The organism is Microbacterium oleivorans (genome assembly GCF_001644225.1).
Taxonomy (GTDB): domain Bacteria; phylum Actinomycetota; class Actinomycetes; order Actinomycetales; family Microbacteriaceae; genus Microbacterium; species Microbacterium gawkjiense.
Genome location: NZ_LSTV01000005.1, coordinates 1 through 113,625, shown reverse-complemented (window position 1 = coordinate 113,625; position 113,625 = coordinate 1). Strand labels below are relative to the sequence as shown.

Sequence of the window (113,625 nt, the reverse complement as noted above, 5' to 3'; positions counted from 1 at the left end):
GTCGTTCTGCAGCACGTCGACTGCGACAGTCCTGCTCGGTCGCATCGTGATGGTGTCGCGCACGGCGTACGGCGCCTGATTGGTCGACTCCGCCGGGGCGATGCCGACCTCGACGAGTCCCGTCGCCTCCTTGCCGAGGTTGTCGCGGACGCGGTAGCGGAAGCGGTCGACGCCGACCGAGTCCTCGAAGGCGGTGTAAGTGAACGAATCCGCCTCGATGGCCGTGACCGTCCCCTTCGCCGGGGCGGACGCGAGCCCCACCAGCTCGACGGAGTCGCCGTCTGCGTCGATTCCGTTGAGATCGATCGGCACCTGGACACCAGAGCCGCTTAGGGCTCGAATCGTGACATCGCGCGGCCGGGGTGCCGCGTTGGCCTCGTCGTCGCGAGGCAGGATGCGGATGGTGACGTAACCGGCATCCCGCTGTCCGGTCGAGTCCTCGACCTCGTAGGTCGCGTTGACCGTCTTGGGCTCGGTGCCGGCGCGGAAGCGCAGGGTGTCCTCGGACACGAACAGGTCGCCGTCAGCCTCGTCGACCAGGGGCGGTACCAGCTCGGGCGAGATGTGGATCTCGTCGCCGTTGGGGTGGTAGTCGTTGTCCATCACGGGGATGGTGACGACGTCGCCGACCCGCACGACGGCCTCGTCGTCGAGTGCGGTCGGGGGCTTGAGCTTCTCGGGTGCCGGGACGGGGATGACGATGATCTCGCCGTCGACCGACTGCGAGCCGTTGGAGATCCGGTACTGGATTCGGACCTGCTGGTCGAGCGCGGACTGGTCGCTGACCCGGATCGTCTCGTGACCGAGGACGGCGGCGGTGAGGCCGCTGTCGGCCCCGACCGTCACGGACTGGACGACCAGGATGCCGCCAGCCGGGTCCGTGTCGTTGCCCAGCACGTTGACCAGCACGTCCCCGCCGGTCGGGAGCAGCGCGACGTCGCGCACCGCGATGGGTGCGACGTCGGCATCCTCTTCGGGGAGGACGTCGATGCGCACGATGCCCGGAGCCGAGTTCGCACCGGCGGAGGCGAGGTACGTCGCGTAGTAGGTCCCGGTCGTGCCGGACTGGAACGTGAACGACTTGTCGGGGTAGTCCCGCGAGACGGTTCCGCCCTCGACGTCGTCCACGCGCGTGAGTCGGAGCTGTTCGCTGCCGGTGCTGGTGTCGTTGCTGAGGGGCCGCACGGTGACGGGGCGATCGGGGCGGGTCACGACGTGGTCGGCGTTCGTGACCGGCAGCGTCGTCCCGAGCGGACGGATGTCGTACCGTGCGACGCCGGCGCCGTCTTCGTTGCCGTCCGAAACCGCGATGGGAACGTCCTTGCGGCCCTGCAACCCGCCGATCGCGCGGTAGGTGATCTGACCGTCCGAGGTGAATTCGGCCTCGTCCCCGCCGTCGGGGGTGACCGACGACAAGAAGATGTCGTCGCCGTCCGGGTCGATCCAGTCGCTCAGAACGTTGTACGAGACGACACCACCGGTCTCGACGGTGATCGCCGTCTTGCGTTTCTGGACTGGCGGCGAGTTCTCGCTGAGCGGGCGGACGGTGAGGCTCACACGGGCGGTGTCCGTGCCTGTCCGGCCGTCGTCGACCTCGTAGGTGAACGATGTCGTCCCGCTCGCATCCTCCGGCAACTCGATCTGCAGGGCGGTGCCGTTGTAGATCGGCGTGACCTCGCCGATCGAGGGCTTGTTCACGACGCTCGCGACGAGCACATCGCCGTCCGCGTCGAGGTCGTTCTCCAGCACGGGGAGAACCGTCGTGCGGCCCGGGCGCACGCCGTAGCTGTCGTTCTCCGCCACGGGCGGGGTGTTGTCCTCGGTCCGCTCGGGGAGCGTCGACTGGATCGTCTCCTCCGTCGTCTCCTCCTCTTCCTCACCCTCGCCCTCGGGGGGCGTGAGGTCCTCCCAGTTGTCGACCTGCTGGAGGGCGTCGCTGGCCATCCAGGCGGACCCGCCGAAGATGTCGTTGAGGACCACGACGTCGCGGTTCACGCGGAAGCGGAGCTGGCTCGAGCGGTCGATCCCCTCGACCGTCTTGGTCAGGTCGTCCTCGTCGCCGACGCAGTCGCGGACGAAGGAGCCGGAGCCCGACCAGGCCCCGTACGCGCACCCCGCGACGTAAACCGGCTGCGCGGGGGCGCCGCCGTCACCGGCATCCGTCGTGACCGGGTCGCCGCCCGCGAGCGGGACGCGCACCAGCTGGGACGAAGTGGCGAGCGTGACGGTGTCGGTCACGTTCGAGGGCTGCTGCAGGATCGCCTCGTCGGGCACCTGGGTGACGAGGCCGTCGCTCGTGTACAGCGTCGAGGACGTGCGGTCGAGGACGACGCTCACGCCGCCGACGGACGTGATCGCCAGCTCGTCGTTCTTCTCGATGCCCTCGAGTTCGCGCTCGGCGGTCTGGACGAACACGCCCTGCGCGTCGGGCGCATAGGCGTACAGCGCGCCCTTCTCGGCGGAGACGGCGTAGACGAGGCCCGCCGTGCTGACCGTGACGGCGGCGCCCCGGCCGAGCTCGGCGATCGGATCGCCGGCTTCCTTGCCGACGGCGGCGAGCGAGGTGAAGGGCGCGGCACGCAGCGCTCCACCCTCGTCCATCGTCGCGACGGTCGGGCCGCCCAGCACGACCTGGGCGTTCGAGGGCAGATCGGCCTTGTCGGAGAGCACGACACGAGCCGGGTCGATCGCCGTGGCGGTGTTCTCCGCCTGGTCCGTGACCAGGACGCGGTTGCCCGCCTGCTGGATGTCGTACTCCTGCGACAGCGTGCGGAGGCCGCCGTCGAGGAGGCGCGACTCGTTGTTGAAGTGCCCGACCAGCAGGCTCGTCTGCTTCGTCAGCCAGACGCCGCCGTCGTTCAGTTCGACCTCGGTCGTCGGCTCGCCGTCGTAGGTGAGCGCGAGCACACCGACGGCGACCACGGCGGCGGTCACGGCGCCGATCGACGCCATCGTGCGGGGCCGCGAACGGAGCCAGGCGAAGGACTTCATGATCGTTCTGACTCCCCCCGGGCAGACGAGTTCGCAGGACCGACGGCCTCCGATCGATCGACCGGAAGGCACGGCGTGTGGACGGCATAAAGCCTAAGCGAGGGACCAATTTCGGGCGAGCGCGTGACGTGGGGAGTTCTCCCCACTTATGCTCTTCGGTTCGGTCGACTCAGACCGCGCCGACGTAGCGGGCGAGGTGCTCGCCCGTCAGCGTGCTGCGGTCGGCGACCAGTGCCGCCGGTGTCCCCTCGAACACGATGCGACCGCCGTCGCGACCGGCGCCCGGGCCCAGGTCGATGATGTGGTCGGCGTGCGCCATGACGGCCTGATGGTGCTCGATGACGATGACGGAGTTGCCGGCATCCACCAATCGGTCGAGCAGGGCGAGCAGGTTGTCGACATCGGCGAGGTGAAGTCCCGTCGTGGGCTCGTCGAGGACGTAGACCGCCCCCTTCTTCGCCATGGCGATCGCGAGCTTCAACCGCTGCCGCTCGCCACCCGAGAGCGTGTTGAGTGCCTGGCCGAGGGTGATGTACCCCAGCCCCACGTCGATCATGCGAGCCAGCGTCGTCTTCGCGGGGCCGGAGGTGAAACCGTGCGCCTCCTCGGCCGACATCGCCAAGACCTCCGCGATGTTGCGGCCGTCGAGCGTGTACTCGAGCACCGCGTCACTGAAGCCGGAACCCTCGCAGACCTCGCACCGCGTCTCGACGCTCTGCGAGTAACCGAGGTTCGTGATGATGACCCCGAGCCCCTTGCAGGCCGGGCACGCACCCTCGGAGTTCGCGCTGAACAGCGAGGCCTTTACCCCGTTCGCCTTCGCGAACGCCGTGCGGATCGCATCGAGCACCCCCGTGTAGGTCGCGGGGCTTGAGCGGCGCGACCCCTTGATCGGCGACTGGTCGACGACCACGACGTCCTCGAACGCCGGGACGTTGCCGTGGATGAGGGAGGACTTGCCCGAGCCGGCCACGCCGGTCACGACCGTCAGCACGCCCAGCGGGATGTCCACGTCGACGCCGGTGAGGTTGTGCTGCGTGGCGCCGCGGATCTGCAGCGCGCCGGTCGCCGGGCGGGTCGAGGTCTTCAGCGCTGCCCGGTGATCGAGGTGTCGTCCCGTGAGGGTGTCGGATGCCCGGAGGCCGGCGACATCCCCCTCGTACATGATCCGCCCGCCGCGCGATCCCGCGTGCGGGCCGAGGTCGACGACGTGGTCGGCGATCGCGATGACCTCGGGCTTGTGCTCGACGACGAGGACGGTGTTGCCCTTGTCGCGCAGCAGCAGGAGCAGGTCGTTCATGCGCTGGATGTCGTGGGGATGGAGTCCTGCGGTGGGCTCATCGAACACGTAGGTGACATCGGTCAGCGCGGAGCCGAGGTGACGGATCATCTTCGTCCGCTGCGCTTCGCCGCCCGACAGGGTCCCCGAGGAGCGGTCGAGCGACAGGTACCCGAGCCCGATGTCGACGAACGACGCGATGACCTTGCGCAGCCCGGACAGGAGCGGCCCGACGGTCGTCGCGTCGATCGTGTCGAGCCACGCGGCGAGGTCGGTGATCTGCATCGCGGCGGCGTCGGCGATGTTCACGCCGTCGATCCGGCAGGAGCGGGCGCCTTCGTTCAGTCGGCTGCCGCCGCACTGGGGGCACGGGAGGAACTTGACGGCGCGATCCACGAACGCACGGATGTGAGGCTGGAGCGCCTCCCGATCCTTCTGCAGGAACGACTTCGTGATCTTCGGGACCAGACCCTCGTAGGTCATGTTCATGTTCTGGAGCTTGACTTTGGTCGGCTCCTTGTAGAGGAAGTCGGCGCGTTCCTGCTCGGTGTACTGCGCGATGGGCTTGGCCGCGTCGAGGAACCCCGACTCGGTGAAGATCCGCACCATCCAGCCGTCCACGTTGTAGCCGGGGACGGTGATCGCGCCCTCGGCGAGCGACTTCGAGCTGTCGAAGAGCTCGTCGAGGTCGACGTCGCTCACCTCGCCGAGCCCCTCGCAGCGGGGGCACATGCCGCCGGTGACGATGTCGGACCCGGGCACGGTCGGGATGTTGAACGAGAACGCCTGCGGCGACGCCACCCGCGGCTCGCCGAGGCGGCTGAAGAGCAGCCGGAGCATCGCGTACGCGTCGGTTGCGGTGCCGACGGTCGAGCGCGCGTTGGCCCCCATCCGCTCCTGGTCGACGATGATCGCGGGGCTGATGTTCTCGAGGCCGTCGACCTCGGGACGGGACAGCTGCGCCATGAACTGCTGGACGAACGTCGGGTATGTCTCGTTGATGAGGCGCTGCGACTCGGTCGCGATGGTGCCGAACACGAGCGAGGACTTGCCCGACCCGCTCACCCCCGTGAAGACGGTGAGGCGACGCTTGGGGATCTCGACGTCGACGCCCTTGAGGTTGTTCTCCCGCGCCCCGATGACGCGGATGACGTCGTGCGCGTCGGCGACGGGAGGATCGGATGCCGGCCCGTCGACGTCGGTGATCTCGTGCTTCGCCATGTCCGCCTCTCCGCCCGCCGTCCCCACATGATCCTCGCGCACACCCCCGGGGGCAAGCGGTCAGCCGCGGGCCCGGTGACACCCGTTCACGTGGTCGTCGACCATGCCCGTCGACTGCATGAGGGCGTACATCGTCGTCGACCCCACGAAGCGGAACCCGCGCCCCCGCAGCGCTTTCGACATCGCATCCGACTCCGTCGTCGTCGCCGGGACCTCCGCGAACGAGGCCGGCCGACGATGGGATGCCGGGGCGAACGACCACATGAACGCGTCGAGCTCGCCCGGGGCCATCTCTGTGACGAGTCGCGCGTTGCCGATCGTCGCAAGGATCTTCGCGCGATTGCGGATGATGCCCGCGTCGGCCATGAGCCGGTCGACGTCGGCCTCGTCGAACGCGGCGACGGTCACCGGGTCGAACTCCGCGAACACCTCACGGAACCTCGGGCGCTTGCGGAGGATCGTGATCCACGAGAGGCCCGCCTGGAACCCCTCGAGGCTCATCTTCTCGAACAGCGCCCGGTCGCCGTGCAGCGGACGCCCCCACTCCTCGTCGTGGTAGCGGCGGTACTCGGCGTCGTCGCCGACCCAGCCGCAACGAAGGAGGCCGTCGGGCCCGACACGCAGTTCCACGCGTGTCAGGCTACCGACGGCCCCCGACGCTCACTTCTTCTTGAGCGACTTCTCCGGCACGGGAGCCTCACCACGAGCCGCGAGGTCCGCGTAGTGCGCCCGCGCCTCGTCCTGCCGCTGCCGCTCGATGCCGGAGGCGATCGGTGCGCGCACGTGCTCGGGCGCGAATCCGAACGCGTCGACGAGGTCCTGCGCGTGCGGACGCAGCCGCGCGCAGAGGCGGTCGATGTACTTCGACACCGCGGCGGCGCGCTGCGTCGACAGACGTCCGTTGATGAGGTGCCAGGCCAGGTGCTTCTCGATGAGGTGCAGACCGAAGAGGTCGCGCAACCAGGTGAGGACCTGGCGCGTGCCGTCATCCTCGGTGGCCTTCACCGCATCCGAGAACGCCTCCCACTGCAGCAGCTCGCCGTGCGCCCGCGCGGCCTCGATGAGTTCGGCCTGGTGCGTGTTGAACAGCGCCGCCGCCTCGGCCGCGGGGAGCTTGGATGCTGGGCGCAGCGCGCCGGCGATGTCGGCGACCATCTGCTCGACGCGTCCCGCGAGCAGTTCGTGCTGCTGCTCGGCCCGGAGTCCCAGCTCGACCGAGCGTGCGGTCGAGCCGAAGTCGGCCACCGTCTGCCCGAGGCTGCGGAGCCCTGCGCCGTGGAAGACCTTGCCCGCCGTCTGGCCGACGGCGAACTTCGCGAGGGTCGCGGCATCCGCCCCCTTGAACTGCTTCGCGAAGTCGGCGAGCAGGCGCTTGCCGACGAGCTGGAGCAGCACGTTGTTGTCACCCTCGAAGGTCACGTAGACGTCGAGGTCGGAGCGCAGCCCCACGAGACGGTTCTCGGCCATGAAGCCCGACCCGCCGCAGGCCTCGCGCGCCTCCTGGATGGTCTGCAGCGCGTTCCAGGTGCTGAGCGGCTTGAGCGCGGCCGCCAGGGTCTCGAGGTTCTCGCGCTCGGCGGGGGTGTCGGACGTGCCGCCGAAGACGCCGTCGAAGGTGCGCAGCAGTTCGTCGTGCGCGAAGTACTGGGCGACGTTCTGCGCGAGGAGCGGGAGGAGGCGGCGCTGGTGCTTGCCGTAGTCGAGGAGGACGACCTCGTCGGTGCCGGCGCCGGAGTCGAACTGCCGGCGCTGGTTGCCGTAGGTGACGGCGATGTAGAGCGCGAGCGACGAGGCGATCGTGGCGGCGCCGTCGAGGGAGACGCGCCCCTGGACGAGGGCGCCGAGCATCGTGAAGAAGCGGCGACCGGTGCTCTCGATGGGGCTCGAGTAGGTGCCGTCGGGAGCGACGTCGCCGTAGCGGTTGAGGAGGTTCGTCCGCGGCACGCGGACGTGGTCGAACGCGAGCCGGCCGTTGTCGATGCCGTTGAGCCCGCCCTTGACCCCGTCGTCCTCGCTCTGCACACCGGGCAGCAGTTCGCCGTCGGGCGTGCGGATCGGGACGAAGAAGCAGTGCACGCCGTGGTTCACGCCCTTCGTGATGAGCTGCGCGAAGACGGTCGCCGCCTGTCCGTGCTTCGCGGCGTTACCCAGGTAGTCCTTCCACGCCGCGCGGAACGGCGTGTGGATGACGAACTCCTCGGTCTCGGGGTCGTAGGTCGCCGTCGTTCCGATCGCGGCGACATCCGATCCGTGGCCGATCTCGGTCATGGCGAAGGCGCCGGGGAGCTCCGCGTCGCGGATCGCCGGAATCCACTTGTCGTGGTGCTCCTTCGTGCCGAGCTGCAGCACGGCCGAACCGAACAGCCCCCACTGCACGCCGGACTTGATCTGCATGCTCGGGTCCGCGAGCACAAGCTCCTCGAACCCGGCGAGGTTGGCCCCGTTGTCCTCCTCGCCGCCGTACTCCTTGGGCAGGGCGCGCGTCGAGCCGCCGTTCTTCGCGAGCAGACGCACCTGCCCCATGACGCGCTCACGGTGCTCGGCGACGCTCTGGCCGTCGATGCGCCAGTAGGCCGGGTCCTTGATGAGCTCGCGAACGGTGAGGCGCGTCTGGCCCCACGTGCCGCGGAGCATCGCGCCGACGGCGTCGATGTCGATGCGGGGCTCGTGCGCTTCGTCGGCAGTGTGGGGCGCGGTGGGGGCGCCGCCGGCGGGGGTGCGCTTGTCGGCGGCGGGGGTGGAGGAGCGGACGACGGTGTCAGTCATCACTGGCCTTTCTGAGGACGCCGGATCGGCGACGGGACAGGGAAGTTCGACCACAACGGTAGGAGTCCTCCAACTTTGGACCAACTGCGTTGTCCCTCTCGCACAACGCCGTCGGCGGACGTGATGACGCGCCGTTGTGCCGCGCCTACATCGGGCTATGTCGGCGCCCCGCGGCAGCCCACCGTCGCGTCAGGTCGAGGGCAGCGCGGGGGGATCCGGGAAGGCGCCGCGGAGAGGAACGTCTGTGCACGTTCCCAGGGCCTGCCAGACTGGGAACATGCGCGTCATCCCCGCCGACGAGACCGTCCTCCACCTCCGCTCCGGCGGCACCAGCGTCGTCCTCGACCTGCAGCCCGGGGCGATCCCCGCGATCGTCCACTGGGGGGACGATCTCGGCGACGCACCCCACGCGACGCTCGTCTCACTCGCGACGGCGTCACGGCTGCAGCGCATCTCGGGCGGGCTCGACCACACGGTGCGGCTCGGTGTCGTCGCGACCGCGGCCTCCGGGTGGGCGGGCACGCCGACGCTCGAGGGACATCGCGACGGCGAGGGCGTGAGCACGGTCTTCACCGTGGTCGGTACCCGCGCCTCGGACGATGCACTCGAGCTGGATCTCGCCGACGCCGAGGCGGGCCTGTCGGCGCGGTACGAGCTGCGGGTGACGGCATCCGGTCTGGTGCGGGCGCGGACGTCGGTGCGTAACGACGGGGAGGGGGTGTACACGGTGCAGGCTCTGCACGTGACGCTCCCCCTGCCGTGGGAGGCGACGGAGCTCCTCGACACGACGGGACGTCACTTGCGGGAGCGCTCGGCGCAGCGTCACGAGCTCACCTTCGGGACGCACCTGCGGGAGTCGCGGCGCGGCCGCCCGGGTGCCGACGCCACCTTGCTGTTCGCGGCCGGCGTCCCCGGGTTCGGGTTCGAGCGGGGTCGGGTGCACGGGGTGCACCTGGCGTGGAGCGGCAACTCGCGGATCTTCGCGGAGCGGGTCCCGACGGGCGAATCGTTCCTGGGTGCCGGTGAGCTGTATCTGCCGGGTGAGATCCGTCTCGCGCCGGGTGAGGAGATCTCCTCGCCCGAACTGCTGGGTTCGTGGGGCGACGGCCTCGACGAGCTCGCGGCACGGTTCCATGATGAGTGGCGTGCGCGTCCGCAGCATCCGACCCGTCCTCGGCCGATCACGCTCAACACGTGGGAGGCGGTGTACTTCGACCACCGGCTGCCGAAGCTGATCGCCCTCGCCGACGCGGCGGCGGAGCTGGGGGTGGAGCGGTACGTGCTCGACGACGGCTGGTTCCGGCACCGCCGTGACGACACCGCGGGGCTCGGCGACTGGTACGTGGACGAGACGGTGTGGCCGAACGGGCTGCACCCGATCGCCGATCACGTGGTCGCGAAGGGGATGGAGTTCGGGCTGTGGTTCGAACCCGAGATGGTCAACCCGAACAGCGACCTCGCCCGCTCCCACCCCGACTGGATCCTCCGCGGCCGCACCGACCTGCCCCCGTCGGCCCGGCAGCAGCAGGTGCTGAACCTGGCCCACCCCGACGCGTACGCGTACATGTTCCAGGTGATCGACGACATCCTCACCGCGTACCCGATCGCGTACGTGAAATGGGATCACAACCGCGACCTCGTCGACGCAGCCGCCGGTCCCGGCGGCGCGGCCCTCGTGCACACCCAGACCCTCGCCGTGTACCGCCTGATCGACGACCTCAAGGCCGCGCACCCGGGCCTGGAAATCGAGAGCTGCGCCTCCGGCGGCGCCCGGGTGGACCTCGGCATCCTGGACCGCACCGACCGGATCTGGACCAGCGACTGCCTCGACCCGATCGAACGCCTCGAGAACCAGCGGTACACCGCCCTCGCCGTGCCGCCCGAGATGATGGGCATGCACCTGACCACCCCGCACGTGCACTCCACCGGCCGCACCGTCTCCCTCACCCTCAGCGGAGCAGTCGCCCTGTTCGGTCACTTCGGGATCGAATGGGACGTCACGACCCTGTCCGAGACGGATGCCGCGGCCGTCGGCGCGTGGGTGACGCTCGCCAAACGGGTCCGCCCCCTCGTCGCGACCGGCCGCCTCGTCAACGCGGACGTCGCCGACCCCGGACTCGACGTCCGCGGCGTCGTCGCCGACGACCAGGCATCCGCCTTCTTCACCATCACCCAGACCCAGACCCTCATCTCCTCGCCGGCGGGGCGCGTACGCTTCCCGGGGCTGGATGCCGACCGCACCTACCGGATCGAGATCGTCACCCCCGGCGGGATCGTGCAGACCCCCGCACAGTCCCCGCTCGAATGGGCCCACCACGACACCGTGCTGACGGGGCGTCAGCTCGCCGTCGTCGGTCTGCGACCGCCGGTGCAGAACCCGCAGCAGGCCGTCGTCGTCGAGGTCACCGCGGTCTGAGGTCCGTCAGATCCGTTCGAGCTGGTCGAGGAACTCGTCGGCCATCTCGACCTGCCGACGGAGCTTCTCGCGACGCGCGGCGGCCTCGGCGCGCACGGCGTCGAGGCGCGCACGCACGTTCGGGTCGTCGGCATCCCCCGCCATCGCATCGACCACGTCGAGCAGCTCCCGCATCTCGTCGAGCGTGAAGCCCAGCGGCTTCATCCGGCGGATGAGGAGGATGCGGGCGACGTCGCCCTCGGTGTAGAGCCGGAAGCCGCCGTCGGTGCGCGCCGACGGGGTCACGAGACCGATCTCGTCGTAGTGACGGAGGGTGCGGAACGACAGCTCGGTCCGCTCGGCGACCTCGCCGATGCGCATCGTGCCGTCTGTCACTGGTTTCCTCCCGAATGGACGCAAACCTCCCGTTACGTTAGGTTTGCTCGTGCGCGTCCGCGCGCCCCCATTCTTCCGCGTCGCCGATGAGAGCGCGCACTCCCCCGATCACCGGAGTCTCCATGACGACCCCCACCCCTGCGCGCCCGCGCACGTCACCCACCGTGCTGCAGGCCCTCCGCAGCCCGCGCCTGCTCACCCGGGAGGCGCTCGCCGGGTTGGTCGTCGCGGTCGCCCTCATCCCCGAGGCGATCGCGTTCTCGATCATCGCGGGCGTCGACCCGCGGCTCGGACTGTTCTCGTCGTTCATCATGGCGGTCGCGATCGCGTTCCTCGGCGGACGCCCGGCCATGATCACGGCCGCGACGGGAGCGGTCGCCCTCGTCATCGCCCCGGTCGCCCGCGAGCACGGGATGGACTACTTCATCGCGACCGTCCTGCTCGGCGGTGCCATCCAGGTCGCGCTCGGCGCCCTCGGCGTCGCGAAGCTCATGCGGTTCATCCCGCGCAGCGTCATGGTCGGCTTCGTGAACGCGCTCGCGATCCTCATCTTCCTCGCCCAGCTGCCTCAGCTGATCGGCGACGGCATCCCCTGGCTCGTGTGGCCGCTCGTGGCCGCGGGTCTCGTGATCCTGTACGCCTTCCCGCGAGTGACGAAGGCCGTGCCCGCGCCCCTCGTGACCATCGTCGTGCTCACCGCGGCCGTCGTGGCGTTCGCGTGGAACGTCCCGACCGTGGGCGACCAGGGCGAGCTGCCGGAGAGCCTCCCGACGCTGTTCGTACCGAACGTGCCGCTGAGCCTCGAGACCCTGCAGATCATCGGCCCGTTCGCCCTGGCCATGGCCGTCGTCGGGCTGCTCGAATCGCTCATGACCGCCAAGCTCGTCGACGACATCACCGACACGCCCTCCTCCAAGACCCGCGAGGCGCTCGGACAGGGAGCCGCGAACATCCTCTCCGGAGCCTTCGGCGGCATGGGCGGGTGCGCGATGATCGGCCAGACGATGATCAACGTGAAAGCGTCGGGTGCGCGCACGCGCATCTCGACGTTCCTCGCCGGCGTGTTCCTGCTGGTCCTCGTCCTCGCGCTCGGCGACGTCGTCGCGATCATCCCCATGGCCGCCCTCGTCGCCGTCATGATCGTCGTCTGCATCGGCACGTTCGACTGGCACTGCGTGCGCCCCGCGACGCTGCGACGGATGCCGAAGAGCGAGACGCTCGTCATGCTCATCACCGTCGTCGCCACCGTCTGGACCCACAACCTCGCGATCGGCGTGATCCTCGGCGTCTTCGCGGCGATGGTCATGTTCGCACGCCGGGTCGCGCACCTGGTGACCGTCACCCGGACCGTCGACGACGCGGCATCCGCGGCGCACTACACGGTCGACGGCGAACTGTTCTTCGCCTCGAGCAACGATCTCACGAGACAGTTCGCGTACACCGACGACCCCGCGACGGTCGTGATCGACATGTCGCGTTCGCACGTGTGGGATGCCTCGACCGTCGCCGCCCTGGACGCGATCGTCGACAAGTACGAGCGACTTGGGAAGACCGTCACGATCGAGGGTCTCAACGACGCGGCATCCGCTTTCCACGGCCGACTCAGCGGACAGCTCGGCGCCGAGCACTGACGCGAGAGGGTTGACCCCGCCTGCGGCGGCCTGGAGGATGCCGGGGGCGACCGCATCGGGACGCCGCGACGAAGGGGTCTCATGACGCAGCCGGCACGATTCGCAATCATCGGCACGGGCTGGCGGGCGGAGTTCTTCCTGCGCCTCGCCGCGGCGGCACCGGACCGCCTCCAGGTGACGGGGGTGCTCGCCCGATCGGACGCGTCGGCGGCGCGCATCGCCACCTGGGGCGCGCCGGTGCACCGGTCGATGGACGACCTGCTTGCAGCGCGGCCCGACGTCGTGATCGCGTCGGTGTCGTGGGACGCCATGCCCGGCGTCATCACGGAGCTCGTCGACCGCGGGGTGCGCGTGCTCGCCGAGACGCCGCCCGCACCCGATGCCGACGGCCTGCGGAAGCTGTGGCACGACGTCGGCGCGAGCGGCCTCGTGCAGGTGGCCGAGCAGTACATGCTCATGCCGGGCCACGCCGCCCGGCTCGAGGTCGTGCGCTCGGGCGCCCTCGGCACGATCGGCGGCGTGCAGGTGTCGTCGACCCACCTGTACCACGCGACCTCGATGATCCGGACGTTCCTGGATGCCGGGATGGCCGAGGCCACGGTGTCGGCACGGACCTTCACCGCGCCGCTCGTCGACCCGCTCTCGCCCGCAGGCTGGTCGGACGACGTCTCGCCGCAGCAGCGCACGACGACCATCGCGACACTCGACTTCGGCGACGGCCGCATGGGCCTCTACGACTTCGTCGACAACCAGTGGTGGAACCCGATCCTGTCGCGACGGATCGTCCTCCGCGGCTCGCACGGCGAACTCGAGGGCGACACCGTGCGGCGGTTCGAGGGTTCCGAGGTGGTCGTCTCGCCGATCACCTACCGCCGCACGGGCGTCGACCTGAACCTCGAGGGGAACGACGTCGTGTCGGCCTCCTTCGAGGGGCGGATCGTCTACCGCAACCCGTGGGCCGGCACGCGGCTGTCGGAGGACGACATCGCCGTCGCGTCGCTACTCGAGACCACCGGACGGTGGGCCCGGGGCGACGGCCCCGAGCCCTATCCGCTCGCCGAGGCGTGCCAGGACCACCTGCTCGGTCTCGCGATCGGCGAATCCGCGCGGACGGGCGCCGACGTCCGGGTCACGCGTCAGCCCTGGGCCTGACGGTCAGCGGGCCGCCGGCACCTCCGGTTCGCCGAGGGACAGCATGAGGCGGTTGGCCCAGTTGAAGAACGCCGCTCCCCCGATAACGTCGACGATCGACGCGTCGTCGAGCCCGGCATCCCGCAGCCGGTCGACGTCGTCGGGACCGAAACCCAGCGGTGTCGCGGTGAGCGAGACGGATGCCGCGACGACGGCGTTCCAGCGCTCGTCACCGAGGTCGACGTCGGTGCCCTCGTCGAGCAGCCTCTGCACGTCGTCGCGCCGGCCCGACTCCCGCGTGGCGGCGGCCGAGTGCACGGAGGCGCAGAAGACGCAGCCGTTCACCCGGCTGGCCGCGGTCGCCGCGAGCTCCCGCTCCGCGCGGCCGATGCCGCCGTCGACGTTGAAGAAGATGTCGAGGTCGGTGAGCGTCCGCGCCTCGAGGGCGTCGGGGTCGCGGGCCAGCAGTCGGAAGTAGGGCATCTTCGTGCGGGCCGGCTCGACGAGGGCCTCGCGCTGACGCTCGGTGAGCTCGGCCTCGGGGACGGGCGCGAGCCAGGGCACCCATCCGAGACCCAGCTGCGTGAAGCGGTCGGGGCGGGCGAGGTCGGGGTACTCGGTGACGGTCATCGCGCGGCTCCTTCGAGGGTCTGGGCGGTGGTGTGAGCGGATGCGGACGCGCCGAGCACGCGCAGGCCCCACGCCAGCCGCAGCTGGAACGCGAGGAAGGCGACGAGCTGCGACAGGCTCACGATCGCGTCGGCGGACCACCCGGCATCCGTCAGCGCGCGCAGCGCCTGCGGCGACGCCTCGCGCGGACGGAACACCAGCAGGTGCGTGTGGGCGAGGGCCGCGGCGAGCCGGCCGCCGACGGCGGCGGATGCCGGGTGCCAGGCGACGGCCGGGGTGCTCTCGCCGGCGAGTCCGGGCTCGCGGTAGGCGCCGACGGGTCCGCGCTGCGCGGCGTCGGCGGCGAGGTCCGCGATGGCGTCGGCGAGGGCGACATCCTCCTCGCGGAGCAGATCGTCGTAGAACGCCGTCGCCGCGTCGAACCGGTGGATTCGCGCGGTGAAGGCGGCGATCGCGTAGCGCTCGACGAGGGGGAAGTCCCCCGGCTGCGCGGGCTCGAGGAGCGCCTCGAAACTCCGCTGCGCGTTCGCGCGCGCCTGCGGTCGCAGCGCGCGGGTCTCGGCGAGCGCGCTGCCGGGCGTGATGCCGGCGAGCAGGTCGATGATGTCGGCGGTCATGCGTACTCCTTCCGGGCCGCGGCCCGATGGTGGTCTCGGAGGTCGTCGGCGGCGTCGGGGCCCGTCGCCCAGCCGAGCCGGGGGGCCACCTGCGTGCCCAGAAGCTCGATGGAGCGGAGGGTGAGCTCGTGGGTCGCGGCGACCGAGTGCACCTGGAAGGTGACGTCGGTCGCCTGCGCGATGATCGGGTCGGCGGCGAGCGAGGCGACGACCTCGTCGACGGTGCCGACGTGGGTGTCGGAGAGCCGGATCAGCTCGGCGAGCGGCAGGTCGGCCGCGTACGCACCGATCAACTGCGCGGCGACGGCGCGGAGCCCGCGCTCGGCCAGCGCGAAGGCCTCGTCGCGACGGTCGGGGTCTACGACGAACGCGGTGCGGGAGGCGAGGATGCGGGGCGCCGCCCCCTCGGGCAGCGCGTCGAGGTAGGCGTCGACGATGCGCTGCTGGATGTCGCCGAGCGTCGCGTCGGGCGCCTCGGGCGTCCGCGGCTGCGTGCGCGAGAGCAGGAGCCCGTCGCCCGCGGCGCCCGCCCGGGCACCCCCGGCGGGCGAGAATGTCGCCTGCCAGATGCGGTCGGCGAGATCGCCGGCGGGCGGGTAGGCGACCGACTCCGTGCCGCGGACGCCGTCACCGCGCAGCGTCGAGCGGAACACGTCGAGGTGTTCCGCGTGCAGGGCGGCGCGGTCGGCGGCATCCTTCCCGAAAGCGGCGAACGAGCCGGGCGTCCCCCCGGAGGCGACGCCGAGCTGCAGGCGACCGCCGCTCAGGGCGTCGAGCACGGCGGCGTCCTCGGCCGCGCGGACCGGGTCCTCGATGGGGAGGGTCAGCACCGCGGTGCCGAGGCCGATGCGGCTCGTGCGCTCGGCCGCCGCGGCGAGGAAGACGATCGGCGAGGGCAACCCGCCCTCGTGCGCGCCGAAGTGGTGCTGGGCCACCCAGGCCGAGGCGAAGCCGGACCGCTCGGCGTGCTGGATCTGCTCCAGCCCGAACCGGTACCGGTCGGCGGCGGAAGCGTCCTCGAGCAGGCGGCTGAAGAAGCCCAAGCGGGGCGTCGTCATGTGGTGTCCTTCCGGAGGGCGGAGCCGGGAACGGCGTCGAGCAGCCCCCGGGTGTACTCGTGGCGGGGAGCGCCGAAGACGTCGTCGACGGTGCCGTGCTCGACCTGGACGCCGCGGCGGAGGACCGAGACGGTGTCGGAGATCTGCCGGACGACGGCGAGGTCGTGCGAGATGAAGACGTAGGTGAGACCGAGCTCCTCCTGCAGGCTCGCGAGGAGACGGAGGATCTGCGCCTGCACCGTGACGTCGAGGGCCGAGACCGCCTCGTCGAGGACGACCAGCCGCGGCTCGAGGATGAGCGCCCGCGCGATCGCGACGCGCTGGCGCTGACCGCCCGACAGTTCCCGGGGCCGGCGGGCGGCGATCTCGGGCGCAAGGGCGACCTGTGCGAGGGCGTGCGCGGCGCGGCTGCGGTGCTCGGCGGCCGAGCCCAGGCCGAAGTTCCGCAGCGGCTCCTCGAGGATCGTGCCGATGCGCTGGCGCGGATCGAGCGACGCGTACGGGTTCTGGTACACGAGCTGCGCGGTGCGGCGGTACCCCCGGCGGTGCCGCCCGGGGCGGAGCGCGGTCACCTCGACGCCGTCGACCGTGATCGTGCCGCGCTGCGGCGCACCGAACCCGGCGAGCGCGCGACCGATCGTGGTCTTGCCCGACCCCGACTCCCCGACGATCGCGTGGGTGGTCCCCGGCGCGACCGTGAACGAGACGTCGTCGACGGCGACGAGCGGCGGCTGCCCGGCACCGCGGCCGAACTCCTGCCGCAGTCCCGAGACGGTCACGAGCGGCGCGGCGGAGACGGATGCCGGGGCCCGGCGCTCGACGACGTGTCCGAGGGACGGGGCGTCGGCCAGCAGGCGACGCGTGTAGTCGGACTCCGGCGCCGCGAGGACGGAGCGTGCGGGCCCGGATTCCTGCACGGCGCCGTCCTTCATGACGACGATCGTGTCGGCGCGGTCCGCCGCGACGGCGAGGTCGTGCGTGATGAAGAGCACCCCGGTGCCGGTGTCGGCGCGCAGCCGGTCGAGCAGGTCGAGGACCGTGCGCTGGACGGTGACGTCGAGCGCGCTCGTCGGCTCGTCGGCGATGATCAGCTCGGGATCGAGGGCGAGCGCCGCGGCGATGAGCACTCGCTGGCGCATGCCGCCGGAGAGCTCGTGCGGGTACTGGCGGTACCGCGTCGCGGGGTCGTCGATCTCGACGCGCTCGAGCAGGTCGATGACGCGCGTACGGATCTTCGCGGCATCCCGCCAGCCGTGGATGCGCAGTACCTCCCCGATGCTCGCGCCGATCGTGGCGACGGGGTTGAGCGAGTTGCCGGGGTCCTGCGGGACGAGCGCCACGCGCGTGCCGCGGAGGGCGCGCCAGCGGCGGTCGGAGAGGCCGACGAGTTCGGTGTCGCCCTCGGCGCCGTGGAGCGTGATCGTCCCGCCGTCGATGCGTCCGTTGCCGGCGAGCAGCCCGATCGCCGCCTGCGCGACGGTCGACTTGCCCGAGCCGGACTCGCCGACGAGCGCGGTGACCTGTCCGCGGGCCACGTCGAGCGAGACGCCGCGGACGGCGTCGACGTCGCCCCGCTCGGTGCGGTAGCGGACGACGAGATCGCGGATGCCGAGCAGTGCACCGGTCATGGGCGTTCCCCTCCCCGGAGGGTCTGACTGAGACGGTTGGTGGCGAGGACGACGGCCACGACGACGAGGCCCGGCAGCACGGTGAGCCACCACGCGGTGGCGACGTAGTTGCGCCCCTCGGAGATGAGCAGCCCCCATTCCGGGGTGGGCGGAGGCGCCCCGTAGCCGAGGAACCCGAGGGTCGAGATCTGCAGGATCGCCGACCCCAGCTGCAGGGCGGCGAGCGCGAGGACGGGCGTGAGCGAGTTCGGCAGGATGTGACGCCAGAGGACGGATGCCGCGGTTCCCCCCGACCCGTACGCCGCTTCGACGAAGTCCGCCACCCGCACACTGACGACCTGCGCGCGGGCGAGCCGGGCGAACACGGCGACGGAGGTGACCCCGACCGCGAACGCCGCGTTGGTGGTGCCGAACCCGAGGAGGATGACGACGCTGAGCGACAGCAGGAGCGCGGGGATCGCGAGCAGCACGTCGACGACCCGCATGAGCACCTCGTCCACGGCGCCGCCCGCCGCGCCCGCCGTGACCCCGATCGCCGTCCCGGCGACGAGTCCGACGAGGACGGCGACGAGGGCGCCCGTGACCGAGTGAGAGGCGCCGTGGATGACACGGGCGAAGACATCACGGCCCGTGGCATCCGTCCCGAACCAGTGGGCGGGGCTCGGGCCCTGCAACGCCGCCGCCACCGTCTCGGTCGGGCTCGCGGCGGTGAAAAGTCCCGGGGCGAGCGCCCACGCGACCGCGACGAGGAGGACGAGGGCGGGGACCACGGAGCCGGGGCGGAGCACGCGGCGCGGGGCCGACGTGCGGGTGCCGGGCCGGGCGAGCGTGAGGGTCATCGCGCGATCCCTTCGGTGAGCGGGGCGGACGTCGGGACGGCCCCGGCGACGCGGCTGCGCGAGACGGCGAGCGGGCGTCCGCCGCGGCGCAGACGCGGGTCGAGCAGGGGGTACAGGAGGTCGACGACGAGGTTGATGACAACGAAGGCGACGGACGAGATGACGACGATCGCGAGCAGGACGGGGGTGTCGCGGTTCGCGACCGCCTGCGCCGTGAGCTGACCGATACCCGGCCGGCCGAAGACCGCCTCGGTGACGACGGCGCCGCCGACGAGCTCGCCGAAGAGGACACCCGCCATCGTGAGGGCCGGGAGGAGGGCGTTGCGCGCCACGTTGCGCCACAGCAGCCACGACGTGCTCGCGCCGCGCGAGCGCACGACCGCGACGAACGGCTGCTCGGACACCTCGTCGATGCTGCGGGTCAGCACCTGCGCGAGCGGCGCCGCGATGGGTACGGCGAGGGTGAGCACCGGCAGGATGAGCGCCTCGACCGGGTCGGCACCGATGAGCGGCACCCAGCCGAGCTGGAAGGAGAAGACCTGGATGAGGATGATGCCGATCCAGAAGACGGGCATCGAGACGAACAGCGGCGGCAGCTGGCGGAAGACCGCGCGCAGCGGCCGGAACGCGCCGTAGGTGGCGGTGAACGCGATGACGACCGCGAGGAACACGGCGACCGCGAGTCCCAGCACGGCGAGGGTCAGGGTGGACGGCAGCGCGACGGCGACGAGGTCGGCGACGGCCGCACCGCTCTGGACCGAGTAGCCGAGGTCGCCGCGCAGGAAGGAAGCGACGGTGTCGCCGTACCGCTCGAACAGGGGCCGGTCGGCGCCGTAGGCGGCCCGGATCTCGTCGAGCTGCGCGGGTGTGAGGCCGAGCTCGGGGCTGCCGTACCGCGCGAGCACACCGTCGCCCGGGAGGGCCGCGAGCAGCAGGTACGCGGCGGTGAACGCGAGCAGCAGAACCAGGAGGGCGCCGCCGGCGCGTCGCAGGGCGAAGAGCATGGTCACCTCTCGAGTCGGAACGGGATGGATGCGGGGAGGGGTCGCCTCCCCGCATCCGGGTCGGTCGTACTTCTTACTGGGCGAGCCAGGTGTTGTAGAACGACGGGCGACCGATCGACTCGGTCGCGAAGCCGTGGACGGCGTCGACGTAGCCGTAGACCTGCGGTTCCTCGAAGAAGGGGAGGATGTAGGCCTGCTCGGCGAGGCGCTGCTGGGCCGCGGCGGATGCCTCCTGGCGGCCCTCCTCGGTGGGGCTCGAAGCGATCGCCAGCAGCAGCGCGTCGAGCTCCTCGTCGGCGACGGTTCCGTCGGGGTACCCGTTCAGCAGCGCGTTGCGGTTGCCGGAGTAGTACTGCGACTTCAGGACGTCGTAGTCCGCGCGGCCGACCATGGAGTGGTACACCTGCAGCTCGCCGGGGACTCCGCGCGCGGCATCCTGCGCCGCCTGGTCACCGGGAAGCAGGGTGATCTCGACGCCGATGTCCTTGAGCTGGTCCTGGATGAGGGTGATCACCTCGCGGGAGCGCGGCTGCGGCAGCGCCTCGTTGACCGTGAGGGAGAGGCGGGTGCCGTCCTTCTCGCGGATCCCGTCGGAGCCGGGTACCCAGCCCGCGTCGTCGAGGAGCTTCGTCGCCTGGTCGGGGTCGTACACGTAGAACTCCGACGTGTCGGTGTACCCGCGCGCCGTGGTCGCGAGGGCGCCGGTGGCGAGGGGGTAGCTGTCGCTGAAGAGGGTGTCGACGATCGCCTGACGATCGATGCCGGCGATGAGCGCCTGGCGCACGGCGAGCTCGGAGGTGATCGGGTCGCGCAGGCGGAAGCTCAGCCCGTTGTTGACGCCGTTCGTCGCCGAGGCGAGCAGGTGCAGGCCGTCGGCGGAGAACTGCGCCTCGTCGGGCGCTTCGATGCCGCGGGCGATGTGCGCCTGACGCGAGACGACGGTGCCGACCCGCACGCTGTCCTCGGCGGCCACGACGTAGTCGATGCCATCGAGGTAGGCGCGTCCCTGGTGCTCGAGGGAGGGGGGTGCCCAGTCGTAGTCCTCGCGCGCCGTCAGGCTGATCTTCGTGCCGATCTCCTCGGACGCGACGACGAAGGGGCCGCTGCCGATGATCTCTGTCGCGTTGCCCGGGCCGAACTCCTCGCTCGTGCGGTCGAGCGTCTCGTCGGAGAGCAGGCCGGCGTTGATCGCCGAGGTCGCCTGCGCGAAACCGGGTGCGGGTGCGCTGAAGTGAAAGCGCACCGTGTGCTCGTCGAGGACCTCGCTGCTCTCGTAGTTGGTCACCTGCTCCGAGACGGTGAACTTCCGGTCGGGGTCGCCCAGGCCGAGCAGGTCGAAGTTCTTCGCGACGTTCTCGGCATCGAGCGGCGTGCCGTCGGAGTAGGTGACGTCATCGCGGAGCGTGAACGTGTACTCGGTGGCATCCGCGTTCACCTCGGGCAGCTCGGCGGCGATCCACGGCTCGAGCTCGAGGGTCTCGGGATCCTGGTAGAGCAGGCGGTCGGTGATGTTGTTGATGACACCGCCGTTCGGGTAGAAACCGCCCGACCCCGGGTACAGGGTGTTCCAGGTCTGCGGTTCGAGGTAGGTCAGGGTGCCACCGGTCTGCGGTTCGCCCGCTCCGGCGTTAGAGGTGGGTGCGGTGGCGGCGCCGGCGCAGCCGGCGAGCGCCGCGACGAGCGCGGCGCCGACTGCGGCGGCGAGGGTGGCGCGGAAGGGACGGGTCATGAGGACTCCAGGACGGATGAGGACGGGTGCAGGCCTCATCCGAGCACGCCCGCTCCGCGGCCGCACGCCGCGTGGTCACGGGAGGTAAGAGTGTTACGTCACATGAGGATCACGCCTTGTCGTGGAGGGTGATTCGGTAGCCGTCCGGGTCGGCGAAGGTGAACGTGCGGCCGAACGGGCCGTCGATCGGCGCGGCGACGATCGTGTGGCCGTCGGCGACGAGGGTGTCGTGGATCGCCTGCACGTCGGTGGCTCGCATCCAGATGGCAGCTCCGACTCCGGGATGGTCGGTCGCCGCAAGGTCGGTTCCGGGCACGAGGTCGCGGAGGGCGAAGGCGATCGGGGCGGTGTCGAACACCACTGCGTGCGGGGGTCCGGCGGGTGAGCGCACGAGTCCGAGGTACTGCTCGTAGAACCGCTGGGAGGCGTCGAGGTCGGTGACCTGCAGGGAGACGAAATCGGGTCCGATGGTGGGCATGAGGCATCCTTTCTTTGTGTCAGTTTTCTGACACCGATCACTGTATGTCAGACTTCTGACATGGTCCAGTTGGAAGAGATCGACCTCCCCACATCGCTCGGCTATCTGCTCAAGGAGGCCTCGAGCGCGCTGCGGATCGCGATGGAGGACGTGCTTCGGCCGCTCGGGATGACCGTCACGTCGTACTCCTGCCTGGAGCTGCTGGCGCAGCGACCCGGTCTCTCGAACTCCGCGCTCGCACGGGGAGCCTTCGTCACGCGGCAGAGCATGAACGTGCTGCTGCAGTCCCTCGAGCGCGAAGGCTGGGTGACCCGCGCGACGACCGCGTCCGAGGGGCGGGCGCTGCCGGTGACGTTGACGGATGCCGGGCGGCGGCAGCGCGCGCAGGCGAGTGCCGCGGTCAAGACGGTCGAGGACCGGATGCTCGCCGAGCTGTCCGCGCCGGAGCGTCGCCAGGCGTTCGAGTTGCTGACGCGGATGACGCGCGCCCTCCGCGACGGCTGATCAGGCGTTCGCGGCTCAGGCGTTCGCGGCGATGACGGCGACGACGGCCTCGCCGTAGGCCTCGCGCTTCTTGGCGCCGATGCCGGTGATGCCGTCGAGGTCGCCGACCGAGCGCGGGCGGTGTTCGGCGAGGGCGCGGAGCGTCGCGTCGCCGAACACGATGTACGCGGGGACGCCCTGCTCGCGGGCCTGCTCGGCCCGCCATGCCCGGAGCGCCTCGAACAGGTCGCGGTCGCCCTCGGGCAACGAGTCGGCCGTCGACGACTTCTTCGCGCGGGTCCCTCCCCCACCGGTGCGGCCGAGGACGTCGCGCCGCAACGGCACCGGCTCCTCACCGCGCAGCACGGCGGCCCCCGTCTCGCCGACCGTCAGCACCCCGTACTCACCCTGCGCGACGAGGATGCCGCGGGCCAGCAGCTGGCGGACGACGGAGCGCCAGTCCTGCTCGGACAGATCGTCCCCGATCCCGTACGTCGAGAGCTTGTCGTGGCCCTGCTGGCGGATGCGCTCGGTCGAGGCGCCGCGGAGGATGTCGATGAGGTGCCCGGCGCCGAACGCCTGGTTGCGCTCCCGCTGCAGGCGGATGATCGTCGACAGGAGCTTCTGCGCCGCGATGAGGCCGTCCCACGTATCGGGCTGGGTGAGGCAGGTGTCGCAGTTGCCACAGGCATCCGATGACTGGCCGAAGTAACCGAGCAGGTTCTGGCGCCGGCACGAGACCGTCTCGCAGAGGGCGAGCATCGCGTCGAGGTGCTGACCCATGCGCATCTTGTAGGTGCGGTCGCCGGGCGACTGGTCGATGAGACGGCGCTGCTGCACGACGTCGCCGAGGCCGTACGCCATCCACGCGACCGCGGGCTCGCCGTCGCGGCCGGCGCGGCCGGTCTCCTGGTAGTAGCCCTCGACGGACTTCGGCAGATCGATGTGGGCGACGAAGCGGACGTCGGGCTTGTCGATGCCCATCCCGAACGCGATCGTGGCGACCATGACGACGCCGTCTTCGCGCAGGAACCGCGACTGGTGCCGGGCGCGGATCGAGGCATCCAATCCTGCGTGGTACGCGAGGGCGTCGACGCCCTGCGTGCGCAGGTACTCGGCCGTCTGCTCGACCGACTTGCGGCTGAGCGCGTAGACGATGCCGGCGGCGCCCTCGGGCTGCGAGCGCACGAACTGCACGAGCTGGCGACGCATGTCGACCTTGGGCTCGATGCGGTACTGGATGTTCGGGCGGTCGAAGCTCGCGACGAAATGCCGTGCGCCCTGCAGGTGCAGTCGCTCGGTGAGCTCGGTGTGCGTCGCGCGGGTCGCGGTCGCGGTGAGCGCCATGCGCGGAACGCCGGGGAACCGCTCGGCCAGGTCGCCGAGCGCGAGGTAGTCGGGGCGGAAGTCGTGGCCCCACTGCGACACGCAGTGGGCCTCGTCGATCGCGATGACGCTGAGCTGCGCGCGCTGCAGGAGCGCGGTCGTCGCGGGGACCGACAGCCGCTCGGGTGCGACGTAGATGAGGTCGAGTTCGCCGTCGAGGAGCGCCTGCTCGACGCCCGCGCGCTCGGCCGGGGTCTGGGTGGAGTTCAGGAACGCGGCGCGCACGCCGTTGGCGATGAGCGCGTCGACCTGGTCGTGCATGAGCGCGATCAGCGGGCTGACGACGAGTCCCGTGCCGGGGCGGACGAGCGCGGGCACCTGGTAGGTGATCGACTTGCCGCCGCCGGTCGGCATGAGGACGACCGCGTCGCCCCCCGCGATGACGTGCGAGACGATGTCGCCCTGGTCGCCGCGGAACGCCGTGTAGCCGAAGACCTCGGTGAGGACCTTGACCGGATCGTCGCCGACGTGGTCACGCCGCTCGAGACGCAGGACGGATGCCGGGGGTGCGGCCGGGCGTGCGGGCTGGGTTCGCGCGGGCTGGGGGCGTGCCGGTTCGGCGCGCGTCCCGCGGGCGACGGACGCGGCGTAGTCGTCGAATCGCGGGTCAGGCGGAGGCGGCGAGTCGAAGTCGTCCGGCGGCGGAACGTCGTCGGGATCCCACACGAGATCGGCGTAGGGGTCGTTCTGCCATCCGCCGTCACTCACCCGGTCAACCCTAGCCGCGGCATCCGACACGGTCTGCGGATGTGGACGACGCCCGCGCCCTTGCGAGGATGGGGAGGAGGGGCGGCACGTTCCGCGAGACTGCACCGGCGCGACGAGGATGCGGCGCGCGAACGTCGTCTCGACGCGCGCGTGCAGTCTCGGCGTGAAGGGTGCGAGATGGGGAGGAGGGGCGGTCATGGAACTGATCAGGTGCACGGCGGCGGATGCCGGTGAGGTCGAGGCCTTCCTGCGCGAGGTCGACCTGACCGTCACGGGACTCGACGCGCCGTCGACCCGGCTGTGGGTCGAGCGCGACGAGTCGGGGCGGATCGTCGGGAGCACCGGGTACGAGTTGAGCGGCGACGGCACGCACGCGCTGATCCGGAGCGTCGCCGTCGCGTCGGCGTCGCGCACCCGCGGGCGCGGGAGGGAAATGGCCGGTTTCGCGCTCGAACGCGCTGCGGACGAGCGGGCGACGACGGCGTGGCTGTTCAGCCGCCGGTCGGGCGCGTTCTGGCAGTCGCTGGGCTTCGTCGCTGCGGACCTGTCGGAGCTCGCGCGCGTCCTGGCCGACACGCATCAGGTGCGGGCGTTCGTCGCGACCGGGCAGATCACGCGAGAGGTCGCGTGGACGCGGGTGCTCGGCGGGGCGTGAGGCCGGCGGGTGCTGCGCCGAGGCGTCTCAGATGGTCGGCCGGCGGCATCAAAGGTGACCATCTGCGACGCCTCGACGAACGGCGGGACGGATGCCGGGCGGCAGCCGAAAGCGATGTCGGAACTCCCTCCTAGTCTGGGACTATGTCCAGTTCAGCCGATCGACGCGATGAGGTCCCGGAGGGGATCCCGTCGACGCTGGACTGGGTGGTGCTNNCGCCGCCGGGAGGAACCGGTCGCGTTCGTGGAACGGTCGGTGCGGCTCGAGGTCGCCGCCGCGTTGCGCATCACCGAGCACGCCGCGGGACGGTTGATGGGTGTCGGGCACGCGCTGCTGCGTCGGTACCCGCAGGTGTGGGAGGCGATGAGCCGCGCGGACATCACCGACACCCACGCGACGATCATCGTCGACGGGCTCGACCAGGTCGAGACCGTGACCACCGGACTCGTCCACGAGGTGCTGAGCCTCGCGGAGGAGTTGCCGACTGGGCCGTTCCGGCGCGCGATGAAACGCATCGTCGACCGGGAGCAGGAAGCCAGCCTCGCCGAACAGCACACCGCCGCTCTCGCGCACCGGCACGTGCGTGTCGATGCGGGCGTGGATGGGATGGCGTGGCTGACCGCGCACCTGCCCGCAGTCGAAGCGCACGCGATCGCCGGACGTCTCACCGCGATCGCGAAAACCCTCGACTCCGCCGACGACGAGCGCACCCTGGATCAGAAGCTGGCCGATGTGTTCGGGGATCTGCTCCTCGACGGCGAAACCGACGCGCTGCCAGAGAACGCGCGTGGGATCCGTCCCACCGTCGCGATCACCGTTCCCGCCCTGACCCTCCTCACCGGTGACGGCCTGGCCGCGCAGGTCGACGGCGTCGGCCCGATCCCCCTCGACCGTGCCCGGGAACTGTGCGGGGCGGCATCGGGGTGGATGCGGGTGCTCACCCACCCCGAGACCGGCGTCGTCCTCTCCGTCGGACGGGAGCAGTACCGGCCACCCGCCGACCTCCGCCGGCTCGTCACCTGGCGGGCAGCCCGGTGCATGGCACCCGGATGCGGCATCCCCGCGGACAGGTGCGACCTCGACCACACGATCGACTGGCACCACGGCGGAGACACCGCCTCCGACAACCTCGCGCCACTGTGCCGCGGGCATCACACCCTCAAACACCAATCCGACTGGCAGGTCAGAGCCAGACCCGGCGGCGCGCTCGAATGGACCTCACCCGCCGGGCGGGTCTACCTCGTCCACCCCGAACGCCGCATCCCGACCTTCACCGTCGACCCACCCGGACCGCCACCGTTCTAGGCGGTGTCGCCGAAGGCCGAGTCGGGTTGCGACCCGACGGCTGAGGCAGGATTGGGGCGTGAGTGTCACGCTTCGCCCGTGGGATACCGGTGATGCCTCCGCGCTGAGCGAGGCATCACGCAGCGCCTCTGATCTGGCGACGCAGTTCGGAGGCGTCGACCTGCCGAGCCGGGCAGCTGCTGAGGCGTTCATCGACCGATCCCTACGCTTCGACGAGTACGTGAAGAACTGGGCCGTCGTCGAGGACGGCAACGTCGGAGCGGCTGCGATCGAGTTCCGGCACGAGACGGCGTGGATGTCCTACTGGCTCGCACCCGCTGCGCGCGGCAAGGGCTACGCGGCGGGCGCGCTCATCGCGGTGAGCGAGTGGGCCTTCGCGAACGGGCTGTACCGGCTCGATCTCGGACATCGGGTGAACAACCCTGCGTCATGCCGAGTGGCGACGGCGGCGGGATTCCTCGCCGAGGGGATCGAGCGGGAGAAGCTCCGCTACGGCGAGGTTCGCTATGACGTCGAGACCCACGCGCGACTCGTCACCGACCCCGCTCCTGCAGCGAGACTCGTGCTGCCGATCGCGCACTGATCGCAATCCCGCGTTCTCACCGCACCATCCGCGCTTCCACGATTCCCGCCGTTCCCGAGTCGCTCTGCTCGGCGCCGTCGAAAGCGAAGCCGTTGCGGCGGTAGAACGCGATGGCCCGAGGATTCTCTTTCGCGACCCACAGCACCGCCGGACCCGGCGGGAGCACTCCGTCGAACAGCCTCTGCCCGATCCCCGCGCCGTGCTGCGCCGCCAGGACGTAGAGCATGTACAGCTGCGGGATTCCCTCATCGGAGATGCCCGACATCGCGAAACCGATCAGCTCGCCGCCGGCCTCCGCCACCCGTACGACATGCTCCGGGCGCGAATCGGTGAGGATCCGCGTCCACATGCGACGCCGCCGGTCCAGGAGCTCTCCAGTGAAGAAATCGTCGGGGAGCAGATGCCCATACGTCTCACGCCACGTCGTGACGTGCAACGCGGCGATCGTCTCGGCATCCGTCAGCCGAGGCTCGCGAATCACCGCATCCACGCGCTGCACCACTTCTCGGCCAGAGCCAGGACCACACTCGCGTTCCGGTTCGTCGCGGCGCCCAGCCGCGACGCCGCCCCGAGTGGGTCGACGGTGCCGTCCTGATACCCCGGCTCGAGCAACGCGTGCGCCGCCCTGCCGCGAACGACCATCCGACCCTTGTCGGACGCTCTCGCCTCGACGTCGGCGACCTGCGAGGTCGTCAACTCGTCCTTCAGCAGGTAGACGTAATGACGCGCGAGCCCGGGGTTCTCCTCGTCCAGCTGCCGCGTCTCCGCAGCGAGCGCCGCGAACTCCTTCGCCCCGTAGACGATGGTCGGCACCTCGAACCCGCGATCCGCGGCGAACGCGGTCTCCAGCGTGCGCTCGATCCGCTCACGCGAGCGCATCCGCGACTCGAAACGGACGTTGCCCGTGTTGATGTGGGTGACGACCTCCTCGAACCCGACACTCTCGACGACGCGCCGGATGTCGTCCTTCGGGAACACCCGCTTCGCCCCCAGGTTGATCGCACGCAGGAATGCCAGGTAGGTCGCCACGACGTCAGTCTGCCCGCCCGCACCGACATCGTGACACCTCGGACAGGATGGGAGCATGAACGAGCTCACCCGGTGGCTCCGCGCCCAGCCGTCCCTCACCGGATCTCCGCCGCCGCTCAACCCCTCGGACCTCCCGGCCGACCCCATCACCTTTTTCGAGACGTGGATCCGCCACGCCGCCCACGCCGGAGTCGCCGAACCGCGCGCGATGACCCTCGCCACAGCGGATGCCGGTGGTCGCCCCGACGCGCGCACCCTCATCCTCAAGGGGGTCGATGCGGACGGCTGGCAGTTCGCCGGTCCGCGCTCGTCGGCCAAAGGCGCGCAGCTCGCCGAGAACCCCGCCGCCGCTCTGAGCTTCTGGTGGCAGCCCGTCACGCGCGCCGTGCGCGTCCGCGGCGCCGTGCGCGAGGCCGCACCCGACGAGAGCGCGGCCGACATCGCCGGCAGTCCGGCCGGTGCGCTCCTCGCGCCCGGCGACTGGGTGCTCTGGCGCCTCGTCCCCGAGCGCATCGAGTTCTGGCAGGGCTCCCCCGACCGCCGCCACACCCGCATCGTCTTCACACGCGACGGCGAGGATTGGACCCGCGAGCTCTAGAGCCGCACGACCTCGGTCACCCGCACGACCGCAGCGCCTTCTTCGACGGATGCCTCGAGGTCGACCTCCGCGCGGCCAAGCGCATCGGGCCTCATCGCCATCGAACGACCAACAGAAACGTCAACGCCAAGACGCGGCGCGGCCCACCGGCCGAGCGGGGTTGCCCGCGACGATCGCTCCCGGCTCGACATCACGGGTCACGACGGCACCGGCTGCGATGATCGCGCCATCACCGATTGTGACGCCCTTCAGGATGACGGCACGGGCTCCGACGAGTACGTGCCGGCCGATGCTGATGGGCGCGGACCGCACATGGCGCCGTCCGTCCTCGTACTCGATGTCGTGGAAGTCGGTATCCATGATCTCGACGTCCCACGACAGTTCGGCGCCCTCGTGGAGAGTGAGGCCGGCCTCGACATTGATCGTGTTTCGCGTGCCGACGGCCGCTCCTCGCATGACCGTGAGCCGCGCACCGGACCCGACGTGGATTCGCGCCTGTCTGCGGATGATCGCACCTCGGTGCAGGTCGTATGTCCCGACGCCCCTCATCGTGACGCCTGGTTGCAGCTTGGCACCATGGTGCCCGCGCGCCGAAGCACGCAGCCGGTTCATGATCTTCCTGAGTACGCGCATGATGTCCCCTCGATCGCGCGGCATCGCCCCCTCGTGATTATGACGCGACGGGGGTAGTCGCGCGAGCACACGCGACGGCGAGGATTGGACCCGCGAGCTCTAGAGCCGCACGACCTCGGTCACCCGCACGACCGCAGCGCCCTCTTCGACGGATGCCTCGAGGTCGACCTCCGCGCGGATCCGCCAATCGTGGTCGCCCGCCGGGTCGTCGATGATCTGCTCCACCCGCCACACCCCGTCGGACGCCGACGACTCGTCGATGACGCACAACGCGGGGCTGCGGGCCGCCCCGCCGGTGAGGATCTCGTCGTGATCGTCGAAGTACCGGTCGAGGACGTCGGGCCAGGCGGCATCCGGATCCAATTCGACCAGCGCGTCGTCGTCCTGCAGCGCGGCCAACTGCACCCGGCGGAACATCTCGTTGCGCACCAGCACGACGAACGCGCGCCGGTTCGTGAGCACCGACGGCGGCGCGGGCGGCACGACGGGAGCCTCGGGGTCGTCCGCCGGGTTCGCCAGTGCGTTCCACTCGTCGACGAGGCTCGAATCGACCTGTCGCACCAGCTCGCCGAGCCACTCGATCAGGTCGAGCAGCTCGTCGGTGCGCGCCTCGGCCGGCACCGTCTGCCGGATCGCCCGGTACGCATCGGACAGGTACCGCAGCACCAGCCCCTCGCTGCGCCCCAGTTGGTAGAACGAGACGAACTCGCCGAATGACATCGCCCGCTCGAACATGTCGCGCACGACGGACTTCGGCGACAGCTCGAAGTCCCGCACCCACGGCTGACTCGACGCGAACGTCTCGTACGCCTGCGCCAGCAGCTCCGCGAGCGGCTTCGGCCACGTCACCGCCTCGAGCAGCTCCATGCGCTCGTCGTACTCGATGCCGTCGCGCTTCATCGCCGCGACCGCCTCGCCGCGCGCCTTGTACTCCTGCTGCGACAGGATCGCGCGCGGGTCGTCGAGCGTCGCCTCGATGATGCTCACCACGTCGAGCGCGTAGTGACCGCTGCCGGTCTCGCTGTCGTCCGGCGACAGCAGGTCGATCGCGGCGAGCGCGAACGGCGACAGCGGCTGGTTGAGCGCGAAGTTCGGCTGCAGATCGACGGTGAGACGGATGCCGTCGCCATCCGCCACGACGATGTCCGCCGCCACGAGGGTCCGGAACAACGCGATCGCCCGGCGGGCCAGCTCGTAGGTCCGCGCGCGCGGCTCGTGGTTGTCGAAGACGAGCGACCGCACGTTCGTGAACACGTCGCCGCCGCGGCCGATCACGTTGATGAGCATCGCCGACGTCAGCTTCAACTGCGGCGACAGCGGCTCGGGCTCGGCCGCCACCAGACGCTCGAACGACCCCTCGCCCCAGTTGACGACCCCCGTCGGCGCCTTCTTGCGCACGATCTTCCTGCGCTTCGCCGCATCGTCGCCCGCCTTCGCGAGCGCGACGGCGTTCTCGATCTCCCACTCGGGCGCCATCACGACGACGCTGCCGTGGGTGTCGAAGCCCGCACGCCCCGCGCGCCCGGCGATCTGATGGAACTCGCGCGCCGACAGCTGCCGCATCTTCGTGCCGTCATACTTCGACAGCGCCGTGATCATCACCGTCCGGATCGGCACGTTGATGCCGACACCGAGCGTGTCGGTGCCGCAGATGACGCGGAGCAGCCCGCGCTGCGCGAGCGTCTCGACGAGCCGCCGGTAGCGCGGCAGCATCCCGGCGTGATGCACCCCGATGCCCGCGCGGACGAGCCGCGACAGCGTCTTGCCGAACCCGGTCGTGAAGCGGAAGCCGCCGATCGTCTCGGCGATCGCGTCGCGCTGCTCGCGCGTCGTGATCTTCACGCTCGACAGTGCCTGCGCGCGCTCGAGGGCGGCGGCCTGCGAGAAGTGCACGATGTAGACCGGCGCCTCGCCGTTCTCGAGCAGCCCCTCGAGCACCTCGTGCACGGGGCGGCGCGCGTACGAGAAGTCGAGCGGCACCGGGCGCTCCGCGCCGGCGATGTGCGCGACCGGTCGACCCGTGCGCCGTTCGAGGTCGGCCGAGATCGCCGACACGTCGCCGAGCGTCGCCGACATCAGCAGGAACTGCGCCGTCGGCAGGAGCAGCAGCGGCACCTGCCACGCCCAGCCCCGGTCGGGATCGCCGTAGTAGTGGAACTCGTCCATCACGACCTGGTCGATCTCTGCCTCGGGGCCGAGGCGCAGCGCGCTGTTCGCCAGGATCTCGGCCGTGCAGCAGATGATCGGCGCGTCGGGGTTCACCGACGAATCGCCCGTGACCATGCCCACGGCATCCGGTCCGAAGATGTCGACGAGGGCGAAGAACTTCTCGCTGACGAGGGCTTTGATTGGAGCCGTGTAGTACGTGCGGCCGCCGCGGGCGAGGGATGCCGCGTGTGCCGCGACCGCGACGAGCGACTTGCCCGTGCCGGTCGGCGTCGCGAGGATCACGTGCGACCCGGACGCGAGTTCGAGGACCGCCTCGTCCTGTGCGGGGTACAGCTCGATGCCGCGCTGAAGCGTCCATTCGAGGAAACCCTCGTACACCGCGTCGGGGGTCGACCCGACGGGGATGCGGTCCCGGAGCGTCGAGGTCATCCCTCGAGTCTGCCTCACGGGCGGCGGGACGGTGTGCCCGGTGCAGGTCGGATCGACTCCGCCGGCCGCCGATCGGGCGCGACCGGGCGCTTCACCCTGCATCCGGCACGCGACGGGTCAGGGGATGTCGGCCTTCGCGGCGAGCACCCGCGCGGCCGCGGCATCCACCTGCGCCGCGAACTGCGGGTCGCTCTGCACCTTCGCCAGCACGGCGTCGTACATGGCGGGGAAGACCGACGGCTTCGCCGACACGAGCACCACGTCGACACCCGCCGAGATCGCGTCGACGGCGCGCTCGACCGGCGACCACGCCGACACCGCCACGGCGCCCGAAAGGTCGTCCGAGAACAGCACACCGTCGAACCCCACCTCGTCGCGCAGGACGCTCACCACCGTGGGCGAGAAGACCGCCGGCCTCGATCCGTCGATGCGGTCGTAGATCGCCGACGACACCATGACGGCGCTCGGCCCCGCCTCGGTCAGCGACCGGTACACGTCGACGTCGGGACCGTCCGGGGTCACCGTCGTGTCGACGACATCCGCCGCCGTGTCGGTGTTCGCCGTGACGTGCCCGAGGCCCGGGAAGTGCTTGAAGGTGGGCAGGATGCCGGCATCCCGCATCCCCTCGGCGAACGCACCCGCCTTCGCCGCCACCGTTTCGACGTCGTAGCCGTACTGCCGGCCGTACCCGCCGATGGGCGGGTTGTCGAAGCGGGTCGCCTTGCTCGTGACGATGTCGGCGACGGGGGCGAGATCGAGGTTGACGCCCGCGTCGGCGAGCTCGTGGCCCCATTCCTGGGCGGACGCGCGCAGCTGCGCGTCGCTGAGGTCTGCCTGACGGATGCCGTAGGGCATCGCGTCGAACCCGGGACCCTGCAGCACCTGCACCTCGCCGCCCTCCTGATCCGTCGCGACCCAGAGCGGCGCGCCGTCAGGATGGTCGAGCGCGGTGAACCTCGCGACGACGTCCGCGGTGGCGGCGACTCCGGCGCGGGACCGGCCGCTGAGGAAGATCCCACCCGCGTGGCGGTCGGCGACGGCGGCGAGGGTCGCCGGGGACGCCTGCGTCGCCTTCGTGCCCACCATGAAGAGCTGGCCGACGCGCTGTTCGAGGGTGAGGGCGGCGACCGGGTCGGGGGACGGGGTCGGCGTCGAGGGCGTTGGGGTCGGTGTCGATGTCGATGTCGATGACGGCGTCGGAGCGGATGCCGAGGCTGACGGCGACGGGGACGGGGAGGCCGCGGGCGGCGCGGCACAGCCGCCGAGCAGCGACGCCGAGACGACCACGCCGAGGGCGGACCACCTCAGAGACCGACGCATGCGCACATTCTGCCCCTCTCGACACAGGCCACAGCCGGCCACGGCGGTGTTCCGTATTCAGTCTCCAAGAGAGACGTGAGCCGGCACGACCTCGGTTTTATGCGGGTTCCCGGGGCCGGCAACCGACGGGGAGACTGAATTCGGAACGGACCCCTTCGAAACGCGGACCACCGCGGCCCGCCTCAGCCGCGGCCGGGGGTGTGCAGCCGGGCGAGGTAGGCGCCCGCCCGCACGGGCGCGCCGGCGCGGTCGGTGAGCGACACGACGATGGTGACGGCCGTCGCGAGGGGGATGGTCCAGGCCGCCGGTTGCGCGAGCAGCGGCGCCGCGAGCCCGATCCCGCCGACCGCCGCGTGCACGGCGAACGCGACGGCGCACGCGACGCCGCCGGTCACCATGCCCGCCACGGCGCCGCGCACCGTCAACCGCGACCACCAGATCGACAGCAGCAGCACGGGAGACAGAGCGGATGCCGCGAACACGAAGACGACCCCGACCGAGGCGACCAGCCCCGCCGGCGCCGTGAGCAGGGCAATCGCGAGCGGTACGACGGCGACGACGACGGCCGACAGGCGGAACGAGCGGACCGAGCCCGAGAACACGTCCTGGCTGATGACCCCCGCGAGCGAGACGGTGAGCCCGGCCGAGGTCGCGAGGAACGCGGCGAACGCGCCGGCGACGACGAGCGCCGTCAGCAGCTCCCCCACCACGCCCGGGAACACCCGCGCGGGCAGCACGAGCGCGACCGTGTCGGCCACACCCGGCTGCGCGAGCTCGGGCGCCACCACCCGCGCGAGCAGCCCGATGACGCTCGAGACGGCGTAGAAGACGCTGACCATGACGATGACGAGGACGGTCGTCCGCCGCGCCGACCCACCCGTCGGGCTCGTGTAGAACCGCACCAGCACGTGCGGCAGGCCCATCGTGCCGAGCAGGAGCGCGAGCAGGAGCGATCCGGCCGCGTAGGCGTCGATGCCCGCGGGTCCCGCCTCGGCCGGGAAGACCACGAGCGGGTCGATCTCGCGCGCCCCGCCGTTCACGGCGAAGACGATGAGCACGGCCGGCACGAGCAGCGCGGTCAGCTTCAGCCAGTACTGGAACGCCTGCACGTAGGTGATCGCCCGCATCCCCCCGGCCGCCGCCGCGGCGGCGACGAGCACCGCGACGAGCACGGCGCCGACCCACGGTGGGATGTCGGCGACGACCTGCAGCGTGATCCCCGCCCCGTGCAGCTGCGGCACGATGTACAGCCACCCGATGAGCAGGCACGCGGCGCTCGTCACCCGCCGCGCGAGGCGCGAGTCCAGCCGCGCCTCGATGAAGTCGGGGATCGTGTACGCCCCGCTCCGCCGCAGCGGGGCCGCCACGAACAGCAGCACGAGCAGGTACCCCGCCGCGTACCCGATCGGGAACCAGAACCCCTCCGCCCCGCTCAGCAGCACGAGCCCCGAGAGCCCGAGGAACGTCCCCGCCGAGAGGTACTCGCCGCTGATCGCCGACGCGTTCCACACGGGCCGGACGGTGCGGGATGCCACGAAGAAGTCGCTCGTCGTGCGCGAGACCCGCAGCCCGTAGGCCCCGATCAGGACGGTCCCGCCCACGACCGCCGCGACCGCGAGCAGGTCGAGCACCGCGTTCATGCGCCCTCGTCGCGGAGCGCGCGCCAACGGCGCTCGTTGCGGTTCGCCCCGCGCAGGTAGAGGACTGCGAACCCCGCGATCACGGGGTAGAACCCGAAGGCGTGCAGCAGCCACGACAGCGGCACCCCCAGCACGACGATCTCGTCCAGTTCGGGGATGAGGGTGATGGCCAGCAGCAGCGCGACGGTCACCGTGACGAACCCGAGCAGCGTCCCAAGCGCGAGCCGCAGCTGCGAGCGCCGCAGGGCGCGCGCGTACGCCGCCTCGGCGTCGTCGACGGGCGCGCCCGGCAGCGCGATGCCGCGCGTGGGCGCACCGGGCCGCCCCGACCCCGCGGTGACGCGCACCCGCTCGCGGGTCACGACCCCGCCCGCCCGACGAGCGCCTCGCGGACGGCGGGCAGCAGCCGCCGGCTCACCGGCAGCGCGGTCCCGTCGATCCAGACCGTCGGTTCGGCCCCCGCGAGCCGGACCTCGGTGACGGATGCCGCCCGCACGAGGAACGAGCGATGGATGCGGACGAAGCCGGCATCCGCCCACCTCGTCTCGAGCTCGGAGATCGGGATGCGGACGAGGTGCCCGGAGGCGGCGGCGGTGTGCAGGCGCGTGTAGTCGCCCTCGGCCCGCACCCAGCGGACGTCGCGGCGGTGCACGAACCGCACCGCCGGCCCGACGGTCACGGGCAGCACCTCGTCGCTCTCGGCGGGGCGGTCGCTCTCGGTGATGCGGTCGACGGCGCGACGCAGCCGCTCGACCCGGACGGGCTTGAGCAGATAGTCGAGCGCCTGCAGTTCGAACGCGTCGACGGCGTGCGCGTCGTCGGCGGTGACGAACACGACCGCCGGCGGCGACGCGAGCCCGCGGAGGGCGGTCGCGAGCTCGAGTCCCGACAGCCCGGGCATGTGGATGTCGAGGAACGCGGCGGCGACCGGCCGCTCGGTGAGCAGTCGCAGCGCCTCAGCGCCCGACGACGCGGTCAGCACCTCGCCGATCCGGTCGTCGGCGCGCAGCAGGAAGGCCAGTTCGTCGAGCGCCGGCTTCTCGTCGTCGGCGACGAGGACGTCGATCACGGCGCTCATGCCTCTTCCCGGGTGAGGTGGTGCGGCTGCGACTTCGGGATCCGCATGCGCACGAGGGTACCCGCGCCCGGCGCCGTCTCGACGACGAGTCCGCCCTCGGCGCCGTACAGCTGGCGCAGCCGCGTGTCGACGTTGCGCAGTCCCACGTTGCGGCCGTCGGCGGCGCTCGTCAGCAGCGCGTGCAGCTCGTCGGGATCCATGCCCGCACCGTCGTCCTCGACGGTGATCTCGGTGTGCGTCGCGGCGTCCTCCGACGCGATCAGGATCGTGCCGCCGCCCTCGCCCGGCTCGAGCCCGTGCCGCACGGCGTTCTCGACGAGGGGTTGCACCGACAGGAACGGGATGACGGTGGCGAGCGTCTCGGGCGAGATCCGCAGCGTCACCGACAGCCGTCCGCCGAAGCGCGCGTGCTCGAGTTCGAGGTAGGAGTGGATGCTGCGCAGTTCCTCGGCGAGCGTCGTGAACTCCCCCTGGCGCCGGAACGAGTACCGCGTGAAGTCGGCGAACTCGAGCACCAGTTCGCGGGCGCGCGGCGGGTCGGTGGAGATGAACGAGGCGATCGCGGTCAGCGCGTTGTAGATGAAGTGCGGCGAGATCTGCGCGCGGAGCGAGCGCAGCTCGGCCTCGGCGAGCGCCGCCCGCGAGGCGTCGAGCTCACCGAGCGTCGCCTGCGCCGCGCACCAATCCGCCACCTCCCCCGCCGCGCGCACGAGCGCCGCCCGGACGGGCGCGGCGAAGGCGACGAGCACGCCCGAGACGGCACCGTCCACGCGGATCGGCGCGCCGACCGCCTCGAGCCCGTCGCCGCCGTCGGCGCGGGGGAAGATGCGGCGCTTGCCCGTGTCGGTCACCTGCGCGGCGATGCGGCGGGCCGCGGCATCCAATCCTTCGGTCTGACCGTCGCGCGCGACGATCACGTCGCCGACGACGAGCACGACGGCGCGGCTGCCGAGTACGGCCCGCAGGTGCTTCGCGGCGCGGGCGACGTCGGGGGTGTCGAGCCCGCCGCGCAGGTAGGGCGCGGCGAGGCTCGCCTGGTGCAGCGCGCGGTAGGTGGCCTCCTCCGCCTCGCTGCCGAGCCCGCCCGCGCCGCGCGCGTAGCGTCGCGCGAGCAGCAGTACGGCCGACAGGACGATGCCGCCGACCACGCCGAGCAGGGCGGCGAGGACGACGGCATCGGTCATGCGACGAGCCTAGATCGCGGGCGTCAGCAGCAGCGGGCGCCCGGGTTGCGGTCCTGGTCGTCCATCTTCTGACGCCAGAACTGCCGCTCGGTCATCGGCTCCTCCCCGGGGTGCGCGCGCCGGTGGTGCGCGACGTAGGTCGCGTAGGCCGTGTCGCCCATGAGGGTGGTCATGTACCAGCGGATGCCGCGGCCCGCCCGCACCACGAGATCGAGCATCGCCCTCATCGGCGAGACCGCGGCATCCGTCCGAGTACTCATGTCAGTGCCGGTTCGCCGCGCGCTCGTCGGCGAGGATCGGCTCCCACTGCTTGTCGAGCTCGCGCTCGGACGGAGTGGCGATGAAGCCGGCGGGGGCGAAGCGGCGCGAGGGCACCGGCTCGTCCTCGTGGTTCTCGCCGCCGCCGCGGCGGATCGCGGTGATCGTGACCGCCACCGCGGCGATGATCACGATGATCGCGAGCGTCACGAACACGATCGACAGGGTGCCCTGCACGAAGGTGTTGCGGATGACGGCGCCCATGACCTCGGGGGTGCCGAGGGTCGTGTCGCCGGCGGCCAGCGCGTCGCGGTAGCGGAAGTGGTTCGACCAGTATCCGATCGCCGGGTTCGGCGAGAAGATCTTGTAGGCCGACGCGGTGATCGTCACGACCGCAGCGAACGCGAGCGGCAGAGCGACGATCCACAGCCACTTCACGAACGACGGGCCGCGCTTGGCGATGATCGCGAGGACCACGGCGAGGGCGATCGCGGCGAGCAGCTGGTTGGCGATGCCGAACAGCGGGAAGAACGTGTTGATGCCGCCGAGCGGGTCGGTGACGCCGAGGATGAGGATCGCCCCCCAGCCGGCGACCATGATCGCCGTCGTGATCCACACGCCCGGACGCCACGAGACGTCGCGGAACTTGGGGACCCAGTGGCCGATCGAGTCCTGCAGCATGAAGCGCGCGACGCGGGTACCGGCATCCACCGCCGTGAGGATGAACAGCGCCTCGAACATGATGGCGAAGTGGTACCAGAACGCCATCATCGCGGGGCCGCCGAGGGCCTGCTGCATGATGTGCGCGAGGCCGAGCGCGAGGGTCGGCGCACCACCGGTGCGCGAGACGATCGACTCCTCGCCGACAGCCGCCGCCGTGCTCGTGAGCATCTCGGGCGTGAGGTTCACCCCGGTGATGCCGAGCGAGTTCACGAAGGCGACCGCGCCTTCGACGGTGCCCTGCGTGGCCGCGGCCGACGCGTTCATCGCGTAATAGATGCCCTGGTCGATCGAGATCGCGGCGACGAGGGCCATGATCGCGACGAAGGACTCCATGATCATGCCGCCGTAGCCGATGAAGCGCGTCTGGCGCTCCTTCTCGACGAGCTTCGGCGTCGTCCCCGACGAGATGAGCGCATGGAAGCCCGAGAGGGCACCGCACGCGATCGTCACGAAGAGGAAGGGGAAGAGGGGTCCGGCGAACACCGGCCCGGTGCCTTCGAGCGCGAAGTCGGTGACCGCCGGCACGGTGATCTCGGGGCGCACGAGCACGATGGCGCCGGCGAGCATCACGATGACGCCGATCTTCATGAAGGTCGACAGGTAGTCGCGCGGGGCGAGCAGCAGCCACACCGGGAGGACCGCGGCGATGAAGCCGTAGATGATGATGCCCCAGGCGATGACGGTGCGGTCGAGGTGCAGGAACTCCTGACCCCACGCTGTCTCGGCGACCCAGCCGCCGGCGACGATCGCGGCGATCAGGAGGACGAAGCCGATGATCGAGACCTCGGTGACCTTGCCGGGGCGGAGGTACCGCAGGTACAGACCCATGAACAGGGCGATCGGGATCGTCATCGAGACCGAGAAGACACCCCACGGGCTCTCGCCGAGCGCGTTGACGACGACGAGGGCGAGGATCGCGACGATGATCAGCATGATCAGCAGCGACGCGATGATCGCGGCGGTGCCGCCGATGCGGCCGAGCTCCTGACGGGCCATCTGGCCGATCGTGCGACCGCCGCGGCGCATCGAGAAGAAGAGCACGGTGTAGTCCTGCACGGCGCCGGCGAGGACGACACCCACGATGATCCAGATCGTGCCGGGGAGGAAGCCCATCTGCGCCGCGAGGACGGGACCGACGAGCGGGCCCGCGCCGGCGATGGCGGCGAAGTGGTGGCCGTACAGCACCCGGCGGTCGGTCGGGACGTAGTCCTTGCCGTCCTGCTTGACCTCGGCGGGCGTGGCCCGGCGGTCGTCGGGCCGCAGCAGGTGCTTCTCGATGACCTTCGAGTAGAAGCGGTAGCCGATGAGATACGTGGCGACGGCCGCGAACACGAACCAGATCGCGTTGACGGTCTCACCGCGGACGATGGCGAGCATCGTCCAGCCGAGACCGCCGGCGAGGGCGATGAGCGCCCAGACGACGATCTTCAGCGGCGTCCAGCGGCCGTCCTTGGTCTTCTGCTCCTCGGTGAGGGCGACGGGGGGAAGCGAGGGATCGGGTTCGAGCGTGGCGGCCTTGCCACGGCGCGACGGTGCAGACATGGGCGACTCCTTCAGGGCGCGTCTTTGCGTACACGACAGGGTAAGAAGAGGGATGCCGCGCCTCCCCGCTCGGACGGGTGCCGCTGCGACGAGCGGCGCGACCGGCGCGACGAACGGCACGGGCGGAGGCGCGGGGTCCTGGCGGGAAGACGCACGGGCCGCATACGGTTGACCCACACGACAGAGGGGGTCCCCGTGGCACACGACGCCGCACCGACGGTCACGCGCAACGACGAGAAGAACCGCTACGAGATCCACGTCGACGGCGCGGTCGCCGGGTACACGCTCATCACGACCGACGACGCCCGTCGCACGGTCATGCCCCACACCAAGGTCGACCCCGCCTACAAGGGCCAGGGTCTCGGCAAGATCCTCGTCTCCGAGGCGCTCGCCGACCTCGCGCGACGCGACGCCGAGGTCGTCCCGACGTGCCCGTTCGTCGCCGGGTACCTCGAGAGCAACGACGTTCCCGGCCTCACCGTCGTCTCACCCGACGCGGAGTGACCCGATGACCCGCCTCGACGCCGATCCCACCGAGACCGTCGACGCCCCGGCATCCTGCGACGGCCCGCGTTCCGTCCTGCTGACCTCGCGCGAGGTGCCCCTCGGCGGGGTGCGGGGCATGCAGGTGCACCGCGCGCTGCCGCAGCGCGAGCTGCCGATGGTGGGGGCCTGGTGCTTCCTCGACCGGTTCGGGCCGCAGGTCACGACGATGCGTGTCGAGCCGCACCCGCACATCGGACTGCAGACGGTGACGTGGCCCTTCGCGGGCGAGACGCGGCACCGCGACACGATCGGCTCCGACGTCGTCATCAAGCGCGGACAGCTGAACATCATGACGAGCGGCGCCGGCATCGCGCACTCCGAGTACTCGATGGGCGACGAGCCGTCCGTCACCGACGCGCTCCAGCTCTGGGTGGCCCTGCCCGAGTCGCGCCGGCACGGCGGGCCGGACTTCGAGCGCCACACCGATCTGCCGATCGTCGAGCTCGGCGAAGGCGCGGCGGCCGTCGTCGTGGTCGGCGAGCTCGCCGGCATCCGCTCCCCCGCCACCATGTACACGCCCATCGTCGGCGCCGAGGTCTTCATCCCGGCCGGTGCCCGCATCCGGATCCCGCTGAACCCCGCGTGGGAGCACGCGATCGTCGGGGTCGACGGTGCGCCGCTCGTGCACTCCGCTGACGAGCCCGTCGCCCTCGGCGACAACGACCTGCTCTACCTCGGCGTCGGGCGCGAGCGGATCGAGATCGGCGCGCCCACCGACGTCACGGTGTTCCTGCTCGGTGGCGAGCCGTTCGAGAGCGACATCGTCATGTGGTGGAACTTCGTCGGGCGCAGCCACGAGGAGATCGTCGCCGCGCGCGACGAGTGGGAGGCGGACACCCCCCGCTTCGGGCACGTCGTCACCCACGGCGACGAGCGCATCCCGGCCCCGCCGCTACCCACCGTCCGACTGACGAAGCGGCGTCGTCGCGCCTGATTTTGCACGGCCGGGGCCCTCTCGGGCGCGGATAGCCTTGAATCCGTGACCCGCACACTCCTCTCGACGCGCGTGCTGCTCGTCTGCGCCGCGGTCGGAGTGGCGACGGGCCTGCTCGGCGGCGTCGCCGGAGCCATCACCCCGGTCGTCATCGCCGCAGCCCCCTGGGCCTACGGCCTCGTACTCGGGTCGCACGTGCTGCCGGGGATCATCGCGCAGCAAGTGTTCCGTCTGCCGCTGGTCGCCCTGACGACGCACGTGCTCGCCGCGCTCGTCGCGAGCGCCGTCAACCCGGCGTGGATCTGGCGGTTCCTCGGCACGGCACTGCTGTTCGGCGCGATCCAGGAGGGCGTCGCCGCGCTGACGCGGTACCGCTCGTGGGGGGCGTGGCGCTTCTTCGCCGCCGCTCTCGTCATCGGGGTCATCGTCGCGGGCTTCGTGTTCTTCGCGGCGAACCTCGGAAAGCTGCCGTCGTGGGCGCAGATCGCCTACCTCGTCATCGCACTCGCCGGTCCGGTCGTGTGGACGGCGGCCGGCCTCGGCGTGGGCGAGAGCCTGCGCCGCGCGGGCGTGGCGCGAGGAGTTAGGGCAGGCTAAGCTAAGGCCGACCCGCCCCCTCGTCTGGACCGTCCGTGAGCCCTGCCGCCTCCGACCCCACCACGGCGCAGGCGCCCCGCGACGACCGGCCGCCCACGCCGCTGCTGCGTGTGCGCGGCGTCGCGATCACTCACGAGGGAGCGGATGCCGCCATCCCGGCATCCGTCACGTTCGACATCGCCCCCGGCGAGGTCGTCCTGCTGCTGGGACCCAGCGGTTCGGGCAAGTCCACCCTCGCCCTCGCGACCAACGGCCTGATCCCGCAGGCGGTGCCGGCGACCCTCACCGGCGAGGTCGCCGTGCGCGGATTCGCCGCGGCCACGACGCCCGTCGCACAGCTCGCGGCGCACGTCGGCATGGTGTTCCAGGACCCCGACGCGCAGCTGATCACCGGCACGGTCTTCGACGACGTCGCCTTCGGCCCCGAGAACCTGCGGATGCCGGTGGCCGACGTCCTCGCGCGCACCGAACGCGCGCTGCGCCAGGTCGGCCTGTGGGAGCGCCGTGGCGAGAATCCGGACCGGCTGTCCGGCGGCGGCAAGCAGCGCTTGGCGATCGCGTGCGCGCTGGCGATGGGGTCGGAGCTGCTGGTCCTCGACGAACCCACCGCGAACCTCGACCCGGCCGGCATCGAGGACGTCTACGACGCGCTGCGCGCGGTCGCCGCCGAGGGTCGCTCGATCCTGCTGGTCGAACACAACCTCGACGCCGCCATCGGCCTCACCGACCGCGTCGTCGTGCTCGATGCGGAGGGCCGCACGGTCGCCGACGGCACCGTCGACACGGTGCTGCGGGGCCGCGCCGAGGAGCTCGAGGCGATCGGCGTCTGGCTCCCGTACTCGACGATGGCCGCCCTGGCCCTGCGGCGGGACGGGTGGGACCTCCCCCGCACGCCGCTGACCCCGGCGGAACTCACCGAGGCGCTCGAGTCGGCCGCGGCACCGGTGCCGTACTCAGTCTCGACTGATGCGCGCACGGTGCCGGGGGCCGCATCTCCGCAGCATCTCGCCGCGGAGGCGCGCACGTCGACCGCGCAGAGACTGAATGCGGAACACGGCGTGACGAAACGCGCGGCGGTCGAGGTGCGCGGGCTCACCCTTCGGCGCGGGCGGCGCACCGTGCTGCACGACGTCGATCTGACGGTGCGGGCGGGCGAGTTCGTCGCCGTCGTGGGAGCGAACGGCGCCGGCAAGACGACGCTCGTACAGGCGATGGCGGGGGTCATCCCGCCGCCGCGCGGCACGGTGCGGGTCGACGGGGTCGACGCGGCGCGCACCGGCCTGCGCGAGTTGTCGCGCCGGATCGGCTTCGTCTTCCAGAACCCCGAGCACCAGTTCATCGCGCACACGGTCTTCGACGAGCTCGCGCACGGCCTGCGCGGACGCGGCCTCGGCGACGACGAGATCCACGCGCGCACCACCGCGATGCTCGAGCGCTTCGGCCTCGAGGGCAAGGCCGACGTGCACCCGTTCCTGCTGTCGGGCGGCCAGAAGCGGCGCCTCTCGGTCGGGACGGCGCTCATCGCGGGAGCCCCGATCCTCGCCCTCGACGAGCCGACGTTCGGGCAGGACCGCGCCCGCGCCGACGAGCTGCTGCGGCTGCTGCGCGACCTCAACGAGGCGGGCACGACGATCGTCGTCGTCACGCACGACATGCAGTTGGTTGCCGAGTACGCGCATCGCACGGTCGTCGTCCACGACGGTCGGATCCGAGCGGATGCCGCCACCGCCGACGTGTTCGCCGACGAGACGCTCCTGCGCGAGAGCGGTCTGCGCCGCCCGGCGCTGCAGGAGGCGCTGCGGGGCGTGACGCGGCATCCCGCACTCGCCGGCGTGACCTCACTGCGCGACCTGGGCGGAGGCGCGTCGTGACCGCCGTCGCCGATCCCTACACCGGCGCCCCCGCCCGGGGCCTGCTCGGCCGCATCGGCCCGCTCGCCAAGCTCGCGGCTCCCCTGCCGGCGATGGTGGCCCTCGTCTTCTCGCGCGATCTGGTCACCCCGCTCGTCTTCCTCGCGATCGCGTACCTCGTGATCCTCATCGGCACCCGCGTGTCGGTGCGGGTCGCGGCGCTGCTGCTTCTCGGCATCCCGATCGGAGCGTCCGTGATCGGTCTGTCGCTGGGACTGTGGGTCGACCGGGATCTCGTCGACGGCACCGCGCCGATCCTCTCGGTCGGATCCTGGACCCTGTACTCCGGCGCCGTCGAGGTCGGGCTCGCGACGGGGGCGCGCCTCGCGGCGATCCTCGCGCTCGGGCTCATCGCGGGGCTCACGACCACGGGCCCCGACCTCGTCCGCGCGACCGTGCAGCAGCTGCGTGTGCCCTACCGCATCGGTTACGCCGCGCTCGCGGCGATCCGGTTCGTGCCGCGGTTCGGGTACGAGCTCGAGGTGATCCGGCAGGCGCACCGTGTGCGCGGCGCGCACGGCGGGCGCGGACCGTTCGCCGCGATCGCCCGCTGGGCGGGTTACGTCGTGCCGCTGCTGGCCGGCGCGATCCGGCACGCCGAGCGGGTGGCGCTCGCGATGGACGCCCGAGCGTTCGGCGCCCACCGCGACCGCACCGAGCGGTACCTGCTGCCGTGGCGGGCGCGCGACACCGTGTTCGTCCTCGTCTTCTGGGTCGCGTCCGCCGCGATCCTGACCGCACTGTTCCCCTGGGGCATGTGACCTACCCCTCGGAGGCCGTCCCCGCGGCCTGACACCGGGTCTCGTGCGGCGTGGAACGCCGGTGCTAGGGTGAGGCCACTTCCCGCTCAGGACGGCGACGGTGCCGCCCGGGTACCCGGCCGCGGGAAGGCGGATCGCTTTCCCTGAGGAGGTCGGCGTGACCACGACGCCTGTGCATCTGACCCGTCCGGACGGCAAGGGCCTCGCGCGCGGCACCCTGGGTCTGTGGGGCTCGACCGTCATCGGCCTCGCCTCGACCGCACCGGTGTATTCGCTCGTCGCGACGCTCGGCTACGTCGTCCTCGCCGTCGGGGGGCAGGCGCCGATCGCGTTCGTGATCGCCTTCATCCCGATGCTGCTCATCGCCTTCGCCTACCGCGAGCTCAACAACGACGTGCCAGACTGCGGCACGACGTTCACGTGGGGGACGAAGGCGTTCGGCCCATGGGTGGGCTGGATGGGCGGGTGGGGCGTCGCGATCGCGGGCATGATCGTGCTCGCGAACCTCGCGCAGGTCGCCTCGATCTATTTCTGGGCCCTCCTCGGTCAGGAGTTCGAGGAACCGAACGACTGGCGGATCGTCCTCGTCGCGGTCGCCTTCATCGCCGCGATGACGTACGTGTCGTGGCGCGGTGTCGAGATCGGCGAGCGCATCCAGAACGTGCTGCTCGGCATCCAGTACCTCGCCCTCATCGTCTTCGTGATCGCGGCGCTCACCCAGTTCTTCTCGGGCTCGGCTCCGAACCCGACTCCGTTCGACTGGCAGTGGCTGAACCCGTTCGCCTTCGGCGAGTGGGGCGGGTTCATCGAGGCGATCCTGCTCGCGATCTTCATCTACTGGGGGTGGGACACCTGCCTCGCCCTCAACGAGGAGACGAAGGACCCCAAGCGCATCCCGGGCCTCGCCGCCCTCCTGACCTGCGTGCTGCTGCTGGTCACCTACGTCTCGGTCACGATCGCGGCGATGATGTACGCCGGCATCGGCGAGGACGGCACGGGCCTCGGCAACGTCGACAACGCCGACGACTTCTTCCTCGCGATCAAGGACGGCCTGCTCGGCCCGTGGGGCTGGCTGCTGGTGGTCGCCGTTCTCATCTCGGCGGTCTCGTCGACGCAGACGACGATCCTCCCGACGGCGCGCGGCACGCTCGCGATGGGCGTGTACCGCGCCCTACCGGCGAAGTTCAAGGACGTCCACCCGCGCTACAAGACGCCGTCGTTCTCGACCCTCGTCATGGGCATCGTGGCGAGCGTCTATTACGTCGTCATGACCTCGCTCAGCGACGCGATCCTGCAGGACACGATCCTCTCGCTCGGCCTCGCGATCGCGTTCTACTACGCCATCACCGGGTACGCCTGCGTCTGGTATTTCCGCAAGGACCTGTTCCGCTCCGCGCGCGACACCTGGTTCAAGGGCGTGTTCCCGCTCGGCGGCGCGCTCATGCTGACCTACGCCTTCATCCAGTCGGCGATCGACATGCTCAGCCCCGACTACGGCTACTCGGGCACGCTGCTCGGCGTCGGGTCGACGTTCGTCGTCGGCATCGGCGCGCTCGGCCTCGGCGTCGTGCTCATGCTCGTGTGGTTCCTCTTCCCGCGCTCGAAGCGGTTCTTCCGCGGCGAGAGCCTCAACCGCGAGACCCCCGTGCTCGTCCCCGACGACACGAGCACCCTCCCCCGCTCCATCGACGGCGGCATCTGACCGCCCGGAAGGACCCCGCATGCGCATCCTCATCATCGGCGCCGGCGGCGTCGGCAGTGCCGCCGCCCGCATCCTCCGCCGCCGCGACTTCTTCGAGGCCGTCGTCATCGCCGACTACGACCCGGCCCGCCCCGAAGCGCTCGTGGCGGAACTCGGCGACGAGCGGTTCGCCGCGGCGCAGGTGGATGCCTCGAGCGCCGAGTCCGTGGCATCCCTGATCCGCGAGCACTCCGCCACCCATGTGCTGAACGCCGTCGACCCGCGGTTCGTCATGCCGATCTTCGACGGCGCCTTCGCGGCCGGCGCGACGTACCTCGACATGGCGATGAGCCTGTCGCAGCGGCATCCGGAACGCCCCTACGAAGAGGTGGGCGTCAAACTCGGCGACGCGCAGTTCGCCAAGGAGCAGGAGTGGAAGGATGCGGGGCGCCTGGCGCTCGTCGGCATCGGGGTGGAGCCGGGCCTGTCGGACGTCTTCGCCCGCTACGCGGAGGACGAGCTGTTCGACGAGATCGACGAGCTGGGGGTGCGCGACGGGGCGAACCTGGTCGTCGCCGGGTACGACTTCGCGCCGTCGTTCTCGATCTGGACGACGATCGAGGAGTGCCTGAACCCGCCGGTCGTCTACGAGGAGGGCAAGGGCTGGTACGTCACCGAGCCGTTCAGCGAGCCCGAGGTGTTCGACTTCCCCGACGGCATCGGTCCGGTCGAGTGCGTCAACGTCGAGCACGAGGAAGTGCTCCTCATGCCGCGGTGGACGAAGGCGAAGCGCGTCACGTTCAAGTACGGCCTCGGTGACGAGTTCATCGAGGTGCTGCGGGTGCTGAACAAGCTCGGCCTCGACAAGACCGAGCCGCTGTCGGTGAAGGGTGTGCAGGTCTCGCCGCGCGACGTCGTGGCGGCGGCCCTGCCCGACCCCGCCACGATCGGCGACAAGATGAGCGGCAAGACCTGCGCGGGCGTGTGGGTGACCGGCACCGGCAAGGACGGGAAGCCCCGCTCGACGTACCTCTACCACGTGGCCGACAACGAGGAGACGATGCGCGAGGACAACTCGCAGGCCGTCGTCTGGCAGACCGCGATCAACCCCGTCATCGCCCTCGAGCTGCTCGCTCGCGGCACATGGTCGGGGACGGGCGTGCTCGGTCCCGAGGCGTTCGACGCGAAGCCGTTCCTCGAGCTGCTCGCGGCGCCGAAGCCCGAGGGCTACGGCTCGCCGTGGGGCATGCGGGAGCAGCCGCATGCCGTCGCGTCCGAGGCCTGAGCCGCGGGAAGCACGTCGAGGTCCCGATCCGGCCGGGAAAGATCGGCGGATCACCGGCGCGATCGGGACCTCGACGCGGGTCAGGTGAGGTCGACCTCGACGGTGACGCCCTCGGTCGCGGAGCGCTGCGCGGCATCCGCGAGCAGCAGCGCTGCGCGGCCGTCGTCGAACGTCGGGCTGGCCGACTCCTCACCGCGCACGAGCTTCAGGAACTCCGCCAGTTCGGCGCGGTACGAGGGGGTGTAGCGGGTGACCATGGATGCCTCGAACGGCGCACCTGCGGCGACGCCGTTCGCGTTCGAGAGGCTCACGAGGCTCGTGCCCTGGTTCGCGACGGTGAGGTCGCCCTCGCTGCCGTAGGCCTCGATGCGCTGGTCGTAGCCGGTCGTGCTGTGCCGCGAGTTGATGATCGTGACGAGCGCGCCGGATGCCGACTTGAGGATCGCCGTGGTCGTGTCGAAGTCGCCGTGCTGCTGTGCGCCGTCGTCGAAGGTCGTCGTGCCGAACGCGGTGACCGCGACGATGTCGGGCAGGAAGAAGCGCGCCATGTCGAAGTCGTGGATCGTCATGTCGCGAAAGATGCCGCCCGACACGGCGACGTAGGCCGCGGGCGGGGCGGCCGGGTCGCGGCTGATGATCGTGAGCTGCTCGAGGCGGCCGATCTCGCCGGCCGCGACGCGGGCCCGCGCGGTGTGAAACCCGGGGTCGAAGCGGCGGTTGAACCCGAGCGCGACGGGCACGCCCGCGGCGGCGACGACGGGCCGCAGCTCTTCGACGCGGCTGATGTCGAGGTCGATCGGCTTCTCGCAAAGGACCGGGATGCCGGCCTCCACCGCGGCGCGGATGAGGTCGACGTGCGTCGGGGTCGGCGACGCGACGAGCACGGCGTCGACCTCGCCCGAGGCGAAGACCTCGGCGGGGTCGGTCGTGGTCTTGCCGCCGTACTGCGCCGCGAGGCGCTCGGCCCCGTCGATGAACGGGTCGGCGATCCATGCCAGTTCGGCGTCGGGGGATGCGGCGATGCTCGCGGCGTGCACCTGGCCGATGCGTCCGGAGCCGAAGAGTCCGAAGCGGACGGGAGAGGCGGTCATGTCGTTCCTGTTCTCGGGGGGGGGAAGGCGGGTCACACCCAGGCGCGGAGCGCGTCGCGGTTCGTGGCCTGATCGGCGGAGCGGGCCGTGACGAACGCGTCGAGGGCGACGTCGGGGCCGTTGAGCACGTCCTGCTCGACGACGACCCAGCCCTCGTACCCGCGCGCGTCGAGGGCGGTCAGCACCGAGGCGAGGTCGATGTCGCCCTGGCCGAAGGCGACGAACGAGCCGCCCGACCAGACCTCCGGCATCCCTCCGCCGGCGGCGAGCACGCGGCGGAGCGCGGTCAGGTCGACGTCCTTCAGGTGCAGGTGGTTGATCCGGTCGCCCCAGCGCTCGACGGCGGCGAGCGGATCACCGCCCGCGATGAACAGGTGCCCGGTGTCGAGGGTCAGGTCGACGTCGGTGTCGGCGAGGAACCGGTCGATCTCGTCGGGCGACTCGACGAACGTCCCTGCATGGTGGTGGAACGTCGGCTCGAACCCGGCCTCGCGGACGACGGCCGCGGCGCGGGCGACGTTGTCGGTGAGGCGGCCCCAGGCATCCGCGTCGAGACGGTCGACCTCGGCGCCGCGACCCGGGGCACCGCGTCGGAGCGCGGACCCGTCGTCGGCGAGGGTCGGCAACGGCAGCGGACCCGTGCCGGCCTCGGCGCCGACCGAGAACTGCCGGAGCGCGGCGCGCAGGTCGGGGAGGGCCGCCGCGAAAGCCTCGTCGTCCGAGAACGGCAGCTGCACCCAGCCGCCGGCCAGCGCCATGCCGAAGCGGTCGAGGCGGGCGCGCAGGGCCGCGTCCTCGCCCAGGAAGCCGAGCGGCCCGAGGTCGATGCCCGCGTAGTCCGCGGCGGCGAGAGCCTCCATCATCGAGTCGGGCGAGATCGTCTCCGCGCCCTCGGGCGTCAGCTCGAACACGCCGAAGCTGACCGGGGCGCCGGCGACCGTCGCCTTCATCGGGCACCCCCGCCGAGGAGCGGGCGCTGCGCGGCGCGTTCGCCGACGTAGGCCTCGCGGGCCTGCTGCGTGGACTCGATGGTCGACACTTCCGGGACGGGCACGTCCCACCACCCGGCGCCATCGGGCGCGTAGACGAGCGGATCGCTGTTGATGTGGATGAACGTCGACCGGTCGGATGCCTTCGCGGCGGCGACGGCGGCGGTCAGGTCCGCCGCGGCATCCGGTCCCTCCGCGATCTCGACGACGTCCATGCCGTAACTGCGGGCGTTCATGGCGAGGTCGACGGGGAGGACGTCGCCGTTCTGGAAGTTCTTCGCCGCGGGGTCGTACGTGCGGTACTGCGTGCCGAAGCGCTGCGACCCGACCGTCTCGGACAGGTGGCCGATCGAGGCGAAGCCGTGGTTCTGGATGAGGACGACGATGATCTTGATGCCCTCGGCGACCGCCGTGACGAGCTCGCTGTTGAGCATCAGGTACGACCCGTCGCCGACCATGACGATGACGTCGCGGTCGTCGCCCGACGCTTCGAGGCCGCGCTTCGCGCCGAGGCCGCCGGCGATCTCGTACCCCATGCACGAGAAGGCGTACTCGACGTGGTAGCCGAGCGGGTCGCGCACGCGCCACAGCTTGTGCAGGTCGCCGGGGAGCGACCCCGCCGCCTGCACGATGACGTCGCGCGGGTCGGTCGCGGCGTGCACGGCGTGGATGATCTCGGGCTGGCCGGGGCGGTCGGTGCCCGAGGGTGCGAACGCGGCGTCGACGATCTCGTCCCACTCGGCCTTCTGCCGCGCGATCCGCTCGGCGTGGTCGGCCGTCACGCGGAAGCCCTCGAGCTCGCGACTCAGCGCGACGAGCGCCTCGCGGGCGTCGGCGATCACCGGCAGCTCGGACCCGTGCTTGTACGCGTCGAAGGCGGCGACGTTGATGTTGACGAAGACGACGTCGGGGTTCTGGAACGCGGTCCGCGAGGCGGTCGTGAAGTCGCTGTAGCGGGTGCCGATCCCGATGACGACGTCGGCCTCGGCGGCGAGCCGGTTGGCCGCGAGCGAGCCGGTCGCGCCGACGCCGCCGAGGTACTGCGGGTGGTCCCAGGCGAGGGAGCCGCCGCCGGCCTGGGTCGTGCCGACGGGGATGCCGGTGGCCTCGACGAACGCGCGGAGCTGCTCCTCGGCCTCGGAGTAGATCACCCCGCCGCCCGCGACGATGAACGGCTTCCGCGCCGAGCGGATCGCGGCGACCGCGCGCTCGAGCGGGCCGCGCTCGGGGAGCGGACGCCGGATGTGCCACTCGCGGTCCTGCAGGAACTCGATCGGCACGTCGAGCGCCTCGGCCTGCACGTCCTCGGGGAGGGCGATCGTGACCGCACCGGTCTCGGCGGGATCGGTCAGCACCCGCATCGCGGCGAGCGCGATCGAGTACAGCTGCTCGGGCCGCTGCACGCGGTCGAAGAACTTCGACAGCGGCCGGAACGCGTCGTTGACGGTGAGCCCGATGTCCCACGGCTGCTCGAGCTGCTGCAGCACGGGGTCGGCGACGCGGGTCGCGAACGTGTCGCTCGGCAGCAGCAGGGCGGGCAGGCGATTGGTCGTGGCGAGGGCGGCGCCGGTGAGCATGTTGGCCGCACCCGGACCGACGGATGCCGCGGCGGCATACGTCCCGCGGCGGCGGTGCATCCGCGCGTAGCCGACGGCCTGGTGCACCATCGCCTGCTCGTTGCGGGCCTGGTGGTACGGCATGAGGTCGGGGTCGTGCACGTTCAGCTGCGTGAGCGCCTGACCGATGCCGGCGACGTTGCCGTGGCCGAAGATGCCGAAGACCCCGGGGATCGTGCGCTCGCGCACGTCGCCGTCGACGGTCCACTGGTGGGCCAGGAACTCGATGAGCGCCTGGCTGACCGTCATCCGCTTCGTCTCTGCCATCAGGATCGGCCTTCCTCGGTCGGGTACGGGAGTCGCGGATCGATGCCCTGATCCGCCCAGGTGTCGCGGACCCACGCGTGCGCGGGGTCGTCGCTGATGAGCCACGCGCGGTCGGGGTCGGGCCCGGCCATCACGTTGAGGTAGTAGAGGTCGTACCCGGGGGCGGCGACGGCCGGACCGTGGTACCCGTAGGGGACGAGGGCGATGTCGCCCGTGCGGACCATGGCGTTGATGTCGATCTCGCCGGCGGGCGACGAGTAGGTGCTGAACATCCCGAAGGCGGTGTCGGCGGATGCCGCGGACCCTGTCGCCGGCGCGGACTCGAAGTAGTAGATCTCCTCGAGGCGCGACTCGTGACCGGGGACGTGCTCGTCGTGCTTGTGCGGCGGGTACGACGACCAGTTGCCCTCGGGGGTGACCACTTCGCAGACGATCAGGCGGTCGGCATCCAGCGCCTGCGGCGTTCCGAAGTTGTGCACCTGGCGGCTCGACGCACCCGCGCCGCGGAGTTCGACGGGGGTCTCGGCGGCGGCGATGTGCCGCCAGGGACGACGGACGGATGCCGGGGCCTCCGCGACGGCCACGCGACCGCGGCCCGTGAGAGTCGCCGTCCGCCCGACCGGCAGGTACAGCACGTCGGTCGGCCCGTCGAAGACCGACCGCCGGCCCTGCAGCCGCGTGTGCGCGCGGTCATCGCCCTCGGCGTGAGCGACCTCGAACGACCCGGCCAGTGGCACGATGATGCGCTCGACGTCGGTCTCGGTGAGTTCCACGCGGTCGCCTTCGCCGAGGTCGGCGACACGGATGCCGGTGTGCTGCCAGCCGGGGGTGTCCCGTCCGACGACGCTCTCCCAGCCGTCCGCGGCGAGGTCGCCGCGGCGATGGAACCAGGTGTTCTCGATGCTCATCTTCGCGCTCTCGGGATGCCGCCGCCGGGCGGCGTGCGATCAGGTGTTCTGGGGGAAGCCGAGGTTGATGCCGCCCTGGTCGCCGAGGGCTCGCGTGGCGGGGTCGAGCCACCGGCTGGTGATCGCCTTCTCACGGGTGAAGAAGTCGAACCCGTGGACACCGTACGCTTTCGCGTCGCCGAACAGCGACTTCTTCCACCCGCCGAACGAGTGGTACGCGACGGGGACGGGGATGGGCACGTTGATGCCGATCATCCCGACCTGCACCTCGGACTGGAACCGGCGCGCGGCACCGCCGTCGTTGGTGAAGATCGCGGTCCCGTTGCCGAACTCGCCGGAGTTGATGAGCGCGAGACCCTCGTCGTAGCTCGCGACGCGGACGACCGACAGGACGGGCCCGAAGATCTCCTCCGTGTACGCCTTCGACGACGTCGGGACGTGGTCGAGCAGCGTCGGGCCGAAGAAGAAGCCGTCCTCGTGCCCGGCAACCGTGAAGCCGCGGCCGTCGACGACGACCGTCGCGCCGTCGGCTTCGGCGATGTCGACGTAGGACGACACCTTGTCGCGGTGGACGTCGGTGATCAGCGGGCCCATGTCCGGCTCGACGCCGTCCTGGCCCGCACCGTTGCCGATCCGCAGCTTCGCGATGCGCTCGGTGACCTTCGCGATCAGCTCGTCGGCGACCGGCTCCACCGCGAGGACGACGCTGATCGCCATGCACCGCTCGCCCGCCGCGCCGAAGCCGGCGTTGACGGCCTGGTCGGCGACAAGGTCGAGGTCGGCGTCGGGGAGGACGAGCATGTGGTTCTTCGCACCGCCGAGGGCCTGCACGCGCTTGCCGTTCCGCGACGCGGTCTCGTAGATGTACTGGGCGATCGGGGTCGATCCGACGAACGAGATCGACTGCACGACGGGGCTGTGGAGCAGCCCGTCGACGGCGAGCTTGTCGCCCTGGAGCACCGTGAACACGCCGGCCGGGAGCCCCGCCTCCGCCCACAGCTCGGCGAGCCACAGTGCGGCCGACGGGTCCTTCTCGCTCGGCTTCAGCACGACGGCGTTCCCCGCCGCGATCGCGATCGGCGCGAACCACAGGGGCACCATGACGGGGAAGTTGAACGGCGAGATGACACCGACCACACCGAGCGGCTGCTTGATCGAGTAGACGTCGATCCCCGTCGATGCGTTCTCGGAGTAGGCGCCCTTGATGAGGTGCGGGAATCCGGTCGCGAGCTCGACGACCTCCTGACCGCGGAGGATCTCGCCCATCGCGTCCGAGACGACCTTGCCGTGCTCGGCCGTGATGATGTGCGCCAGTTCCTGCTTGCGCGCGTTCAGCAGCTCGCGGAACGCGAACAGCACCGTCTGACGCTTCGCGATCGAGAAGCCGGACCACACCCGGAAGCCCGCCTCGGCGGCGGCGATGGCCTCATCGATCTCGGCCTGGTCGGCGAGCGCGACCTCGGCCTGCACCGACCCGGTCGCCGGGTTGTAGACCGGCGCGGTCCGCCCGCTCGTCGAGGCGCGGTGCGCCCCCGCGATCCAGTGGCCGATGACGCGGTTCTCGGAGGAGGTGCTCATGACTGTTCCTTCGTGAGGAGGGAGGAGTGGACGAGACCGGCGGCGATGTCGACCGCTGCTGCGGTGTCGCCGTCGGGCGGGTAGAGGAGGGTGCGACCGACGGTGAGTCCGCGGACGCCGGGCAGCGCGAGCGCGTCCTGCCACGATGCGAACGTCTCGTCGGGGTCGTCGCCCGAGTCGCCGCCGAGCAGCAGGGTCGGCAGGGTCGTGGCCGCCATGACGCGTTCCATCTCGGGCACGACCGGCAGCTTCATCCAGGTGTACGCGCTGGACCCGCCGAGGCCCGCCGCGATCGCGACCGAGAGGATGACGGCGTCGGTGGACAGGTCGTTGACGATGCGCCCGTCGCTCCACGTGCTCATGAACGGCTCGAGCATGATCGGGATGCCGGCCCCCGCCGCCGCGGTGACGGCACGGGCCGTCGCCTCGAGGGTCGACGCGGTGGCCGGATCGGCGAGGTTGATGCGGACGAGGGCCTTCGCGAAGTCGAGGTTCGCCGCGACCATCGACGGCACGTCGTAGGCGCCGTACCGGTCGTCCATCTCGAAGTCCGCGCCGCGGAGTCCGCCGCGGTTCATCGACCCGACGACGATCTTGTCGTCGAGGAGTCCGAGCGCGGCGAGGTCGTCGATGATGTCGGGCGTGCCCAGCACCCCGTCGACGCCCGGTCGGCTGAGTGCGATGGCGAGGCGCTCGAGCAGTTCGTGGCGGTCGGCCATGGCCGTGGCATCCGCTCCGACCGCGAGGGCGCCGCGGGCCGGGTGATCGGCCGCGACGATGAACAGCCGGCCGTCGCCGGAGTCGAGGTGACGGCGGGTGCGGGTCGCGACGGCGTGGCGGATCGCCTCGGGGTCGAACGCGCGCAGCTCGCGCAGTCGCGCGAACGCCTCCTCGGTGATGACTCGATCGCTCATGCCGCGCCCCCCGCGTCCAAGATCGCCTCGACCTCTGCGGCCGTCGGCATCGCCGTCGAACATTCCAGCCGCGACGCGACGATCGCGCCGGCCACGTTGGCGAAGCGCAGGATGCGCTCCAGGCTCCACCCGCTCAGCAGACCGTGGCAGAGCGCACCGCCGAACGCGTCGCCCGCTCCCAGCCCGTTGACGACGTCGACGAGGTACGGCGGAGCCACCACGGTCTCGTCGCGGGTCTTCGCGAGGACACCGTCGGGGCCCTGCTTGACGATCGCGAGCTCGACACCGCGTTCGAGCAAAGCGTCGGCCGCGCGCATCGGTTCGGTCTCGCCGACGGCGACCTCGCACTCCTCGCGGTTGCCCACGGCGATCGTGACGTGCTCGAGCGCGGCGGACACCTGCGCGCTCGCCTCGGCGGGGTCGGGCCAGAACATCGGCCGGTAGTCGAGGTCGAGGATCGTGTGGCGCGCACGGCCGCGGCGCCGCAGCGCGTCGAGCTGGGTCGACCGGCTGGGCTCCTGGCTGAGACCCGTGACCGTGGACCAGAAGATGGATGCCCCGGTCAGCACGTCGCTCGGCAGCTGATCCGGCGTCACCTCGAGGTCGGGGGCCTTGGGCTCTCGGTAGAAGTACAGCGGGAAGTCGTCGGGCGGGAAGATCTCGCAGAGGGTGATCGGCGTCTTGTACGTGCCGTCGACGGCGACGAGGGCGGGGTCGACGTCGAGCCGGTCGAGTTCGGCGCGCAGGTAGCGACCGAACGGGTCGTCACCGACCCGCGAGACGAGGGCGACGTCGTGTCCGTAGCGAGCGGCGGCGACGGCGACGTTGGCCGCGCTCCCCCCGAGGAACTTGCCGAACGTCGAAACCTCTTCGAGTCCGACACCCGTCTGCAGCGGGTAGATGTCGACGCCGAGTCGTCCGAGGGAGAGGACGTCGGGAGCAGCGGCGCGAGCGGTCATCCGGCAGCGTGGCCTCGGGTCGCAAACATGTCCTAACAATATCACATAGGAAAATCCGTGACGAGGGCCGGTGAGCCGTTAGCCTGACACGTGATGTTGTCGGTACAAAGGCCGGCGACACCCGTCATCCATCGGAAGGAGCGTGAGGGCTGTGGTCGATGCCGACACCTACTGGCCCGCCGAACTCTTCGCCGATCTCGATCGCACCGGTCCCGTCCCGCTCTACTTCCAGGTGTCCAGCCGGCTCGAGGCCGCCATCCACTCCGGAGCCATCCCCCCGGGCGGACGGCTCGAGAACGAGATCGCGATCGGCCAGCGACTGGGGCTGTCGCGCCCGACCATCCGTCGCGCGATCCAGGAGCTCGTCGACAAGGGGCTGCTCGTGCGCCGGCGCGGCATCGGCACGCAGGTCGTGCAGGGTCAGGTCACCCGCGCCGTCGAACTGACGAGCCTCTACGAGGACCTCAAGAACACCTCGCACGTCCCCGCGACGCGTGTGCTGGGGCACGAGGTCGTCCCGGCCTCCGAGATCGTCGCGAAGAGTCTCGGCCTCACCCCGGGCGACGACGTCGTCTTCGTGCGCCGGCAGCGCAGCACCGACGGCGTCCCCGTCGCGGTGCTCGAGAACTACCTGCCGTCGGAGTTCGCCGACATCACCCGTGAGCAGCTCGAGGAGCACGGCCTCTACGAGATCCTGCGCGCGCGGGGCGTCACCATCCGCGTCGCGAAGCAGAAGATCGGCGCGCGCAGCGCCCGGGGCGACGAGGGCGAACTGCTCGACATCGACTCCGACGGCCCGGTCCTCACGATGGAGCGAGTCGCCTTCGACGACTCCGGCCGGGCGTTCGAGTACGGCCACCACTGCTACCGCCCCGACCTCTACAGCTTCGAGACGACGCTCGTCGCCAAGTAGGCCCGCCTCACGCCGCCGAGGTCAGTCCGCGAGTCGTTCGAAGGATGCCGTCAGGTCCGCGGCATCCGCGGCGATCACGTCGGCGTCGACCAGGTCGCCGGCACCGGTCACGAGCGCATCCGACCAGGTCTGGACGATGTCCTCCGCGGCGCCCGAGCCGTAGAAGAGATCCTTCAGCTCCTCGAGCTCGCTCTCGTAGAGCGCGTGGAAGTCCTCGTCGGCGAGAAAGCGCGAGGCGAGGATGTTCGAGCCGCCGCGACCCCCACCGCCGCCCATCTGCGCGCCGGCGTCGGGTCGGGTCGGCCGATCCGCTCGGGCGTCGCCCTCGGGCGCTGCCGCGTCACCACGGTCGGGGGCTGCCGCGTCGCCAGGGTCGGGCATCGCCATCCCGTCCCCGCCGGCACCGCCCGCGCCGACACCGCCCGGCGACGCGCCGAAGGCGAGATTGAGATCCCAGTTGACGACGGTCATCAAGCCGGTGTCGGCGTCGTAGGCGAGGTAGGAGTTGTTCCCCGGCCCGTCGATGTCGTCGAAGTTGTCGACGACATCCTGGAACGCGAGGTAGGTCGCGAACTCGTTGACGTCGAGGTGCTCCGACAGTTCGGCGCTGAACGTCTCGTCGTCGGAGTCGTTGATGAATTCCAGGAAGGAGATGAGCGGGGTGAGGTCGTCGTCACCCGCCTCCTGGTCGAAGATGTCCGTGTACGACTCCGGGTCGTCGCCGCGGTACGAGTAGTCCCCGCCCGACTCGGCCTTGTACAGCGCGGTCGCGCCGAGAGTGGAGTCGTTCCAGCTGTCGCCCGGGTTCTCGACGACCAGGCGCAGCGCGGTCGACCCCGCGATCGTGAACCGTGTGGCAGCGGCCTGTTCGCTGGCGAGGCCGGCCAGCTCGAGCAGGTCGAGCGCGACGGCTTCGTTCAAGGCGGTCTCGGAACTGTTCCCCCGGACGACGAACTCGGTGATGCCCTCGTGGTTCTGGCCGTCGACGAACTTGTCGAGCCGGATGATCCACGGGATGCCGCTCGGGTCGTCGTCGCTCGTGACGCTCTTCAGCGACGAATTGCCCTTCAGCTTCAACCCTGCGCCCTCGTAGACCTCGCCGTCGATCGTGACGGTGGCCTCGATCCATTCCTTGTCCCCGGTGCTCTCGTACGTCTCGAGCAGCTCGGCGAGCGCGTCGTCGTCCACGTCGACCGAGATCGAGTGGACGGTGGAGGAGTCCCAGAAGCTGGCCGTCGAGGTTGAGAGACGCGCGGCATCCGTTTCCCCCTCGCTCTCGTCGGTGGCGGGGGCGACGCACCCCGCGAGGACGACGGCTCCCACCGAGACGAGAGCGAGCGAAAGAGTGAGGCGGAGATGTCGAATGCGCATGCGCCGATCCCACCCCGCCGTCCTTAACCGCGCCTAAGACGCGGCTAACGACAGCATTCGGGTTGATCGCCTCGCGCCGGCGAGGTCCCGATCGGGCCGGGTAACCGCGCAGGTTCTCCGGCCCGATCGGGACCTCGGTCGTCGGGTCAGCGCTTACCGGCGATCCGGCGCGACACGATGTCGCGCATGATCTCGTTCGTGCCGCCGTAGATGCGGTGGACGCGGGCGTCGAGGAAGGCGCGGGCGATCGGGTACTCCATGATGTAGCCGTAGCCGCCGTGCAGCTGGACGCAGGCGTCGAGCACCTCCCACTCGCGCTCGGTGGCCCAGAACTTGACCTGGGCGGCATCCTCGGCGGACAGCTTGTTCTCGCCGTAGAGGGTGATCGCGCGGTCGACGTAGGCCCACAGCGCGTCGACCGTCGTCACGAGGTCGGCGAGGGTGAAGCGGGTGTTCTGGAAGTCGATGATCCGCTGACCGAAGGCCTCGCGGTCCTTCGTGTACGCGACCGTCCATTCGACACCGGCCTGCGCGGCCGCGGCGCCCGCGACACCGATCGACAGGCGCTCGAGCGGCAGGTTCATCATGAGCTGGATGAATCCCTTTCCCTCTTCGCCGCCGATGAGGTTCGCGTCGGGGACGAAGACGTCGGTGAAGCTGAGCTCGGCCGTGTCGTGGCCGTGGAAGCCCATCTTGTGCAGCTTCTTACCGTGGTCGAAGCCCGCCATGTCGGCCTCGAGCAGCAGGAGCGAGAAGGCGTCGGGCCGGTTGCCCTCGCCCGTCTTCACGAACACGACGAAGATGTCGGCGGTGGCGCCCGACGAGATGAAGGTCTTCGCGCCGTTGACGATGTAGCCGCCGTCGGTCTTCTTCGCGGTCGTCGAGATGCCGCGGAGGTCCGATCCCGCACCGGGCTCGGTCATCGCGAGCGCGCCGATGACTTCACCGGTCGCCATGCGGGGAAGCCAGGTCTCCTTCTGCTCCTGCGTGCCCATGTGCACGAGGTAGGGCACGGCCAGGTCGTCCTGGATGCCGAAGGCGCCCGCGAGCGATCCCGCACCGGCCCGGATGACCTCTTCATTGACGATCGTGCGGAAGCGGTAGTCCTGCAGCATCCCCGCGCCGCCGAACTCCTCCGGCACGCTGAGCCCGATCACACCGGCCTCGCCCGCCGCGCGCATCGTCGCCCGGTCGATCTCGCCGGCGGCATCCCACTGTTCGCGCTTCTCGTTGGTGACGTAGCGCTTGATGAACTCCTTGACGACGTCGCGGAACGCTTCGTGGTCCTCGTCGTAGATGTTCCGCTCCATGTGCGGACCCCCTTCGTGTCGGCGCGACGCTGCGCTCGTGGGCGGCGTCGCCACCGTCCACTGTACGCGCGCCGTGGGATCGGATGCCAGGGCGAGCGCGACTGAGTTCCGCGACGCGGCATCCGATCTTTCCGGTCCGCAGAAGTCGGGCGCACGCGCGGCGAGAAGATGAGAGTGGATGCCGGAGGGAGACGCATGATCACCGCACTCACCCGCGTCGTCGAACACATCGAGGCGCACCTCGGCGAAGAGCTCGACGTCGCCGGAGTCGCCCGCGCGCACGGTACGACCGAATACCACCTGCGTCGGATGTTCTCGTCGCTGGTGGGCATGCCGTTGTCGGAGTACGTCCGGCGTCGGCGGATGACGGTGGCGGCAGCCGAGCTCGTCGGCGACGAGGAGATGCTGACGATCGCGGTGCGCTACGGGTACGGCTCGACCGAGGCGTTCGCCCGTGCGTTCCAGGCGGTGCACGGCGTCGCTCCGTCCGTCGCCCGACGCGACGGCGGCCCCCTCCGCACACAACCGCAGCTCAGGTTCCGCCTGACCGTAGAAGGGAGCATCCCTATGGACACCCGCATCACCGACCGACCCGCCTTCCGCCTCGTCGGCCACGCCGCCCGCGTGCCGCTTATGCACCGCGGGGCGAACCCCGCCATCCAGGCGCACATCGCCGCGCTGCCCGCGACGGAGCACGCGCGGCTGAAGGACCTCAGCGACACCGATCCCGCCGGCCTGCTGCAGGTGAGCGCCGACGTCGACCCGGACTACACCGAGGGCAGCGAGCTGACGTACCTGCACGGGGTCGCCCGCGCACTCGACAGCTCCGTGCCCGACGACCTCGACGTCGTCGAGGTTCCGGCGGGCACGTGGGCGGTGTTCCGCACGAGCGGCCCCTACCCCGACGCGCTGCAGACGACGTGGGCGGCGACGGCGACCGACTGGTTCCCGGCGAACCCGTGGCGGTTGCGCCTCGGACCCTCGATCGTCGCGGTGCTCGACCGGGCCGAGGACTTCTCGACCGCGACGTGCGAGCTGTGGCTCCCCGTGGAGCGCGAGCCTCAGCCGTAGTCGGGGGCGGGCTCGAGCCCGAAGAACTCCTCGAGGGTGTGGAAGCCGCCGTCGGCGTACGCGGCGGCCAACTCACGGCCGATGAACCGCAGGTGCCACGGCTCGGCGGAGTAGCCCGTCGTCGCGGTGCGTCCCTCCTCGTAACGGACGATGAAGCCGTACCGCCAGGCGTTCTCGGCGATCCAGTCCGACTGCGGGGTGCCGCCGAAGCCGTCATGGTCGCCGCATCCGGAGTCGCATGCCACGACGTCCACGGCGAGTCCCGTCTGGTGCTCGCTGTGGCCGGGGCGTGCGCTCCGCAGGTCGGCGGCCGCCTTGCCGCGCATCGAGACGTAGCGGTTGTACGTGTCGACCTGGAAGTCGTAAGGACGGAACCCGCTGCTCACCCCGATCGTGCCCGCCGCGGCCCGCACGTCGGCCGAGAGCTCGTCGAGCGCCGCGGCCGTCTCGTCGAGCAGCCACCCGCCCGCCACGATCCGGGTGTCCTGCGGACGCGCCTGCGGTCTGGGCCAGTAGTCGACCGGATCGAGGGGATGCCGCTTGTTCGCGACCACCCAGAGGCGCCCCGCCTCGTGCAGGTCGACGCAGGGGGCTGCGCCGTCGGCGATCGCCGCGCGGAACGGTTCGGCGCCGCCGAACGCGGCGATCACGTCGCGGTCGGAGCCGTTCTCGAGCGCCGCGGTCACGGCATCCGTTTCGCACAAGGCCGGCTCGGCCTCGGGGGTCTCCGGCGTCGGCGTCGGTGTGCTCGCCGGCGCGGACGAGGGCGGAGCGGGGGTGGATGCCGGTTCGGCGACGGCGTCGTCGGGGGCGAGGGCGCGCGGGAGGACGACGGCGAGGGCGATGACGAGCGTCGCGACGAGGGCGAGCAGGACGACCGCGCGGCGCTGGCGTCGCCGACGGAGCACCCGCCGCCTCGCGGCGCTCCTCGACTCTGACACGTGACCATTGTCCCAGGCCGGGGAGTGCGTCCTCGATGTTCTATTCTCCCGCGCGCGGCATTGACTCATTGCTCGTATATGTGTTCGACTGGGGAGATGCGGTGGCAGGGGCAGGACATCTCGACGGTCGATGAGGCCGCCCTGCCCGGGCTCGAGTCGATGGGCGGTCTCGTCCGGTCGGTGATGACGCCGGAGTTCGCCGGGATGACGTTCCACGAGGTGGTCGCGAAGTCCGCGCTGAACCACGTGCCGAGCGGTTCCGCGATGCCGTTCTCGTGGACGGTGAACCCGTACCGGGGCTGCTCGCACGCGTGCACGTACTGCCTGGATCCCGAGACCCTGGTCATGACGGCTGAGGGTCGACACAAGCGACTTGGGGACGTGCGCGTCGGCGAGGACCTGATGGGGACGCGCGTGGACGGTGCGTACCGGCGCTACGTCCCCACGACGGTGCGCGCCGTCTGGCCCACCCGGAAAGCGGCCTACCGGATCACCCTCGCCGACGGGACGGAGATCATCGCGAGTGGCGATCATCGGTTCCTGACCGAGCGCGGATGGAAGCACGTGACGGGGACGACATCGGGCGCCGGTCGTCGTCCGCATCTGACCACGGGGAATCGTCTGCAGGGGTTCGGGATGGGCGCCCCGCGCGCGCAGAGCGCCTTCGTCGCCGACCCCGACTTCGAACGGGGATACCTCAGTGGGATGATCCGCGGCGACGGGATGATCTTCCATGGCACGTACACCGACGCGAAGCGGGTCCGGGTCATCCACCGATTCCGCCTCGCGTTGGCGGATGTCGACGCGTTGGACCGGACTCGGCGCTTCCTGGAGCGGGCAGGAGTTCTCACGCACGAGCGAGCGTTCACTCCGGCGACGGACGTGCGGCGGCAGATGACGGCGATCCACACGGCACGGCAGGCCGATGTCGAGACGATCGAGACGCTGATCGCCGAACCCACCGCGCCCTCGTCCGCCTGGAGGGCGGGATTCCTCTCCGGCATCTTCGATGCGGAGGGCTCGTGCTCGCGCGGCATCCTCCGCATCGTCAACACGGACGAGCGGCTGCTCGAGACGGTGTCGACCTCGCTCGACCACTTCGGGATCGGCTTCATCCGCGAGCCTGTGCGACCCAGCGGGGTGACGGCGATCCGCGTGACCGGCGGGCTGCCCTCGCGGGATCGCTTCTTCCGGATCACCAGCCCCGCGATCACGCGGAAACTGTCGATCGTGGGCGCGGCTGTCAAGACCGCGACCGATCTGACGGTGATCTCGATCGAGGACGTCGGGGTACGCGATCTCGTCGACATCTCCACGGACACCGAGGACTTCATCGCCGCCGGGGTGGTCAGCCACAACTGCTTCGCCCGCAACACGCACACCTACCTCGACCTCGACGCCGGGGCCGACTTCGACTCGCAGATCGTCGTGAAGGTGAACGTGGCGGAGGTGCTCGCGCGGGAGCTCGCCAAGCCGTCGTGGCGGCACGAACCGGTCGCCCTCGGGACGAACACCGATCCCTACCAGCGGGCCGAGGGCCGCTACCGGCTGATGCCGGGCATCATCGACGCCCTCGCCTCGAGCGGCACGCCGTTCTCGATCCTCACGAAGGGCACGCTGCTGCGCCGCGACCTGCCGCAGCTGACGGATGCCGCGACCCGCGTCCCGATCCACATCGCCATGTCGATCGCGATCCCCCACGAACCGTTGCGCCAACTCCTCGAGCCGGGGGCACCGTCGTTCCAGGCACGGCTCGACACCGTGAAGGCCGCGACGGACGCCGGCTTCTCGGTGACCGTGTTCCTCATGCCGATCGTGCCGCGCCTGACCGACGGGATCGACGTGCTCGACGACGCGATCGCGCGGATCGCGGCATCCGGTGCGCGCCGGGTCGTCTTCGGCGCCCTGCACCTGCGACCCGGCGCGAAGGAGTGGTTCTGGCAGTGGCTGGAACGCGAGTGCCCGGACCTCGTGCCGGCCTACCGCGGCCTGTACCCGGGCGTCTCGGTCTCGGCGCCGAACGAATACCGCTCCTGGCTGTCCGCGCGGGTGCGTCCGCTGCTGCGGAAGCACGGACTGCACGGCAGGCTCGAAGAGGAGGACGCTCCCCCGCGCGGGCCCGGTCCGGTGCGGACCACGGGTCCGGTCATGAAGACGGCGACGCGCGAGCAGGCGGCCGCGATGCTCTTCTGACTCAGTCGTCGGGGATGAGGCGCTTGCCGAGGACGGAGGTCGCGTCGCGGGCGTAGCCGATGCCTTCGTAGAACTCCGCGACCGCGTCGTTGCCCTCGCGGACCATGAGCATCACCTTCGGGCAGCCGAGCGCTTCGAGCCGTCGCTCCGCCTCGGCCACCAGCATCCGCCCGATCCCCTCGCCGCGCCGGTCGGATGCCGATGCGAGGTAGTACAACCAGCCGCGGTGTCCGTCGTACCCGGCCATGACCGAGCCGACGACGCGATCGCCGGCCACCGCGACGAGCAGCAGGTCGGGCCATACCGCGCGGGCACGCGCGATGTCGCGGTGCGGGTCGTTCCACGGGCGGGTCAGGCCGGCGTCGTGCCACAGGGACACGACCGCGTCGACGTCGGGATCACCGAGCGGGCGGATGACGAGCGGCATCCGCCCACCCTAGTGACAACGCTCAGGCGTCGACGTTCGCGGCCTGACGACCCGTGATCTCCTCGAGCACGTCGTCGCCGATGCGCGCCTCGTCGAAGGGCGCATCGATCTCGGCGCGCTCGAGCATCTCGGTCATGCGCCGACGACGCTGGCGCGTGATGAGCGTCACGACCGTGCCGGCGCGACCGGCGCGACCGGTGCGACCCGAACGGTGCGTGTACGTCTTGTACTCGTCGGGGGCGTCGGCCTGGACGACCAGGTCGATGTCGTCGACGTGGATGCCGCGCGCCGCGACGTCGGTCGCGACGAGCACGTTCACCTTGCCGTCGGTCAGACGCTGCAGGTTGCGGGTGCGCTTGGCCTGGTTGAGGTCGCCGTGGAGGGCGACGGCGGCGATCCCGGCATCCTCGAACTGCTCCACGAGCATCTCGGAGTACGCACGGGTCCGCGTGAAGACGAGCGTCTTGCCGTCGCGGTCGACGAGCGAGGTGAGGATCTCGGCCTTGTCGCGGTGGTCGATCACGAGGACGCGGTGGTCGATCGTGCTGGTCTCCTGCGTCTCGCCCGCAACCTCGTAGACGGCCGGGTCCACGAGGAACTCGTCGACCAGAGCAGCGACCTCGCGGTCGAGCGTGGCGGAGAAGAGCAGCTTCTGCGCGTCGTCCTGCACGAGGCGGAGGATCCGCTGCATCGGCTCGAGGAAGCCCAGCTCGCTCATGTGGTCGGCCTCGTCGAGGACGACGATCCCGACCTCGGACAGGTCGAGCTTGCCCTGCTTCTCGAGGTCCTCGATGCGGCCCGGGGTGCCGATGACGATGTCGACGCCCTTCTTCAGCGCGCCGACCTGGCGGCCCTGCGGGACGCCGCCGTACACCTGCGTCGTGAAGAGGCCGACGCTCTGCGCGAGCTCCTGCACGGTGCGGTCGATCTGCAGGGCGAGCTCGCGCGTCGGCGCGAGGATCAGCGCCTGCGGCGAGCGGCCCCACGCACGGCGCTTGCCGGCCTGGCCGCGCAGCACGCGCTCGACGAGCGGAGCACCGAAGGCAATCGTCTTGCCCGAGCCGGTGCGGCCACGGGCGAGGACGTCACGGCCCTCGAGGATCGGACGGACGGTGGCCGCCTGGATCGGGAACGGGCTCGTGGCGCCGAGACCTTCGAGGGTGCGCACGATGTTCTGGCCGAGCCCGAGGTCGGCGAACGACGCCTGCTCGACGGAGGCCGCATCCACCGCTTCGGCCTGGAGCCGCTCGTGCACGACGTCGACGTGCTCCTGGTGCGCCTTCGACTTCTCCGCGGCGTTCCAATCCGACCGGTTCGCGCGCTCGTCGCGGCGGGGCCGCTCGTCCCGGCGGGGCCGGTCGTCCCGGCGGGGTCGGTCGTCGAACGAACGCGCGGGGCGGTCGGCGCGGTCGAAGCGCGGGCGCTCGGGACGGCCAGTACCGCGGAAATCGCGTGCGTCACGGCCGTTTCCGGCGTCACGAGGGGCGCGGCGGTCGGAATCTCCGCGGTCGTTGCCACGGTCGGCGCGGTCGAAGCGGGGGCGCTCGGTCCGGTCGAACCGCGCACGATCGTCGCGCTCGGGGCGGCCGTAACCGCGGACATCCTGCCCATCCCGACGCGAATCGGCCCCACGGGGGCCCCGACGATCGACATCTCCGCGGTCGTTGCCGCGCTCGCGGTCGAAGCCGGGGCCACCGGCGCGGTCGAAACGCGGGCGCTCGCCGCCGGCGGCGCGGTCGCCGCGGGCGTGCGAGCGGATGCCGCGGGCCTCGGCCCGGCCGGCGCGGTCCTGCTCGGTCCAGCGGCCCTTCGCGGGTGCCGACTCCTCGGCGGCGCGGAAGCCGCGGTGCTTGGGGCTCTTGCTGCCGGCGGTTCCGGCGGAGGCCTGGCCGGGGCGGCGCTTGGCGTCCTGGTAGGAGGTCTTCTTGCCGTAGCGGGGCTCGAAGTTCTGCGCGCGGCCGCCGGCCGGCTTCTTGTTCTTGGGCATGCGTGTGCTTTCTGGGTTCTCGCACGAAACAGCGCCGTGCGCGCACGCACGGTGAGACCCGGACTTCCGTCGGCCGGGGGCCATTCCAGTTACTGGTTCCGACACCACGGAGCGGGTGTCGAGATCGGCCCCGAGGACTACACAGGATGCCCGCGCACAGCGCGGTGTCCTCCGCCGACGGGTCCACGATACCCGGCCCACCTGGGAACCCGCCGCGCCGATACGCTGACCGCATGGCCGCCGATCCCACCGGAACCCGCTTCGCCCTCCGTGCCGCCGACGTCTCGGCCGAGATCACCGAGGTCGGTGCCGCGCTCCGCGCGTTGCGCGTCGGCGGCGTCGACCTCGTCCCGGACTACCCCGACGACGCGCCGACACCCGCGGCATCCGGCATCGTCCTGGTCCCCTGGCCGAACCGCATCCGCGACGGCCGCTGGGAGGACGACGGCGAACTCCGCCAGCTCGCGATCACCGAGCCGAAGCTCGGCAACGCGTCGCACGGGCTGCTGCGGTTCGCGTCGTACCGGGTGGAGGAGCAGACGGATGCCGCGCTCACCCTGCGGGCCGACGTCGTGCCGCAGACGGGGTACCCGTACCACCTGGCCACCCGCGTGACCTATCGCCTCGGCGAGCGCGGCATCCGGGTGACCCACGAGATCACGAACATCGGCGACGGCGACGCCCCGGTCGCCCTCGGGACGCACCCGTACTTCCGGATCTCCGACGTCGACACCGCCGACCTGGCGCTGCAGGTCGAGGCGCGGACCTGGTTCCGCCTGGACGATCAGAGCATCCCGGTCGCCGAGGAGCCGCTCGACGACGAGCACGACCTCCGCACGCCCCGACGCGTCGGCGACCTGTCGCTCGACGTCGCCTTCGCGGGACTCCCCCGCCGCGACGGACGGATCCATGCGCACCTGATCGCCCCGGACGGGCGCCGCCTCACGGTGTGGGCGGGCGAGGGATTCGAGTACGTCCAGGTCTTCACGACCGACCGCTTCCCTGGGCACGACCTGGCCGTCGCGATCGAGCCGATGACGGCGCCGGCCGACGCATTCAACTCCGGCCGGAGCCTGCGACGTCTCGCCCCCGGCGAGAGCTGGACGCTCGAGTGGGGCGCCGACCTCGTCGGCTGACCCTCACTCCTCGCGCCGCGGCTCCTCGTCGGACGCCGCCGGCTCCTCGACCGCCGACTCCTCGACCGCCGGCGCCTCGACCGCGGGCGCCTCGACCGCCGGGATCTCGATGTCCGGGGCCTCCTCGATCACGAGCGCGGTGTCGACGGCGGCCGCGCCGGTGACGGCTCCCGCCGAGGCCGCGGCATCCCGACGCGCGCGACGCGTGAGCGGCGCCTCTGTCGCGGTCGTGGCGGGCACGACGTCGCCGCGCTTCGCGGCACGACGCTCCTTGGCGCCCTCGACGAGGTTGTAGAGCGCGGGCAGCACGAGCAGGGTCAGCACGGTCGACGACACGAGTCCGCCGATCACGACGATCGCGAGCGGCTGCGAGATGAACCCGCCGTGCCCCGTGATCCCGAGAGCCATGGGCGTGAGCGCGAAGATCGTCGCGAGGGCCGTCATGAGGATCGGCCGCAGTCGGCGCGCACCGCCGGCGAGCACCGCCTCGGGCGTGGACAGACCCTTCTCGCGGTACTGGTTCACGAGGTCGATGAGGACGATCGCGTTCGTGACGACGATGCCCACGAGCATGAGCACACCGATGAGCGACGCGACGCCCAGCGGCACACCCGAGACGATCTGCAGCAGGATGGCGCCGGTCGCGGCGAACGGCACCGAGACGAGCAGCAGCACCGGCTGCCGCAGCGACTTGAAGGTCGCGACCATGACGATGTAGACGATGAGGATCGCCGCGAGGATCGCGAGCCCCAGCTGCGCGAAGGCGTCCTGCTGCTGCGTCACGACCCCGCCGATCTCGGCGTCGGCGCCCTGCGGCAGGTCGACGTCGGCGAGGGCGGCGGTGACGGCCGCGTTCGAGGCGTTCAGGTCGTCGGTGGCCGGGGTGACGGTGACGGATGCCGTGCGCTGACCGCGCTCGCTGGTGATCGACGACGGCCCCTCGGACTGCTCGACGGTTGCCACCTCGTCGAGGCGCACGAGGCCCGACGCGCTCGCGATCTCGAGCGAACGGAGCTCGTCGATCGTCTGCGGGATGTCGGCGGCCTTCAGGTACACGGTGAGCGACGCGTCGTCGATCTCGACGGTGCCGATCTGTCGCGGCTGCATCGTGTTCGACACGAGCCCGCCGACGGCGATCTCCGACAGGCCGAGCTCGGCGGCCTTGTCGCGGTCGACGGCGACCGAGACGAAGGGGAGGGATGCCGAGAGGTTCGAGTCGACCTGCTCGATCCCCCTCGCGTCCCGCAGCGCGGCGACCACCGCGTCGGTCGCGTCGCGCAGCACGCCGGCGTCCGGCGCGGTCACGTCGACCTCGATGTCGGTCGAGCCGAAGCCGCCCTGCGCCGCCGAGACGACGATCTCGCCGGCATCCGGCAGGTCGGCGACGGCCTGCTGCACGTCGGTGCGGATCTGCTCCTGGTCGGCGTCGGGGTCGGTCGTGATCGAGTAGGTGATGCCGGTGCCGCCGCCCGAGAACGCGTCGCGGAGGGCGGACCCGCTCGAGCCGATCGAGGTCTGCACCGTCTCGATGCCGTCGACGTCGAGCAGGACCTCCTCGACGCGCTTCGCGGCCGCGTCCTGGGTCTCGAGGCTCGCGGTGTCGCCGACGTTCTGCGTCACGGTGAAGGTGTTCTGCCCCGAATCGCCGAGGAAGTTGACCTTCATGAGCGGGGCGGCCAGGACGGTGCCGCCGAGCACGAGGACGGCGAGCAGCAGCGTCACCACCGAGTGCTTCAGCGTCCAGCGCAGCACCGGCAGGTAGGACTTCTGCAGGCGGCTCGGCGGCGCGGCCGGATCTTCGGGGTCGATCGCTCGACCCGCGGCATCCGTCACCGGCTTGCCCGGTCGCAGGAACCAGTACGCGAGTACGGGCACGATGGTCAGCGCGACGAAGAGCGACGCGAGCATCGCGATGGTGACCGTCAGCGCGAAGGGGCGGAAGAGCTCGCCGGTCAGGTCGCCGACGAAGGCGATCGGCAGGAAGACGGCGACGGTCGTGAGGGTGGAGGCCGTGATGGCGGCCGCGACCTCGCGGACGGCGAGGAGGATCGCCTGCAGCTTGTCGGCGCCGCCGACGTAGTGCCGCTTGATGTTCTCGATGACGACGATGGAGTCGTCGACCACACGGCCGATCGCGATCGTGAGGGCGCCGAGGGTCAGGATGTTGAGCGAGTAGCCGAAGGCCTGGATGCCGATGAACGTGATGAGCACGCTCGTCGGGATCGAGATGGCGGTGACGAGGGTCGAGCGCACCGACAGCAGGAAGATCAGGATGACGACGACCGCGAACGCGAGGCCGAGCAGGCCCTCCTGCGCGAGCGCCTCGATCGACTGCTCGATGTAGGGCGCCTGGTCGAAGACGACCGTGATCGTCGCGCCGCTGCCGATGTCGTCCTGCAGCGCGCCGATCGCGTCGCGGACGAGGTGCGAGACGTCGACCGTGTTGGCCGCGGGGAGCTTCGTGATCGACACCGTGAGCGCGGGCTTGCCGTCGACGCGCGAGATCGAGGTCACCGGGTCGGTGTCGAGGACGACGTCGGCGACGTCACCGACGGTGACCGTGCCCGCGGCGAACTGGTCGGCATCAGTGGGGACGAGCGGGAGCGCGGCGATCTCGTCGATGGAGTCGAGCTTCGTGCCGGTCTGCACGGTGAGGGTCTGGTCGCCCTCGTCGACGGTGCCGCCGGGGAACAGGACGCCGTTCTGGTCGAGCGCGTCGGTGATCGCGGTCTGCGTGTACCCGTCGGCGGCGAGCGCGGCCTGGTCGGGGGTGATCGTCACGCGCGAGGTCTGCCCGCCGACGATCTGCGCGGCGGCGACCCCGTCGAGGTCCTCGATGTCGGGGACGACGGCGGTCTCGAGCCGTGTCTGCACCTCGGTCGCGTCGTCGTATCCCGTGACGGCGAGCGCGATGACGGGGAGGTCGTCGGTCGAGAAGGCGAGGACGCTCGTGTCGAGGCCGTCGGGCAGCGTGTCGTCGATGCGGTTGATGGCCTGCAGGATCTTCTGCTCGGCGGTCGCGAGGTCGGTGCCGTAGGCGAAGGATGCCCGGATGATCGACGCGTTCGTCGTGCTCGTCGACGACGTGGACTCGAGGTCGGGGACGGCCTGGATCGCCTGCTCGATCGGCGTCGAGACGTCGTTGTTGACGACGTCGGGGGATGCGCCGGGGTAGGTGGTCAGGATCGACAGCTGCGGCAGCTGGATCGGCGGGATCAGCTCCTGCTTGAGGCTCGTGAGGGCCAGTCCGCCGAAGATCGCCGCGACGATCGTGATGAGGGCGATGAGCGCGCGGTTCTTGAGGCTCAGGACAGCGAGGTTCGACAACGGAGGCCCATTTCCACGGTGCAGGTGAGGGATGCGGGGGTGCGCGTCAGTATTTCACGGCACCCCACCCGCGGGGCTGGGAGGGGTCAGGTGAGGATGAGCGTCCGGATGGCGGATTCGGGCGACACGGTGGTGTCGAGCAGGATGCCGCGACGGTAGCGGTCGAACACGCGCGGGTCGATGTACGAGCTGCGCGCGACCGACGGGGTGTTGCCGAGCGTCTCGGCGGTCACCTTGACCGCGAGGACCTCGGCGCGTTTGAGGTCGGACTTCTTCGTCGAAGGCCCGATGCGGGCGAGGGCGTCGGCGGCGGTGATCGTGCCCCGCAGGGTGCGGAAGTCCTTCGCCGTGAACGTCCCCCCGGTCATCGACCGGACGTAGAGGTTGACGTCCCGGGGCGTGAGGGCGACGCGGCGACGCCCGCGGAGGTAGGCGAGCAGCGGCGAGCTCGGCCTGCCCGCGACGAGCAGCTCCACGGCCGCGGCGAGGTCGGGGTCCTCGACCTCCATCTCCTGGCGCTGGCCGCTCTTGCCCGGGAAGCGCAGCGCGACGACGGTGCCGTCGACGACGGCGTCCCGGCGCAGCAGCGTGGTGAGGCCGCGGCTGCCGTGCTTGACGAGGTAGCGCTCGGCTCCCACGCGCGGCGCGGCGAGGTCGAGCAGCCGGAAGGCGGCGGCGAGCACGCGTTCCTGGTCGATGTCCTCGCGACGGATCGACATCGTGACGCGTCCGCGCGCCCGCGGCAGCGCCTCGGCGAGCTGCAGCGCCCGGGCGTACTTGCCCTTGTCGCGTCCTGCCGTCCACTGCGGGTGGTAGCGGTACTGCACCCGCCCCGCCTCGTCGACGCCGGTCGCCTGGATGTGCCCGTTCGGGTCGGAACAGATCCACACGTCCTGCCACGCGGGCGGCAGGACGAGGGCGCGCACGCGGTCGGCCTCCGCCTTGGGGAGGGGATCGCCGTCGGCATCCACGTACCGGAAGCCGGTCCCGGAGCGCAGCCGGCGATAGCCGACGTCGGTGCCGGGCCGCACCCGCTTGAGCCGTGGCACGTCAGTGCGACCGGAGCATGTCGATGAGGTCGGCCTTGCGGGCGTGGGAGTACCCACGGATGCCGAGCTCCTTCGCGCGTCCGCGGAGGTCGGCCACGGTCCAGTCCTCGTAATCGCCGGACTCGCCGCCCCGGCGACCAACCGCGCCGCGTCCATCGCGCGCGGCCGCGTTCGAGATGCGGGCCGCTTTCTCCTTCGACGCGCCGTCCTTGCGGAGCTCTTCGTAGAGCTCGGGGTCCTTCAGGCTGTTCGAGCCACGTCCTGCCGGCATGATGCACCCGCCTCACATGATCGCCGCGGACAGGGATCGCCCGCGTCCGGCCACGTTATGTCACCGGCCGCTGCGCCTGTCAAGGGCCTCATCCGGCTGAGAGAACGCTGATAGCAATGTGTACGACGCACACCCGCGTCACCCCCGCTCCGGCGGACAACGGAGACAAACAGAGGGAGCCTCCAATGAACCTCGCACTCATCATCATCATCGTGATCGCCATCGTGCTGGCGATCGTGGGTGGCATCACGGAAGGTCTCCAGTTCCTGCTCTGGGTGGCCATCATCGTGGGTGTCATCGCGCTGATCGCCTTCTTGCTGCGAGTCCTCCGCAAGAACACCTGATCGTCTGACGCGCACCCCCAGGCGCGTCAGCGGCGCTCGCCCCCACGAGCGCATCGAGGCCCCCTCCCGATCTCGGTCGAGGGGGCCTCGTCACGTCGGCTCACGACCGGTCGAGGTGGTGGCGGAGCGCGTCGCGGACGAACGTCGCGCCCGCAGCGCCGCCGTAGTTCGCGCCGAAGCGGTCGTCGGCCACGTACATGTCGGCGAGGCCGAGCACGTAGCCGCGGAGGTCGCCGCCGTCGGCGGCGGGCGTTCCGGGGATGCTCTGCAGCCACGCGATGTGCCGCGCGGCGAGCTCCTGCGCCTCGTCGGAATCGGGACGGATGCCGCGGCCCGCCGCGTCGCTCCAGTCGGAGGTCAGCTGCGCGCTGCGCTCCATCCAGCCCTTCTTCTCGTCGGCCGACATCCCGCGCCACCAGGCGTCGGAGCGCGCGTACGCGTCGGCGCCCCAGCGTTCGGTGACCTCCTCCCGGTGCACGGTGTGGTCGAAGCCGTCGAACATGTTCTCGGCCATGGGTTCCTCTCCTCTTCTCCTCGCGTCGAGGGTCGATGCGACGGCGGCGATCTGCCGGTCGATGCGCGCGCGTTCGGTCTCGAGCCAGCCCAGGTGGGTGGCCAGCGCCGCGGTCTCGTCGACGTCCTCGGCGAGGACCTCGGCGATGCGTGGCAGACCCAGTCCGAGCTCGCGCAGCAGCAAGATGTGCTGCAGGCGGCGCAGGGCGGCGGCGTCGTAGAACCGGTAGCCCCCGGTGCCCGTCCGCGTCGGCGGCAGGAGTCCGACCTGGTCGTAGTGGCGCAGGGTGCGGCTCGTCGTCCCCGCCAGGCGGGCGAGTTCCTGGATCGACCATTCGCGCGTCATGACGACCACGCTAAAAGTTGACGCAGCGTCAAGGTCAAGTGCTCGCCGCACAGGGGTCTCGACAACTCGAGATATATCGTGTTACCGTACCTGCAACGCGATATATCTTGATTCGCGATCGACCGCAGGAGACAACATGACTCTCGAGAAGTGGCTGGTCCAGCCCGGGGAGACCCGCGTCATCGACCTCGACGGCATCCGTCGACTCAAGGTGGGACTCGTCGGCGGACAGATCGACGTCGTCGCCCACGACGAGCCCGGCGTCCGCATCGAAGTGCACTCCGTCACGCAGAAGGAACTGCGCATCGAAGCCCGTGACGGTGCAGTGGAGATCGACCACGCACAGCTGCGCTGGGACAACTTCCTGTCGTCGTTCCGCAACTTCGGCAGCGGCGGACCGCAGGCGGAGGTGAGCATCGCGGTTCCGCGCGAGATCGCCCTCACCCTCGGCGTCGTCAGCGCGAGCGCGCTCGTGGCGGGGCTCGTCACCGACGCGAAGCTCAACACCGTGTCGGGTGACATCATCGTCGACGGCCTGACCGGCGACGTGACGGTGAACTCGGTCTCGGGCGACGTGCAGATGCGCGACCTCACCGGCACGCTCAACGCCAACGCGGTCTCGGGCGCGATCACCGCGGCCGGCACGATCCGCACCGCGTACGCCGACACCGTCAGCGGCGCCGTCCTCATCGACTCGGCCGGACCCACCCAGAACGTCTCGTTCAACACGGTCAGCGGCGCCGCGACCCTGCGCCTCGACGAGGCCGTGGCGGCGAAGTACACCCTGCGCACGGTCAGCGGGAAGCTGAGCGTCGACGGGATCGACCGGTCCCAGAGCGGGATCGGCTCGACGTACTCCGGATCGGTGGGCGAGCTCAGCGGCTCGTTCGCGGAGGTCCGCGCCAACACCGTCTCGGGCGACGTCTCCGTCATCCGACGCGTCGCCTCGTCGATCACCGACCCGGCCCCCGCGGCAGAGGAGTACTGAGATGCCCCCCGTCTTCTCCCACGGCGACCTGCGCCTCTACCTGCTGAGTCTGCTCGACGAGGCGCCGCGCCACGGGTACGACCTCATGCAGGCACTGTCCGACCGCACCGGCGGCACGTACACCCCCAGCGCCGGCACGATCTACCCCCGCCTCTCGAAGCTCGAGGAGGACGGTCTCGTCACCAAGACCGTCGACGGCCGCAAGACCGTCTACGAGATCACGGATGCCGGTCGCGCCGAAGTGGCGTCGCGCTCGGGCGACCTCGCGGGTATCGAGGCCGGCCTCGCGGACAGCGTCCGTCTCATCGCCGACGAGGTGCGCGCGGGCGTGCGGGAGGCCATGCGCAGCCTGCAGGCCGACCTGGCCGCGGCATCCGCTGCGCCGAGCCGACCCGCGGCGCCCTCATCTGCCGACCCACGCGCGGCGGCACGCGAGCAGGTGCGACGGGCCGACGAGCTGCTCGCCGAGTTCCGTGCCGGTCTGCGAGCCGACCTGCGCGGTCACGTCGCCCGCGGCGGCGACCTCGCGGCATCCGTCGTCGACGACCTGAAGACCGCGCTCGACGAGACGGCCGAGGCCGTCCGGCGCGCGATGCGCAGCTGACTCAGCCGCCGGGCCAGAGCTCCTCGGGCCAGTCCTGCCGGTCGCGCCACGGGTCCTCGTCGTCCTTCACGGGCTCCCCCAGGGGGACGACGAGGACGGGGCGCGGCTGCCGGTGCGCGAGGCGTGCCGCGACCGACCCCGTGAAGAACTCCCGGATCGAGTCGCCGATGCCGCGCTTGCGCGTGCCGACGACGATGAGACGCGCCTCGGTGCGCTCGGCGAGGTCCTTCATCGCCAGCGCCGGGTCGCCCGCCAGCATCTCGAGCGACCACGCGACGTCGATGCCCGACAGCGCCGCGGTGGCCTGGTCGCGCAGCTGGGCCTCGAGCGCCTCGCTCGGGATCGCGTCGAGGTTGATCGGCGCCGTGTGGACGTAGCCGTCGGGATCCTCGTACGAGACGAACCGGGTGATGTCGACGTGGGCGATCAGCAGGGCGGCGCCGTGGAGCCGGGCGTACTGCGCGGCTTCGCGGAGGACGCGGGCCGGCTGCCCGGGCACGATCCCCGCGATCACGGGGCGATGCGGACGGCGGGTCTGCGGCTGCGATACGGCATCGGACATGTCGGATCACCCTTCCTGGATCCCCGCCGCGAGGGCGGTGGGAACGCTCCGTGGTACCCTGAATGCTACTCTTCCCGGCCACTGCCGGACTGTGACTCGTCGGGCTGCCGGACCAAGCCCGCACTCGTGAAATGAGGGGGTTACGCATGGGGCGTGGCCGTCAAAAGGCGAAGAACACCAAGATCGCCCGTGAGCTGAAGTACGACACGTACAGCTTGAACATCAACGCGCTCGAGCGTGAGCTCGGCGCGCCCGGTGACGAGCAGTACGAGGACAAGTGGGCCGACCAGTACGCCGACGAGGACGACGAAGAAGACCCGTCGGCCGCGGCCCCGGCATCCTTCGAGAAGGCCTGACCTCTCGCTCGTCCGCTCACCACGAACCGTGGCGCTGTTCCCACTCCTGTTCGACCGTCTTCCGTCGCGCGATCACGACGCCCGCCGGCACGGCGAGCAGTGAGATCGCGAGGAGCATGACCAGCGGCACCGTCCATGATCCCGTCGCATCGTGGATGAGGCCGACCCCGATCGGCATCAGCATCGTCACGCCGTAACCCAGGCTCTGCGCGAACGAGCTCAGCGCGACCGTCGCGTCGTGCGTGCGCGTGCGCAGCCCGACGGACGTCAGGACGAGCGGGAACAGCAGCGGCAGGATGCCCAGCAGAGCGACCCAGAGCCAGGGGGCGGATGCCGGGGCCACCAGCAGCCCGCCGGCGCCGAGCACCCCCGAGGCCGAGGCGACGATGAACAGCGGCAGCACGACGCCCCGCCGGGCGACGAGCACCGGCACGACGAGCGACGCGGGCAGCCCGATCAGCGCGAAGAGCGACAGCAGCGTGCCGGCGACCTGCGGCGTCACGCCCGCCGTGTCGACGAGGATCTTCGGCAGCCACGCGAACGACGTGTAGGCGACGGCGCTCGAGACGAAGAAGGTGACGGCGAGCGCCCAGGCGGTGGGCAACCGCCACATCCGCCCGAACACGCGTGTGCTCACGGGTTCGAGGTCCACCTCGGCGAGGGCGGCGCGGCGGGCGCGCAGCGCGAGCACGATCCAGGGGGCGAGCCCGGCCAGGGCGAAGACCGCCCAGAGCCCCAGCGACGTGCGCCACCCCGCGGCATCCGCCACGGGCACCGCGACCAGCGGAGGCACGAAGGTCGAGATCGCCATCATCGTCGAGTAGACCGTGGTCATCAGGCCGATGCGGTCGGGGAAGTACTTCTTGACCAGCGCGGGCAGGAGCACGTTGCCGACCCCGACCCCGGCGAACACGAGCGCCGAGCCGAGCAGCAGCCCGTACGCGTCGCCGGCGGCGGCGCGCGCCACCAAGCCGAGGGCGACGGCGCCGAGTGCGACGAGCGTGGTCCGCTCGAGCCCGAAGCGGCGCTCGAACCCCGAGGCGAGGAGGCCGAACACCGCGAAGCACAGCGGGGGCACGGTCCCGATCAGGCCGAGCACCGCGGCGGGAAGGACGAAGTCCTCGCCGATCGCATCGAACAGCGGCGAGAGCGACGCGACCGCCGAGCGCAGCGAGAACGCGAGCAGGACGATGCCGACGAGGGCGAGGATCCGACCCCGACGCACGGCGAGGGGATCGGGGGACGTCACCGATTCAGCCTAGGCGGCTCAGGACTCCTGGGTGCCTTCGACCCACGCGAGGTACTCGTCGCTCACCGTGCCGGTGACGTACCGACCGTCGAAGCAGCTCATGTCGAGGTCCTCGACGTCGGGCGCACCCTCGAGGATCGCCGCCTTCAGGTCGTCGATCTCCTGGTACACGAGGTAGTCGCACCCGAGCTCCTCGGCGATTTCGGGGATCGTCCGGTTGTACGCAACGAGCTCGTGACGCGAGGGCATGTTGATGCCGTACACGTGCGGGAAGCGGATGGGAGGGGCGGCCGAGGCGAACGTCACCGAGGTGGCCCCGGCATCCCGTGCCATCTGGATGATCTCGCGCGAGGTGGTGCCGCGCACGATCGAGTCGTCGATGAGGAGGACGTTCTTGCCCTTGAACTCGGTCGACATCGCGTTGAGCTTCTGGCGCACGCTCTTCTTGCGGATCGCCTGGCCCGGCATGATGAACGTCCGGCCGATGTAGCGGTTCTTGTAGAAGCCCTCGCGGTACTCGATGCCCAGCTTGCGCGCGACCTGCATCGCGGCGGGACGTGAGGAGTCCGGGATCGGCATGACGACGTCGATCGAACCCTCGGGGGTGTACTTCGCGATCGTGTCGGCGAGGCGCTCGCCCATGCGGAGGCGGGCCTCGTAGACCGAGATGCCGTTCATGACCGAGTCGGGACGGGCGAGGTAGACGTACTCGAACGAGCAGGGCACGAGCTTCGGGTTCGGCGCGCACTGCTTCGTGAAGAGGTTGCCGTCGAGATCGATGAAGACCGCCTCGCCGGGCTCGACGTCGCGGACGACCTCGAAGCCGCCGTTCTCGAGGACGAGCGACTCGGAGGCTACGGTCCACTCGTACCGGCCGTTCTCGGCCCGGCGGGTGCCGAGGATCAGCGGACGGATGCCGAAGGGGTCGCGGAAGGCGAGCAGACCGTACCCGGCGATCAGGGCGATGGCGGCGTACGAGCCCTCCACGCGCTGGTGCACGCGCGTGACGGCCTCGAAGATCTGCTCGTGGTCGAGCTCGAGCCCCGAGATGACGGCCTGCAGCTCGTTCGCGAGGACGTTGACGAGCAGCTCGGTGTCGGAGCTCGTGTTGAGGTGGCGGCGGTCGGTGCGGAAGAGCTCCTCGGTGAGCTCGCGCGTGTTCGTGAGGTTGCCGTTGTGGACGAGGACGATGCCGTACGGGGCGTTCACGTAGAACGGCTGCGCCTCCTCCTCGTTCGAGGCGGTCCCCTTCGTCGCGTACCGGACGTGGCCGAGGCCGATCGTGCCGAGGAGCGAGCGCATGTCACGGGTGCGGAACGCCTCGCGCACCATCCCGCGGTTCTTCGCGATGTGGAAGATGCCACTCGACTCCGCTGTCGCGATGCCGGTCGAGTCCTGCCCGCGGTGCTGCAGCAGCAGCAGTGCGTCGTAGACCTCCTGGTTGGCGGGTCCCTGTCCGACGACGCCGACGATTCCGCACATGGGTGTAGCTCAGTCCGTTTCTGCGTAGGAGCCGACGAGACGGACCGCGCCGCCGTCGACGCCCTTCGCGCCCTGCTCGTAGTCGCCGGCCGGCAGTGCCGCATCCGACACCGTCCCGACCTGCCAGGTGTGGATGCCCTCCGCGGAGAGGGTGGATGCCGCGGCGTCGGCGGCCTCGGCCGACACGACGGCGAGGAAGCCGATGCCGAGGTTCCAGGTGCCCTCGGTCTGCTCGAGCGACAGCCCGCCGATGTCGGCGAGGACGCGGAAGACGGGAGGGGGCGACCACGTGGCGCGGTCGACGTCGACCCACGTGCCGACGGGCAGCACGCGGGCGAGGTTGGCCGCGATGCCGCCGCCGGTGACGTGGCTGAGGGAGTGGATGGCGCCCGGGTGCGCGTCGATCGCGCGCAGCAGCGGCGACGTGTAGAGGCGCGTCGGCTCGAGGAGCTCCTCGCCCCACGTGCGACCGAAGTCGGCGGCGTTGTCGCCGTACCCGATGCCGGCGTTCGCGATGATGTGGCGGATCAGCGAGTAGCCGTTGGAGTGGGGACCGCTCGAGGCGAGCGCCAGCACGACGTCGCCCGAACGCACCCGGTCGGCGCCGAGGACGGCATCCGCTTCGACCACTCCCGTCGCCGCTCCCGCGACGTCGTAGTCGTTGACGCCGAGCAGGCCCGGGTGCTCGGCCGTCTCGCCGCCGACGAGCGCCGTGCCGGTCGCGGCGCAGCCGTCGGCGATGCCGCGGACGATGTCGGCGATGCGCTCGGGGAAGACCTTGCCCGTCGCGATGTAGTCCGTCAAGAAGAGCGGCTTCGCGCCGACCACGACGATGTCGTCGACGACCATGCCGACGAGGTCCTGGCCGATCGTGTCGTGCTTGTCGAGGGCCTGCGCGATGGCGACCTTCGTGCCGACGCCGTCGGTCGAGGTCGCGAGCAGGGGCTTCGTGTACCCGAGGAGGGCCGAGGCGTCGAAGAGGCCGGCGAAACCGCCGACGCCGCCGAGGACTTCGGGGCCCTGGGTGCGACGGACGGCCGATTTCATCAACTCGACGGCGAGATCCCCCGCCGCGGTGTCGACGCCGGCAGCGGAGTAGGGATCGGTGGGAGTCGAGGCCACCCGCACAGCCTACCGGCCCCCGGACGCCGCCTGCCTCCGCCGCGGAGGCGACGCGGAGCGGACGGGGACCACAGGCGAGCCATAGGATGGCGCCATGAGCGGGGCTGAGCGGCCCGAATGGGTGGTGCGGGAGGACGCGAGTACGACGGTGCTCGTCGCCTTGTTCGTGCGCCAGGCACTCGGCATCCGTGCCCCCGAAGAGCTGCCCCACCTGCGGGGAGCCCCCGCGGCACCGCCCGCCGGCGATGACGACGACGCCCGCCTGCTGCAGCGGCAGTGGCTCGCGTACTGGGCGATGGCGGTCGAACCGCAGGCGCACCCCTCCCCCGTGCCCCTCGATCTCGTCGACGGCTACGAGACGCTCGCCGTGCTCCCCGTCGACGGTTTCGACGAGCTGCGCGCCGCCATGGCGCCGCTCGCCGACGATGCCGTCGCCTTCGCGCGGTGGGCCGCCGATCGCTACACGATGCAGGCGCGGGCCGGATCGGCGAGCAGCTACCGGGCCTACGCGAGCGCGATCGCCGAGCACGAGCGCCGCGTCGGCCGCCGGGCGCACTCGTTCGAGCTGAACGTGCAGGTGCTGCCGCTCACGCAGCGCGGGGTCTGGTGGATCGGCTCGCTGACGATCGCCGTGACCGACGGCCTGCGCGGTGACGTCGCGGCGTTCGATCCGGCGATCCAGCCGATCATCGCCGAGCTCGCCTGAGGCGGGCTCAGTCCTCGGAGCCCTCGACGCGCTCGCGCTCGATGCGCACGGTGCGGTGCTTCTTGCCGAGTACTCGGTCGAAGACGAGCGCGACGACCGCACCGACCGCGATGCCGGCGGGCACGCACCACAGCAGCAGGAAGCCGAACACCTGGCTCTGCGAGTACCGCGCTCCCGTGCTCTCGCTGATCGCTCCGTCGCCGAACGCGAACGTCAGGATGAGGGCGACGAGGATGCCGAGGGCCGCCCCGACGGCGAAGAAGGCCGCGAACCGCGGGGTGCGCCGCAGCTCGGCGGACTCGACGTGCGTTTCGGAGTGCTCGGCCATGCTTCCATTGTCCACCCCCGCCTCAGGGGAGCGGGTCGCCGACGGTCTCCGGCTGGGCGGCGCGGGCGCTGTTGCGCTTGCGCCGCTGGACCGATCCGACGGCGAGGACGACCGTCACGGTCGCGGCGATCCCGACGACGATGAGCGGGACGAGGATGCCGGAGGCCGCGGCATCCTGCTCCTCCTCCTCGACGACCGCCGTGTCGGCGATCGTGGTGCAGTCCGCGGTCACGGTGAGATCGAGGTCCCCGAGGGTGCCCGCCCAGAGCAGGTCGGAACCGTCGGCGGTCGCGTCGGTCTGCGCGTCGACGCCGTCGAGGTTGATGGTGTCGCCCGATTCCGAGACGGCGACGGCGCGGAGGTCGACCTCGGCGAGCGCCGCCTGCGGGATCAGTTCCGTCCCCTCGGGCTGCACGTCGAACAAGAGGGTGCCCGAGCCGCCGTCGATCACGAGGGTCGGGGCGGACAGCGTCGTCTCGACGCCCGCGGCGCTCGTGTAGGCGACGGTCCCGTCGAAGCTGAGGCTGCCGGACGGGCGGACCGGCTCGAGCACGCCGGCGCCGCCGTCGAACGTGAGGGCGGCGTCGGCGGCGGTGACGGAACCCGTCGGCTGCACGTCGGCGGCACCGGCATCCCACAGGACCTTCGCCTCCGTCACCGTGCAGGTGCGGGGGGCGGCGTGAGCGGGGAGAGCTGTCACGGGAAAAAGGACTGCCCCCAGGGCGATCGCGAGGATCGCCGAACGCGCGTTCACCCCGAGGTGTCGTGCCTGCATGCGGTTCCTCTCCGCAGGAGATCGTACCGGCGGGGTGGGTGCGGAGAGCGCGACTAGAGGAGCGGGGGCTCCGCGGCGGCCATGCGCTGCTCGATCCGCGCAATGCAGTCGACCGCTTCGGCGACGGTGATGCCGCTGATGATCTCGAACTCCTCATCACCGATCGCGCCCCGAGCGGCCGCGAGTGCGGACTCGAACACGCGCAGCTCGCGCAACGACAGCAGCAGGTCGGTGTCGGCCGGTTCGGGGGCGCCCTCGAGCCGGAACCCGCCGATCTCGTCGAGCGGTCCGATGAGCGCGTCGATACGGCTGTAGACGCGTTCCCCGGTCAACTCGAGCCCCGGGATGTCCGACTCGTCGGCCGGAACCACGCTGGTGCATGTCCGCAGGATGACGGCGAGAATCTCCATCTCGTCCGGTGTCGGCGCAGCGTTGAGAGCGGAACGGAGTTCTTCGATCATCTCGGCTTTCATGGCTTCGGCACTCGGCCAGTGATTCCAGACGTCCGCGGGTGCCGCTTCGATGGTGTCGAGCCCCTCCTTCAGGTGAGCGCGAGAGAAGTAGCCGTAGTGCATGTCGAAACCTCTCGCGGCGGAGAGGAAGACACGCGGGTGTCGGTCGTGCAGCAGGGAGAAGAGCATCTCCAGGTGTGCCCGCGACGGGTACACCTGCTCGGAGACGATCCACGCCGCCTCGGTGCGCAGCCACCAGAATCTCGACCCGCCCATGATTCGGACCGCTCGATCCGCCGCCCTGTTCTCCGGGTTCACATTGAGGGCGTCGGATACGACGTTCACGAAGCTTCCGAGAACGCTCATCGGCCTGAGACCTGATCTCCGACGGCGCGGAAGATCTGCGCGAGCCAGACGAACCCGTAGCCGATCGGGATCTCGTCGTCGAGGACACCCCGCTGCACGAACTCCACGCAGTCGCGGATGCTTCCGATGGTGAGCTCCCGAGGGTCGCGCGACATCTCGTAGGCGGCGTCGCTCGGGACCCACCAGAACTCGTCCATCTCGAGCGTCACCGTCTCGCCGACGTTCTGCTCGATCCAATTGAGCATCGCCTCGGTCGACCGGCGCAGGAAGTCCGTCGTCAGCGTGATGTCATTCATGCGCAACCTCCGTTGACCGTCATCAGGGACGCAGCGGCAGCAGCCCGTCGAGGTTCGCGCGCACGCCCGACGCCCTGACTGTGCCGGCGGTCACGGCGTCGGCCCAGGCGACCTGTCCGGTGGCGAGCGCGATCCAGGTCGCGGCATCCGTCTCGATCACATTCGGCGGGATGCCGCGGGTGTGGCGCGGACCCTCGACGACCTGCACCGCGCCGAAGGGCGGCACACGGACCTCGACGGAGTTGCCCGGCGCCTTCTCGACCAGGAGCTGCAGCAGGTAGCGGACCGCCATCGCCGTCTCGGGACGCGTCGCGGTGCCGGCGGCGACGGCCGCGAGGGCGTCGCGTCCGTCGCCGGTGCTGATCGTGCGGGCCATGGCAGCCACCGTAACGCGCGCAGGCCGGTCGGTAGGCTGACGGGGTGAAGATCCTGGTCCTCGGCTCGGGCGCGCGCGAGCACGCCATCATCCTCGCCCTCGCCGCGGAAGGCGCCGGGCACGAGATCTTCGCGGCCCCCGGCAACGCCGGCATCGCCGCCGACGCGAGGATCGTCCCCGGGCTCGATCAGAACGACCCCGCGGCCGTCACCGGCTACGCGAACGAGGCGGCGATCGACCTCGTCGTCATCGGCCCCGAAGCCCCCCTCGTCGCCGGCGTCGCCGACGCGCTGCGCGAGCGCGGCATCCCCGTCTTCGGTCCCGGCAAGGCCGCCGCGCAGCTCGAGGGCTCGAAGGCGTTCGCGAAGCGGATCATGGATGCCGCGGGCGTCCCGACCGGTCGCGCGGCGCGCGCGCACACCCGTGACGAGGTCGCCGCGGCGATCGACGAGTTCGGCGCCCCCTACGTCGTGAAGGCCGACGGTCTCGCCGCCGGTAAGGGCGTCATCGTCACGTCCGACCACGACGCGGCGCTCGCTCACGCCGACACGTACTTGCCGAGCGGTCCCGTCCTCGTGGAGGAGTTCCTCGCCGGCCCCGAGGTCTCGCTCTTCTTCGTCTCCGACGGCGACAGCGTGCGGCCGCTCAGCCCCGCGCAGGACTTCAAACGCGCGTACGACGGCGACGAGGGACCGAACACCGGCGGGATGGGCGCCTACTCGCCGCTCCCCTGGCTCGGCGAGCGCTTCGGCGGCGAAGACGCGTTCGTCGCGCAGGTGACCGCGGAGGTCGCCGAGCCCGTCATCCGGCAGCTGGACGCCGAGGGCACCCCGTTCATCGGGCTGCTCTACGCGGGCCTCATCCTCACCGAGTCCGGCGTGAAGGTGATCGAGTTCAACGCCCGCTTCGGCGACCCCGAGACGCAGGTCGTGCTGGCGCGCCTGCGCAGCCCGCTGTCGCGCCTGCTCCTGGCGGCGGCGAGCGGCACGCTCGAGTCCGAGCCGGCCCCCGAGTTCTCCCCCGAGGCCGCCGTCACCGTCGTCCTCGCGAGCGAGGGATACCCGGAGGCGCCGCAGACCGGTCGCGCCATCGAGGGGACGGATGCCGCGGCATCCATCGACGGCGTGCATCTGGCCCACGCCGCGACCGCCACCGCCGACGGTGCGCTCGTCGCGACCGGCGGCCGCGTGCTCAACGTCGTCGCGGTGGGCGCCGACCTCGCCGACGCGCGCGAGCGGGCGTACACCGCCCTCGCGCACATCACCCTTGAGGGCGGGCACTACCGCCGCGACATCGCCGCCCGCGCCGCGGGCTGAACCCCGCGCGCGCCACCGAGCGCTGCGCTCAGCGCTCCGCGAGGTGCGCGGGGCGGCGCAGGAACAGCACGAGCACGACGCCGAGCGCGATCACGGCAGCGGGCAGGAGCATCGCCTGCGCCATCGCGGCGGAGAACCCCTCGGCCACGACGGGAGGCATCCCGCCACCGCCGCCGAAGTCCCCGCCCGTCGCGTCGCCGGCCCCCGGCAGATTCGCCTCGAGGCGCGACTGCATGACGGAGGCGATGGCCGCCGAACCGATGACCGACCCGATCGTCCGGGTCGTGTTGTAGATGCCGGACCCGGCACCCGCCTGCTGCGGCGGCAGGTTGCGCGTGGCGGTCGTCGCGAGCGGTCCCCACATACCCGCGTTGGCGACACCGATGACCGCCGACGGGATCAGCAGCAGCAGGATCGGCGCCTCAGTGTTCATGAGCAGGGAGTACCCGACGAGCCCCGCAGCCATCAGCGTCAGTCCGGGGACCAGCAGCACGCGGGGGTCGACGCGGTCGAGGATGCGGCCCGCGAAGGGGGCGAGCACACCCGAGAGCACCGCCATCGGAATGAGGAGCAGTGCCGACTCGGTCGGCGTCAGTCCGCGGGCGAGCTGGGTGAAGAACGCCATCGGCAGCGCCATGCTCGTGACGGTGAAGCCGACGGCGGCGATCGCGAGATTGGAGATCGCGAAGTTGCGGTCGCGGAAGAGCTGGAGCGGCACGAGCGGCTCGCTCTTCGTACGGCCCTGCGTCCAGATGAAGACCGCGAGGACGACGACGCCGGCGGCGATCATCGCCCACACCCACGCGGCCCAGTCGTAGTGCTCGCCCTCCTGCAGGCCGAAGACGATGAGGAAGAGCGCGACCGCGCTCAGCACGACGCCGAGGACGTCGAACCGGTGCGGGTGCGTCTCGAGCTGCGGCACGAGCCGCCACGCGAGCACGAAGGCGACGACGCCCACGGGGATGTTCACGAAGAAGATCCACTCCCACCCGAACCCGTCGACGAGCAGGCCGCCCGCGAGCGGACCGACGAGGGTGGCGACACCGGCGGTCGCGCCCCACAGGCCCATGGCGGCGCCACGGCGCTCGGCGGGGAAGGTCCGGGTGATGACCGCCATCGTCTGCGGCGTCATCAACGCGGCGCCGAGGCCCTGCGCGGCGCGCGCGATGATCAGGGCCATGAGCGAGCCCGACAGTCCGCACGCGAGCGACGCGAGAGTGAAGATCGCGAGGCCGATCAGGTACATGTTCTTGGGCCCGAACCGGTCGCCGAGACGGCCGGTGACCAGCAGCGGCACGGCGTAGGTCAGCAGGTAGGCGGACGTGACCCACACGACGTTGTCGAGGTTGCTCGTGGTCGGGTCGAGGGCCGCCTTGATGGCGGGGTTCGCGACCGAGACGATCGTCGTGTCGACGAGGATCATGAAGAACCCGATGACGAGCGCCCAGAGCGCGGGCCAGGGGTTCGTGGGGACGGCGGGTGCGCCCGGGGCGCGGACGGTGGACGTGCTCTCGCTCATGCGCGTGCGGCTTCTCTCTGTGCCAGATAGCGGTCGGTGGCGGGGATGTCGACGACACCCCAGACGGTGTCGGGACGACGGATGAACTCGACCGCTTCGTCGAGCCAGGCGATGTCGGCGTCGAGGAGCGCCGCCTGGCGGTGCACTTCGATGAGGAACTGGGGGTGCGATCCGTGCGCGATCGCGTGGGCGTGCGCACTCCGGTGGGCGTCCCGGGATGCCGCGAGCAGCTCCCGACGCTGGGCGAGGAGCGCGAGCACCTCGTCGCGCGGCAGGTTGTGCACCTCGGTGAGCGCGATGCGGAAGCGGCCCGGGTCGTCGACCGACACGAGCTCGCGGCGGATCCAGGCGAGGAGGTCGGCGGCACCGGCATCCGTCGACGCGTACGTCGTGCGCTCGGGACGGTTGCCGTCGCGGTCGCTGCCGACCTCGACGATGCGACCCTGCCGTTCGAGGCGGGCCACCGTGTGGTAGATCGTGCCGTGGGTGAGGGCGATCAGCCGGTCGGCGCGGCGTTCGCGCAGCAGGCGCACCATCTCGTACGCGTGCATGTCGTCCTCGTGCAGCAGCGCGAGGAGCATGACGGCGGTCGGCGTGAGCGTCGCTGTCCCGTGCGCCATGGAGCCTCCCGGTGAATTAGTCCATGTGGACTATACGCCGGTCCGACGACACCGGGATCACTGGTCGGGACGCAGCACCGCCCACGCGCGCGACACCTCGTCGCCCGTCATCGAGATCTGCACGCCGACCATCCGGTCGACACGGATCCCGGTCGTCCGTCCCGGCCCGCTGCATCCCTGCGTGAGAGCGATGGGCCCGGAGAAGTTCACGGGAGGGTCGTCCTCGCCCACGGCGGGCGACAGGGACAGCGTGATGGTGGCGTCCCGCGGGATGCAGTCGAAGTCGAGCACGTAGTCCTGGTCCCTCACCGCACTGCTCGACACGCTCACGACCGTCACGGGGTCGACGCCGACGGCATCGCTCTCGAACACCAGGCGCGAGGCCTCGAGCGGGTCCTGCTCGGGGACGGCGTACGAGGGGTCCACCGATTCCTCGGGTTCGGGCGTCGGGGTGGGGGTGGGGGTCGGCGCGGCCTCGGCCGACCTGGTCGGGGACGTCGACGGCGTCGGCGCGGCGTCATCGACCGCGGCGGTCGAGACGCAGCCGCTCAGTCCGAACGACACCGCGAGGGCGGTCAGGGCGAGCAGGGGGCGACGCATCCCGCCACGGTACGCGCTCCGCGCGCCCGACATAATGGGCTGGTGACGGATGCCGCGACCCCCCTGCCCGGATGGACCCACGTGTACTCGGGCAAGGTCCGCGACCTCTACCGGCCCTCCGACGGAGCCGATGACGGCCGACTGCTCGTGGTCGCCAGCGACCGTGTCAGCGCGTTCGACCACGTGCTCGATCCGGCGATCCCCGGCAAGGGTGCCCTCCTCACCGCGCTGTCGCTGTGGTGGTTCGAGCAGCTCGCCGGTGCCGACGGCGGCCGCGCGATCGCCAACCACCTCCTCCCCGGCCAGACGCCGCCGGCCGCGACCGACGGTCGCGGCATGGTCGTCCGTTCGCTCGACATGCTGCCGGTCGAGTGCGTCGTCCGCGGCTACCTGACCGGCTCGGGATGGGTCGAGTACCAGGCCGACGGCACGGTCTGCGGCATCCCCCTCCCCACCGGCCTCGCCAACGGCGACCGCCTGCCGGAACCGATCTTCACCCCCGCCTACAAGGCCCCGCTCGGCGAGCACGACGAGAACATCTCGTTCGAGCGCACCGTCGAGCTCGTCGGCGCCGAGCGCGCGGCGGAGCTGCGCGACGCCTCGCTCGAGATCTACCGCCGCGCCGCCGCCCTCGCCGAGGCGAAGGGGCTGATCCTCGCCGACACGAAATTCGAGTTCGGCCTCGACGCCGACGGCGTCCTCACCCTCGCCGACGAGGTGCTCACGAGCGACTCGTCGCGGTACTGGGATGCCGAGACCTGGCGCACCGCCGAGACCCCCGCCGCGCGCATGGCGAGCTTCGACAAGCAGATCGTGCGCGATTGGCTGGCGGCGCATTGGGATAAGCAGGGCACGCCGCCCGTCGTCCCCGACGAGATCGTCGCGCAGACGGCGGCGAAGTACCGCGAGCTGCTCGAACGTCTCACGTCCTGACGGCGTCGCTCCCACGCACTCAGCCGACTCCCAGGTAGCCTGACGCCAGGCATCCCCCCCATCACCCGAGGAGTACGCGCATGCCCATCTGGACCCTCCACGGCGACGGCCGTCGCGTCGCCCCCGGTGCCGTCGTCACCCCCCGCGAGCGCCTCGGCTGGGGCACCACGATCGCCATCGGCGCCCAGCACGTCGTCGCGATGTTCGGCGCGACCTTCCTCGTGCCCCTGCTCACCGGGTTCCCCGTCAGCACGACGCTGCTCTTCTCCGGTCTCGGCACCCTCCTCTTCCTGCTCCTCACCCGGAACCGCCTCCCCAGCTACCTCGGGTCGTCGTTCGCGTTCATCGCGCCGATCACCGCCTTCGGGCCGGGCGAGGGCAAGCCGCTCGACAGCCCCGAGCAGATCGGGCAGGCGCTCGTCGGCGTGTTCGTCGCCGGCCTCCTGCTCGCCGGCATCGGCTTCCTCGTGCAGGCGACGGGAACGCGCTGGCTCGAGAAGCTCATGCCGCCCGTCGTGTCGGGCGCGATCGTCGCTCTCATCGGCCTGAACCTGGCACCCGCCGCCTGGAACAACTTCAAGACCGACGCCGTGCTCGCGACGATCACGCTCGTCGCGTGCATCCTGTTCGCGGTGCTGTTCCGCGGCATCCTGGGACGCGTCTCGATCTTCCTCGGTGTCGTCGTCGGGTACATCGCGGCGCTCCTCATGGGCCGCGTCGACTTCACCGGCGTGGCGAAGCTCATCGAGGACCGCGCGTGGTTCGGGCTGCCCGCCTTCCACCTGCCCTCGTTCGGCGACCCGATCGCCTGGGGCCTGCTCCCGATGTTCCTGCCGGTGGTGCTGGTGCTCGTGGCCGAGAACGTCGGGCACGTCCGCGGCGTGGCGACCATGACCGGCGACCCGACCGTCAACACGCGGACCGGTCGCGCCCTCGTCGCGGACGGACTCGCGACGACCCTCGCCGGCGCGTTCGGCGGCTCGGGCACGACGACCTACGGCGAGAACATCGGCGTCATGGCGGCCACCCGCATCTACTCCACGGCGGCGTACTGGGTGGCGGGCATCATCGCGGTGCTGCTGTCGTTCTCGCCCGTCGTGGGCGCCGTGCTCTTCACGATCCCGAGCGGCGTGATCGGCGGCGTGACGACCGCCCTCTACGGCCTCATCGGCGTCATCGGCATCAAGATCTGGGTCGACAACCAGGTCGACTTCTCCCGCCCGGTCAACCAGTACACGGTCGCGGTCGCCTTCGTCATCGCGATCGCCAACTTCACGATGGACCTCGGCCAGCTGCAGTTCGGCGGCATCGTCCTCGGCACCCTCGCCGCGCTCGCGATCTACCACGGCGGCAACGCCATCGCCCGGGCACGCAAGACGGGGGCGGATGACGGGGGCCCGATCGTCCCGATCGGTCAGCTCGGCGGCGACCCGGACTGAGCTTCCGCCCTGCGGGCGCGGGAACAAACGGGAAGCGGCGACGTTACCGATTCATGTGAATACGCCTACGCCGGACCGTCTCGCGCCCGCGACCTCCATGGGCGCGGTGACGCTCCTGGTCGGAGACCTCGACGGGATGACCCGGTTCTACCGCGACGTCCTCACACTGCAGGTGCTCGGCGCGGAGGGCGACACGGTGACGCTCGGTCGCGCGAACCGCCCGATCGTCGTGCTCCGAGCCGAACCGTCGCTGCGCCACGCCCCCGCAGGTTCCGCGGGACTGTTCCACACCGCGATCCTCTTCGAATCGCGGACGGCGCTCGCGGCGGCCCTGTACTCCCTCGCCCGCCACGCGCCCCAGACCTTCACGGGCAGCGCCGACCACCTCGTGAGCCAGGCCTTCTACGCCACCGACCCCGAGGGCAACGGCATCGAGCTCTACTGGGATCGCGACCGGAGCGCCTGGTCGTGGACGCACGGACGGGTGGAGATGGCGACGCTCTTCCTCGACCCGAACGCCTTCATCCGCGAGCACCTGACCGATGCCGCCGCAGCGGGCGCGACCGCCGACGACGCGGCATCCGTCGGTCACGTCCACCTGTCGGTGGGGGATGTCGAGACCGCCCGCTCCTTCTACGTCGACACCCTCGGGTTCGACGTCACGGCGGAGCTCAGCGGTTCCGCTCTGTTCGTGAGTGCGGGCGGCTACCACCACCACATGGCGATGAACGTCTGGAACTCGCGCGGCGCGGGGCCGCGCATGCCGGCGCTCGGTCTCGGCCGCGTCGACCTCGCCCTGCCCGACCGCGACGGTCTCGGCGAACTGAACGAACGCCTGCGACACCACGGCGTGCAGGCGGCCGACGACGGTCGGACGGTGACCTTCACGGACCCGTGGCGCAACACGCTGCACGCGACCGCCGTCGCGTGAGCCGCGTCAGGCGGATTCGCGGATGATCAGCTGGGTGTCGAGCAGGGTCTCGCGCGGCGGGTATCCGCCCGACAAGAGGGTGAGGAGGATGTCCGCCATCACCTCGCCCTGCTCGAGCGACGGCTGACGCACCGTCGTCAACGCGGGCGAGACCGACGTGGCGACGGGGGAATCGTCGTAGCCGACGATCGCGACGTCCTCGGGGACGCCGATGCCGGCGCGCGTCAGCTCGGTCAGGACGGCCCCCGCCATCAGGTCGCTCGCGACGAACAGTCCGTCGAACTCGGCACCCGACCGGAGGATCCGCGTGACCGCGGCAGCACCGCCCGCGGCGGTGAAGTCCCCGTCCTCGACCGCGACGGGCGACAGGCCCGCGGCGTCCAGCGCCTCGTGGAATCCTGTCAGGCGGTCGATGCCGCCCGGCATCGTCGTCGGGCCGGTGATCATGGCGATCCTGCGCCGACCGCGGTCGAGCAGGTGCTGCGTCGCGACACGACCGCCCTCGACGTTGTCCACGTCGACGTAGAAGTCGCGTTCGCGCTGGCGCACGGGCCGGCCGCCGAACACGACGGGCATGGCCGCCGCGATGCGGTCGATGAAGGCGTCGCTCGTGTGGTGGGACACGATGATCGCGCCGTCGACCGCACCGCTGCGGAGGTACTCGGTCGCCTTGTCGTTCGGGTCGTCGCTCGCGATGATCAGGTTGAGGACGTAGTCGGACTTCGAGATCCGCTTGTTGATCCCGTTGACGACAGCCGCGAAGAACGGGTCGCCGAAGAAGCGTGTCGTGTCCTCGGGGACGACGAGCGCGATGGCCATCGTCGCCCGGCTCGCGAGCGAGCGCGCGGCGCGGTTCGGCACGTAGTTGAGCTCGTCGATCGCGCGACGGACGGCCGCGAGGGCCGCCGGGCTGACGGCCGTCGACCCGTTCACGACGCGCGACACCGTCGAGCGGGACACCCCCGCCGCGGAGGCGACCTCTTCGATCGTCACCGGGGAGTGGAGCGTATCGGACACGGTCACCTCGCGGAGTGCAGTCATTCCATCGCTCGGGCAGCGATGACCCGACGATACTCCAGCGCGCTGTCTTTGAACGTCCGTTCCTGAGTGGCGTAGTCGACGCGGATGAGACCGAACCGCTTGTCGTACCCCCACGCCCATTCGAAGTTGTCCATGAGCGACCAGTAGAAGTAGCCGCGGACGTCGACGCCGGCGTCGGCGGCATCCAGGATCGCCGCAAGGTGACCGCGCAGGAATTCGACTCGGTCCGCGTCGTGCACGCGCACAGTGCCGTCGTCCACGACCGCCTCGTCGTCGTAGGCCGCGCCGTTCTCGGTCACGAACAGCGCCGTCCCGGCATCCTTCGCGTACTCGTCCCAAACCCGCTCAAGCAGCACCGTCAACGCCTCGGGTTGCACCTCCCAGTGCATCGCCGTCCGGGGCAGACCGCGCTCGTACCAGTGGATGCCGTCGCCCGCCGGCCACGGCGATCCCACCGCGCGGTCGGTCGGGGCATCGCCGGGCAGCGGCGGGTCCGCGGGGGCCGTGCCGCCGACGAACTCGCCATGGTAGTAGTTGACGCCCAGCACGTCGAGCCGCCCGGAGATGGTGTCGAGGTCGCCGGGCAGCACCGCCGCCTCGAAGCGCGCGACCGCGTCCGCGTCGACGGCGCGGATGTCGCCGACGATGTCCTCGGGGTAGCTCCCCCGGAAGATCGGGTCGAGGAACCAGCGGTTGAACTGCCCGTCGATCCGGCGCGCCGCATCCACGTCCTCGGGTCTGGCGGGGTCCGCCGCCTCGGCGACCGTCAGGTTCAGGGTGATGCCGAGGTTCAGCGCGGGGTCGCGGCGGCGCAGCTCTTCGACGACGAGACCGTGCCCCCTCAACAGGTGGTGGGAGGCCAGCATCCCGTCGGCGATGCTGAACCGGCCGGGCGCGTGGATGCCTCCGGTGTAGCTGAGGAACGACGAGCACCAGGGCTCGTTGAGCGTCGTCCAGTCCGTCACCCGGTCGCCGAGCGCGTCGTGGACCGACAGGGCGTACTCGGCGAACCGCTCGCTGGTCTCGCGCGCCGTCCACCCGCCCCGCTCCTCGAGCGCCTGCGGCAGGTCCCAGTGGTACAGCGTGAGCCAGGGACGGATGCCGGCACCCAGCAGCTCGTCGACGAGACGCTCGTAGAAGTCGATGCCCTTCGGGTTCACCGCGCCGCCGTCGGGGCGCACGCGCGACCACGACGTGGAGAACCGGTAGGTGTCGAGTCCCAGCTCCTTCATGAGCGCGACATCGCCGCGGTAGCGGTGGTAGTGATCGCACGCGACGTCGCCGTTGTCGGCGTTGATGACGGCCCCCGGCACCCGACAGAAGGCGTCCCAGATCGAGGCGGTGCGACCGTCCTCGAAGGCGGCGCCCTCGATCTGGTAGGCGGCGGTCGCGGCCCCGAAGAGGAAGCCGGTCGGGAAGGGGCGGATGCGGGGGGCGGGCACGGGGGCAGAGTACTCCTGCGCGAGGACGTTCACCGGATGACCGTCAGCCCTTGACCGCGCCGGCCATGATGCCGCTGATGAGCTGCTTGCCGGCGACCACGAAGAGCACCAGGAGCGGGAGCGTCGCCAGGATCGCGCCCGTCAGGACGATCGAGTAGTCGACGTAGTAGCCCGACTGCAGCTGGCTGAGCGCCGTCTGCAGCGTGGGGCTCTGCGGTTTGAGCACCAGCAGGGGCCACAGGAAGTCGGTCCATGCCGTCATGAACGTGAACAGGCCGAGGATCGCCATGGCCGGTCGCGCCGCCGGCACCCCCACCGTGAGGAAGGTGCGGAACTGCCCTGCACCGTCGACGCGGGCGGCCTCGATGAGCTCGTCGGGGATGACGTCCACGAGGTACTGCCGCATGAAGAAGACACCGAACGCGGTGACGAGGGTCGGGATGATGACGGCCCCGATGCTGCCGGTCCACCCCAGCTCGCGCATGAGCATGAACAGCGGGATGATGCCGAGCTGCGTGGGGATCGCCATCGTCGCGACGACGAAGACCATGAGGCCGTCGCGGCCCTTGAACCGCAGCTTCGCGAACGCGTAGCCCGCGAGGGTGGAGAACGACACGACCGAGACCGTGATGATCGACGAGATGAGGACCGAGTTACCCAGGGCGACCCAGAATGGGATGGCGTCGAGGACCTTCATGGCGTTCGCCAGGAAGTTGCCGCCCGGAATGAGCGGAAGCGTCTCCGCCCGCGTGGCGTTGGTGCCGCTGCCGACGACGAACGACCACCACATCGGGTAGACGCTGCCGATGACGAACGCGGTCAGCAGTCCGTAGGTCAGGAAGCCGGGGCGGCTGCCGATGCCGGCCGGCCCGCTCTCGCGGGGACGTCGACGGCCGCCACGGCGCGGACGCTCGGGCTCGACGACGTCGACCTGCTGGACGGGCAGCGGTGCCGGGATCGCGGTGGTCATCGGGTGCCTTTCGTGGAGTCGGAACGACGCGCGCGGCGCGCCTTGCGGTCGGCACGCTCCGCGCCGCCGGCGATGCCGCGCGAGACGAGGAAGTTGATGAGGCCGATCCCGACGATGAGGACGAACAGGAGGATGGCGACGGCCGAGCCTTCGCCGAGGTCGCGGCGGAAGAACGCCAGCTCCCAGAGGTAGAGGACCGTCGTCTGGAACTGCCGGTCGCTGCCGCCGGTGCCGCCGGCCGTCGACACGTCGAACAGCCGGGGCTCCGCGAAGATCTGCAGACCGCCGATCGTCGCGGTGATGATGACGAAGATGAGCGTGGGTCGGATCGAGGGGATCGTGATCGAGAAGAACCGGCGCGCAGGGCCTGCACCGTCGATGGCCGCCGACTCGTAGAGGTCGCGCGGCACCGCCTGCATGGCCGCGAGGAGGATGAGGGCGTTGTATCCCGTCCACCGGAAGTTGACCATCGTGGCGATCGCGATGTGGCTGAGGAACGTGTCGTGCTTCCACTCCTGGTCGGGGATGCCGACGAGGTTCAGCACGTTGTTGACGAGGCCGTCGGCCTCGTTGAAGGCGCTGGAGAAGATCAGCGCGGTGGCGACGGGGGTGACCACGAAGGGGATGAGGACGCTCATCCGCCAGAAGGTCGGTGCACGCAGGCCGCGGTCCAGGAGGTAGGCCACCAGGAGCGCCACGGAGAGCTGCGGGATCGCCGAGAGCAGGAAGATGCTCAGGGTGTTGCCGATGGACTTCCAGAACGAGTCGTCCTGGAGCACGCTCACGAAGTTGCCCGCACCGACGAACTCGTCCTGACCGCTCAGCAGATCCCAGTCGAACAACGAGACGTTGACCGTGTACAGCAGCGGGAAGAGACCGACGAGGGCGAACAGGAGGAAGAACGGGGCGATGTAGGCGTACGGCGAACCGCGGTACGCGAATCGCGAAAGGCGCTGGCGTGCGCTGAGGCGCGGCGGTCGAGCTGCGCCGTCGGTCGGGGCCTCCGGGCGCACGCGAGGCGGCGGCGAAGCGGTGGTGGTCATGGTGTCCTCTCGTGTGCGCCGGGATGGTGCACGGGTCACCGGCGATGCCGGTGACCCGTGCGGGAGGTCCTAGTCGGACTCGACCTGCTTAGCCAGCTCCGCGAGGGCCTTGTCCCACGCGCCGGCGGTGTCGACCTCGCCCCGGTCCAGCGCGCTCAGCGCGGGCCCGAAGACGTTCTCCTGGATCACCGAGTCGTCCGGTCCCTTGTACTGGGCGACGACACCCTTCGCGCGCTCGGCGAGGATCGCGCCGGTCGGGGCGTCATTGAAGAACTCGTTGGGCGTCGCGTCGCTCGCGAGGCTCTCCTGTGCCTCGATGGTCGACGGGAAGTTGCCCGCAGCCGCCGACTGCTTGACCTGCTGCTCGGGCTGCGTCAGCCAGTCGGCGAGCTTCGCCGCGGCTTCCTTGTGCTCCGAGGTCTCGGAGACCGACAGCCACGCGCCGCCCCAGTTGGCTGCGCCGCCGGGGAAGACATCCGCGAAGTCCCACCCGGTGGAGGCGTCCCCGCCCGCGCTCTCGACGCGCTCCTTGACGATGCCCAGCATCCATCCCGGGCAGACGAAGGTCGCGAACGTCCCGTCGACGAACGACTTGTTGCCGTTCCAGTCCCACGCCGCCTGCGCGGCGGACTGGCCACCCTCGGTGGCGGCGCCGAGGAGCTCGAAGCGCCGCTTGAGCTCGGCGTTGCCTTCGACGTTGAGCGTCCCGTCGGCGGTGTAGTAACCCTCATCGAGCTGGTTGACCATGGCGTTCCAGACGAAGCCGGAGTGGTCGTACCACCCCTTGCCGGTGTCGTCGGTGTACTTCTGGCCGATCTCGAAGTAGTTCTCCCAGTCGCCGTCGAGCAGCTCGGCGACGCTCTCGCGGTCGGTCGGCAGGCCGGCCGCCTCGAACGCCGGGGCGTTGTAGCAGATGCCGCTCGGGCCGATGTCGGTGCCGTAGCCGATGACACGACCGTCGGGTGCCGTGGCGGTCTCGTACTTCCAATCGACCCAGTCGGCCTTGCGGTCCTCGATGCCGTAGTCGCGCAGGTCGGCGAAGTTCTCGACGACGCCCTCCTCCATGATCGCGCCGAGCCAGCCCTCCTCGATCGCCACGATGTCGGAGAGCCCGCCGGCGCCGATCTTGGTGAAGAGGTCGGTGCGGGCGTTGCCGCCGGTGTCGATGTTGGTGGCTTCGATCTTCACGCCCGGGTTGGCCTCTTCGTACTCCTTGTAGAGGTCCTCGTAGCCGAAGGTGCCGAAGGTCGTGATGGTGAGGGTGACGTCGTCGCCGCCACCGCCGCTGCCGGTGCCGCCGGTACCGCCGGCCGAGCAGCCGGCCAGGACGAGAGCGGACGATGCGGCCGCGCCGGCGATGATTCCGACGCGTCGCAGAACGCGTGAGTTCACAGGACACTCCTTTGTGGTGTGGACGAGAGCCAGGTGCCGTACTCCGTCTTTGGGAGCGCTCTCATCGGGTTGTGAGAGACGTTATGGGATCGCTCCCACGGCTGTCAAGGGAGCGCTCCCACGACGGGAGTCACGGTTTGATCACGGACGGCCGTGGTGGAGCGCAACGGCGGCGCGGCGCGGGCTCTAGACTGGTCGCGCACCCTGCCCGCGACATCCCGGAGCTTTCTGATGCCCACCATCGTCGTCGACGTCATGCCCAAGGCCGAGCTCCTCGACCCGCAGGGGAAGGCCGTCGCCGGCGCCCTGCAGCGCCTCGGTCACGCCGGATTCGGCGACGTCCGCATCGGCAAGAGGTTCGAACTCACGGTCGACAGCGCCGACGAGCAGACCCTCGCCGCCGTCAAGACCATCGCCGACGAGATCCTGTCGAACTCGGTCATCGAGGACGTCGTGGGCATCGAGGTCGTCGAGTGACCGTCCGCGTCGGGGTCATCACCTTCCCCGGCTCGCTCGACGACGGCGACGCGCGCCGCGCCGTGCGTCTCGCCGGCGCCGAGCCCGTCGCCCTCTGGCACGGCTCGCACGATCTCGACGGCGTCGACGCCCTCGTCCTGCCGGGCGGGTTCAGCTACGGCGACTACCTGCGCGCCGGCGCGATCGCCGCGCTCGCGCCGATCATGTCCGAGGTGAAGGATGCCGCGGCGAAGGGCATGCCCGTCCTCGGCATCTGCAACGGCTTCCAGATGCTCGTCGAGGCGCACCTGCTGCCGGGCGGACTGATCCGCAACGCCCACCAGCAGTTCATCCGCCGCGACCAGCGGCTCGTCGTCGAGAACGCCGACACCGCGTGGACGAACGAGTTCCGCCGCGGGCAGGAGATCGTCATCCCGCTCAAGAACGCCGACGGCGGCTACATCGCCTCCGACGAGACGCTCAAGCGGATCCAGGGCGAGAACCTCGTCGCGTTCCGCTACGCCGGCGTCAACCCGAACGGGTCGATCGACGACATCGCGGGCCTGACGAACGAGCGCGGCAACGTCGTGGGACTCATGCCCCACCCCGAGCACGCGATCGAGCCGGGCTTCGGTCCCGACACCCCCGCCGCGATGCGGTCGGGCGTCGACGGTCTGCGCTTCTTCACCGCGGCGGTCTCCGCGGTCGTGCACTCCGCCGCCTGAGTCGTCAGACGGTCCCCGCCGGGGGCCAGACGCCGATGATCACGGCCATGACGAGGACCGTGACGAGCTCGTGCCCGATGTTCATCACCGTGAGCGAGGACGGCCGCCCCTCGAAGGCGTCATGCGTGATGAACCGGGATGCCGTGAACCCCGCCCACAGCAGGATGCCGGTCACGATCGCCGCCCACAGGTACGACCCCTCGTAGAAGTGCCAGGCGATGCTCGTCGCCCCCGCGAGGACCCACGCCGACGCGAAACTCACGAACACCGTCACGACGATGGCGACGGTGGCCGTGGCGGGCGGGCGGTCCATGTCGACACCGGCCAGTCGGGCCCATCGCGTGCCGAAGACCTTGGGGGCGTACCAGATCGACCCGACGATCATCGTCGAGAGGGTCGCGAGGATGACGGTCCAGTAATTGATCTCAGGGATCACGGCGACCTCCGGGTCGGAACGAGGGCGGGCGGGCTGTCGGGGCGACAGTATCGTTACCCCGCCGGAATGCGGTGGAGATCCGGCGTCGCGCGCCCGGCGGTAGCCTCGGGGCATGGCTTCGATCAGCGTCAGCGTGCCCACCGAACGTCTCGCCCAGGATCTCGCCGACATCGACGGCGCGGACGTGTTCGTGTGGAAGATGGATGCCGCCTCCCCCCGCCCGCGCATCGACATCGTCGTGCCGCCGTACATGGCCGCGGGGAGCCCGCTGCCGTGGCTCGAGGGTGTCGAGGTCGGGCTCGTGCAGGGTCAGTCGATCGGCTACGAGGGCATCGAGCAGCGTCTGCCCGCCGGCGTGGTGTTCGCCAACGCGACGACGGTGCACGAGGCATCCACAGCGGAGCTCGCCGTCGCACTGACCCTCACGGCGCAGCGCGGCATCGACCGCTTCGTCCGTGCGCAGGACGCCCGCGAGTGGCGCCCGTTCCAGGCGACGGGCCTCGCCGACCGCCGCGTGATGGTGCTCGGCTACGGCGGGGTCGGCAAGGCCGTCGCCGCCCGACTCGCCCCGTTCGAGGTGGACCTCGTCGCGGTCGCCTCGACCGCACGCGACGAGGACGGGGTGCACGTCCACGCCGTCGACGAGCTGCCCGAGCTGCTGCCCGGCGTGGACATCGTCGTCGTCACGCTCCCCGGCGGCGAGAAGACCCGGCACGTCGTCGACGACGCGTTCCTCTCGGCGCTGCCCGAGGGTGCGCTGGTGGTGAACGTGGGCCGCGGATCCCTGATCGACACAGACGCCCTCGTCAGCCACGTGCGCACTCGCGGCATCCGTGCGGCCCTCGACGTCACCGACCCCGAACCGCTCCCCGCCGACCACCCGCTCTGGACGCTCGACGGCGTCGTCATCGCCCCGCACGTCGGGGGCGCGACCGACGCGATGCACCCGCGGGTGGTGCGTCTGCTGCGCCGGCAGATCAGCCACCTGCTGGCGGGCGAGGAGCCCGAGAACGTGGTGATCCGGACCTGAGCGCTCCGCTCAGACGGTGAAGACGCTGTGCACGTCGCCGCAGACGGTACGGCCCTGCAGGGCGGTGAGCTCCATCAGCACCGAGGTGCCCGCGAGCGTGTAGCCGAGCTGCTCGAGCAGCTGCTGGCCCGCACGCAGCGTCCCCCCGGTGGCGAGCACGTCGTCGACGAGCAGGACGCGGGCGCCGGCGGCGAGGTCGTCGGTCATCTCGATCGTCGCGCTGCCGTACTCGAGGTCGTAGCTGACCGATCCCGCCGGACGCGGCAGTTTGCCCGCCTTGCGGATCGGTGCGAGGCCGGTGCCCGACGCGACCGCGATCGCCCCGGCGAGCAGGAACCCGCGCGCCTCGACGCCGGCGACGACGTCGAACGAGCCGACGTACGGCTCGGCCATGGCCATCGCGATCGTGCGGAGGGCCGCGGCATCCGCCAACAGCGGCGAGATGTCACGGAAGAGGATGCCGGGTTCGGGGAAGTCGGGGATCGTCGCGATGAGCGATTCGGCTCGGGCGAGGGCGTCGGGATTCACTGGGTCGAGGGTACTCGCCTCGCCTGACGAGAGCGGATGCCGGGTGCGCAAGCGCTTGCGCTATGCTGACGCGCATGACTTCGACCCCCGTCTCGACCGTCACCTCGACGCTGGCCCCGATCGGCGAGAGCCGCCCCGGCGCCGAGTGGTGGCGCACCGCCGTGATCTACCAGATCTACCCCCGCTCGTTCGCGGACGCCTCGGGCGACGGCATCGGCGATCTGCCCGGCATCACCGCGCACCTCGACGACCTCGCTTCGCTCGGCGTCGACGCGGTCTGGCTGAGCCCGTTCTTCACCTCTCCGCAGAAGGATGCCGGCTACGACGTCGCCGACTACCGTGACGTCGACCCGCTCTTCGGCACCCTCGGCGACTTCGACGACATGCTCGAGGCGGCGCACGCCCGCGGCATCCGCGTCATCATCGACCTCGTCCCCAACCACTCGTCCGACAAGCACGTCTGGTTCCAGCAGGCTCTCGCCGCTGCGCCCGGCAGCCCCGAGCGCGCGCGCTACATGTTCCGGGACGGCACCGGCGAGAACGGCGAACTGCCCCCCAACAACTGGGAGTCCGTCTTCGGCGGGCCGGCCTGGACCCGGATCCCCGAAGGCCAGTGGTACCTGCACCTGTTCGACTCGTCGCAGCCCGACTTCGACTGGAACAACCCCGAGGTGCGCGCCGAGTTCGAGACGACGCTGCGCTTCTGGCTCGATCGCGGCGTCGACGGCTTCCGCGTCGACGTGGCGCACGGTCTGATCAAGGCCGACGACCTGCCCGACTACACGCCCCCGGCCGAGGCCGACTCGATGGGCGGCGCCGAGCCGGTCCCCTACTGGGGTCAGGACGGTGTGCACGAGGTGTGGCGCGAATGGCACCGCGTGCTCGACGAGTACGAGGGCGACCGCGCGCTGTGCGCCGAGGCGTGGCTGCCGACGGTCGACGAGACCGCGAAGTGGGTGCGCTCGGACGAGATGCACCAGGCGTTCAACTTCCCGTACGCGATGAGCGAGTGGGATGCCGCGCAGCTGCGCGAGGTCATCAGCGAGTCGCTGCGGGCCTTCCCCGCCGTCGGCGCGCCGGCCACCTGGGTCCTCTCGAACCACGACGTCATCCGCCACGCGACCCGCCTCGCGATGCCGGGTCACCCGCAGGGGCACGGCGTCGGACCGGCGACCCCCGGCAAGCCCGACCCCGCGGCGGGCCTCCGTCGCGCCCGTGCGGCGACCGCGCTGATGCTCGCCCTGCCGGGCTCGGCCTATCTCTACCAGGGCGAGGAGCTCGGCCTCCCCGAGGCGATGGAGCTGCCCGACGACGTCCGTCAGGACCCGACCTGGTTCCGCACCGACGGCGAGCGCTACGGCCGTGACGGATGCCGCGTCCCGCTGCCCTGGACCGCGGACGACGGCGCCTTCGGGTTCAGCCCGACCGGCGAGAGCTGGCTGCCGCAGCCGGCCGAGTGGAACGCGCTCGCCCGCGACGTGCAGGAGGACCAGCCCGAGTCGACGCTGTGGCTGTACCGCACGCTGCTCGCCACCCGTCGCGCGCACGACCTCGGCTCGGGCGCGCTCGAGTGGCTCGACGGCTACGGCGACGACGTCATCGCGTTCCGTAACGGCGACGTCACCGTCGTCGCGAACGTCGGGTCGACGCCGGTCGCCCTGCCGAAGGGCACGCTGCTCGTCGAGAGCGACGCGTTCCTCGGTCGCGAACTGCCCGCCGACACCACCGTGTGGATCGCCGCGGACTGACGTGACCGGGATCGACGACGTCGCCCGCGCCGCCGGCGTGTCGGCGGCGACCGTCTCCCGCGCACTCAGCGGGCGCGGGCGCATCTCGGATGCGACCCGCGCCCGCGTGCGCGCCGCCGCCGCCGACCTCGGCTACGTCGTCTCGGCCGCGGCATCCGCTCTCGCGACGGGCCGCGCGGCGAACATCGGCGTCGTGGTGCCGTTGCTGGACCGCTGGTTCTTCGCGAACGTCCTCGACGGGATCGCCAGCCGGCTCACCCCGCGCGGGTACGACATGACGCTGTACAGCATGAGCACGGACCGCGCGCAGCGCGACGGGATGCTCGACGTGTCGTTGCGCCGCGGGCGCGTGGACGGACTGATCGTGCTGTCGCTCACGCTCGCCGACGACGAGGTCGACCGTCTGCTGGCCCTGGACCTGCCGGTCGTGGGGCTCGGCTCCACGAACCGCCGGCTGCCCGCGCTGCGGATCGACGACGTCGCCGTCGCGCGCCTCGCGACCGAACACCTGCTGGCGCTCGGGCACCGCCGGATCGCGCACCTCGGCGCCGGGTACCCGGGAGACCCGGGCCTGGACATCCCGTCCCAGCGCCGCCACGGGTTCGATGCGGCGATGGCGGATGCCGGCATCCGCGACGCGCGCTTCGTCGCCACCGACTTCACGATCGACGGCGGCTACCGCGCCGCTCGCGCCCTGCTGCGGGAGGCGGAACCGCCGACGGCGATCTTCGCGGCATCCGACGAACTGGCGTTCGGTGCGCTCTTCGCGGCGCGGGACGAGGGCCGAGACGTCCCGCGGGACCTCTCGGTGATCGGCGTCGACGGTCACGAGATGAGCGACTTCTTCGGCCTCACGACGATCGCGCAGTTCCCGCACGAGCAGGGCGAACGGGCAGCGGACGCGGTCCTGGCGGCCGTGGACGGACGCACCGAACTGGGGGAGCTCTCGTTCCGGCTCGTCGAACGCACCTCGACGAGCGCCCCGCATGGAGGACTTGCTGAGAAATCGGGGTCTCCCGCGCCGTAGGCTCGAAGGTATGCCCCTCGATCTCGAAGCGATCTACACCGATCTGCACCGGCATCCGGAACTCTCGTTCCAGGAGACCCGGACGGCCGGCGTCATCACGCGCGAGCTCGCGGCGCTCGGCCTCGAGTACGAGGAGGGCGTCGGCCGCACGGGTGTCGTCACGGTCGTCCGCAGCGGCGACGGCCCCGTCGTCTGGCTGCGCGCCGACATGGACGGCCTCCCCGTCGCCGAGCAGACCGGACTCCCCTACGCCAGCACCGCCCGCGGCGTCGACCCGGCGGGGCAGGACGTGCCCGTCATGCACGCGTGCGGACACGACATGCACGTGACCGCGCTGCTGGGTGCACTCGAGAAGCTGCAGGCGACCCGCGGCGAATGGTCGGGCACCGTCGTCGCCGTCTTCCAGCCCGCCGAGGAGTACGGCGCCGGCGCGCAGGCGATGATCGCCGACGGCGTCTTCGACCGGTACCCGAAGCCCGACATCGTCCTCGGTCAGCACCTGACTCCGCTCCCGGCGGGGACGATCGGTGTGCGTCCGGGCACGCAGATGGCGGCATCCGACGGCATCACCGTCACCCTGCACGGCCGCGGCGGACACGGCTCGCGCCCGCACGCCACGATCGACCCCGTCGTCATGGCGGCGGCCACCGTCATGCGCCTGCAGACGGTCGTCTCGCGCGAGGTCGACCCGCGCGAGATGGCGGTCGTCACCGTCGGCTCGATCCACGCGGGCCTGAAGAACAACATCATCCCCGCTGAGGCGACCCTCGAGCTCAGCCTGCGCTACCCGAACGACGAGGCGCGCGCCGACATCCTCGCGCGCGTCGAACGCGTCGTCCGCGCCGAGGCGGCGGCATCCGGTGCCGAGCAGGAACCCACGATCTCGACCCTGCACTCCCTGCCGCCGACGATCAACGACGCCGACGCGACCGCGCGTCTGACCGCCGCGCTCGACCGCGCGTTCGGCGAGGGCACGGTCGTCGACCCAGGCATGTTCACCGGCAGCGAGGACGTCTCGTGGTTCGCCCGCGAGTCCGGCGCCCCGCTCGTCTACTGGTTCTGGGGCGGTGTCGACCCGCAGCAGTACGCGGATGCCGCCGCTGCCGGAACGATCTCGCGCGACATCCCGACGAACCACTCCCCCTTCTTCGCCCCCGTGCTGCACCCGACCATCGAGCGCGGCGTCGACGCCCTGACCGTCGCCGCGCGGGAGTTCCTCTCGTGAGCAACGACGACTGGCTGCCTTTCGCCCCCCTCGACCCGCAGGAGCACCGCGAGCCGGAGCGCCCCGAGAACCCGAACCGGGTCCCGATGATCCTCGGCGCCATCGCCGGTGTGCTGCTCGTGGCCGTGATCGTCGTGGTCAGCGCCTACCTGCTGCGAGCGACCGAGCCGACGACGGCGGCACCGCCCGCGGCGAGTTCACCGGCCGCGCCGCAGCCCGCGCCCTCGACGCCGCAGGAGCAGCCGCAGCCGTCCGAGACGCCCACGCCCGAGCCGCCGGCGGCGGCTTCGACGATCGCGCTGAACGGATCGGGCTTCACGATCACGTCCGAGGACGGCGAGTTCACGCACCGATGGGCGGATGACGCGGCCCCCGCGATCGCCGCGCTCACCGAAGCGTTCGGCACGGCGCCGGAGGAGGACTTCGTCAACGGCGACGCCGAGAACTGGGCGTACGACATCTACGTGTGGCCCGGCTTCCGCCTCTACGACGTCTTCCTCGGTGACGGCGGACGCTCGCGCAGCGAGGTGCCCGCACCGACCTGGGTCACCGTCGGTGCCGGTCTGCCGGCCGACGTGCAGGTCACGAACGAGTTCGGCGTCGCGGTGGGCGACACCATCGACCAGGCCCGCAGCAAGGGGCCGTTCGACGAGTTCGCCCTCACGAACGGGCGCCTCCGCCTGACCTACGGCGAGGGCCGCGGCACGTTCTACAACAACGGCAAGCGCGTGTTCAGCGCCTTCGTCGAGTCGGACGAGTCCGCGCAGAAGGTCGCGACGATCACGTACACGTTCCGCGCCCGCGGTCAGTGACCGTCGGCGCGGGCGGACTCTGACCGCGCGTCGACGAGGTCGCGGCCCGTCGCGAGCCCCGGCAGGCCGCGTCCGGCGCGCGTCGTGAACAGCAGCACGAACGACACGAGCGCGAAGAGGCCGACGAGAAGGCTCGTGTCGCCGAGGAGCTGCCCGAGCAGCAGGTATCCGCCGATGCCGGCCGCGAACCGCAGCAGGCGGGCCGCCCATCCGGGAAGCCGTCCGCCGTCGTAACGCAGCTCGACGGCGAGGTCGCCGACCGTGCGGCCGGTCACGAGGACCACGATGAGCCACAGCAGGATCGGGACCCATCCGGCGGCGAGATCGCCGAGGACGGCGTCGGCGACCAGGTCCTCCCGCCGGAGCGCGAACTGCAGGAAGAGCTGGACGACGGTGCCGGCCGCGCCGCCGACGATCGAGGCGCCGAGCAGGTCGCAGAGCACGGCGAGCAGCCGGCGCCCCCGCGTGACGGGGCGGGGCGCCCCGGCATCCGCTGTCTTCTCGAGTCCCCGCAGCCGCGTCGGGACGATGAGGCCGATCAGCGAGCCGACGAGCGAACCCATCGTGTTGGTCGTCAGGTCCCCCACGTCGAAGAGACGGTAGCCGCAGGGGAAGATGCCCCAGACGCCGGTCAGCTGGGTCAGCTCGATGAGCAGCGAGACCGCGAGCCCGGCGACGAGGGCGACGACGAGGCCGCGGCGCAGGGCGACGCGCAGCAGGAACCCGAGCGGCACGAACAGCAGCACGTTGAAGACGACCTGCAGCAGGCGGACGTCGGTGAGGGCCGCGCCGTCCGCGAAGGCGCCGACGACATCGTCGACGCTCGGCGCGAGGCTGAGCACCGCGCCCGCGCAGCGGTAATCGTCCGAGGTCGGCAGCGGCAGCAGGGTGTACGTCCACAGCGCCATGAAGTAGACGAGGGATGCCGCCCAGAAGGCCAGCCTGCCGAGGGTCAGGCGCCCGCGGCGCCGGTAGCTGACGGCCACGAGGGGCACGAACAGCAGCAGGCCTACAACGGCACCGAACAGGACCGCGACGACCGCGGGGAAGAGCTGTCCGGTCATGCCTGGAGTCTAGGGATAGGGCGGCATCCGCTTCGCGTTGCACTGCGTTCGCGGGAGGCGTAATGTCGCCCGCCGTGACCAGTGACAGCCGCGATCCGAACGCGGCCCCCTCCCCCGCCGTGAAGCGCATGCTGATCGGCGAACCCCTCGACACCGAGAAGCTCGACGGACAGCTCCTGCCCAAGAAGCGGGCGCTGCCGATCTTCGCCTCCGACGCGCTCTCGTCGGTGGCCTACGCGCCGCAGGAACTGCTCATGATCCTGCTGCTCGGCGGCACGGCGTTCATGGCCTTCGCGCCGCCGGTGGCGGCGGCCGTCGTGGTGCTGCTGGTCGTCGTGGTCCTCAGCTACCGCCAGCTCATCAAGGCCTACCCCTCCGGCGGCGGCGACTACGAGGTGGCCCGCACGAACCTCGGCGAGAAGGCCGGTGTCGTCGTGGCATCCGCTCTGCTCGTCGACTACGTGCTGACCGTCGCCGTGTCGGTCTCCTCCGGCGTCGACAACATCATCTCGGCGCTGCCGGCCCTCGACCCCTGGCGAGTCGAACTGGCGGTGGGCTTCGTCATCCTGCTGGTCATCGTCAACCTGCGCGGCGTGCGCGAGGCGTCGCAGGCGTTCGCGATCCCGACGTACGTCTTCATCGGGTCGGTCGCGCTCATGATCGTGACGGGTCTGTTCCGGTGGGCGATGGGGGATGCCCCCGTCGCCTCGAGCGCCGACTTCACCGTCGAGGCCGAGAGCCTGTCGCAGGTCGCCTTCATCCTGCTCCTGCTGCGCGCCTTCTCGAGCGGATGCTCCGCCCTCACCGGCGTCGAGGCGGTCAGCAACGGCGTCCCCGCCTTCCGCACGCCGAAGATCAAGAACGCGCAGACGACCCTCGTCCTCATGGGCGGCATCGCCATCGCGCTGTTCGCCGGGCTCACCGCCCTCGCCCTCATCGCGGGAGTGCACTACGCAGAGAACCCCTGCAAGCTGATCGGGTTCGACTGCGAGGCGGGACCCCAGCCGAGCCTCATGGCCCAGGTGGCCGCGGCCACGTTCGGCGGCGACTCGATCTTCTTCTTCGTCATCCAGGCCGCGACCGCGTGCGTCCTGCTGCTGGCGGCCAACACCGCCTTCAACGGGTTCCCGCTGCTCGGATCGGTGCTCGCGCGCGACAGCTACGCGCCGAAGGCGCTGAACTCCCGCGGCGACCGCCTCGTCTTCTCGAACGGGATGCTGATCCTCGGCGGCGCGGCGATCGCGATCCTCGTGGTCTTCCAGGCCAACCTGACCACCCTCATCCAGCTCTACATCATCGGTGTGTTCGTGTCGTTCTCGCTCGGACAGATCGGCATGGTGCGCCACTGGCGGCGCGAGCTGCGGCTGCTCAAGACCCGGCCCGCCGCGGCGCGACGCGAGGCGACGGCGGGACTCGTGATCAACTCGATCGGGGCGGCGTTCACCGTGGCCGTGCTCGCGATCGTGACGATCACGAAGTTCACCCACGGCGCATGGCTCGTCTTCCTGGCGATGCCGGTGCTCGCGTTCCTCATGATCGGCGTCAACCGCTACTACCGCGACGTCGAGCACGAGATCGAGATGGACGACTCCGTGAAGTTCGGCTCGTCGGGCGACCTCGCCATCATCCTCGTGGGCAAGCTGCAGAAGCCCGTCGCCAAGGCGATCGACTACGCCCTCGCCGCCAAGCACGAGAAGACGCTCGCCGTCCACGTGGCCGTCACGACCGACGACATCGCCGAGCTGAAAGCCGATTGGGAGTACCACCGGATGCCGGTGCCCCTCGTCGTCGTCGACTCGCCCTACCGCCACTACGCCGGGCCGCTCATCGGCTTCATCGAGAAGTACCGCGAGAAGCACGGACCCTCGGTCGTGACCGTCTACCTGCCGCAGTACATCGTCGGGCACTGGTGGGAGACACCCCTCCACAACCGCCGGGCCCGCCGCATCGCGCAGCAGCTGATGATGGTGCACGGCGTCACGGTGACGCTCGTGCCGTGGCTGCTCGACTCGTCCGAGATCGTCTACGGACGGCGTTCGCGACCCCTCCCCGGCGACGACCGCGGCGGCCGCGTCGAGCAGCGTCATTACGGTTTGGTAGAGCATTCCGAAAACTGATGGAAAAGGACACTGCACTGCCATGATGTGCCCATGGCAGAGTCCCGGCGTCCCCGCGCCCTCGTCCCGCTCCTGACGTTCGCGGGCGTGCTCGCCATCGCGGCCGTCTTCGCGATCGTGCTCCTGCTGAACCGGGCGCCGGTCCCCTCCGCCGCGCCGGGAGCAGGATCGCCGACGCCCGAGGCATCCACTCCGTCCCCGGCCGCGACCACGCCCGCGCCCTCGGAGACGCAGACCGAGGACCCGATGGCGAGCGAGGTCGTGCTGGGGGCGGGCGGCTTCACCATCGTCGCGGACGACGGGTCCGAGCTCTACGCCTACGGGTGGCGCGACGACGCGGAAGCGGCCGTCGCGGCGCTCACGGACGCGTTCGGCTTCGAGCCGTCGGAGTCGGTCTACGAGGGCGACGGCACGCACTTCCCCGACTACTCGTCGTACGTCTGGGAGGGGTTCATGTTCCGCGACATGATCGTCACGGAGGACGGCAAGCCGCGCGACGAGTACTTCGTCCCCTCGTACGTCTCGGTCACGGCGAACGCGGTGGGCGACGTCGCCGTCACGCCCGAGTTCGACCTCGCGATCGGTCTCACCGCCGACGACGTCCGCTCCCTCGGACCCGACCGCGAGATCGAGGGGGAGGGCGGCGACCCGCGTTTCTTCTTCGCGATCGATCGCGCCGACGGGCCGGAGGTGGACGCTTACTCGCTGTGGGTCAACACCGACCCCGCCGACGAGACGGTGGTCTCCATCACGTACCGCCCGTGGTCCGAGCTCTGAGCCCGGGCGACCGGCCCCGGAACCCCGCACCGGCGTAGCCTAGAAGGGTGACTTCTCCCGCCCTGTCCGAGACCGCGACGCTCGACGCTGCCCGGCTGCGCGAAGACTTCCCGATCCTGCAGCAGGAGGTGAACGGCCACCCGCTGGTCTACCTCGACTCCGGCGCGACGAGCCAGAAGCCCCGTCAGGTGCTGCAGGCCGAGTACGACTTCCTCACCCGCAGCAACGCGGCCGTGCACCGAGGCGCCCACACCCTCGCCGCCGAGGCGACGGACCTGTTCGAGGATGCCCGGGCCACGGTCGCGCGCTTCGTCGGCGCCCGCGACGAGCAGCTCGTGTGGACGAGCGGCGCGACGATGGGACTGAACCTCGTGGCGTACGCGATCGGCAACGCGACGCTCGGGCGGGGGGCACCGGCATCCGCTCGGTTCGCGCTGCAGCCCGGCGACGAGATCGTCGCGACCGAGGCGGAGCACCACGCGAACCTCATCCCGTGGCAGGAGCTCGCCGCGCGCACCGGCGCCGTGCTGCGCCACATCCCCGCGCACGACGACGGCCGTCTCAACCTGGATGCCGCGGCGCAGATCATCGGCGAGCGCACCCGGATCGTGGCGTTCTCACACGTGTCGAACGTGCTCGGGATCGTGAACCCCGTCGCCGAGCTCGTCGCGCTCGCCCGGGAGGTCGGCGCGCTGACGGTGCTCGACGCGTGTCAGTCCGCTCCGCACATGCGGCTCGACCTGCCCGCGCTCGGGGTGGACCTCGCGGTCTTCAGCGGGCACAAGATGCTCGGCCCCTACGGCGTCGGCGGTCTCTACGGCCGCAGCGACGTGCTCGAGGCGCTGCCCCCGTTCCTCACCGGCGGGTCGATGATCACGACCGTGACGCTGGACGAGGCGGGGTACCTGCCGCCGCCGCAGCGGTTCGAGGCGGGGACCCAGCCCATCGGTCCCGCGATCGGACTCGCCGCCGCGGTGTCGTACCTCGAGGATGCGGGCATGGCCGCCGTGCACGCGCACGAGGTGCGCCTCGCGGCGCGGATGCGCGAGGGGCTCGTCGACATCCCCGGCGTCCGCCTGCTCGGAGACGCCGAGGGCGCCGAGCGGGTCGGGCTGTGGAGTTTCACCGTCGACGGCGTGCACGCGCACGACGCCGGTCAGTACCTCGACGCGCAGGGGATCGCCGTGCGCGTCGGGCACCACTGCGCCGCGCCGCTGCACAAGCGGTTCGGGGTGACGGCGTCCGTCCGGGCGTCGGCCTCGCTGTACAACACCGACGACGACGTCGATGCGCTGGTGGATGCCGTGAGCGGCATCCGTTCCTACTTCGGAGTGGACGCATGAACGGTCTCGACTCGCTGTACCAGGAGCTCATCCTGGATCACTCGAAGCACCCGCACGGGCGCGGTCTGTCGCCCGAGGAGGGGCGGACGGCGAGCTCGCACCAGCACAACCCGATGTGCGGCGACGACATCACGCTGCGCGTCCGCGTCGACGACGCAGGCGAGCGCATCACCGACCTGTCGTGGGAGGGGTCGGGCTGCTCGATCTCGCAGGCGTCCGCTTCGATGCTCGCGGCGCTGATCGAGGAGGACGGCGGCGACGACGGACTCCCGCGGGAGGATGCCGTGAAGCTGATCGACGGCTTCCGCGAGGCGCTGCGCTCACGCGGTGCGATCCCGCTCGCCGAGGAGACCTTCGCGGACGCGGCGGCGCTCTCGGGGGTCTCGAAGTTCTCGGCGCGCGTGAAGTGCGCGATGCTCGCGTGGGTCGCGCTCGAGGACGCCCTCGCCCGCGCCTGAGCCTGACCTCGCGCCGCCGCGCGCGTGCCGCGGCGTGCGCGTGCGTCGGCGTGCGCGTGCGTGCCGAACGGTGGAGATCCTCGCGACACGCGGGCGCCGGCGGCGTGCCGGGCGGCGTGTCGGCGAGGATCTCCGCCGTTGCGCACCCGGTCAGGCCGCCTGCAGCACCTCCCGCTCGAGGCGGGCGTAAGAGGTCTCCATGCCGTCGGCCATGCCGGTCGCGAGGATCATGTCGCGCGTCTCGCGGTCGGGGTACTCGATGAGGAGCGTCAGCAGGGTCGCGCGGTCCTCCTCGTAGAACTGCAGGTCGTTCGTGGTCGACGGGCCGTCCATGCCGATCATCTTCTCGGTGCTGACCGAACGGCGGGGTTCGTCGTCGAGGAGGGTCGCGCCCTCGAAGCCGAAGCGGCTCTCGGGGTTTCCGCCCTCCTCCCACACGTACCGGTAAGTGTCGCCGACGACGCATTCGACCATCGACCACCCGTCGGGGCCCAGCATCCACTTCTTCAGGAGCTCCGGATCGTGGTGGGCACGCCACACGAGATCGCGGGGACCCTCGACGAGGCGCGTGATGCGCACGTGGGTGTCGTCGAGCAGTTCGACGTTCGTGCCCTTGCCCTGGAACCACTCGCGCAGGCCGTGGAGCACCGTGTCGAGCTGGTCCATCGCCATGCGGGAACCTTCGACCGCACCCATCGCGACGACCTGTTCGAGCGCCTCGGCGGAGGTGAAGTACGTGACGTTCGAGAGGCGCGAACCGCCGGCGGTCTCGGTGAACGAGAAGACCATGCGCATCGACGGGAACTCGGGGATCGGCTGTCCGTCTTCGTCGGCGAACGCGTCGAGCACCTCGAAGCTGCGGCCCTCGTCGATGGCGAGGAACTCCCACGTGCCACGGGATTTCTCGCCCTGCGGGCTCGTCATCGCGTACCGGGCGTGACCGCCGACCGTGAAGTCGAAGTCGGTGAAGGTCGCCGGCCAACCGGGAGGGCCCCAGAACCGCTCGAGCTGACGCGGCTGGGTGAACGCGCGCCACAGCCGATCGACGGGGGCGTCGACGTCGGCGATGAGCGTCATCGTGAGGTTCTCGGTGTCGGTGGTGACGTCGGTGACGGGCATGTCTCACTCCTTCGGTGGACGGTCGGTCAGTTCTCGGGTTCGGGTTCGGCCAGCAGCGCATCGAGGCGGTCGATGCGTGCGCGCCAGAGGTCTTCGTACTGCGCGAGCAGCGCGCGGGCACGGGCGATCATCGCGGGGTCCGCGCGGACGAGTCGCTCGCGCCCCTCCGCGCGCTTGACGACCAGCTCGGCCGCCTCGAGCACGGCGATGTGCTTCTGGACCGCCGCGAACGACATGTCGTAATCGGCGGCGAGTGCGGAGATGGACTGCTCGCGCTCGAGAGTGCGGCGCAGGATGTCGCGCCGCGTCGCGGTCGCGAGCGCGTGGAAGACGCGGTCGATCCGATCATCGCTGAGCTCCGTTTGTGCAACCATTTGGTTGTACGTTAGGGCAGCGGATGCCGGGCGTCAAGGGGCGGCGGCGAGGGAGCCGATGTCAGCCCGCCGCCATCGCCTCAGCGACCGAGGCCGACTCGATCGATCTTGCGGTGGTAACGCATGCCGGCGAGGCCCCCGAGGATCGCGCCGATCAGCGTGATCACTGCGGCACCGATGGCTGTCAGGATGCCCGTCGCGGTCACGGCCTCGGGGTCGACGGGGATCCGCGGGAAGCTGTCGAGATTGCCCAGGACGTCCCACTGGCTGCCTGCCACGGCCGTGACGACGGCGACGATGACGGCGATGGCGATGGCCCAGATCTAGACAGCGATCCCCTGCTTCGCCCCGCTGAAGCGGGCCATCCGACCGGCGACGTACCCGCCCGCGAAGTATGAGACGAGCAGGACGATGCCGAGGAGGACAGCACCCAGGATGCTGGCGGTTCCCGCATTCTGGGTGGCGGTTTCGGCGGCCTCCTCGGGGGCGGTGCCGGTAGTCGCACCGACCCAGGTCCCGGTCGCGGCGACGAGAGCGGTGAGCAGCACGGCCGTGCCCGTGGCGGTGAGCCAGCCGAAGAACGCCGACCCGAACTTGAAGCCGCCGAACTCCGCCTTCTCGCGCTGGAGGACGTCGTGATGAAGCGTGCGTTCGGGTCCGGACGCCTCTGACGCAGCCGGGGCCGTGGCGCCGCGGGCGGAAGGGTTCGCGTCGTCGCGATCGCGATTCTCGGTGCTCATGGGGCGAGGATCCACCCGGCTGCACCGCGGATGCCCAGGCTTGCGTGGTCCGCGCTTCGGGCGTCCTGTCCCGCCACCCTGCTGAGTCGCGTCGTCGCACGCGCAGCGCGTCGGATACCACCGCGAGGAACCCGCGGGCAATCCCTGCGGCACGCCCGACCCGTGGCAGCACACTTGTGCGTCAGCAGCGGACTTCGCCGCACCACACCCCTGAGAGTGTGCGCACTGAGGGCGCTCGCTCGGTCACCGGCAGCCGCAGATGCCGATGACGATCGTGAAAGGTCACATCATGAACATCGGCAACGCACTGGAGAACGGGCTCGCGGCCGTGGTGACATTCGTCCCACAGGTTCTCCTGTTCCTCCTCATCCTCATCGTCGGACTCATCGTCGCCAAGCTGATCAGTAAGGCCCTCGAGAAGCTGCTCGAGAAGGTCGGGTTCGACCGTCTCGTGGAGCGCGGCGGTATCAAGAGGGCCCTCGCCAAATCCAAGCTCGACGCCTCCGACATCGTCGCGAAGATCGTGTACTACGCCCTGGTTCTGTTCGTCCTGCAGTTCGCCTTCGGCGTCTTCGGCCCGAACCCCGTCAGCGACCTGCTGGAGGGCATCATCGCCTTCCTGCCGAAGATCATCGTTGCGATCATCATCATCGTGATCGCGTCGGCCATCGCCGCCGCCGTGAAGGGGCTCATTCAGAACACCCTGAGCGGGCTCTCCTACGGCAAGGTCCTCGCGAACATCGCCGCCGTGTTCATCATCTTCCTCGGCGTCACCGCCGCGCTGAACCAGATCGACGTGGCCACCTCGGTCACGACCCCCATTCTGATCGCCGTCCTGGCCATCATCGCGGGCGTCATCATCGTCGGCGCCGGCGGCGGACTCATCAAGCCGATGCAGCAGCGATGGGAAGCCATCCTGACGAAGGGCGAGGAGGAGGCTCCGAAGATCGCGCAGCACGCGAAGGGCGCACCGTCCGTCGCTGCTCAGGCGGAGGAGGCCACGCGCACCCTCCGGCAGCAGACGCAGCCGGCGGCCCCGACGCAGCCGGCAGCCCCGACGCGCCCGACCCCGCCGGTTCCGCCCCAGCCGTGAATGCTGAGGGCCCTGCCTCCCGGGCAGGGCCCTCAGGCTTTGTCGCGTCGAGCGTCCCGGCGCAGGCGGCCTGAAGACGGGGCGTCGACGGAGGCGAGGATTCTCGCCACCCGGGAGAGGATCCGTCCTGGCGGGAGTGGTTCCGTCAGGAATCGATGTCGGTGGTCCGTGGCAGAGTGCAGGTATGACGGATGCGGCGGAAACCCCCGGTGGCGAGGACTATCTCGCCACTCTGGCGGGCATCGTCGCGGACGTCGACTCGGTGGCTCGGCGGATTGCCGCCGCGCAGATCGACGAGCTCCGCGTGCTGGCCGCGGCGGGGCGTTTGGCGGAGGTGCAGACCGCGCAGCGGNNGTCGGCGGAGTGATGCGCGTCACCGATCGGACCGTGCAACGCCGGATCGGTGAGGCGCGGACGTTGATCGAAGGGTTCCCCGCAACGGTCGAGGCGTGGGAGCAGGGTCGGATCGTGCGTGGACACGCGATCGCGATCCTTGAGACCGGGACGAGCCTTCCCGCGGAGATGTGGGCGGAGTTCGAACAGATCGCGATCAGCCGGTGCGAACGGGACACCCCGAACCGGGTGCGAGGCGAGCTCGAGATCCTCGCGCATCGTATGCATCCCCGCTCGTTCGCGGAACGCCACGAGGAGGCCGCTGCTGGGCGATGCGTGCGGATCGTGCCGGGGCGGGACGGGATGAGCGACGTGATCGCGACCCTCTCGACGGTGATCGCGGAGGGCATCCACGACCGGCTCACGCAGCAGGCGCGGGCGATCATCGACACCCGCGACGAACGGAGTGCCGCGCGAGGCGGGGCTGGTGTCGCGTTCGGGGAAGCCGCCGCGACGCACAACGACAACGACAACGACAACGACAACGACAGCGAAGATGCC

104 protein-coding genes and 2 pseudogenes (1 of these 106 only partly in view) are annotated in these 113,625 nt (G+C 70.9%); 41 read left to right on the top strand and 65 right to left on the bottom strand.

Features of this window, described 5'->3' with window-relative positions; genetic code table 11:
- The 4 genes from AYL44_RS12180 to AYL44_RS12165 form a co-directional block, all read right to left on the bottom strand.
- A protein-coding gene (locus AYL44_RS12180; protein WP_064003568.1) for an Ig-like domain-containing protein crosses the window boundary here: on the bottom strand, positions 1–2,991 show its 5' portion. 3,114 nt of this gene lie to the left of the window's left edge; the window shows 2,991 of its 6,105 coding nt (coding positions 1–2,991); the start codon lies at positions 2,989–2,991; the stop codon falls past the left edge of the window.
- Between the two features lie 169 nt (positions 2,992–3,160).
- Positions 3,161–5,491, bottom strand: coding sequence for an ATP-binding cassette domain-containing protein (locus AYL44_RS12175; protein ID WP_064003567.1), 2,331 nt, complete (start codon positions 5,489–5,491; stop codon positions 3,161–3,163).
- 60 nt (positions 5,492–5,551) lie between these two features.
- The gene (locus tag AYL44_RS12170) at positions 5,552–6,121 is read right to left on the bottom strand and encodes a DNA-3-methyladenine glycosylase I (RefSeq protein ID WP_064003566.1); all 570 of its coding nucleotides are present in this window, start codon (positions 6,119–6,121) and stop codon (positions 5,552–5,554) included.
- A gap of 30 nt (positions 6,122–6,151) precedes the next feature.
- On the bottom strand, positions 6,152–8,257 hold the full coding sequence (locus tag AYL44_RS12165) for an acyl-CoA dehydrogenase (protein WP_064003565.1): 2,106 nt from the start codon (positions 8,255–8,257) through the stop codon (positions 6,152–6,154).
- A 277-nt stretch (positions 8,258–8,534) separates the two neighbouring features.
- On the opposite strand from AYL44_RS12165, the gene AYL44_RS12160 reads away from it, so the two are divergent.
- The gene (locus AYL44_RS12160) at positions 8,535–10,673 is read left to right on the top strand and encodes an alpha-galactosidase (RefSeq protein WP_064003564.1); all 2,139 of its coding nucleotides are present in this window, start codon (positions 8,535–8,537) and stop codon (positions 10,671–10,673) included.
- 6 nt (positions 10,674–10,679) lie between these two features.
- On the opposite strand, the gene AYL44_RS12155 is transcribed toward AYL44_RS12160, so the two are convergent.
- Entirely contained in the window at positions 10,680–11,048 is a 369-nt protein-coding gene (locus tag AYL44_RS12155; RefSeq protein WP_064003563.1) for a MerR family transcriptional regulator, read from the bottom strand.
- Between the two features lie 122 nt (positions 11,049–11,170).
- Between AYL44_RS12155 and AYL44_RS12150 the strand changes: the two genes are divergently transcribed.
- Together AYL44_RS12150 and AYL44_RS12145 are read left to right on the top strand one after the other, a co-directional pair.
- Positions 11,171–12,679: a SulP family inorganic anion transporter gene (locus tag AYL44_RS12150; RefSeq protein WP_064003562.1), complete on the top strand. Its 1,509-nt coding sequence runs from the start codon at positions 11,171–11,173 to the stop codon at positions 12,677–12,679.
- An 81-nt stretch (positions 12,680–12,760) separates the two neighbouring features.
- Positions 12,761–13,831 carry a Gfo/Idh/MocA family protein gene (locus AYL44_RS12145; protein ID WP_064003561.1) on the top strand — a complete coding sequence of 357 codons (1,071 nt, stop codon included), beginning with the start codon at positions 12,761–12,763 and terminating at the stop codon, positions 13,829–13,831.
- 3 nt (positions 13,832–13,834) lie between these two features.
- Here AYL44_RS12145 and AYL44_RS12140 read toward each other — a convergent pair whose 3' ends face one another.
- The 8 genes from AYL44_RS12140 to AYL44_RS12105 all read right to left on the bottom strand — a co-directional run bounded on the left by AYL44_RS12140 (position 13,835) and on the right by AYL44_RS12105 (position 21,793).
- A complete protein-coding gene (locus AYL44_RS12140) occupies positions 13,835–14,440 on the bottom strand; it encodes an alkylhydroperoxidase domain protein (RefSeq protein WP_064003560.1) in 606 nt (201 codons plus the stop codon).
- Positions 14,437–15,057 carry a CMD domain protein gene (locus AYL44_RS12135; protein WP_064003559.1) on the bottom strand — a complete coding sequence of 207 codons (621 nt, stop codon included), beginning with the start codon at positions 15,055–15,057 and terminating at the stop codon, positions 14,437–14,439. The genes AYL44_RS12140 and AYL44_RS12135 overlap by 4 nt, the downstream gene beginning before the upstream one ends.
- Entirely contained in the window at positions 15,054–16,115 is a 1,062-nt protein-coding gene (locus AYL44_RS12130; RefSeq protein ID WP_064003558.1) for a putative FMN-dependent luciferase-like monooxygenase, read from the bottom strand. The genes AYL44_RS12135 and AYL44_RS12130 overlap by 4 nt, the downstream gene beginning before the upstream one ends.
- Positions 16,112–17,743: a dipeptide ABC transporter ATP-binding protein gene (locus AYL44_RS12125; RefSeq protein ID WP_064003557.1), complete on the bottom strand. Its 1,632-nt coding sequence runs from the start codon at positions 17,741–17,743 to the stop codon at positions 16,112–16,114. The genes AYL44_RS12130 and AYL44_RS12125 overlap by 4 nt, the downstream gene beginning before the upstream one ends.
- Positions 17,740–18,582, bottom strand: coding sequence for an ABC transporter permease (locus AYL44_RS12120; RefSeq protein WP_064003556.1), 843 nt, complete (start codon positions 18,580–18,582; stop codon positions 17,740–17,742). Before AYL44_RS12120 ends, AYL44_RS12125 begins: the two co-directional genes overlap by 4 nt.
- Entirely contained in the window at positions 18,579–19,586 is a 1,008-nt protein-coding gene (locus tag AYL44_RS12115) for an ABC transporter permease (RefSeq protein WP_064003945.1), read from the bottom strand. The genes AYL44_RS12120 and AYL44_RS12115 overlap by 4 nt, the downstream gene beginning before the upstream one ends.
- Before the next feature lie 73 nt (positions 19,587–19,659).
- Positions 19,660–21,315: a TIGR04028 family ABC transporter substrate-binding protein gene (locus AYL44_RS12110; protein WP_064003555.1), complete on the bottom strand. Its 1,656-nt coding sequence runs from the start codon at positions 21,313–21,315 to the stop codon at positions 19,660–19,662.
- A gap of 109 nt (positions 21,316–21,424) precedes the next feature.
- Complete coding sequence (locus tag AYL44_RS12105) at positions 21,425–21,793, bottom strand: VOC family protein (protein ID WP_064003554.1); 369 nt, start codon at positions 21,791–21,793, stop codon at positions 21,425–21,427.
- 60 nt (positions 21,794–21,853) lie between these two features.
- Here AYL44_RS12105 and AYL44_RS12100 point away from each other — a divergent pair, with 60 nt between their 5' ends.
- A complete protein-coding gene (locus AYL44_RS12100) occupies positions 21,854–22,297 on the top strand; it encodes a MarR family winged helix-turn-helix transcriptional regulator (RefSeq protein ID WP_064003553.1) in 444 nt (147 codons plus the stop codon).
- 15 nt (positions 22,298–22,312) lie between these two features.
- On the opposite strand, the gene recQ is transcribed toward AYL44_RS12100, so the two are convergent.
- Positions 22,313–24,370 (bottom strand): DNA helicase RecQ, encoded by a 2,058-nt coding sequence (gene recQ / locus AYL44_RS12095; protein ID WP_157532670.1) that lies wholly within the window; start codon positions 24,368–24,370, stop codon positions 22,313–22,315.
- 196 nt (positions 24,371–24,566) lie between these two features.
- Here recQ and AYL44_RS12090 point away from each other — a divergent pair, with 196 nt between their 5' ends.
- From AYL44_RS12090 to AYL44_RS12080, 3 genes are all read left to right on the top strand, one after another.
- A complete protein-coding gene (locus AYL44_RS12090; protein ID WP_064003552.1) occupies positions 24,567–25,025 on the top strand; it encodes a GNAT family N-acetyltransferase in 459 nt (152 codons plus the stop codon).
- A 114-nt stretch (positions 25,026–25,139) separates the two neighbouring features.
- Positions 25,140–26,330 (top strand): HNH endonuclease signature motif containing protein, encoded by a 1,191-nt coding sequence (locus tag AYL44_RS12085; RefSeq protein WP_331709490.1) that lies wholly within the window; start codon positions 25,140–25,142, stop codon positions 26,328–26,330.
- A gap of 58 nt (positions 26,331–26,388) precedes the next feature.
- Entirely contained in the window at positions 26,389–26,913 is a 525-nt protein-coding gene (locus AYL44_RS12080; RefSeq protein WP_064003551.1) for a GNAT family N-acetyltransferase, read from the top strand.
- Between the two features lie 16 nt (positions 26,914–26,929).
- On the opposite strand, the gene AYL44_RS12075 is transcribed toward AYL44_RS12080, so the two are convergent.
- Both AYL44_RS12075 and AYL44_RS12070 read right to left on the bottom strand, forming a co-directional pair.
- A complete protein-coding gene (locus AYL44_RS12075) occupies positions 26,930–27,394 on the bottom strand; it encodes a GNAT family N-acetyltransferase (RefSeq protein ID WP_231872797.1) in 465 nt (154 codons plus the stop codon).
- Positions 27,391–27,942 (bottom strand): DUF1697 domain-containing protein, encoded by a 552-nt coding sequence (locus AYL44_RS12070; protein WP_064003549.1) that lies wholly within the window; start codon positions 27,940–27,942, stop codon positions 27,391–27,393. The genes AYL44_RS12075 and AYL44_RS12070 overlap by 4 nt, the downstream gene beginning before the upstream one ends.
- Before the next feature lie 55 nt (positions 27,943–27,997).
- On the opposite strand from AYL44_RS12070, the gene AYL44_RS12065 reads away from it, so the two are divergent.
- Positions 27,998–28,540: a pyridoxine/pyridoxamine 5'-phosphate oxidase gene (locus AYL44_RS12065; RefSeq protein WP_064003548.1), complete on the top strand. Its 543-nt coding sequence runs from the start codon at positions 27,998–28,000 to the stop codon at positions 28,538–28,540.
- Positions 28,541–28,660: 120 nt separating this feature from the next.
- Here AYL44_RS12065 and AYL44_RS14905 read toward each other — a convergent pair.
- The 9 genes and pseudogenes from AYL44_RS14905 to AYL44_RS12020 form a co-directional block, all read right to left on the bottom strand.
- Positions 28,661–28,843 (bottom strand): annotated as a pseudogene (locus AYL44_RS14905) (acyltransferase); the annotation flags it as partial.
- A gap of 429 nt (positions 28,844–29,272) precedes the next feature.
- Complete coding sequence (locus AYL44_RS12055; protein WP_064003546.1) at positions 29,273–31,771, bottom strand: DEAD/DEAH box helicase; 2,499 nt, start codon at positions 31,769–31,771, stop codon at positions 29,273–29,275.
- Between the two features lie 117 nt (positions 31,772–31,888).
- Positions 31,889–33,091, bottom strand: coding sequence for a glycoside hydrolase family 3 N-terminal domain-containing protein (locus AYL44_RS12050; RefSeq protein ID WP_064003545.1), 1,203 nt, complete (start codon positions 33,089–33,091; stop codon positions 31,889–31,891).
- A 182-nt stretch (positions 33,092–33,273) separates the two neighbouring features.
- Positions 33,274–34,731, bottom strand: coding sequence for a cation acetate symporter (locus tag AYL44_RS12045; protein WP_064003544.1), 1,458 nt, complete (start codon positions 34,729–34,731; stop codon positions 33,274–33,276).
- Positions 34,728–35,093, bottom strand: a complete 366-nt coding sequence (locus tag AYL44_RS12040) for a hypothetical protein (protein WP_064003543.1) — start codon at positions 35,091–35,093, stop codon at positions 34,728–34,730. Before AYL44_RS12040 ends, AYL44_RS12045 begins: the two co-directional genes overlap by 4 nt.
- Positions 35,090–35,809, bottom strand: coding sequence for a LytR/AlgR family response regulator transcription factor (locus tag AYL44_RS12035; protein WP_082886200.1), 720 nt, complete (start codon positions 35,807–35,809; stop codon positions 35,090–35,092). The genes AYL44_RS12040 and AYL44_RS12035 overlap by 4 nt, the downstream gene beginning before the upstream one ends.
- On the bottom strand, positions 35,806–36,993 hold the full coding sequence (locus tag AYL44_RS12030; RefSeq protein WP_064003542.1) for a sensor histidine kinase: 1,188 nt from the start codon (positions 36,991–36,993) through the stop codon (positions 35,806–35,808). The genes AYL44_RS12035 and AYL44_RS12030 overlap by 4 nt, the downstream gene beginning before the upstream one ends.
- A gap of 23 nt (positions 36,994–37,016) precedes the next feature.
- Positions 37,017–37,253, bottom strand: a complete 237-nt coding sequence (locus tag AYL44_RS12025) for a YbdD/YjiX family protein (protein WP_231872796.1) — start codon at positions 37,251–37,253, stop codon at positions 37,017–37,019.
- A 1-nt stretch (position 37,254) separates the two neighbouring features.
- Entirely contained in the window at positions 37,255–39,516 is a 2,262-nt protein-coding gene (locus AYL44_RS12020) for a carbon starvation CstA family protein (RefSeq protein ID WP_064003541.1), read from the bottom strand.
- 195 nt (positions 39,517–39,711) lie between these two features.
- On the opposite strand from AYL44_RS12020, the gene AYL44_RS12015 reads away from it, so the two are divergent.
- The 7 genes from AYL44_RS12015 to AYL44_RS11985 all read left to right on the top strand — a co-directional run bounded on the left by AYL44_RS12015 (position 39,712) and on the right by AYL44_RS11985 (position 47,230).
- Positions 39,712–40,020 carry a GNAT family N-acetyltransferase gene (locus AYL44_RS12015; protein ID WP_064003540.1) on the top strand — a complete coding sequence of 103 codons (309 nt, stop codon included), beginning with the start codon at positions 39,712–39,714 and terminating at the stop codon, positions 40,018–40,020.
- Between the two features lie 4 nt (positions 40,021–40,024).
- Positions 40,025–40,996 carry a pirin family protein gene (locus tag AYL44_RS12010; protein ID WP_064003539.1) on the top strand — a complete coding sequence of 324 codons (972 nt, stop codon included), beginning with the start codon at positions 40,025–40,027 and terminating at the stop codon, positions 40,994–40,996.
- Between the two features lie 45 nt (positions 40,997–41,041).
- Positions 41,042–41,593, top strand: coding sequence for an ECF transporter S component (locus tag AYL44_RS12005; protein WP_064003538.1), 552 nt, complete (start codon positions 41,042–41,044; stop codon positions 41,591–41,593).
- A gap of 35 nt (positions 41,594–41,628) precedes the next feature.
- Positions 41,629–43,464, top strand: coding sequence for an ABC transporter ATP-binding protein (locus AYL44_RS12000; protein ID WP_064003537.1), 1,836 nt, complete (start codon positions 41,629–41,631; stop codon positions 43,462–43,464).
- Positions 43,461–44,264 (top strand): energy-coupling factor transporter transmembrane component T family protein, encoded by an 804-nt coding sequence (locus AYL44_RS11995; protein ID WP_064003536.1) that lies wholly within the window; start codon positions 43,461–43,463, stop codon positions 44,262–44,264. Before AYL44_RS12000 ends, AYL44_RS11995 begins: the two co-directional genes overlap by 4 nt.
- A 157-nt stretch (positions 44,265–44,421) precedes the next feature.
- On the top strand, positions 44,422–45,966 hold the full coding sequence (locus AYL44_RS11990) for an APC family permease (RefSeq protein WP_064003535.1): 1,545 nt from the start codon (positions 44,422–44,424) through the stop codon (positions 45,964–45,966).
- A gap of 19 nt (positions 45,967–45,985) precedes the next feature.
- The gene (locus AYL44_RS11985) at positions 45,986–47,230 is read left to right on the top strand and encodes a saccharopine dehydrogenase family protein (protein ID WP_064003534.1); all 1,245 of its coding nucleotides are present in this window, start codon (positions 45,986–45,988) and stop codon (positions 47,228–47,230) included.
- Positions 47,231–47,310: 80 nt separating this feature from the next.
- Here AYL44_RS11985 and iolG read toward each other — a convergent pair whose 3' ends face one another.
- The 7 genes from iolG to iolC are packed head-to-tail and all read right to left on the bottom strand — an operon-like array spanning position 47,311 to position 55,552.
- Positions 47,311–48,321: an inositol 2-dehydrogenase gene (gene iolG / locus AYL44_RS11980; RefSeq protein ID WP_064003533.1), complete on the bottom strand. Its 1,011-nt coding sequence runs from the start codon at positions 48,319–48,321 to the stop codon at positions 47,311–47,313.
- Between the two features lie 32 nt (positions 48,322–48,353).
- On the bottom strand, positions 48,354–49,271 hold the full coding sequence (locus tag AYL44_RS11975; RefSeq protein ID WP_064003532.1) for a sugar phosphate isomerase/epimerase family protein: 918 nt from the start codon (positions 49,269–49,271) through the stop codon (positions 48,354–48,356).
- The gene (gene iolD, locus AYL44_RS11970) at positions 49,268–51,193 is read right to left on the bottom strand and encodes a 3D-(3,5/4)-trihydroxycyclohexane-1,2-dione acylhydrolase (decyclizing) (protein WP_064003531.1); all 1,926 of its coding nucleotides are present in this window, start codon (positions 51,191–51,193) and stop codon (positions 49,268–49,270) included. The genes AYL44_RS11975 and iolD overlap by 4 nt, the downstream gene beginning before the upstream one ends.
- The gene (gene iolB, locus AYL44_RS11965; RefSeq protein ID WP_064003530.1) at positions 51,193–52,101 is read right to left on the bottom strand and encodes a 5-deoxy-glucuronate isomerase; all 909 of its coding nucleotides are present in this window, start codon (positions 52,099–52,101) and stop codon (positions 51,193–51,195) included. Before iolB ends, iolD begins: the two co-directional genes overlap by 1 nt.
- A 39-nt stretch (positions 52,102–52,140) precedes the next feature.
- Entirely contained in the window at positions 52,141–53,679 is a 1,539-nt protein-coding gene (locus tag AYL44_RS11960) for a CoA-acylating methylmalonate-semialdehyde dehydrogenase (protein ID WP_064003529.1), read from the bottom strand.
- Positions 53,676–54,593, bottom strand: a complete 918-nt coding sequence (locus tag AYL44_RS11955; protein WP_064003528.1) for a Cgl0159 family (beta/alpha)8-fold protein — start codon at positions 54,591–54,593, stop codon at positions 53,676–53,678. The genes AYL44_RS11960 and AYL44_RS11955 overlap by 4 nt, the downstream gene beginning before the upstream one ends.
- Positions 54,590–55,552 carry a 5-dehydro-2-deoxygluconokinase gene (iolC, locus tag AYL44_RS11950; protein ID WP_064003527.1) on the bottom strand — a complete coding sequence of 321 codons (963 nt, stop codon included), beginning with the start codon at positions 55,550–55,552 and terminating at the stop codon, positions 54,590–54,592. The genes AYL44_RS11955 and iolC overlap by 4 nt, the downstream gene beginning before the upstream one ends.
- Before the next feature lie 151 nt (positions 55,553–55,703).
- On the opposite strand from iolC, the gene AYL44_RS11945 reads away from it, so the two are divergent.
- Positions 55,704–56,465 (top strand): GntR family transcriptional regulator, encoded by a 762-nt coding sequence (locus AYL44_RS11945; RefSeq protein WP_064003526.1) that lies wholly within the window; start codon positions 55,704–55,706, stop codon positions 56,463–56,465.
- A gap of 21 nt (positions 56,466–56,486) precedes the next feature.
- Here AYL44_RS11945 and AYL44_RS11940 read toward each other — a convergent pair whose 3' ends face one another.
- Together AYL44_RS11940 and AYL44_RS11935 are read right to left on the bottom strand one after the other, a co-directional pair.
- Complete coding sequence (locus AYL44_RS11940; RefSeq protein ID WP_064003525.1) at positions 56,487–57,836, bottom strand: CotH kinase family protein; 1,350 nt, start codon at positions 57,834–57,836, stop codon at positions 56,487–56,489.
- A gap of 146 nt (positions 57,837–57,982) precedes the next feature.
- A complete protein-coding gene (locus AYL44_RS11935; RefSeq protein WP_064003524.1) occupies positions 57,983–59,146 on the bottom strand; it encodes an acyl-CoA dehydrogenase family protein in 1,164 nt (387 codons plus the stop codon).
- A gap of 195 nt (positions 59,147–59,341) precedes the next feature.
- On the opposite strand from AYL44_RS11935, the gene AYL44_RS11930 reads away from it, so the two are divergent.
- Complete coding sequence (locus AYL44_RS11930; protein WP_064003523.1) at positions 59,342–60,217, top strand: AraC family transcriptional regulator; 876 nt, start codon at positions 59,342–59,344, stop codon at positions 60,215–60,217.
- Here AYL44_RS11930 and AYL44_RS11925 read toward each other — a convergent pair.
- On the bottom strand, positions 60,208–61,158 hold the full coding sequence (locus tag AYL44_RS11925) for a M15 family metallopeptidase (protein ID WP_231872795.1): 951 nt from the start codon (positions 61,156–61,158) through the stop codon (positions 60,208–60,210). The genes AYL44_RS11930 and AYL44_RS11925 overlap by 10 nt on opposite strands.
- A 96-nt stretch (positions 61,159–61,254) precedes the next feature.
- Between AYL44_RS11925 and AYL44_RS14610 the strand changes: the two genes are divergently transcribed.
- Positions 61,255–63,351 (top strand): intein-containing Rv2578c family radical SAM protein, encoded by a 2,097-nt coding sequence (locus AYL44_RS14610; protein ID WP_064003521.1) that lies wholly within the window; start codon positions 61,255–61,257, stop codon positions 63,349–63,351.
- 1 nt (position 63,352) lies between these two features.
- On the opposite strand, the gene AYL44_RS11915 is transcribed toward AYL44_RS14610, so the two are convergent.
- A complete protein-coding gene (locus AYL44_RS11915; RefSeq protein WP_064003520.1) occupies positions 63,353–63,778 on the bottom strand; it encodes a GNAT family acetyltransferase in 426 nt (141 codons plus the stop codon).
- Between the two features lie 22 nt (positions 63,779–63,800).
- A complete protein-coding gene (locus AYL44_RS11910; RefSeq protein WP_064003519.1) occupies positions 63,801–65,765 on the bottom strand; it encodes a DEAD/DEAH box helicase in 1,965 nt (654 codons plus the stop codon).
- Positions 65,766–65,998: 233 nt separating this feature from the next.
- Between AYL44_RS11910 and AYL44_RS11905 the strand changes: the two genes are divergently transcribed.
- Positions 65,999–66,901: an aldose 1-epimerase family protein gene (locus tag AYL44_RS11905; protein ID WP_064003518.1), complete on the top strand. Its 903-nt coding sequence runs from the start codon at positions 65,999–66,001 to the stop codon at positions 66,899–66,901.
- Between the two features lie 3 nt (positions 66,902–66,904).
- Here AYL44_RS11905 and AYL44_RS11900 read toward each other — a convergent pair whose 3' ends face one another.
- The 3 genes from AYL44_RS11900 to AYL44_RS11890 form a co-directional block, all read right to left on the bottom strand.
- Positions 66,905–70,228 carry an efflux RND transporter permease subunit gene (locus AYL44_RS11900; protein WP_064003517.1) on the bottom strand — a complete coding sequence of 1,108 codons (3,324 nt, stop codon included), beginning with the start codon at positions 70,226–70,228 and terminating at the stop codon, positions 66,905–66,907.
- A gap of 86 nt (positions 70,229–70,314) precedes the next feature.
- Positions 70,315–71,277: a DNA topoisomerase IB gene (locus tag AYL44_RS11895; protein ID WP_197471653.1), complete on the bottom strand. Its 963-nt coding sequence runs from the start codon at positions 71,275–71,277 to the stop codon at positions 70,315–70,317.
- A 1-nt stretch (position 71,278) separates the two neighbouring features.
- Positions 71,279–71,548, bottom strand: a complete 270-nt coding sequence (locus AYL44_RS11890) for a DUF7218 family protein (RefSeq protein ID WP_064003516.1) — start codon at positions 71,546–71,548, stop codon at positions 71,279–71,281.
- Positions 71,549–71,733: 185 nt separating this feature from the next.
- On the opposite strand from AYL44_RS11890, the gene AYL44_RS14715 reads away from it, so the two are divergent.
- A complete protein-coding gene (locus tag AYL44_RS14715) occupies positions 71,734–71,892 on the top strand; it encodes a hypothetical protein (RefSeq protein ID WP_164499361.1) in 159 nt (52 codons plus the stop codon).
- A gap of 100 nt (positions 71,893–71,992) precedes the next feature.
- On the opposite strand, the gene AYL44_RS11885 is transcribed toward AYL44_RS14715, so the two are convergent.
- A complete protein-coding gene (locus tag AYL44_RS11885; RefSeq protein WP_064003940.1) occupies positions 71,993–72,751 on the bottom strand; it encodes a MerR family transcriptional regulator in 759 nt (252 codons plus the stop codon).
- A gap of 136 nt (positions 72,752–72,887) precedes the next feature.
- Here AYL44_RS11885 and AYL44_RS11880 point away from each other — a divergent pair, with 136 nt between their 5' ends.
- A complete protein-coding gene (locus AYL44_RS11880; RefSeq protein ID WP_064003515.1) occupies positions 72,888–73,739 on the top strand; it encodes a DUF4097 family beta strand repeat-containing protein in 852 nt (283 codons plus the stop codon).
- 1 nt (position 73,740) lies between these two features.
- Positions 73,741–74,343, top strand: a complete 603-nt coding sequence (locus AYL44_RS11875; protein ID WP_064003514.1) for a PadR family transcriptional regulator — start codon at positions 73,741–73,743, stop codon at positions 74,341–74,343.
- A gap of 1 nt (position 74,344) precedes the next feature.
- On the opposite strand, the gene AYL44_RS11870 is transcribed toward AYL44_RS11875, so the two are convergent.
- The gene (locus AYL44_RS11870) at positions 74,345–74,905 is read right to left on the bottom strand and encodes a universal stress protein (RefSeq protein WP_064003513.1); all 561 of its coding nucleotides are present in this window, start codon (positions 74,903–74,905) and stop codon (positions 74,345–74,347) included.
- A gap of 146 nt (positions 74,906–75,051) precedes the next feature.
- Between AYL44_RS11870 and AYL44_RS11865 the strand changes: the two genes are divergently transcribed.
- Positions 75,052–75,261: a DUF3073 family protein gene (locus AYL44_RS11865; protein ID WP_064003512.1), complete on the top strand. Its 210-nt coding sequence runs from the start codon at positions 75,052–75,054 to the stop codon at positions 75,259–75,261.
- Between the two features lie 16 nt (positions 75,262–75,277).
- Here the strand turns inward: AYL44_RS11865 and AYL44_RS11860 are convergent, their stop codons facing one another.
- Genes AYL44_RS11860 through purM form a run of 3 tightly spaced genes read right to left on the bottom strand, consistent with a single transcriptional unit; the run spans position 75,278 to position 79,120 of the window.
- Complete coding sequence (locus AYL44_RS11860) at positions 75,278–76,510, bottom strand: MFS transporter (RefSeq protein WP_064003511.1); 1,233 nt, start codon at positions 76,508–76,510, stop codon at positions 75,278–75,280.
- An 18-nt stretch (positions 76,511–76,528) separates the two neighbouring features.
- Positions 76,529–77,992: an amidophosphoribosyltransferase gene (gene purF / locus AYL44_RS11855; RefSeq protein WP_064003510.1), complete on the bottom strand. Its 1,464-nt coding sequence runs from the start codon at positions 77,990–77,992 to the stop codon at positions 76,529–76,531.
- Positions 77,993–78,001: 9 nt separating this feature from the next.
- Positions 78,002–79,120 (bottom strand): phosphoribosylformylglycinamidine cyclo-ligase, encoded by a 1,119-nt coding sequence (gene purM, locus AYL44_RS11850; protein WP_064003509.1) that lies wholly within the window; start codon positions 79,118–79,120, stop codon positions 78,002–78,004.
- Positions 79,121–79,208: 88 nt separating this feature from the next.
- On the opposite strand from purM, the gene AYL44_RS11845 reads away from it, so the two are divergent.
- On the top strand, positions 79,209–79,820 hold the full coding sequence (locus AYL44_RS11845; protein ID WP_064003508.1) for a hypothetical protein: 612 nt from the start codon (positions 79,209–79,211) through the stop codon (positions 79,818–79,820).
- A gap of 7 nt (positions 79,821–79,827) precedes the next feature.
- Here AYL44_RS11845 and AYL44_RS11840 read toward each other — a convergent pair whose 3' ends face one another.
- The 5 genes from AYL44_RS11840 to AYL44_RS11820 form a co-directional block, all read right to left on the bottom strand.
- Positions 79,828–80,148, bottom strand: coding sequence for a hypothetical protein (locus tag AYL44_RS11840; protein WP_064003507.1), 321 nt, complete (start codon positions 80,146–80,148; stop codon positions 79,828–79,830).
- Between the two features lie 22 nt (positions 80,149–80,170).
- Positions 80,171–80,848, bottom strand: a complete 678-nt coding sequence (locus AYL44_RS11835) for an HtaA domain-containing protein (protein WP_197471652.1) — start codon at positions 80,846–80,848, stop codon at positions 80,171–80,173.
- Between the two features lie 128 nt (positions 80,849–80,976).
- Positions 80,977–81,651: a hypothetical protein gene (locus AYL44_RS11830; protein ID WP_064003505.1), complete on the bottom strand. Its 675-nt coding sequence runs from the start codon at positions 81,649–81,651 to the stop codon at positions 80,977–80,979.
- Positions 81,652–81,737: 86 nt separating this feature from the next.
- Entirely contained in the window at positions 81,738–82,037 is a 300-nt protein-coding gene (locus AYL44_RS11825; protein ID WP_064003504.1) for a hypothetical protein, read from the bottom strand.
- Between the two features lie 22 nt (positions 82,038–82,059).
- The gene (locus AYL44_RS11820; protein ID WP_064003503.1) at positions 82,060–82,413 is read right to left on the bottom strand and encodes a sterol carrier family protein; all 354 of its coding nucleotides are present in this window, start codon (positions 82,411–82,413) and stop codon (positions 82,060–82,062) included.
- Positions 82,414–82,457: 44 nt separating this feature from the next.
- On the opposite strand from AYL44_RS11820, the gene purD reads away from it, so the two are divergent.
- A complete protein-coding gene (gene purD / locus AYL44_RS11815) occupies positions 82,458–83,729 on the top strand; it encodes a phosphoribosylamine--glycine ligase (RefSeq protein WP_064003502.1) in 1,272 nt (423 codons plus the stop codon).
- A gap of 28 nt (positions 83,730–83,757) precedes the next feature.
- Here the strand turns inward: purD and AYL44_RS11810 are convergent, their stop codons facing one another.
- From AYL44_RS11810 to AYL44_RS11800, 3 genes are read right to left on the bottom strand one after another with little or no spacing between them, the layout of a single operon-like run.
- Complete coding sequence (locus AYL44_RS11810) at positions 83,758–85,248, bottom strand: MFS transporter (protein ID WP_064003501.1); 1,491 nt, start codon at positions 85,246–85,248, stop codon at positions 83,758–83,760.
- Complete coding sequence (locus AYL44_RS11805; RefSeq protein WP_064003500.1) at positions 85,245–85,868, bottom strand: PadR family transcriptional regulator; 624 nt, start codon at positions 85,866–85,868, stop codon at positions 85,245–85,247. The genes AYL44_RS11810 and AYL44_RS11805 overlap by 4 nt, the downstream gene beginning before the upstream one ends.
- A 57-nt stretch (positions 85,869–85,925) precedes the next feature.
- Positions 85,926–86,468 (bottom strand): hypothetical protein, encoded by a 543-nt coding sequence (locus tag AYL44_RS11800; RefSeq protein ID WP_064003499.1) that lies wholly within the window; start codon positions 86,466–86,468, stop codon positions 85,926–85,928.
- Between the two features lie 42 nt (positions 86,469–86,510).
- Here AYL44_RS11800 and AYL44_RS11795 point away from each other — a divergent pair, with 42 nt between their 5' ends.
- The 3 genes from AYL44_RS11795 to AYL44_RS11785 all read left to right on the top strand — a co-directional run bounded on the left by AYL44_RS11795 (position 86,511) and on the right by AYL44_RS11785 (position 89,771).
- Positions 86,511–87,401 carry a phosphoribosylaminoimidazolesuccinocarboxamide synthase gene (locus AYL44_RS11795; RefSeq protein ID WP_064003498.1) on the top strand — a complete coding sequence of 297 codons (891 nt, stop codon included), beginning with the start codon at positions 86,511–86,513 and terminating at the stop codon, positions 87,399–87,401.
- A gap of 80 nt (positions 87,402–87,481) precedes the next feature.
- Complete coding sequence (locus AYL44_RS11790; RefSeq protein ID WP_064003497.1) at positions 87,482–88,840, top strand: uracil-xanthine permease family protein; 1,359 nt, start codon at positions 87,482–87,484, stop codon at positions 88,838–88,840.
- A gap of 97 nt (positions 88,841–88,937) precedes the next feature.
- Positions 88,938–89,771, top strand: a complete 834-nt coding sequence (locus AYL44_RS11785; RefSeq protein WP_197471651.1) for a VOC family protein — start codon at positions 88,938–88,940, stop codon at positions 89,769–89,771.
- Between the two features lie 6 nt (positions 89,772–89,777).
- Here AYL44_RS11785 and AYL44_RS11780 read toward each other — a convergent pair whose 3' ends face one another.
- The 5 genes from AYL44_RS11780 to AYL44_RS11760 all read right to left on the bottom strand — a co-directional run bounded on the left by AYL44_RS11780 (position 89,778) and on the right by AYL44_RS11760 (position 95,659).
- Positions 89,778–90,812 (bottom strand): LacI family DNA-binding transcriptional regulator, encoded by a 1,035-nt coding sequence (locus tag AYL44_RS11780; protein WP_064003495.1) that lies wholly within the window; start codon positions 90,810–90,812, stop codon positions 89,778–89,780.
- Positions 90,809–92,254 carry a GH1 family beta-glucosidase gene (locus tag AYL44_RS11775; RefSeq protein ID WP_064003939.1) on the bottom strand — a complete coding sequence of 482 codons (1,446 nt, stop codon included), beginning with the start codon at positions 92,252–92,254 and terminating at the stop codon, positions 90,809–90,811. Before AYL44_RS11775 ends, AYL44_RS11780 begins: the two co-directional genes overlap by 4 nt.
- A gap of 43 nt (positions 92,255–92,297) precedes the next feature.
- A complete protein-coding gene (locus AYL44_RS11770) occupies positions 92,298–93,224 on the bottom strand; it encodes a carbohydrate ABC transporter permease (RefSeq protein ID WP_064003494.1) in 927 nt (308 codons plus the stop codon).
- Positions 93,221–94,267, bottom strand: a complete 1,047-nt coding sequence (locus AYL44_RS11765) for a carbohydrate ABC transporter permease (RefSeq protein ID WP_064003493.1) — start codon at positions 94,265–94,267, stop codon at positions 93,221–93,223. The genes AYL44_RS11770 and AYL44_RS11765 overlap by 4 nt, the downstream gene beginning before the upstream one ends.
- Before the next feature lie 69 nt (positions 94,268–94,336).
- Positions 94,337–95,659 carry an ABC transporter substrate-binding protein gene (locus AYL44_RS11760; RefSeq protein WP_064003492.1) on the bottom strand — a complete coding sequence of 441 codons (1,323 nt, stop codon included), beginning with the start codon at positions 95,657–95,659 and terminating at the stop codon, positions 94,337–94,339.
- Positions 95,660–95,890: 231 nt separating this feature from the next.
- Here AYL44_RS11760 and purS point away from each other — a divergent pair, with 231 nt between their 5' ends.
- Both purS and purQ read left to right on the top strand, forming a co-directional pair.
- Positions 95,891–96,136: a phosphoribosylformylglycinamidine synthase subunit PurS gene (gene purS, locus AYL44_RS11755; protein WP_064003491.1), complete on the top strand. Its 246-nt coding sequence runs from the start codon at positions 95,891–95,893 to the stop codon at positions 96,134–96,136.
- Complete coding sequence (purQ, locus tag AYL44_RS11750; RefSeq protein ID WP_064003490.1) at positions 96,133–96,840, top strand: phosphoribosylformylglycinamidine synthase subunit PurQ; 708 nt, start codon at positions 96,133–96,135, stop codon at positions 96,838–96,840. Before purS ends, purQ begins: the two co-directional genes overlap by 4 nt.
- A 4-nt stretch (positions 96,841–96,844) precedes the next feature.
- On the opposite strand, the gene AYL44_RS11745 is transcribed toward purQ, so the two are convergent.
- Positions 96,845–97,276, bottom strand: a complete 432-nt coding sequence (locus AYL44_RS11745; protein WP_064003489.1) for a DUF1761 domain-containing protein — start codon at positions 97,274–97,276, stop codon at positions 96,845–96,847.
- A 112-nt stretch (positions 97,277–97,388) separates the two neighbouring features.
- Here AYL44_RS11745 and AYL44_RS11740 point away from each other — a divergent pair, with 112 nt between their 5' ends.
- A complete protein-coding gene (locus AYL44_RS11740) occupies positions 97,389–98,306 on the top strand; it encodes a 2-hydroxyacid dehydrogenase (RefSeq protein ID WP_064003488.1) in 918 nt (305 codons plus the stop codon).
- A gap of 9 nt (positions 98,307–98,315) precedes the next feature.
- Here AYL44_RS11740 and AYL44_RS11735 read toward each other — a convergent pair whose 3' ends face one another.
- Positions 98,316–98,834 (bottom strand): adenine phosphoribosyltransferase, encoded by a 519-nt coding sequence (locus AYL44_RS11735; RefSeq protein WP_064003487.1) that lies wholly within the window; start codon positions 98,832–98,834, stop codon positions 98,316–98,318.
- A 74-nt stretch (positions 98,835–98,908) separates the two neighbouring features.
- On the opposite strand from AYL44_RS11735, the gene AYL44_RS11730 reads away from it, so the two are divergent.
- From AYL44_RS11730 to AYL44_RS11715, 4 genes are read left to right on the top strand one after another with little or no spacing between them, the layout of a single operon-like run.
- Positions 98,909–100,582, top strand: a complete 1,674-nt coding sequence (locus AYL44_RS11730) for a glycoside hydrolase family 13 protein (protein ID WP_064003938.1) — start codon at positions 98,909–98,911, stop codon at positions 100,580–100,582.
- Between the two features lies 1 nt (position 100,583).
- Positions 100,584–101,609, top strand: coding sequence for a LacI family DNA-binding transcriptional regulator (locus AYL44_RS11725; protein WP_064003486.1), 1,026 nt, complete (start codon positions 100,584–100,586; stop codon positions 101,607–101,609).
- A gap of 10 nt (positions 101,610–101,619) precedes the next feature.
- Positions 101,620–102,834, top strand: a complete 1,215-nt coding sequence (locus AYL44_RS11720; RefSeq protein WP_064003485.1) for an amidohydrolase — start codon at positions 101,620–101,622, stop codon at positions 102,832–102,834.
- Complete coding sequence (locus AYL44_RS11715; protein WP_064003484.1) at positions 102,831–103,646, top strand: hypothetical protein; 816 nt, start codon at positions 102,831–102,833, stop codon at positions 103,644–103,646. The genes AYL44_RS11720 and AYL44_RS11715 overlap by 4 nt, the downstream gene beginning before the upstream one ends.
- On the opposite strand, the gene AYL44_RS11710 is transcribed toward AYL44_RS11715, so the two are convergent.
- Positions 103,640–104,710: a VanZ family protein gene (locus tag AYL44_RS11710; RefSeq protein ID WP_064003483.1), complete on the bottom strand. Its 1,071-nt coding sequence runs from the start codon at positions 104,708–104,710 to the stop codon at positions 103,640–103,642. The two genes, AYL44_RS11715 and AYL44_RS11710, sit on opposite strands and share 7 nt — an antisense overlap.
- A gap of 62 nt (positions 104,711–104,772) precedes the next feature.
- On the opposite strand from AYL44_RS11710, the gene AYL44_RS11705 reads away from it, so the two are divergent.
- Genes AYL44_RS11705 through sufU form a run of 4 tightly spaced genes read left to right on the top strand, consistent with a single transcriptional unit; the run spans position 104,773 to position 109,405 of the window.
- Positions 104,773–106,827 (top strand): APC family permease, encoded by a 2,055-nt coding sequence (locus AYL44_RS11705; protein ID WP_064003482.1) that lies wholly within the window; start codon positions 104,773–104,775, stop codon positions 106,825–106,827.
- Positions 106,828–106,860: 33 nt separating this feature from the next.
- Entirely contained in the window at positions 106,861–107,604 is a 744-nt protein-coding gene (locus AYL44_RS11700) for a hypothetical protein (protein WP_064003481.1), read from the top strand.
- 47 nt (positions 107,605–107,651) lie between these two features.
- Positions 107,652–108,947: an aminotransferase class V-fold PLP-dependent enzyme gene (locus tag AYL44_RS11695; protein ID WP_082886199.1), complete on the top strand. Its 1,296-nt coding sequence runs from the start codon at positions 107,652–107,654 to the stop codon at positions 108,945–108,947.
- A complete protein-coding gene (gene sufU / locus AYL44_RS11690; protein WP_064003480.1) occupies positions 108,944–109,405 on the top strand; it encodes a Fe-S cluster assembly sulfur transfer protein SufU in 462 nt (153 codons plus the stop codon). The genes AYL44_RS11695 and sufU overlap by 4 nt, the downstream gene beginning before the upstream one ends.
- Before the next feature lie 150 nt (positions 109,406–109,555).
- Here the strand turns inward: sufU and AYL44_RS11685 are convergent, their stop codons facing one another.
- The 4 genes from AYL44_RS11685 to AYL44_RS14600 all read right to left on the bottom strand — a co-directional run bounded on the left by AYL44_RS11685 (position 109,556) and on the right by AYL44_RS14600 (position 111,638).
- Positions 109,556–110,524 carry an SRPBCC family protein gene (locus AYL44_RS11685; RefSeq protein WP_064003479.1) on the bottom strand — a complete coding sequence of 323 codons (969 nt, stop codon included), beginning with the start codon at positions 110,522–110,524 and terminating at the stop codon, positions 109,556–109,558.
- Positions 110,525–110,550: 26 nt separating this feature from the next.
- The gene (locus AYL44_RS11680) at positions 110,551–110,898 is read right to left on the bottom strand and encodes an ArsR/SmtB family transcription factor (protein ID WP_064003478.1); all 348 of its coding nucleotides are present in this window, start codon (positions 110,896–110,898) and stop codon (positions 110,551–110,553) included.
- 80 nt (positions 110,899–110,978) lie between these two features.
- Positions 110,979–111,176: a hypothetical protein gene (locus AYL44_RS14605; RefSeq protein WP_157532668.1), complete on the bottom strand. Its 198-nt coding sequence runs from the start codon at positions 111,174–111,176 to the stop codon at positions 110,979–110,981.
- A 45-nt stretch (positions 111,177–111,221) separates the two neighbouring features.
- Entirely contained in the window at positions 111,222–111,638 is a 417-nt protein-coding gene (locus tag AYL44_RS14600) for a hypothetical protein (protein ID WP_064003477.1), read from the bottom strand.
- 289 nt (positions 111,639–111,927) lie between these two features.
- On the opposite strand from AYL44_RS14600, the gene AYL44_RS11670 reads away from it, so the two are divergent.
- Complete coding sequence (locus AYL44_RS11670; RefSeq protein ID WP_157532666.1) at positions 111,928–112,731, top strand: mechanosensitive ion channel family protein; 804 nt, start codon at positions 111,928–111,930, stop codon at positions 112,729–112,731.
- Between the two features lie 184 nt (positions 112,732–112,915).
- Positions 112,916–113,535: pseudogene (locus tag AYL44_RS11665) on the top strand (DUF222 domain-containing protein); the annotation flags it as partial.
- Between the last annotated feature and the right edge of the window lie 90 nt (positions 113,536–113,625).

Excerpts from the sequence above, each read along its gene's own strand:
- AYL44_RS11910 (WP_064003519.1), bottom strand. The coding sequence starts at position 65,765 with ATGCCCAAGAACAAGAAGCCGGCCGGCGGCCGCGCGCAGAACTTCGAG.
- AYL44_RS12130 (WP_064003558.1), bottom strand. The coding sequence starts at position 16,115 with ATGACGACGCCCCGCTTGGGCTTCTTCAGCCGCCTGCTCGAGGACGCT.
- AYL44_RS11840 (WP_064003507.1), bottom strand. The coding sequence starts at position 80,148 with ATGGCCGAGCACTCCGAAACGCACGTCGAGTCCGCCGAGCTGCGGCGC.
- iolC (WP_064003527.1), bottom strand. The coding sequence starts at position 55,552 with ATGACCGCTCGCGCCGCTGCTCCCGACGTCCTCTCCCTCGGACGACTC.
- AYL44_RS11700 (WP_064003481.1), top strand. The coding sequence starts at position 106,861 with ATGGCAGAGTCCCGGCGTCCCCGCGCCCTCGTCCCGCTCCTGACGTTC.
- AYL44_RS11800 (WP_064003499.1), bottom strand. The coding sequence starts at position 86,468 with ATGCGTCGCCCCCTGCTCGCCCTGACCGCCCTCGCGGTGTCGTTCGGA.
- AYL44_RS11780 (WP_064003495.1), bottom strand. The coding sequence starts at position 90,812 with ATGACTGCACTCCGCGAGGTGACCGTGTCCGATACGCTCCACTCCCCG.
- AYL44_RS11890 (WP_064003516.1), bottom strand. The coding sequence starts at position 71,548 with ATGCCGGCAGGACGTGGCTCGAACAGCCTGAAGGACCCCGAGCTCTAC.
- AYL44_RS12050 (WP_064003545.1), bottom strand. The coding sequence starts at position 33,091 with ATGCGTCGGTCTCTGAGGTGGTCCGCCCTCGGCGTGGTCGTCTCGGCG.
- AYL44_RS11975 (WP_064003532.1), bottom strand. The coding sequence starts at position 49,271 with ATGAAGGCGACGGTCGCCGGCGCCCCGGTCAGCTTCGGCGTGTTCGAG.
- AYL44_RS11940 (WP_064003525.1), bottom strand. The coding sequence starts at position 57,836 with ATGCGCATTCGACATCTCCGCCTCACTCTTTCGCTCGCTCTCGTCTCG.
- AYL44_RS11685 (WP_064003479.1), bottom strand. The coding sequence starts at position 110,524 with ATGCCCGTCACCGACGTCACCACCGACACCGAGAACCTCACGATGACG.
- AYL44_RS12120 (WP_064003556.1), bottom strand. The coding sequence starts at position 18,582 with ATGACCCTCACGCTCGCCCGGCCCGGCACCCGCACGTCGGCCCCGCGC.
- AYL44_RS14610 (WP_064003521.1), top strand. The coding sequence starts at position 61,255 with ATGCGGTGGCAGGGGCAGGACATCTCGACGGTCGATGAGGCCGCCCTG.
- AYL44_RS12065 (WP_064003548.1), top strand. The coding sequence starts at position 27,998 with ATGAACGAGCTCACCCGGTGGCTCCGCGCCCAGCCGTCCCTCACCGGA.
- AYL44_RS12160 (WP_064003564.1), top strand. The coding sequence starts at position 8,535 with ATGCGCGTCATCCCCGCCGACGAGACCGTCCTCCACCTCCGCTCCGGC.
- AYL44_RS12135 (WP_064003559.1), bottom strand. The coding sequence starts at position 15,057 with ATGACCGCCGACATCATCGACCTGCTCGCCGGCATCACGCCCGGCAGC.
- AYL44_RS11935 (WP_064003524.1), bottom strand. The coding sequence starts at position 59,146 with ATGGAGCGGAACATCTACGACGAGGACCACGAAGCGTTCCGCGACGTC.
- AYL44_RS12110 (WP_064003555.1), bottom strand. The coding sequence starts at position 21,315 with ATGACCCGTCCCTTCCGCGCCACCCTCGCCGCCGCAGTCGGCGCCGCG.
- AYL44_RS11825 (WP_064003504.1), bottom strand. The coding sequence starts at position 82,037 with ATGAATGACATCACGCTGACGACGGACTTCCTGCGCCGGTCGACCGAG.
- sufU (WP_064003480.1), top strand. The coding sequence starts at position 108,944 with ATGAACGGTCTCGACTCGCTGTACCAGGAGCTCATCCTGGATCACTCG.
- AYL44_RS12150 (WP_064003562.1), top strand. The coding sequence starts at position 11,171 with ATGACGACCCCCACCCCTGCGCGCCCGCGCACGTCACCCACCGTGCTG.
- AYL44_RS12105 (WP_064003554.1), bottom strand. The coding sequence starts at position 21,793 with ATGCCCACCATCGGACCCGATTTCGTCTCCCTGCAGGTCACCGACCTC.
- AYL44_RS12090 (WP_064003552.1), top strand. The coding sequence starts at position 24,567 with ATGGAACTGATCAGGTGCACGGCGGCGGATGCCGGTGAGGTCGAGGCC.
- purS (WP_064003491.1), top strand. The coding sequence starts at position 95,891 with ATGCCCACCATCGTCGTCGACGTCATGCCCAAGGCCGAGCTCCTCGAC.
- AYL44_RS11740 (WP_064003488.1), top strand. The coding sequence starts at position 97,389 with ATGGCTTCGATCAGCGTCAGCGTGCCCACCGAACGTCTCGCCCAGGAT.
- AYL44_RS11915 (WP_064003520.1), bottom strand. The coding sequence starts at position 63,778 with ATGCCGCTCGTCATCCGCCCGCTCGGTGATCCCGACGTCGACGCGGTC.
- AYL44_RS12145 (WP_064003561.1), top strand. The coding sequence starts at position 12,761 with ATGACGCAGCCGGCACGATTCGCAATCATCGGCACGGGCTGGCGGGCG.
- AYL44_RS11810 (WP_064003501.1), bottom strand. The coding sequence starts at position 85,248 with ATGAGCGAGAGCACGTCCACCGTCCGCGCCCCGGGCGCACCCGCCGTC.
- AYL44_RS12045 (WP_064003544.1), bottom strand. The coding sequence starts at position 34,731 with ATGAACGCGGTGCTCGACCTGCTCGCGGTCGCGGCGGTCGTGGGCGGG.
- AYL44_RS14600 (WP_064003477.1), bottom strand. The coding sequence starts at position 111,638 with ATGAGCACCGAGAATCGCGATCGCGACGACGCGAACCCTTCCGCCCGC.
- AYL44_RS11845 (WP_064003508.1), top strand. The coding sequence starts at position 79,209 with ATGAGCGGGGCTGAGCGGCCCGAATGGGTGGTGCGGGAGGACGCGAGT.
- AYL44_RS12035 (WP_082886200.1), bottom strand. The coding sequence starts at position 35,809 with ATGAGCGCCGTGATCGACGTCCTCGTCGCCGACGACGAGAAGCCGGCG.
- iolB (WP_064003530.1), bottom strand. The coding sequence starts at position 52,101 with ATGAGCATCGAGAACACCTGGTTCCATCGCCGCGGCGACCTCGCCGCG.
- AYL44_RS12025 (WP_231872796.1), bottom strand. The coding sequence starts at position 37,253 with ATGAGTACTCGGACGGATGCCGCGGTCTCGCCGATGAGGGCGATGCTC.
- AYL44_RS11770 (WP_064003494.1), bottom strand. The coding sequence starts at position 93,224 with ATGACCACCGCGATCCCGGCACCGCTGCCCGTCCAGCAGGTCGACGTC.
- AYL44_RS12125 (WP_064003557.1), bottom strand. The coding sequence starts at position 17,743 with ATGACCGGTGCACTGCTCGGCATCCGCGATCTCGTCGTCCGCTACCGC.
- AYL44_RS12175 (WP_064003567.1), bottom strand. The coding sequence starts at position 5,491 with ATGGCGAAGCACGAGATCACCGACGTCGACGGGCCGGCATCCGATCCT.
- AYL44_RS11875 (WP_064003514.1), top strand. The coding sequence starts at position 73,741 with ATGCCCCCCGTCTTCTCCCACGGCGACCTGCGCCTCTACCTGCTGAGT.
- AYL44_RS11885 (WP_064003940.1), bottom strand. The coding sequence starts at position 72,751 with ATGACGCGCGAATGGTCGATCCAGGAACTCGCCCGCCTGGCGGGGACG.
- AYL44_RS11905 (WP_064003518.1), top strand. The coding sequence starts at position 65,999 with ATGGCCGCCGATCCCACCGGAACCCGCTTCGCCCTCCGTGCCGCCGAC.
- AYL44_RS11670 (WP_157532666.1), top strand. The coding sequence starts at position 111,928 with ATGAACATCGGCAACGCACTGGAGAACGGGCTCGCGGCCGTGGTGACA.
- AYL44_RS11705 (WP_064003482.1), top strand. The coding sequence starts at position 104,773 with ATGTCGCCCGCCGTGACCAGTGACAGCCGCGATCCGAACGCGGCCCCC.
- AYL44_RS12010 (WP_064003539.1), top strand. The coding sequence starts at position 40,025 with ATGACCCGCCTCGACGCCGATCCCACCGAGACCGTCGACGCCCCGGCA.
- AYL44_RS11710 (WP_064003483.1), bottom strand. The coding sequence starts at position 104,710 with ATGACCGGACAGCTCTTCCCCGCGGTCGTCGCGGTCCTGTTCGGTGCC.
- AYL44_RS12115 (WP_064003945.1), bottom strand. The coding sequence starts at position 19,586 with ATGCTCTTCGCCCTGCGACGCGCCGGCGGCGCCCTCCTGGTTCTGCTG.
- AYL44_RS12020 (WP_064003541.1), bottom strand. The coding sequence starts at position 39,516 with ATGTCTGCACCGTCGCGCCGTGGCAAGGCCGCCACGCTCGAACCCGAT.
- AYL44_RS12030 (WP_064003542.1), bottom strand. The coding sequence starts at position 36,993 with ATGACCGATGCCGTCGTCCTCGCCGCCCTGCTCGGCGTGGTCGGCGGC.
- AYL44_RS11790 (WP_064003497.1), top strand. The coding sequence starts at position 87,482 with ATGCCCATCTGGACCCTCCACGGCGACGGCCGTCGCGTCGCCCCCGGT.
- AYL44_RS11830 (WP_064003505.1), bottom strand. The coding sequence starts at position 81,651 with ATGGGCGGGTCGAGATTCTGGTGGCTGCGCACCGAGGCGGCGTGGATC.
- AYL44_RS11865 (WP_064003512.1), top strand. The coding sequence starts at position 75,052 with ATGGGGCGTGGCCGTCAAAAGGCGAAGAACACCAAGATCGCCCGTGAG.
- AYL44_RS12165 (WP_064003565.1), bottom strand. The coding sequence starts at position 8,257 with ATGACTGACACCGTCGTCCGCTCCTCCACCCCCGCCGCCGACAAGCGC.
- iolG (WP_064003533.1), bottom strand. The coding sequence starts at position 48,321 with ATGACCGCCTCTCCCGTCCGCTTCGGACTCTTCGGCTCCGGACGCATC.
- AYL44_RS11720 (WP_064003485.1), top strand. The coding sequence starts at position 101,620 with ATGCCCCTCGATCTCGAAGCGATCTACACCGATCTGCACCGGCATCCG.
- AYL44_RS12055 (WP_064003546.1), bottom strand. The coding sequence starts at position 31,771 with ATGACCTCGACGCTCCGGGACCGCATCCCCGTCGGGTCGACCCCCGAC.
- purF (WP_064003510.1), bottom strand. The coding sequence starts at position 77,992 with ATGTGCGGAATCGTCGGCGTCGTCGGACAGGGACCCGCCAACCAGGAG.
- AYL44_RS11985 (WP_064003534.1), top strand. The coding sequence starts at position 45,986 with ATGCGCATCCTCATCATCGGCGCCGGCGGCGTCGGCAGTGCCGCCGCC.
- AYL44_RS11765 (WP_064003493.1), bottom strand. The coding sequence starts at position 94,267 with ATGACCACCACCGCTTCGCCGCCGCCTCGCGTGCGCCCGGAGGCCCCG.
- AYL44_RS11960 (WP_064003529.1), bottom strand. The coding sequence starts at position 53,679 with ATGAGCACCTCCTCCGAGAACCGCGTCATCGGCCACTGGATCGCGGGG.
- AYL44_RS12100 (WP_064003553.1), top strand. The coding sequence starts at position 21,854 with ATGGTCCAGTTGGAAGAGATCGACCTCCCCACATCGCTCGGCTATCTG.
- AYL44_RS11955 (WP_064003528.1), bottom strand. The coding sequence starts at position 54,593 with ATGAGCGATCGAGTCATCACCGAGGAGGCGTTCGCGCGACTGCGCGAG.
- AYL44_RS11870 (WP_064003513.1), bottom strand. The coding sequence starts at position 74,905 with ATGTCCGATGCCGTATCGCAGCCGCAGACCCGCCGTCCGCATCGCCCC.
- AYL44_RS11820 (WP_064003503.1), bottom strand. The coding sequence starts at position 82,413 with ATGGCCCGCACGATCAGCACCGGCGACGGACGCGACGCCCTCGCGGCC.
- AYL44_RS12140 (WP_064003560.1), bottom strand. The coding sequence starts at position 14,440 with ATGACCGTCACCGAGTACCCCGACCTCGCCCGCCCCGACCGCTTCACG.
- AYL44_RS14715 (WP_164499361.1), top strand. The coding sequence starts at position 71,734 with ATGAACCTCGCACTCATCATCATCATCGTGATCGCCATCGTGCTGGCG.
- AYL44_RS11680 (WP_064003478.1), bottom strand. The coding sequence starts at position 110,898 with ATGGTTGCACAAACGGAGCTCAGCGATGATCGGATCGACCGCGTCTTC.
- AYL44_RS11880 (WP_064003515.1), top strand. The coding sequence starts at position 72,888 with ATGACTCTCGAGAAGTGGCTGGTCCAGCCCGGGGAGACCCGCGTCATC.
- AYL44_RS11785 (WP_197471651.1), top strand. The coding sequence starts at position 88,938 with ATGGGCGCGGTGACGCTCCTGGTCGGAGACCTCGACGGGATGACCCGG.
- iolD (WP_064003531.1), bottom strand. The coding sequence starts at position 51,193 with ATGGCAGAGACGAAGCGGATGACGGTCAGCCAGGCGCTCATCGAGTTC.
- AYL44_RS11730 (WP_064003938.1), top strand. The coding sequence starts at position 98,909 with ATGACTTCGACCCCCGTCTCGACCGTCACCTCGACGCTGGCCCCGATC.
- AYL44_RS11930 (WP_064003523.1), top strand. The coding sequence starts at position 59,342 with ATGATCACCGCACTCACCCGCGTCGTCGAACACATCGAGGCGCACCTC.
- AYL44_RS11805 (WP_064003500.1), bottom strand. The coding sequence starts at position 85,868 with ATGGCGCACGGGACAGCGACGCTCACGCCGACCGCCGTCATGCTCCTC.